Genomic DNA, 104,274 nt, shown 5'->3' with positions numbered 1-104,274 from the left:
AACGACATTGCTTCCCAATTTGTATTCTAACTCTTCATTATTGACTACATTGGGATGCTTTTTTTCAGTTGTTTCTTCCCCAGAGGCTTTCCTTAAGTAATGCTTAAGGACGTCGCCTTCTTCAATTGTTCCCAGATACTGATGGCCCGCTTTCTCTGCCCACGCTTTGATATCTGCTTTCGAACCTTTATCCGTTGCTTCTACTTCCAATACCTGGCCGGCTTCAAGGTTAGTGATAGCTTTTTTCGTTTTAACGATCGGCATTGGACAAGCTAATCCTTTGGCATCCAGCACCTGATTCACTTTAATGTTTTCCAATAGTAGTCCCTCCTGATTTACCTTACGGGGTATAATTTTACTCAGTTTTACCTTCCCATGCAAGCATGCCGCCTGTCATGTTGATGACTTTGTAACCTTGATTCTCGAGGAACTGGCACGCTTGGCCGCTTCTGCCGCCAGAACGGCATACCATGATATATTCTTTGGATTTATCCAGTTCATTCATGCGAAATTCAACTAATCCTAACGGGATGTTGACTGCACCGGGAATTTTTCCTTGTGCCACTTCATCCGTTTCCCGGACATCAATGATATCGGCCGGTTTTCCTTCATTCACGATTAATTCAACTTCTTTTGGTGAAATTTCTTTCATTTTATTATCCTCCTTATTGATAAGCTCTTTTCCTGTTTAAATAATTTGCTGGGGAAAAGAGCATAGTTACTGACGAATTAAGACCAGGCGCCCATGCCGCCTTTTACATTTGCGACTTTGTTGAAGCCTTTTTTTCTTAAGAGCTTAGCAGCTTTGTTGCTTCTCATGCCGCTCTGGCAGATCAAGACTATTTCTTTATTGGACGTAAGTTCTTTTGTTTTATATGGTAATTCATATAAAGGGATATTTTTGAATCCCTGAATACTTCTTTTGTTGAATTCACCTTTTGTACGTACATCGATGAACAATTTATCTCCATCGTGCAGTTCGTTTTTAAGGTCAGCGGTTGTGATATGCCTTACACCTCTTGCTGGCATAAGACGCATGATAATAATGATAATTAAAATTCCGACAAGGATATACCTCATGTATTCCAAGAATGATGGCCCCCTTACTAGATGAACAGGTTAACGTTACCGTCTTCAGCATCAGCCAAGTATGCTGCTACCCCAGCATAATCGATATTATCCAATAATTCTTCTTTTTGCAAACCAAGAAGATCCATTGTCATCGTACAGGCTACCAATTTAACGTCCTGTTCTTGTGCCATCTCAATCAGATTAGGCAATGACATGACATTGTGCTTTTTCATGACACCTTTGATCATTTTCGGTCCGAAGCCTGCAAAGTTCATGTTGGATAACCCCATGTTGTCGCACCTTTTGGCATCATTTTACCGAACATTTTTCCATGAATCCTTTTTTCACTTCAATGTTTTCTTCTTTTCGAAGGGCATTCAATCCCCAAAATGTGTGAAAGATCGTTACTTCGTGATCATAGGCAGCTGCCCCATTGGCAATGATGTATGCCGCCATCGTTTTATCATAGTCACCGCTGAATAATACAATCGTTGTTTTTTTCTTTGCTGTCATTGTTTTTCCTCCTGTTTTTTACCCCTACCCACAGGGGTATTGTTATAGGTTAAAAAATTATCCTTTTTTAATCCAAAACGTAAAGATATCATTTTCCTCTTTATGGTCAAGCAATTCATGACCGCCGGATTTTGCCCAGGCAGTCAAATCACTTTTTGCCCCTTTATCGGTTGCAACGACTTCCAATACCTGTCCTGACTCCAATTCATTCATCGCTTTCTTTGTTTTTACGATTGGCATTGGGCAAGCAAGCCCTTTTGCATCTAAAATTTTATCTGCATTCATGTGTAATTCCTCCTGTAATATATTTTCATTGTTTGTTACCCATAGGGGTATGTTACTATTTAAAAAAAGGGATGTCAACCCTGAATTGCTTATCTGCTTTTAACCAGCAGGTTGACAGCCTCTTTAATCATTTCATCTGTTTTTTCGCCGCGATTTTCAGCTTCAAGAACACACTCTACCAAGTTTGAACTTACGATAACCCCGACAGTTCGATCGACGGCAGAACGGACTGCAGATAATTGCGTGATTACATCTTTACAATCTTTGCCCTCTTCCATCATTTTCAGGACGCCTCTTAACTGGCCTTCCATCCGTTTCACACGGTTTTTGACCTGATCATTATATTCCATAACAATACCCCTTTCCTTTATCCTGTCTTGGCGGACATTGCTTTTCAGTTAATGTATAACCAGTTATCTCGTACCCTTTTCTTCTCAGCATCCTGATGCTCATATTCTTTTCAAGATTCGTTGAAGCTACTATATGGATTTGGGCCCCTGCAAGTTCATGCCAGTTCCTCTTAAGATAAGCAACTGGAAGATTTACAGAATTTTGTATAGGATCGTTAAAAGACTGATTATAATCTCTTACATCTAAGATTTGTATGGATTCTGTCTTGTTGGGAGTTTTGTTTAATCGCTGCACTCCTGTGACAGGAAAGTATCTTTTGTATAGTGCTATTATCATACTGACTGCTATGATAATCAATAGTAACATTTCAGTACCACCCTATTCAATTTTTAAAGTATTGCCTTGCTTACAAAACTTATTATATACCCGTGTGGGTATTAAGTCAACACCCTTTAAACATTTTTTCAAAGCTTTTAAAAAGTGGATGATAGAAGCTGAAAGACCGGGACTATTACCGGCTTTTGCCTATAATGAGGCTAATATACCACCTGTCTAATAATGGAATCAATTATTTTGCTTGATATATGTACAATCCTTTCAATAAGATAAGGATGAACTCATGAGTTCATCCTTAATGCAGCGTATTTTTTTCTATACACTCTTTTTCATGCAGGCAATCAGGCGGTCCTCAATGTCTTTTGCAAATTCCTTCATCTTTTCATCATCTAACATGGAAATAAGTGAAGTAGGTTTTGGCATTCCGATTTTAGTCTGCCCGCCGTCTTCATAGACAACCATTTTACATGGAAGAAAGTAACCGGCCATTGTGTTTTCATTTAAGACTCTTTGCGCTTCTTTAGGGTTGCAGACTTCCAGCACTTTGAATTCCTTATCAAAATCCAGTCCCTTTTCCTGCAGCTTATCTTTAATATCAAATGTCCATAGGATACCAAATTGTTCATCCTTTAAACTTGCTTCCAAACTATTCACTGCTTCTTCCATACTTTTATCTGTAGATAGAGTATAATCAAACATGTCTTATCTCCTCCTTTTTTAGTTAATCGAATCCATTACCTGACCGCACAACGGTTTGGTCCGGTTTCCATTTCACTCTGCTTTTCTTCATTCGGATCTTCTTTTCCCATATTCGTTTTCCGGATTTCTTCATATGAATTAGGCTGAGGAGGCAGGTTCTCCGTCACGGTACTTCTGAATTCATCCTCATCTTCAATATTCAATCCATGGTTCTCTTTATATAGCGTTCCCAGCTTTTCTGAAACACTTCCGTCCTCATTCATTTCATCTATACCCATATAGTGGGCCGGAAGAACAATCAAGTCATCAGACAGTTCTTTGTACCGTTTATATAAAGTTGTCCGCAAGTCTCCTACCCAGTCTTCCGCCTTGCCTGCCAGATCAGGTCTTCCGATGGAATCGATAAATAGGATGTCACCAGTCAGTAAATACTGATCATCAACTATATAGGAAGTACTACCGATGGTATGGCCCGGGGAGTACATGGCTTCTATGACAGAGTAACCAACTTCATACTTGTCTCCGTCATTTACGGATTCATATGGAAATTGAACGCCTTCAGCATCCTTTGATGGAAGATAATATTGGGCATCACTAGTTTCCGCCAGCTCTCTTCCGCCGGTTATATGATCAGCATGTAAATGAGTGTCCATTGCACGGGTTAATTTAACATCATTTTCAGCGAGGAATTCACGGTAAGGTTTGGTTATCCTGGCAGCATCGATGATGGCCGCTTCTCCGTTAGATTGAATTAAATAAGATAGGCAGCCTTTTCCGATACGGACAAATTGATGGATGGCCCCTCCGTTCTTCAAGTCGCCAATTTTGACAGGCTCCAGATGTTCACTCCAGGCACTCATCCCGCCCTCTACAGAATATACATCTGAATACCCTGCGTTTGCGATTTCTTCAGCTGCTTTTTTCGAAGAGTTTCCCTTTGCACAAATGACATGGATTTCCTGGTCCTTTGGAAGTTTATCCAAAAATGGATCGATCCCTTTTTCTTTAATATCTGTATAAGGTGCATTAATGATATCTACATTTCTTCCTTCGACTTTCCAATCATCAAAAGCGTCGGTATTTCTTACATCGATAATAAATACTTTTTCTTTGCTCAGCACTTTCTTTGCCAGTTCTTTTGCTGTGATGTTTTTTACAGCCATTGAAGAACCTCCTTTAATTAATTCTGATTTAATCTTTATGGTTAAGTTAGTATTTCCTTTACCCCTATGCGTATATTTTATTCATATATAAAAGATCTTTTTTCTTCGTATTTATTTTTAGCTTTAGAAAGTCTTCTATACAAACTTAGTTTTTGGCATTCCGTGAGCACATTTATCTTGGTTTCGAGACAATTTAACTGCTATACTACTATTGCTAATGACTAACGAGATGAGGATTAAAATGTATAATACAGAGACCAGAATGAATGTAAACGAAGACCAACAGATATTGGCATATTACGTTGAGGTATCCAAATTAATTGCTTCGATGCTGCCTGACATTGCGGTGGGCATCACTAATACGGAGGAATGGATTGCCTATTTCCCTAGCGGCAAAATCGATTTAGGTGTAAAACCAGGAACAAAGATCAATCCTCAAGAACCTCTAGCGGATTGTATTTTACATAAGAAAGTAATAAAAGAAGAAGTCCCCGCTGAATTTTTTGGCTTTTCTTTTACAGGCCTTGCCAATCCGATTGTTAAGAACGGTCGTGTGATTGGGGCTGTTGCCATTCAGATGCAGCAACAGAATGAAAGAGATTTACGCCGTATAGCTGACAAGATTGTCTCTTCTGTCTCTCATACGAATGAAAGCATCAGTAATGTTGAGAAGGGCGCCGATGGCCTTGCGGAAATCAGCAACAACCTTTTGCAACAATCGAAAGAGGCATCAAATGAAATGGAGAAAACAAATGAAGTCATTACGATGATCAAAAAAATCGCTGATCAAACCAATTTACTTGGATTGAATGCCTCCATTGAAGCAGCTCGTGCCGGAGAACTGGGCCGTGGATTTGATGTCGTCGCCAAGGAAATCCGCAAATTATCAAAGGAAACGGTCGCTTCAACTGATAAAGTACGAACGATCATCTCTTCCTTACAGCAGTCGATGAAGGAAATGGCTCTTTCCATCGAAAGAGTCGTGACTGTCGGGGAAAACCAGGCAGCTTCCACTCAGGAAATTTCCGCATTTATAGATGAGATCGAAAAGATGAGCCGAGAATTGAATACCTATGCATCGAAGTTGTAAATTGCTTTGTTCTAGATGAAATTTGATTGATTAATGGCCCGTAACTTAGTTATTGGGCTATTTTTTTATTGGACTATTGGGTTGTGAAGGGGTGTTGCGTGGTAAATGAGCCAGGGAGAATCGGTTTTGTATGAGATTTTGGTTTGTTTACGGTGTTACCGAACCAGTGAGATTGAGTTTTGGAGGAGATGTTGGGCTGTTTGGGGATAAACAGTCCAAGGAGTTTGTGTTTTGGAGAAGATGTTGGGTCGATTACGAGACAAATAGCCCAAGGAGATTTGATTTTGGAGGAGAAGTTGGGTCGATTACGAGGTAAACAACCCAAGGAGAACGGATTTTGAGTGAGATGTTGGGTCGATTACAAGGTAAACAGCCCAAGGAGATTGGGTTTTGGAGAAGATGTTGGGTCGATTACGAGGTAAACAGCCCAAGGAGATTGGGTTTTGGAGAAGATGTTGGGTCGATTACGAGGTAAACAGCCCAAGGAGATTAGGTTTTGGAGAAGATGTTGGGTCGATTACGAGGTAAACAGCCCAAGGAGATTGGGTTCTGGAGAAGTTGTTGGGTCGATTACAAGGTAAACAGGCCAAGGAGGATGGGGTTAGCGTTTGATGTCGGCCCATAAAACAAGAAAATGGGCCAATAAGATTGGGGCTTGGTGGACATTTTGGCCCATTTACTTTCAAATCCCTTGAACATTGCCACCTAACTGTTAATGTCCCATATTTTATAACTCTACTTCATTAACAAGCTTTTTCTTTTCTTGTTCCAGCTGCTTGATGATCTTTTTGATATCATCTTTATTACTGTCTACATCCGGCTTTAGGCTTTTCACTTCCTCCAGCCAATCACGGATGTCGATGATTTCACCGAATTTCTTTTGTATTCTCTTGTACGGCTTCGAGTAGGATTTGTAGTCCTTGGAATACAATTTATCGAGATAATTATAGATGTATCGGAGCTTTTTGGCTTTTTTCCTTACTTCATGGAGGGCATCGATTCCTACATCAGATGTTTTGCCTTTATCTCCAATGACTTGATGATACTCCTTGACCAGTGCTTTGAAATCATCTTCTTGTTTTTGAAGCTCCCCAGGTATATCTAAAGTGAGTAACTTATTCTTTAACTCGTCTTGTAGAAAGTTATTAAATAAAGAGAGAAACTCATCATTAATGGCTTTCGGAAGCTTCTTTTTCAGTTTTTTCAGGTGTTTCTCCCTGTCTTGACGTGCCACCTTTACAAATTCATGGTAGACGTCCCCATATTGATCCATTTCAGCCCTCTTTTCGAAGGAATGTATGAAGACATCATCCTCTCTCACCTTCCCTAATGCATCGTGAGCATCCTTCAATCTTTTATATAATGGATGGTCTTTGTCGACTCCGATAAAATGAATGAGTGTCCGAAGTCTTCGCCCTTTCGTCCGTGATTTATGAATGCTCTCAGTGTCCCCAGAGTTGATGGCCTGATCACAGTAATGTTTGTATTTTTTTAAGAGAGTTTGCAATACATCCTCCCACTTTCTCACCAATGCATCATTTCCCTCCTGATTGCAATCATCACAGATGAGCGTCTTCTTCACTTTCAGGAGGGACTGATTGCTGCCGCAGATAACACAGGTGGGTGCTTGTTCTTGAAGTGTCCCTTTCTCCCCTTCTATATGGAGTCCGATTTCAGAGCCGGTTTCCCAGTTCTGCTGTTGAAGGTATTTTGCAGGAAGAGTTAAACGGCCGCTGTCATCAAGAGTAACCTTCTTCCCCTTGCCGCTTTTCCTTAGATGAATTAGGTGTTTCTTTTTATTTATTGTTAAAAATATTTCGCTGCCAATATCCAGAGCTTTTCTGGCTTCCTCTGGTATCACGATACGCCCCATATCATCTAGAATTCTGGTAACAGAAATTATTTTCATGCCTGCACTTCCTTTCTAGCTTTGCGTTATAGGCATTTTCCCTGTTTGTACTTTAGAAAAACACAACTGTGGATTTGTATGGGGTAATTCTGTATAGGATTCGAGGGCTTGTTTGTATGTGGAATTTCTAGTGAAATGGTGGTGTCCGTTGGTGAGAGCGCGGTACATCATTGTGGGGATCAGTGTGATATGATGCCATGCGCGTCGCGAGCGCGGTACATCAATGGAGGGGTCGGGACGAAATGATGCTAGGCGCAAATAAAAATAGTATCCAGGTCCCCAACTTCCTCACAAAACCAGGAGTGCTTATCCTAATAATGTCACTCTCCTCCTAAAAAAAGAAACCAAAAAAAGCACTTCAGCCATTAAATAGACTAAGTGCTTTAACAGAAAGAAAATCAGCTGGGATCCACCTCGTCATACGAAAGTGTCGTTACTTCCGTATAGTCCCCTTTTTCTATTTCTTTTTCGGTAGCTTCCTCATTAAGCCCTGCTCCATCATCCATGCCAGGTGCAATCGTGGCTTCATCGGCTTGCTTCTTCTTTTCCTGATCCATACGGTAGTCTCTCCTTTCTTTCATACGATTTCCTGCTTTGTATAGAACTATACCAAATGAAATAAGAAGAGGATGAAACCATAAGGCCTCATCCTTTAAATTAAGTGAGTATTCTCTTCAGCAGACCATTTTTCGATATTGCGGTAAATTTCCTGACTTAGTATTTTATATCCCTCTTCCGTTAAATGAATGCCGTCGTCACTGATGAAATCCATGAGATTCCCTGCTTTTTTGAGGGCAGATCTGACATCCACTTTGAGGATATTATACTCCTCTGTCAATTTGTTCAGATTGCGGTTGTACAAGCCGTGCCAGTAATCAATGCCGCCGACCTCACTGATCCAATGGCTGATAGCCGGGCTGTATTTTTCGGAAATGTTCTTGTAATACCTTACTGGGTCTAGTGGTGGAAGTGTAGCAACAACCGGAATGATATCATGCTGTTTGATATTGGTAATGATGGCTTTCAGGTTGTCCAGATATTGATTCATCGGCACGATTGCCTGGTGTTTCTCCCAAGGCTTTTCAGCCACTTCATGCCAATTGAAGTTACAGTCATTGCCGCCGATTTCGATGATCACATAATTGGGTCTTTCTTTTATCACATCTTTTTCAAGTCTGTTTAACAAAAGTTCGGAATTGTCATTGAACACTCCTTTGTTGACAACAGATACCTCTTTATTATTTTCTGAAAATAGTTGCTGAAGGATGTTCGGGTAATTCTCCTTTACAATCCTTAACCGCCCTTTTACATAAGAAACACCACGGGTCAAGCTGTCACCAAAGCAAACGATTTTCAAAGTCGCCACCTCTTAATATAGTAAAATTATTTTTTATTATTTTACCATATCTTCTCAAGCTTGCTTTGATATATGCTCAGGCTGTTTCTTTTTTATAACTTCGTAGCTTTTGAATTTCACCATGGAAAGCATCCCGAGGAGCGGACCTATTGCAAGTATCGAAAACACCCATTCCCAACCCAAAAGTTTTTGCATGTAGGGAATTAAGTTGATGGAGAAAATGGTAATTAGAAATCCGACACACATTTGAAAAGTTAACGCTGTCCCGACATAGTCACTTTCAGCAAATTCGGTCACTCCTGCCGAGAATTGTGCAGAATCAGAAATTACGAAAACCCCCCAGATGAAGGAAAGCGTGAGTGTCACCCACAAAGGCTGTGCATATGTAAACCCGATACTGAGAGCACATGCAGAGCTGATACCCATGGATAAAATGGTCAAGGATGACCTGCCGATCTTGTCTGCCAGCCAGCCGCCTCCAACAGATCCGGCTGCGCCCGCAATTCCTATCGTAAGAAAAGAACAGAATGCCAACAGTACCGGTGAAACGGTACCGGTGTGACTTTGAAAACTAGCAGCGAGAAAAACCGGCAGCCACGTCCACATCGCATAAAGCTCCCACATGTGCCCGAAGTAACCATAATTCGCAAGCATAACAGGTCGATTCTGCCTTACTTTTTTTAACAGTGAAAAAGAAAATGGCGTGTTTCTAGTAGCAACGGGAGGATCATCAAGGATGAAATAAATGATGCCTGCTGAAAGCACTGCAAGGACAGAACTTGATAAAATAATCCATTGCCACTGCAGGGCAGAGAAAAATAATGCAATAAAATGTGGCAATGAGGACCCGAGTGTCAATGCTGCTATCAAAATTCCAATAGCCAGTCCCCTCCTTTTTGGGAACCAAAGGGATAAAATTTTAACAGCGGTAGGATAGACCCCTGCAAGTGTCATCCCTGTTAAAATGCGAAGCGTCATCCCGCTCCATGTTCCTTCACTCAATAGAATCAACCCATTGAAACCTGCACCTAAAGTGGCCGAAACGGCAAATATAATCCGCGGGTTATACCGGTCAGCCAGTCCGAAATAAGCGCTGGCAAACGAGCCGATGACAAAACCGATTGGGACTGATGCGGACAGCCAGGCCTCTGTTTCTGGGCCTGCCCCCCATAGATTGATGAGTTCAGGGGCTGTAACGGAAGCGCTGAACCAAAGACTCAATGCAAACAATTCAGAAACCGCTATCCATATTAATGCTTTCCATGATGATTTCATTTTTCCTCACTTCCTATAGCAAAGCTTCGTTCAGGTAAAAACTTTTCTCCATATGTAATTAACACTGACAAACCATGATGTGGTTACCGTCTGGATCCTGGAAGTTGAAGAAGTGATCATGCTGAATATCCGAATCCATTTTAACTCCTTTTTCTTTCATGAATTGATAGGCTTCATGAATATTTTCGGTGTTGATATGAAAAGGGGAAACTTTAAAGGTGTTTTCCTTCGAGTAGATCTTGCTGTCCAAAATGACACCTGGTTCCTTCATAGGCAGGGCATACAAATGACCGAACATAATTTCGCCATCAGTCGGGAAGCCGAATATATCACAATACCAATCGCGTGCCTTTTCAATGTCACTGACAGGAATGAAGATAACCCCTATATTGTTCGAAAGTGGACTTCTCATAAAAATTACCTCCTAGAAAATGATCCTTCATAAATCTATTCGGTACAAAAGAAAAGAATCCTCCTTCTTGCCAGGCACGCCCCAGAATTTGTCGAATGCCGATTAACCCACAGAAACTTCGAGTTGGATATCGAGTTTTTCCCGTTGAAAGATTTCCGTATTTATTTCTTTGGCAAGAGTGCAGCCCATCTTTTTATAAAATGCTTGTGTTTCCGTTGCTGGGTGGGCGCCGATATATAATTTGTCTGCTCCCATTTCCCTCGCTTTATTTTTTGCAGCTGTAAAGAGGTATGCCCCAATTCCTTTTCCCCTAGCCTCGCGTGCCACGTGAATGTAAGACAACTCCTTGTAGACAGCGGTTTTACCGAAGGATGCTGGTTCAATGACGGCGAAACCAACAACTTTTTCTTCAACGACCGCAAGGATGACGGCCCCTCCTTCCGTTACCACGTTCTTAAAATGGTTTGCAATCTCCCTTCTTCTCTCAAGGGACCAGTCATCAATGAAATAGTCGGTTTCTTGATAAAGGATTCCGTCTAGCTCTTTGACAACTTTTTTCGTTTCCTGAGAACGATTGAACTCATCCAGCATTGTTTCCTGGATGTCCTGTGACTGCACGTCAATAATATTCATACATAGTCCTCATTCCTTTTTCTTCAGTATAACAATGAGAAAATTTTCCCTCAAAAAACATGCCCGGAAAGGTTCCGGGCATGTTGGTTATCGCTCTATTTTAATTTGCTATTCGGTGCAATTTCGTTTGCGAATTCTGCCATAGCTGTCTGCAGCGTGTTCATGTTCCTGTTCTTCATCAAGCCTTGAATTGAGCTGCCTGTGCCCGTATTCGAGTTCCTTCTATTCAAGGCATAGGCGGCAGCACTCATCCCGAGACTCAAAACGGAACTCCAAAGCATTCTTCTGTTCATCCTTTTTCTTCGACCGAACATATTAAGAAAAGAAGATTTTTTCCGGTTATTGAAAAGCATCGACAACAAATTATTCAAACGAAACACCTCTTCGCTTAGAATCATTGGAAAGTACAAAAGGCACTTTCAACATTTATTATCTGCTTTCATCATTAACATTATAGCTGGAAAACGTTTATCTATTTTTGAAATATACTTCCAACGCACTGATAATATTCTCTGATTGACCTTGAGGGTTTATCTTATAGTGGTCTCCTTCAAGTTTAGTCTGGAAAGAATCAATTCCGTTGGCTTTTAGAAAATCGTCAATATCCGATAGCATATCGACTTGATTAAATAGTGTTTTCCTTCCGACAAAGTCATGGTCGACATATACTTCATACTGGTCCTGAAGCAGTTTTGTTTGTTCTTCATCGATGAAAATGTTTGTGACAAATCCATAAAACCTTCCGTCTCCGGTGCCCATATGTTCCGCCTCTAGCTTTTTTTCTTAGGATGGCCGAATACCGGTTTGAAAATTCAATATAACAGCTAGGTTCAAACCCTTAAAACCATATCACACTTCTGTCTTGGGGAAACGGCTTTCATATAAAAATCTTCGGCTTTCCAGTACCTGTTCTGGAACTTCTTCAATTGCTCTTGAGTTTCCTTCCTTTCCCGCTGAAATCTCCTGTTTTTAGGACAGTCAAGAAAGACAACATAGTCAAAATAATCACGCCATTCCTGTCGTTGCAGAAATACGCCTTCCACAATGATGAAACACTCTTCCGGGAGCTGGATGGTTTTAAGGGTGTGTGAATCAGCCGAAGAGTCATAGTAATTAAGGGAGAATGTCTTGCCCAGGAGTAAATTCTCAAAGAAATGCTCCCGGATATCTTGAAGGTCCCATTGCAGGAAATAATATTCAAACCACTCGTCCCGCCCGGTATCATATCGTCTTTTCTTCTCAACGATATGGTCATCAATGTGGAACACGATATGAGGAATATCTTGCTCCTTCAATGACTCGCAAAGGCTTTTGGTTAAAGTAGTCTTACCAGACCGGCTCAGTCCATCAATGCCAAGGATAAACCGGTTACCTTTTTTCTTCTCTTTCACGGCTTCCAGCACTGCTTGTGAATGATCCTTCAACTTCACTGCCTCCTCCATCGTTGAGATATTTTAAAGAGTATATCATAATTTTAGCAGAATATTCCGTTTAATTGAAAATTCCCACTCGTTTTTAATTTATTGATATAATGAATATGAATTTCACTACTTGAATAGGGGATTATATTATGGAGAAGTTTTTAGAAGGACAAACCATTTATTTAAGATATTTTCAAAAGGAAGACACTCAGAAGATTTTGAAAGCCCTATCTTATCCTGAAATCCGAAAGTTGACGGGTCTTCAAAAATTCCTTACGCCTCAAAAAATTGAAAAAGCCTATGAGGCGTTTGCACTCGATGACAGCAGAGTGGATCTGGTCATCGCTCTTAAGGAAACAAATGAAGTGATTGGAGACCTGGCCTTGAATGAGATTGATAACCTTAACCGCAATGCCAATGTAAGGATTGCTCTGCATGATCCAAAGTATTTTGGGAAAGGTTATGGGACCGAGGCGTTAAGACTGGTCCTTGAGTTTGGGTTTAGGACACTGAATTTGTACCGTATCGGATTAAATGTCTATTCTTTTAATGCACGTGCCAAGAAGTCATACGAAAAACTTGGCTTCAAACAGGAAGGCATCATACGAAGTGAATTATTTTATGACGGGGAGTTTCATGACAACATCATCATGGGTGTGCTTCGAGATGAGTTTTTAAAGGCAGCGGATGAAAAATAAAGATATTTGTCATTTTTCATCGAAATATTAGTTGCTTTTAAAAATTTTCCTGAGCACAATACACCTTATTTGCAAAGAAATAATGAAATAGGTATCCTGAAAAAAAGGTGGTGGAAAAAATGGGTAAACCAGAAGAGTTAACTGAAATTACGATTATTCAAAAGGATACACCCAATAAAATAAGAGAAGCTTATATTGGGAAATTTGAAGAGCCTGTCTTGTATGGTGTGCATGGCGGCGTCAAAAAGTTTTATGGCGTTGAACCTGAAGTGGAATATCCATCCACACTCGACCACATCGTAGCAGCTGCTGGCGGCTGACTGGTCGGTACCTTATCAGGCGCGCTGGAGGCGCGTAAAATTCCGACTTCACCCGATTTAGTCTCTGCGAATATTCAAGGTGTCATTGAGGCACCGGAAGGCGTTTTGAAAATCACAAAAATCAATTGTCGTTATAACGTAAAAGTCCCTGAAGGAAAACGGGATGCGGCAGAACGTGCATTATCCGTCTTTGAAAGAGGCTGCCCTGTAGCCCAAACACTTAAAGGCGCCGTGGAATTTGATCACTCCTGGGAAATTGAAGAGTATTGATAAGATGAGAGGCTGGGGGGTTCCTCAGCCTCTTCTGGTTTTACTCTTTGGCCTAATCTGTATTAGCTAATAGTATGTTACTCTTTCGCATGGGATCATTTGCGGGATTTCTACCCAATGATGTACCGCGCTCACACTGCGCAAGTTATCATTCCCGCAAATCCAACACAATGACACCCCGCGCTCATGCCGCGCAAGTCATCATTTCCGGAAATCCAACACAATGACACCCCGCGCCCGCGCCGCGCAAGTCATCATTTCCGGAAATCCAATACAATGACACCCCGCGCCCGCGCCGCGCATGTCATCATTTCCGCAAATCCCACACAATGACACCCCGCGCTCACGCCGCGCATGTCATCATTTCCGCAAATCCAATACAATGACACCCCGCGCTCACGCCGCGCATGTCATCATTTTCGCAAATCCGACTCAATGACACCCTGCGCACCCGCCGCGCATGTCATCATTTCCGCAAATCCGATGCAATGACACCCCGTGCTCATGCCGCGCATGTCATCATTTCCGGAAATCCAACACAATGACACGCCGCGCCCCCGCCGCGCAAGTCATCATTTCCGCAAATCAGACACAATGACACCCCGCGCTTACGCTACGCAAGTCATCATTACACAAAACTTAACAAAGTGATATTACACTCACTCAACCTCAAAGCACCATACCTAAAATCTCGTTGATATGCGCACAGTTCTCATCTATCCCAAACTTTTTACATAATTCTTTGTGTGTCCTGATAAACTCCGGCACCAGAAGTTCCAAGGAGGACATGATGGATTGAGGATCCCTGCTCCCCATTGATTCTTCAAGAAACGTTAATTGCCAGTTCTGCAGCCTGCTGCGGTTGCCGCCAAGTTTTGCCCAATAGCCTGGATTGTTGGGCTGTTTTCCCTCTTCCATAAACCATCCTGTCGTTAACAGGAACCGGAGGGACTCCAGTGATGAGGTTGCATGGAAAAATTCTTCTCTTTTCACCCCGCGATAAACTTCATGAGCATAAGCGAGAAACCTATTTTTCCACAGATAGAATTCCTCAAGGGTTGGTTTATAACTCAGGTCCTTAGACTCTCTTTGAATTCTCCGCATAAAATTTTCCCTATCATAGACAATTTCTAATTCCTTATACCATACGGATGGTTGTATGTCTTTTTCGGTATAGTAGAAAGAATCTACTTTTATGAAACCCTTGTAGTGGGCAACACTATGGGCTGCCCAGGAAAAATCTTCATAGAACATAACGGTGCCCCAGTTTTTTGCCTTCTCTTTTTTATTGAGTCGGTACTGTTCAAACGCTTCTTCCTTCACGATCATTCGAAGGTCAATATCGGAATATAAATCGGTGTTTCCTGTTCCGATAGACCCTCCATAAAACACACTGGTTATATTGTCATCGTCCATTAAATCCCTTTCAATGGCTGCTTTTATTTGTTGCCGGACCAATGGAAGTTCATTGTCTCTTTCTTCATTTCCAGTTTTAAATCCCACACATCAAGATCATCTCCTTTTTAAAATTGGAAGGCCGCTATGATTTTCCCGGCCACTTCATCAGGGCTTAGGTTGGTATTATTAATTCTAATGTAGTTTTCTGCTTTAATTTCATTTTCTGCGGAATTCAATCTCATTTCTTCCATTGAACTTAGCAATTCTTCTTCTGACTGCTTAATATTTCGTTTGGTTGGTTTGTGTTCTAACCGGTTCGCTGTTTGATTTCTCTTCAATCTTTCATCCAGGTCTGCTTCCAATTCAACGAGATAGATTTCAGCACCCTGGTTCTTGAATATGTCACATATTTTTTCAACGAATTCCCAATCTTCTTTCATATTGAACGCCCAAACAAATGTGGTAATCAGCCCTTTTTCATCTGTCGTAGCAAAAGATTTGAATATTTCCTCCCGAAACTGATGTGTGAGCCTCCACATCTCAGGGGTGAAACCGAACAAGGGTTCCAAAAGGTCGATTGTCATATGATTATGTAGTAATTTCATTCCTGTTTGTTTTGCTAGTGATTGACCGACAGTCATTTTTCCAACAGCCTGTGGACCAAATATAAGAACAAATTTCAAATTAATAACTCCTCCTGCGTTGATTATTCATGGTCGTTTCCTTTATAACTGGTATCGATTCTCGAACTGATAAAGATAAGTAGTCCGCCAAACATCACCGCTCCAAAATAATAAATTCCTAAACCCAGATCGACACCGCTGGAATAGGGTTTCTCTATCGTAGAGCCCCATATCATGACACCTAGCATAACAGCCAGGCCGAAACTAAAAATAAACCATTTAAGCAGCTCTCTCATAGTAACCTCCAGGAATAAGACTTATTTAGTATATTATTCCAGATATTTGATAGAGGAACAATCTCTTTTTCACTATTTTCTAATAGTTCTTACGAGAGGTCACTCCCCTTTAAAAGTTAAAAAACGGGCTCCTTTACAGGGAAGCCCGTCTTTTTCGTTACCTTGAATCGTTATCTTTTTCTCTTAAATAGTCTTCGTACACCTGTTTGGCTTTATCCTGATCAGGTACCAGGAGAGAAATCTTCTGGTGAATTTCACTGAGAACATGTAATCCCCTGAAAATGGAGCCTGCGATGATGGCAAAGGCCAGGATTCCACCAGCCAAAGGTCCCATCATCATCAGGACAAATCCCAAGAGAGCACTTAAAATAATTGACATAATCAAGTAATTCATAAAATCTGAACTCCCTCATTGCATAAACTCTGGAAAAAACTGAATTATGATTCAATTTTTTCTGGCTGACTTATAGGTTTTCCAAGAACAACCTCACCACATCAGCACCGCCGATAAGTGTGCCAAGTGTACTTCCGAGGTTTGCAAGGACAACTATCAATAATACGCGTGTCACCTTGTTGTTCCAGAATCCTTTGACGCTCAAAACATCCTCCGGAAGGTTTTCAAAATCCTTTACATTCGGGCGGCGGAAGTAAGCTTGTACAAATCCGGCAAACCATCCTGCAGCAAGCAATGGGTTTAAAGATGTAATAGGGGCTGCCACAAAGGCTGTCAAAATCGCAAGCGGGTGACCGAGACCGACAGCCGCTCCCAATGCAGAGAAAGCGCCGTTCCAAAGAACCCAGCTGATTGTCTGCTGAATTCCTGCTGCGGGGTTGCTAATAAACGTATAAGCAATGACAGCCAGGATAAGGACGGGAATTGCCCACCCGATGATTTTCGGAACTTTTGATTTAGGCGGCCGTTCATCCAAATGTTTTAAATCATGTTCTTTTTTAATCTCTTCTTTGATACCCGGTACATGGGCAGCACCGAGGACAGCTACAATTTTCTTTCCGGGAGCTTCCTTGATTTTTTGTGATAAATACTGGTCACGTTCATCAATCAAAGGCTTTTTTAAACGCGGGAAATGTTTTGTGAAATCATTCAGCATCGCATCCAGCATATCTTGTGATTTGATTCTTTCCAATTCCTCTTCTGTAATGCTTTCATTGCTAAAAATGCTGTAAATGATCTGCATCAATAGTTTTCCTTTTCCTATGAATCCTACTTGATTCCAGATCCGCGCGAATGTAATTTGGATATTTCGGTCAGCAAGTACAAGTTTGGCACCGACTTCTTTAGCGGATTCAATTCCTTGAATCATTTCCTGGCCCGCATTGATGCCGAATTGCTTGGCCATCCTTTTTTGGAAAGAAGAGATGGCAAGGTTCATCAACAGCAAGGAAGCTTTTCCTTCTTTGATGACTTTAAATATGTCCATCTCTTTCCATTTGTTCCCCTCCATTACCGACTGATAACGGGGTTCGTCCAATTCAACGCAAACAGCATCAGGCTGTTCCCTCTCGATGACTTCTTTAACCTGTTCAGCACTTTTTTTGGAAACGTGCGCCGTACCGATCAGGATGAATTCTTTTCCATCCAGATTCAATCTGGTGATATTTGGCTCATTTTCAATTGACATAGTTTCCCTTCCTTTTATCCACATTGGCTACTAAAAACTCATGATATGTATAGTTTACCATTTTTTTTGAAAGAATTGGGCGAACAGTTTTTAAACTTCTGAATCTGAAAAAAGTTGATTTTTCTAAAAGTGTATAGTGGACCTGAATTTGACAAACTTTATAAAGAGGTTTTTAGAAGGAAGAAACTGCAAAAGGATGATACTCATGACTAGAGATAAAGCGATTAGCTCATCAGAACTGGCGACATTGTGGATGACCTATCAAGAAAAGACGATGATTCAGAGGATACTTGAATATTTCATTGAAGATACCGAAGATGAACAGGCAAAAGAGATCCTTCAGGATACGCATGCAAATGTATTGAGCTATGTGGACCGCATCACTGGCATTTTAGAGAGTGAGGGTGCTGTGATACCTATTGGATTTACGGAAAAGGATGTTCATACAGGAGTTCCGAAATTATTTGATAATCATTTTGACATTATGTTCCTCCGTCTTCTGACAGAAATCAGTATGGGTCTGCATACGCTGCATTTAAGTATGTCGCATCGTAATGATTTAATTCTTTTGTATAAGGATTTGTCGGTATTCGCTCAAGGCGTGTATGATAAGTGTGTGGATTATTTGCAGGAACGGGATGTCCTGCCGAGTCCTCCCTCTGTCACTATGCCTCAAACTATTGAATTTGCTGACGGTCCAAGCTACATGTCAGGCTTAAATCTTTTCTCTGAGAAAAGAGCATTGAATACCGTTGAAGTGTCTTTTCTATATTTCGCCATTGAGACCAATGTCTTCGGTATGCAGCTGATGACAGGTTTCGCTCAGGTTGCGAATGAACCTGAAGTAAAGAAATACTTCGTAAAGGGAAAAGAATTGTCAAAAAAAATCGTCAGTGACTTTACAGGGGTCTTGATCCAGAGTGATATTCAGCCGCCATCCACATGGGGTGCTAACGCTACTGACTCGACTGTAGCTCCATTCTCCGATAAACTGATGATGTATTGTACCAGCCTTTTCTGCAATTTTGGTCTTGGAAGTAATGCCGTCGGAACGGCATTCAGTCTAAGGAGCGACCTGCCGCTGAAACTGGTGGATAAAGCGAAAGATATTCTTACGTATGGGCAGGACGGCGGAAAACTTATGGCCAAAAACGGCTGGCTTGAACAACCGCCAAGTATGGAAGACCGGAATAAGTTGATCAAATAAGCGCAGGAAAGAACGTCCTTGAGGAATAACTAGTGGACGTTCTTTTTAATTAGCTTTATATGCTCAGGGCCCTCCTTCATTTATTCTGACTAAAGAAAACAGGAAAATGACGGCTCACTTAGCCTTAACATTTTCCTGATCTTCAAAGTATATGTCTTCTGAATGATTGATTACTCTTAAAAAAGCATCTACTACTTCTTTATCATAATGGATACCGCGATACTTTTTTATCTCACCCACTGCATACTGGAGGCTTTTGCTTTTTCTGTAGACCCTGGTTGAAGTCATGGCATCAAAAGAGTCAGCCACCGCAATGATTTTTGCAATGATTGGTATCTGCTCACCCGTCAGCCCTTCCGGATAACCAGTACCATCGACTCTTTCATGATGATAGAGAATGGCATTAAATATGTCGTTTTTTTCAAAGATTTTAATATGATTCACCATGTTGTAACCGATAACAGTATGGCTTTTTATGAGTTCATATTCTTCTTCCGTCAATCTGCCAGGCTTATTCAGGATACTCTCGGGAATACCGATTTTGCCAATATCATGCAGCTTGGCACCCAGTTCGATATTTCTGCAATCAGAACGGGAAAGGCCTAACTCTTTGGCAATTTCTAAGGAAAATTTGGCTGCATTTTCTGAGTGGGAGGCTGTGTATTTATCGCGGGAATCCAGCGTCTTCGCCATTGTGGTGGTGAACCTGAGCAGGTTCTCCTTCTGCTCAATGAACATCTTGATGAGAATGGAGACCGCGAACCATATCGAAAAGTAACTCAGCCATTGAAAGAAAAACACTACAATGTCATCCGGTAAACCATCAGGGGAACTATAAAATCTAAAAAAAGTGACCAAAAAGCTGTTTAGAATGCCCTGCCAGATATTATTATAGACAACTCCCAAAAGGATGGATATCAGGCTGTAAAGAGCGACCAGGCTTATGCCGGAATAAATAGTGGCATCTACCCAGATACCTGCAGCAGCAATAATTAAGATCAGGTAACGATATTTGATGGTAAATTTAATAAAAGGATGCAGGTGGCTGCTTTTATGTACAAATCGTCTAAAGACGGGAACCTCCCCCTTTCCAGACCTAGCAGGGCTTTAATTCCATGTATTTACATATTAGTATACTATTGATTTTTCTTTTTGTGGGAGGAAATTAAAAAAAGGTAGCAAAGAGTCCATTTTAAAAGTATTCTTACAAAGTTTTAAGGAACCCACAATCAAAAGTTGATTGATGATAATCTTATACTAACTTTGCCTCCACTAATCAAATAAAGTGAGAAAGTGACCTCCAACTAAATGAAGGTCACTTCCCAGTATTCTTTACGCCAGTCGGCCTTTGAATTCTATTAGTTTTTCCATGAAATCATTGAACTCTTCGATATTCATTTGCTGTGCCGAGTCAGATAATGCAATAGCAGGATCTGGGTGGACTTCCGCCATGACGGCATCTGCTCCAATCGCGAGTGCTGCTTTGGCAGCAGGGAAAAGCAGGTCTTTCCTTCCCGTGGAATGAGTCACATCGACCACGACAGGCAGGTGTGTTTCTTTTTTCAAGATAGGGACAGCGGAGATATCCAATGTGTTCCTAGTTGCCTTTTCATAGGTTCTAATTCCCCGTTCACATAAGACAATGTTCTTATTTCCTTCAGAGTAAATGTATTCTGCTGCATGGATGAATTCTTCAATTGTTGCAGACAACCCCCGTTTGAGAAGTACGGGCTTATTCACTTTTCCTACCGCTCTTAACAATTCAAAGTTCTGCATGTTCCTCGCGCCGATTTGAATCATATCGACATAGTCAAGGGCTTCCTCTACATCATGAGGTGTTAAGATTTCACTGACAACGGACAAGCCTTCTTCATCAGCAACCCTTCTCAAGATTTTCAGGCCTTCCACGCCAAGGCCTTGGAAATCGTATGGAGATGTCCGCGGCTTGAAAGCTCCTCCTCTTAGCAATGTAAGTCCTTGTGCTTTCATTGCTTTGGCCACTTCTTTCACCTGCTCATAGCTTTCAACCGCGCAAGGTCCCATGATGAAATTCTGTACACCATTGCCAATCAAGGTTCCGTTCACATTGACGACTGTATCTTCAGGATGGTCTTTTCGGGATACCAATAAGGCTTTCCGGTGATCCTCTTCTTGTAGCTCGAGGCTGGCTTTGAAAATCTCTTTGAAGATATGAACGATGGTCGACGACTCGAAAGGACCGTTATGTTGTTTCAAAATCATATCGAGTGATTCACGCTCTCTCACCGGATCGTAACGGTTCACACCTTCTTTTTTGTTTCGGCCGATCTCTTGGACGACTTCTGCCCGTTCATTCAATAAATCCAAAAGCTGCAAGTTGATGTCATCGATTTTATCTCTCAATTCTTTAATTCCTAATTTAGTTACACTCATTTTTCATTCCTCCAATTTGTTATTAAGTAAATAAAATATCCCTGCCGAATAAACGACAGGGACGAAAGACTCGCGGTACCACCCTCATTGCGAACAAAACTGTTCACCACTTTGATTTGTTAACGATCGATTGACCGTCTTTCCCTTCATAAAGCATGGGGCTTTACTACGAAAAAGAAGCTCCGGGATTGTAATTCATGCTTACCTTTGACTGATTTGCACCACCATCAGCTCTCTGGACAGGGAGGTAAGACACTACTGTGATCCGTTCATTGCCGGGTATTCGATTTTCATGGTTTTTGGGGCGGTTATAATGAAAGGCTATTTTCGTATATATATTGCTGCTATTTGGATGAGAAAGTTGATTTCCGCTCCAGGTGCGCGACTCCGCGGGGCGGGCGGTGAGCCTCCTCGGCTGCGCCTGTTTAAAAAGTGGAAGCGCCCTGTTCAGCCCCGACAGGCAAATGTTCCGCAGTGTAAAAAGGTGATCTTTCCTTTTTCTCACTGCGCGAGGGGCTGGGTTACGTTCCAGTGGGTACGTAACCTCGGGCGCTGCAACTGGATTAGGGGTCTCACCTGTCCCGCTAGTCCCGCAGGAGATCGCACACCTTCCGCTCCAATCAACTTTGTGTAAAAACATCCAGAAGTTTGTGTAAAAGCAGCAATCTCTTAGAAAAGAACCTAATAAAAAAGTCCCCACTGATTGTATAATCAGCAGGGACGAATAATCGCGGTACCACCCTTGTTGTGAAGAATTAACTTCACCACTCAACATTGTTAACGATCAATAGACCGTCTTTCCCTTCATAAAGCATGGGGCTTTACTACGAAAAAGAAGCTCCGGGACTGTAATTCATTCTTTATCTATGGCTGATTTGCACCACCATCAGCTCTCTGTACAGGGAGATAAAGAATTACTCGGTTCCCATCGATGCTTATTATATAAAGATTAGTTCGAAAATTATTACTTTTCGGTATTATATGATATCGGAAACTGAAATGTCAATTGTTTTTCTGAAAAAATAATAATTAGGTGCTTGGACCAAATTTTTAACTCTCTAATTAAGCATATGAATTACCGTGACAGTCTTCGACGATTATTGAATCTTAAAGGGATATCAAATGTATGTACTTCCCTTATTTACGACACACTAGGAGAAAAAGGAGTTTAGCCTAGTGAAGAATTTAACCATCCTATTGATAAAGTTTGTTGCAAGCCTTGTTGTTTTTTGGATCAGTTTGGATCTGTTCTTTGAGGCAACGATCGTGGATATTGTGTCTTTCGCCCTGCTGATTACGATTGTTTCTTATTTTGTCGGTGACCGGATACTATTGCCGCGGGTTGGAAAGCTGAATACAGTTGTGACGGATTTCTTCCTGACTTATCTCATTGTCTGGATTTTTGGCGGCATCCTTTTTGAGAGTTATTTACAAGTGGCTTGGGGAAGCATCATTTCTGCCGCACTTATCGCAGGGTCTGAAGTGTTTGTGCATTCTTATATTCTGAAAAATATTCCTTCAGAGACACGGAAAACAAGCCCTGCTTTCAACCAGAGATTGGCCTATGAGTTTTCAGAAGAAATAGATCCTGAGCCTGAAAAAGAATAAATGAAAAGACTCTGAATACTATTGGGTTCAGGGTCTTTTTAAATACCCATTAGCGTCTCCATATTCAATGAGTCCTGAATAAGGATCTCCTTCAATGCCCAGAAGTTTGCAGAACGCGGCTTCGGTTTTCATACCGGTTTTCTTCAGGCTGATCACTTCTTCCTTCATTTCCGGATTTTTTTGCAGTATTTCGTGCTCAATCATCATATGCAGGAACGCATTTTGCCGGTTTACTGGCTGTGCTTGTCCAAAAAGTTCAAATTGATATCCGCTGTATGAAAAATTTGCTTTACTGACCTCCATTCCCCTGATGAATAGCCTTTTTATTCTATAATCGTTATAGTGGCTGTACAGCTTATTCAAACGTCTTTGAAATTTCTCAAAATCTTGTACTTCCATGATGATGTCGAGGTCGGAATCGGCAGTATCAATACCGATGGGAATAGTGCCGCACAATACCGGTTTGTATTCTTTCAAATCACTTAGAATTCCTAACTGATTGACCGCCTCCCATGCTGCCATCTGTTTCGCGCTACCCGTTTTCATTTTATTTAGTAAGTCGTTCATGCACGTTCACCTTATGAATTATTAATTTCTATATATTTAGTTTACATGAATCAGACAAAGTATCAGGTCTTTTGTTGCAAATTTTTGAAATTTTTTAACCTTTTTTTGGATAAAGTACTCATTTTCAAAAATTTTTAATACTTATGTATTGATAAGACATTTCATTCAGTATTATAATTAAGTCAATCTTTTTCACGAGGTGGTTAAATGGAAAGTCACAGGAGTAAAAAAATTTCGAAGCTTTATCGAAGGATCGTTACTTCTGATGAGACGAAAGCTCTGCTGATCTATAATGGATTGGACAGCAATACGAAAGAAGAACTGCAGCAGTTGATGAAAGAGATGGACACAGAGCGTACGAAAAGTATACTGAACAAAATCAGCTGAAATAGGACTTACTTTTTTAATTGAAACTTATATAACAAACTAGACAAGCCTGGACATCCGTCCAGGCTTGTTCTGTTCATATATTCAGGATTTCTTTGATGTCATCTTCTGTGAGCATGGTATTCCTATTTTCTTGAGAATCGATCAATTCTTCAACCAGGTGCCTCTTTTTTTCCTGTAGTTCATTCATCTTTTCCTCGATGGTCCCGGTTGCCACAAGCCTGATGACTTGTACTGTGTTTTGCTGTCCCATCCTGTGCGCCCTGTCGGCTGCCTGTTGTTCGACGGCAGGGTTCCACCAGGTGTCGTAAAGGATGACGGTATCGGCACTGTGCAGATTGAGGCCAGTTCCACCTGCTTTCAGGGAAATCAGGAATATATCTCGTTCCCCCGTATTATACCGGTTGCAAAGATCCATGCGTTCCTCTGAAGGGGTCGCACCGTCAAGGTAGAAATATGGGAGCCCCTCTCCGGTTAATTCCCTTCCTATTAGTCCGAGCATCCTTGTAAACTGGGAAAAAATCAATACCCTTCTCCCCGATGATTTTGATTCCTCGATGATCTCCATGAGCTGCTGCAGCTTGGCTGATTTTCCTTGATATCCGTCGACGAATAGTGCGGGGTGACAGCAGATTTGCCGTAAGCGCGTAATGCCCGCAAGGATTTTGATCTTATTCTTCCTCAGGGTGTCTTTATCAAGGTGTTTCAAGGTATCATGCTTCAATTTTGCCAGATACGCAGCATATAGTTTCTTCTGGTCTGGAAGCAGCTCGACAGATTCGCGTGTTTCCAGTTTCGCCGGCAATTCGGAAAGAACGTCCGCTTTTACCCTCCGCAGCATGAAAGGCTGGATTCTGCGGGCGATCGTTTGCCGGGTCAGGCGGCTGTAATCTTTCAATCCCAGGAACAATTGAGGAAACACGACATGATAGATCGACCAAAGTTCTTCGATGGAATTTTCAATCGGTGTTCCTGTTAAGGCGAACCGGTGTTCAGCCTGGATCTTCTTCACGGCTCTTGCCGTCTGTGTAACAGGATTCTTGAAGTATTGGGCTTCATCGAAAAATACGACAGAAAAATGCTGCTTCTCGAACCACTGTATTTCTCTCCGTAACAATGGATAAGAGATGATGACAACATCACTTTCGTGTAAATCTTTCTGCCTTTTTTGTCGCTGTTTTTTATCACCATCGATGACGGATGCCCGGATATCCGCAGTGAACTTCTTGAACTCTCCCAGCCAGTTATAAGTCAAGGATGATGGACAGACGACCAGTGCCGGCTGTTTATGCTTTCTGATGTCAGGGAGTATTGATTCTACAAACGTGATGCTTTGCAGGGTTTTCCCGAGCCCCATGTCGTCTGCCAGTATACCCCCGAATCCATAGTGAGCCAGGGTCTTCATCCAATGAAATCCTTGTTTCTGATAGTCTCTTAAGATTGGGGACAATGTTTCAGGAATCGGAAAGGACATGGTCCCTGGTTTCCTCAAGCTTTCGAGGAGATCGCGGAAGGACTTCTCCATTTGGAACCCCTCACTCGATTCGACGTGATCCAGAAGTTCAAGACATTGGTTCATGGGAAGCGCCAGCCCCTTGGCAAAGTCAATATGATCAGCCTGCGAGCTCATGAGGAAACGTTGGATTTCTTGAATTTCCTTGGTCTCTAATGATAAGAGCGATCCGTTCTGCAGCCGGTAATACTTCCTCTTTTCTTCCAATGCAAATAAGAGTTCATGAACCTCTCTTTCTGGTATGCCGTCCATGCTAAACTTAAATTCCAACCAGTTCATCCGGTCTCTTTTCACCTTCACGCGGATTTGCGGTCGTGATTTTCCGTTGAATATCCGGTTTCTTACCGCAGTCGTCGCATAGATGCCCGCCAGTTTCTTCAGTTTAGGAACCATATAATAAAGGAATTCGTATTCCAGTTCCTCGTTTTGAAGAATATAACCGCCCTCTGTCCTGGCAAATGAACTATCATCCATTATCGCAAGAATTTCTTTTTCTTTCTCTCTATCCCTGACCAGCATATTTCCCGTTGGAATTTCTTTTTCTTCTAAAGGATTGATGACGATATTGTCATAATGGAATTCGAGACCAGCGAGCAGGCGGTTTCTCACTCTGTCCAGGTAGAGTTTTGCAGTCAGAGGTGTCTTCATATATTCCTCTCTCAGTGAGCCGGAAATTTCGACCTGACCGATGCGTTTCAAATCAATGGCCACTTTTTCAAGGAAATATCGGATTTTTTCAGATGAAATAGGGATCTGATTCATCCCTCTATTCTCGAGCATGGTTTTGATTTCAGAAAGCCGTTCGCAGTCTTTCTCTTTCAGGTGATACAGCTTTCCCTCACTCAGTACAGTGTTATAGGGAAGGAAAACCGTCATCCATTGAAGCCCTTTTACCTTCAGAAGGTATCCGCTTTCTCTGTCATCCTCGAATGTGAACTTAAGCGGAAGAGGTTCTTCTGACAGTTCCAATCCACTGAACAAATGCCCGGCATCATCGAGGAGCAGGTTTTCTGCTTTCAGTAACAATGGACGGAGCTGATCCCATGATGTTGGTGGAACAGGCAAGACCTGTTCATCCTGCTGTGTGTCATCTCCATACACTTTTTCGTCATGCGTCACCTTGAGAAGTTGATTTATGATTTGATCTGAATGAGATTCAAAACAATGCTGTTCCGGATCATATGTCAGGCGGTCATCAACTAGATAAGGTTGTCCCTCGCTTGCTTTCTGTAAAAAGGACCGGATGTCAGTAATTTTTCTGCGGTTGATTAACAATTCCATGCCAAAAAGGCAGCCAGCCTCTAGTGTACGGACGGGTTTTATTTTGAATTCCACGTCCACAACCGTTCTTGTTTCAAAATGGCGCTGATGGCCGCTCGACTTTTTTTGTTTATTTTCAAACAGGGTCAGGAATCCTTCGGTCAGGTCCTGTCCTCCCTGCTGTCTCTCCTTTATTGCCAGAAACACGGCTGCAACATGCTGGCAGTCCAATTTGAATGAAGCGAGTTTCGGGCAGGTGCACTCCGTCATAATTTCACCATGGAAGCCTTTCGAGACGGTGACCTCAAATTGTTCGCCGCCATTCACGACCGCCTTACAAAATTTCGGGGTATATTCTTCTATTTCAACAGCATTATTTTTATAATAAATTTCACCTCTTTTGAAGGAGACACTTCCGCACTTTTCTGTGATAATCGTTGAATTCAGTTTGATGTCCATTGTGGTTTCTCCTTCCTTTTGAGGATTTGCGCTATCAGCATTTTATCATATTTTTCAGGATTGCAATGTAAAAAGGAGCTTGATTCAATCCAAGCTCCTCTACTCTCTATTGATAATGGTCGGCATATTTTCCTGCTTCAAAGATTTCCTCGCCACTTAAAGAGGTCCAATCCATCGGTTGGGCTTCCGGGTGGAGGTCCAAATAGGATTTCACCATTTTATATCCCTCCATGTAGCCATATAACTGGGGAAGTCCATTTCCGCCAAAAAGGATTTCTATCGACCGGTTAAAATCGTACTTTCCTAAGTCATCCTGAATCTGTGCCCAGTACTTTTTATTATATTCGTCATTAACACGAGTACCTTCCAGGTCTGGATATACCACCTTTTCGAACATGACTGCCTTTCCTTCAAAAACAAGATTATCCAGGACCGATTGAGGTGTAGTCGCTAGAAATTTCTCCGCCCAGACACTGTGATGGTATTCATGGGCAATGACGGTTTTTAAAAAGTCTTCTGTATAAAACGGAGAATAGAGTACATTGATTTTTCCGGCTCCAACTGTTACGGCACCTGCATTGTTCGTATTAATATTTGGAAAGATGCATACGTTTGTTTCTATGTCAGAAGGAAGCAGATCTGAAGACTGGACCAGCGCGTCTTTAATGGAACCGATATACTGGCTGTCCTCTATCTTTTGATTCAATTCGGTAATCCGCTCTAGCGAATGTGGGATTTGTTCAGTGACGGCACCTGCCATGTGATAGAATTCACCGCCCTCAAAACAAGCCTTGTTAACTGGATCAATGATCTCCTGCTGATAAAGCTCCTTCTCTGCTGTATCGGGATTCTCCTCCAGCTCGCTTATGTAATTGTCATAAAGCTTATAGGCGTCAATGATTTGGTAGGACTGCCCTGTTTCCGGATGCTCAAAAGAGTGTGTGATATCTTCAAATGTAACTTTTTCCTGTTTCATTTGGGCTTCAGCTTCCGGCTCGGTTGTTTTTTCGGTACAACCTGCCAGAATCATGCATCCTGTGACAGCCAGCAGTAATCGTTTCATTGTTTCCTCCTTTTTCAAATTTTCAGATTTGCTTTTATCATACCATATAGTTACATTTTTGGGTTTTGTAGGGGTTGTTGGTATTAGGTTGTGAGTTGTGCGCTTTTCTAGAGATTACTTGGAAATTTGGTCCATTTCCCCAAGGAATGATTCGTTTCTGTAGAGGTTACTCGGAAACTTGAATCATTACTCCGAGGAATGGTCCGTTATCCTTGAGGCAGCTCGGAAATTTGGTTCATTACTTCCGGTAATGATCCGTTTTTCTAAAGACATCTCGAGAATTTTTACCTTTAGGCATCAAAATTCACTATTTATGGGAACCCAACCAGGAATGGTCGTTACAGTAATTAGAATTCGAATAGATGGTTGCAAAAGCTGATTGTATATTGTATTCTTTCGATATCGGTTTTCGATATTGGACTGAGAAATCATCTGTCGGGAGGTTATTTGGTTGGAGGATAAGGTTTTGAGAAAATTGTTTCTCGGTTTTATCCATATTCATATTTTACATCATGCAAAAGAACACCCGGTGTATGGGACGTGGATGGCCGAGGAACTGAAAGAACACGGGTATAATGTCAGTTCGGGGACGCTCTACCCGATCTTGCATTCTATGGAATCGGATGGATTGTTGGTCAGGGAAGACAAAAAAGTCGAGGGCAAAATCCGTAAGTATTATTCTACGACAGAAAAAGGGAATGAAATACTGGGGGAAGCCAGGAAAAAGGCATTTGAGTTGTTTAGGGAAATAAAAGATTAATTAAGAAGGTGAAGTAGTGAAAAAAAAGACAAGTATCAGTGCTCTTTTGGAGCTCCTGATTATTTCTACAAGATTGGGACTGACTTCATTCGGCGGTCCTGTAGCCCACTTGGGTTACTTTCATAACGAATATATTAAGAGGAAAAAATGGATGGATGAGAAAAGTTATGCCGATCTAGTGGCTCTGTGTCAATTCCTTCCCGGACCGGCAAGCAGCCAGGTCGGCATCGGAATCGGGGTCATGCGTGCGGGCGCTGTTGGGGGTATTATCTCCTTTATCGGTTTCACCCTTCCTTCTGTCATCGCATTGATTCTATTCGCTTTACTTTTAAAAGAATTTGATGTTTCTGATGCAGGTTGGATTCATGGATTAAAAATTGTGGCGGTTGCCGTTGTTGCGCATGCGATTTTGGGAATGTCACAGAAGCTGACTCCAGATTTATCAAGGAAGACTCTGGCCCTTCTTGCGCTTGTTGTGACGCTTTTATGGCAGACAGCGTTCACTCAGGTCGGGGTTATCCTAGTCGCAGGATTGATTGGCTATATTTTATATAAAAATCATGCTGACACTGAGGATGCCCAATTAAGAGTACCCATTTCGAAATCGTTCGCTGCCGTTTGCCTGGTCTTATTCTTTAGTTTGCTGTTTCTTTTGCCGATTCTAAGAGAAGCAACGGCACTCAATTGGGTTGCGATGTTTGATAGCTTTTACCGTTCAGGTTCCTTGGTGTTTGGCGGCGGGCATGTTGTACTTCCATTACTTCAAACTGAATTTGTTCCTGGAGGCTGGCTGAGTGAAGAAGCGTTCCTTGCCGGATATGGTGCCGCGCAGGCCGTTCCGGGTCCGCTGTTCACTTTTGCTGCCTATCTGGGTGCTGTGATGAACGGCTGGCAAGGTGGTCTCCTAGCCACTTTTGCTATTTTCCTCCCCGCTTTTCTGTTAATTTATGGGACTCTCCCTTTCTGGGACACGCTCCGCAGAAATCCAAAGATAAAGGGAGCTCTGATGGGTGTGAATGCTGCAGTAATCGGAATCTTGATTTCGGCATTTTATCATCCGATATGGACAAGTTCCATACTTGCGCCTGTCGATTTTGCTTTTGCAGCAGTATTGTTCAGTATGCTGGTGTATTGGAAGCTGCCGCCGTGGGTGGTTGTGTTGACGGGAGCAGTTGGAGGCTGGCTGATAGGGTTGATTTAAGATGTATGTAAAAATTCATTCCCATTAGAAGAAGACTCGCCAACGACGAGTCTTCTTCTTTGCTATAGTTATCTTTCCATAACGGCAAAATAATTTTCTTCATTGTCGGCAAAATTAAACACTTTACCGGATGGCATATTTATCATCTCACCGACAGTTACATTTTTATTGGACAAGTCGCTGTGCAATTGCTCGAGGTTTTCGGTGAAAAACATTAAAGAAGGTGTGCCCAGATTCAACTCAGGAGACATCTTAGCTACGAACTCTTTATTGTGAAGAATGATCGTTGTCTCTGCATCCTTGTTTGGAGACAATTCAATCCATCTCATACCTTGTCCATTATCCTCTTCAGATTTCACAATGAACCCTAGTTTATTCCTCCAAAACTCCGCTGCCTTATCTTGGTCATTCACGTATAGCATAATTTGCCCCACCTTGCTAAACATACAACCCACTCCCTATTCAATTGATACCTTACTATTCTGCAATAGAACAGGAAATCCTTCTTCTATAAATTATCAGGACCTTTTTCACAGAAGGATGAACTTTATTCTCTATTACAGTTTTTTTGTCAACGGAAAGAATACACAATCCTTGATGGATTCACTGTCAGTCAGGATCATTAAAAGCCGTTCGACCCCGAACCCCCACCCTGAAATCGGAGGCATCCCATATTCCATGGCTTTCAGGTAGTCTTCATCCATCTCCATCGCTTCGGCATCACCATTGCTTTTTAACAATGCTTGCACCTCAAGCCTCTTTCTCTGTTCAAGGGGATCAACCAGTTCTGAATAGGCATTGATGATTTCAGCTCCATTGACCACCAGTTGAAAACGGTCGGTGAGGCTTGGATCTTCATCGTTTGCCCGGGCCAATGGCGACAGATCGATCGGATGTTGAATCAGAAAAGTGGGTTTTACAATCAGCCGCCTGCAAGTTTTTTTGTAGAGAAAATCGATGAAATTCCCTCTTCCCATGCTGTCTGCTTCTTGGTAGTCCAGCTCTATCTTTCTTCGTTTAGTTTCTTGGAGCAGATCTTTCACTTTAGGGAACAGATCGATATCAATGCCGGTATTTTTTAAGATGAGCTCTCTAAAAGAAATTACGTCCCATTCTGCTGTAAAATCAATGGACTGTCCTTTCAGTGTAATCGTGGTCGTATTAAATGTGTTTTGCAGGACGGAGAGGATCATTTTCCGCATCAGTCTCATCGTATCTTCATAGTTCCAAAATGCAGCATATCCTTCCACCATAGTGAATTCCTGCAGATGCTGAGGGCTGACTCCTTCATTTCTGAAGCATTTGGCTACTTCGAAAATTTTCGTGTATCCACCTACTATCAATCTCTTTAGATATGTTTCAGGAGCAATACGCAGGTTGAGTTCAGTATCTAAAGCGTTATGATACGTTTTGAAAGGCTTTGCCAATGCCCCTGATGAGGTGTGCTGTAAAACAGGAGTTTCCACTTCGATGAAGTCTTGGTCTTCAAAAAACCTGCGAATCGAGCGAACCATCTGAGATCTGGCGAGAACGCGGTTTTGCGTTTCTTCCGTCATGAGCATATCCAGATACCTTTGTCTGTATCGAAGTTCAATATTACTGATCCCATGCCATTTTTCAGGTAAGGGTCTTAATGCTTTCCCTAGAAATTCATATTTTTCGATCCTCAGGGTTTTTTCCCCTGTTTTAGTTGTGTACATTTTCCCTTCCACACCGATAAAATCGCCGATATCAAAGAATTGTTCAAATTTATTAAAAAGCCCTTCGCCAATCTCCTGCTTTTTCAATAAAAGCTGTAAGGATCCCTGGATATCGGAAATGGTAATGAAAAGAAGCTTGCTGAAACTTCTGATCCCTGTGATTCTGCCGGCTGCACGGATGCCCTCCGCTCCATCCTTCATGAGGGCGGCTTCTTTTAGTTCAACATTTGTCAAAAATCGTTCCGGGTACACTGGGGTACCTTCTGATTTCAAAGTATTTAATTTGTCCAATCGCCGTTCCGTTTGTTCATTACTCAAATTGCTCACTCCATTCCTTTTTATGTTTATACAGATTTTTACTCAATAAAAAAACTCCCACCCCCAAGATTTAGAATCTTGAGGACGAGAGTTGTTCACTTCGCGGTACCACCTCAGTTTGTTGATATGTTGCCATACCAACCTCTTCGAGTACGCCAACAAACATTGGGTATACTCTATCTCTGTAACGGGAGATCCCGTCGCACCATCACTAAGATTCACCTTAGATCCATACGAAGCTCGGAGGCTTTTTTCATTAAGACCATTAATGCCCCTTTCCACCAGCCGGGACTCTCTGTAAATAATGAATCAAAATTACTCTTCTCTTCATTGCCTTTAATGCCGTTATTTAATAATTATGAACATTTTAGTGGAAAGAAATGGGTATGTCAATAGGTTTTTAATTATTTCCTTTCATTCCGGCCAAGAGCCAATTAGCGATTCAATTCGTTTATCACTTCTTCGTTATATTTTTCAACCAATTCATTATGATTGGTTGTCCCATACTCTTTCTCTAAAACGGGCTTCAGTTTTTGCCACATTGCATTTTTAATATATATGTCTCTGTCATATGTATGATTTAACTCCTGAAGCGGCATTCCTAGTGCGTCGGCAAGAGCCAGATGCTGCGGCAGGCTGCTTGTGTCTGGACCTTCTTGGATATAGGTGTCCACCTCTTCCTCCGTTATGGATACACCATACTCCTCCCCGGCGATCTGCTTCCAGGCTTCGTCTTCTTCCATTTTTCGTTTAGCCCTCTCAAGGATTTGGTCGTGAGTTAAATCGGTTTTATAAAATAGAGCTTCACTGGCAAGTTCGCGAATGATCCATTTTTTTAGTTCACCATCTGTTTCCTTGAATCTTCAGCCTGAGCAAGAAACTTTACATAGAGAGGTTTGTGTAATCATCGTATGTGTGTATGCATCAAACACTTCCGTGTTGCTCTTGGAGTGTTTTCATTTTAATATCGATTATCGTTATCACTTTTGCTGCACCGCTATGACTGTAAAGCTATGACCTAGAAGTTTTGAGTCATAAGTACCCCTTTACACTTTCTCTATCGTACATATCCGAAATTTACAGTTAATATCTATGTCATAGTAAAAGTTCTGGCCATCATCGCCATTCTGGGACTGACATAGAAGCCGTTCTTCTGTAAACGATCGGCCATGCTGTTTCGTTCGATTAAAAGTTCTATACGGGTAATCCTGTTGCTTTTACAATAGTCCTCCAGCTGTTTCAACAGCAAGCTGCCGCTGCCTTTCCCTGGAATTCATTGTTGATGCACATCTCCTGCAGGTAGAAATGCTGATTCTTCAACCAACGCTGTGTGTGTCCGAGTGTAAAGCCGATAAGTTTTCATTAGGATCAAGTAGATCGATACCAAAGAATCGCGGGTTGGAAAAAATGTCAGTCAGGCCTCTTTCCCATCATTTTCTTCCCTCCCGTCATTCCATGGCTCTGTTAAACACTTGTATGTATAGGTCCAGGCATCTTCAAGGTGCGTTTCTTTTAAATACCAATCTCTTTAAGCATTAAGGGACCTCCATTAATCAGTAGTAGACTTTCACTTTGGGCCAGGCTGCGGACCAGTTCTTTTTTAGGATGCGTTTTTCATAAAGTGCGGTAAGTTCTTTGCTGGTTTTCATGTATGGTGTAGGTCTGAGTTCCATGTTGAGTACATCCTCAAGGCCATGTGGGGCAGTGAGGACAAGGTCGTCATTTTTGTCGAGTTTCACTCCTAAAGCTGTAGCGGTTTCAGGAAACTTGGATATCGCGTCTACTGTGGATGTATAGGGCGGGATGTTATTGATGATGTGCATTCTGGCTTCATTTTTCACAGACCATGGAACATTAGGGAGTAGTTGTTTTAGGCAGTTCTCCAGTTTCTTTTCATGTGCTTCGTCACAATTACTCTGATCAAAATATACGACATCGACATCAGGTAAGCTTGTCCTTTTGCTGAATCCATGGAGGCTATCCCAGATTTTAGAGCGTACGAACCCCGCGCAAATCCACCAGTCTGGTAAATCAAGCGTTTGAGCTGCCTTCAGGATATCCATCATCCACTTATCTTCTTTAATCACCATTAGTACTTCTTCTTCATTTTTCATAGCTCACCTCTGACCGAACATATATTCTTATTGTAACATATTCTATTTGAAATGGTAATTATTTCATGAAAAAAGAGCGGAAATCATTTCCGCTCTTTTGCCCCCAAGTCCTTTCCCAGTGCTATGATGGACTGGTTGATTCGCCAAATATAGTACGTATGGTGAACGAGGTCGATATGCCCTTTCTGTCTGCTGGGAGAAAGAGTTTCAACCTTCGCTCTCTCTTCGTTCAGTGACCAAAAATCCGCATGGACTTCTTTTTCTTTTATGAGTTCCTGCAATAGTTCAATGTTCACCGTCAGTTTCTTGTCAATCGAATGAAAGACACCTTGTAATTCTTCAGGAATCTCCGCCTTCCTGTTTCGATGTGACGATGCAAGAAGATGTTTGGCATAATAATTGATTGCCGTGACCACGGTCATCCAGCGAGCGATCCCGGTTTTTTTCAGGGAATCAGGCCGTTTCAGAAGTGACTGAGCTTCATCCCTTATCACCTGCAGCTTTTGATCTAACTCAAAAGCCTTGTCGGTAAGTTCTGTATTTTGTTCATTTTTTAAGGAATCTAAATACGCCGTTGTATAGCTTTTCAGTTCATCAAGAAAATCATCGAAAGCCTCGGTGACTTTTCCTTGAGTCTTTTTCGGTAAAACATATGCCGAAACAAGCAAGGCAATGAGTGCTCCCGCAATGGTATCGATGACTCTGGCGGAAATCAATTCAACACTGATCCCTCCAAGCAGAAGGTCATACATGAAGGCGATCAGCATTGTGATGAAAAAACTCATCCACGTATAGGAAACTGTAAAAACATAGAACATCAGAAAAATCACTACAAACAACAAAAACACTTCCAGGCCTGCGTGTCCGCTAACAAGCTTAGCAGCAGCAAAGCCAAAGACGGCTCCAATAACTGTGCCAACTGAGCGCTGGAAGCCTTTTATGTAAGTCCTACCGACAGATTCCGTTCCAATCTGGATGATGAATGTCGTGAGGAGAACCCAATAAGGCTGGACAGGAGAAATGATATGACCAGTTATAATTGCGAGTACTCCGGCAACAAGTCCTTGAATCGCTTTTCGGGTAGATGGTTTTAATGTATTGGGTTCATCTTTTGGTTCTGCTTTATCTTCTGTCTCTTCAACTGGTTCAACAGGGCTTTCATTTTGAATAGGTCCAGTTGATTTCAGTGATTCCTGGATGCCAACGGCTGCATTGACAACATGATTGGCAATCGACTCGATCCTGCGCAGGGGGAAGACCCATCTCTCAGGGTTATCTTTTGCATTAAGAACTTCTGTAAGCAGTAACCGAAGTCCCTGAACAGCCTTTTCTGCATCTTGAAGTGCAGAGGCAGAATAATTGTCGGAAAGGACCTTGGCATCCCTCAACGAACGGATGACCCATATCACCACTGACTTCACTTGTTGTTGATCAAAAGCACCATGTTCCTTCAATTTTTCAGCAGAGACAGTAAGTGTTTGAATCAGCATCTCTGTATCAAATATATACAGCCTCAATTGAGAAGAGGAAATTCCGGGCCACAGCTTCTTTAAGTCTTCATCGTTAATGTCGCCGGCAACCAGCCGCGAGTATTCGTTCAGCCTTTGTACATTCTTCTCCAGGAGCTTCTTTTTCTTGTCATTGTTTCCGCCTTCCTGTATCCATTGGATTAAAAGAGTCAGGGTCAAGTTGGATTGAATATGGAAAGACCTCATCCCTTGTCTTAACCCATGGGCAGTTCCTTTAAATAAAACAAAATTATAAAGAAAAGCGAAAACAGCCCCGCAGGCGATTCCTATGTAAAACCAAAGCAAATGGGCTGCATCCAACTGGAGTATCGAGGAAAAATAAGTCGACATGAAGCCGGTCATTCCCATTGAGAAGTACCGGATCTGAAATCGGGAAAAATAGAAGGCGCTAAAAATAGTCAGCAGCATGGAAGCGTTCAGGAACAGCGGATAAGGAGCCAAAAGAGAACCAAGCGTGATTCCCGCTGCAGCACTAACACCAATCAAAAAGGTGGTAACCTTCTTTTTCGCCATGGTATCGTCCATGACCAGCATGATGCCGAATAAGCCGACCATCCCTGCTACTATCGCTGGTGTGATCGTTCCATAATCAGCCATATCCAACAACCAAATCATCGTAAAGACAGAAGTGATAATACTGATCGTTGTTTTTCCGGCAGACTGAAATCTTTTTCTCCCCGGGTCCGACGCGAGAAAACGTCCGAACCATATGGGACGGTTATGTAATTGTTTCATGATCTATCATACCTTTACTAAAAACCATTTATTTTACTCATTTATCGTACCCCTTATAGTTGAATGGTAACCTTTTATTGTATGAGTTTTTAGATTCTACCATATCCGGTAAAGTGAAAGACAGTAAATTGTTTTTGGGCTGTGTGTAATGGGGCCCTTATTACCAAGCAGTTAACGTCCTTTAAAGCTGGTCTATGGTATGTTAATTTTCTTTTTTCAAAGTTAACGTCCTTTAAAGCTGGTCTAGAGGACGTTATTTTTTTCTTTTTTTTCGAGTTAACGTCCTTTAAAGCTGGTCTATGGTACGTTAATTTTCTTTTTTCCAAGTTAACGTCCTTTAAAACTCTTCTAGAGGACGTTAATTTTCGTTTTTTTTTGAGTTAACATCCTTTAAAGCTCCTCTATAGTACTTTAAATTTCTGCTTTCCCAAATAATATCTTTTGCAGTTCGATTTCATCTCTAATAGGTATTCCATCCTCACTGACCAGCGGGATTTCAGATTTAATCTTCCTTGCTTTTTCTACCGCATTTTTATAAAGGTGTGATAAATGGTATCCCCTTTTCTGGTAAAACCTCAATGCGGAGAGATTATCATTTGTGGTAACAAGTTTAACGGAGGTGCAACCAATTAACGCGACTGCTTCCTCAACTGCACGAATCAAGCTTGAACCAACACCCTTCCCTTCCTCAAGGCTGTCCAATGAGATGATTTCGCATTCAGCCCCTCGTATCACATAGGTTATCATCCCTATGATTTCTTCTTTTTGGTTTTGGACAACAAAGCCGTCCAGGCTGCTACAGTCATATATTCCGCTTGAAATGACCATTTCCGGACTGCCCCAATGGGTGATGAAAAAAACTTCAACTTTTGATTTTGATATGTTTCTAATTTGCTTGATTTGCACGATCTTCACCTTTCTTATATTAGATATCTGCCGCCTAGAATAGCGAAAGATGTACCAGCCCGAGTTTGGACATAAGCAGTACAAACGCGAGTATCTATAGTGTCCCTTGTTTTAGTCATGAACAAGCGACTTTCATAAATGGGTCAATCTCTAAAAAAATTCATAAAGCCCCTCGTCAAAGTAACGATATTCCTCTTCAGTAATCCGGTAGCGCGTGTATCCTTCGTAAAACGCTTCCAAGTATTCCTTTTTGTCCTTGAAGCGGCCGATCGCCAGTGCTTCATCATAACGGGGGTCGCCGAGTGTCATTCCTGCCACATCAATAAACAGAGAAACTTCCCCTTCCCTCACCATTACATTATCAGACGTACAGTCTCCATGGATGAGGGTTTGTTGGACCGGTTCCGGTTTTTTCTCCTTCAGGTGGTGGAGCAGTTCCAAGGTTCCATCTGCTTCTCCGTTCTGCAAGTAATCTGCCGCTTTCGTTAATTGCCGTTGAAGCCAATTGTGATCCTTAAAATTCACGAGATTTTCTTCATGCAAGTTGTTTAGGAAAAGGCCGAAGCTTTTTATCAGGTCCTTTTCTTCCTGAAGAGATTCAGCGATTTCCAAAGCCTTTCGGAGGGGTACCCCTTCCTCAAATGACATGAGGAGATGGCTGCTGTTTTCCTCTTCTATAAATTCAAAGTATTGAGGCAGCGGTAAGTGTTGGTTGTTTTTCAGAACGTCAGCTTCTGCTTTAAGCCATTCACGATACTTTGACGTAAATGAACTTTTTAATATGTAGGAGTTATTTTGTGTTACCAGTTTCCGGACTTCTGACGTGCAGCCTTGCTCTTCAAGTAAAACGATTTCAGCTTTTTCATCTATCATCCTGTATATGCTCTCCCTCATCAACATAATTCACGTCCTCCCATTCCTGATTTTTCGAATAAGTATAATGACCATTACCTTTTATTCTATTTTTCAATAATATGATTGTCTATTTTTTTCTAATTTTAATTTAATAGTTAAATGTACAAGCAATTTACTTGGCTTACCAATATAAATATAGTGGTTCACTATCTCCAGGAAAGGAGGGCTTTGGTATGAGGAAGAAAAAAAGAAAAGAAAGAGAACCATGGTTTAAGCAGGAACAGGAACCAGAACAAGTTGCAATTGGTTATATCAACAATGGCGCAATCGCTATAGATAAATCTAATGCGTCCGACAACCCTGATAAGAGTGCCATTGCACAAGATCACAGTAACGCTTCAGATAATGCTGAAAATAGTGCTGTTGCTCAAGCTAAGAGTAATGCGTCCGACAATCCGACTGGCAGCGCTGTTTCTCTCGAAGACAGTAACGCCTCGGATAACCCGACAAACAGCGCCGTTGCACAGGAAGATAGCAACGCTTCGGATAACCCGAACAATAGTGCAGTGGCACTAGAAGACAGCAACGCTTCGGATAACCCGTATAACAGTGATGTAAAACAAAAAAAGATTAAATAAGAAAGGAGAGATTTGTATGTACGAGAAATTCAGATATCCTCACAAGAAAGATGATCGTAAAAAGGACTTTTGTGACAAGCGTCATGATAAGAAGGATGATGATTCCCTTCTAAAACAGTTCCAAAACCCCAAACAAGTTGCAATCGGTTATGTAGATAATGGAGCAATCGCCATCGACCGAAGCAATGCATCTGATAACCCTGATAGAAGTGCAGTTGCCCAGGATTGGAGTAATGCATCCGATAATCCTACAAACAGCGCGGTCGCTCAGGGAGACAGCAACGCATCTGATAATCCTACTAATAGTGCGGTTTCATTGGATAATAGTGACGCTTCTGATAACCCTACTAACAGTGCAGTGGCTCAAGGAGACAGTAATGCGTCCGACAACCCTACAAACAGCGCAGTGGCACTGGAAGACAGCAATGCCTCCGATAATCCGAATTATAGTGATGTCGACCAAAAGAAAATCAAGTAAGCATTCAGCAATCCCTTTTTAGGGGTTGCTGATTAAACTGATAATCAGAAAGGAGTGATTCAGTTGAGAGACAACGAAGACAAACCTCAACCTAATACTTATCCAAAAGAGAATCCTCCAAGTTTTCCGCCTTTTGAGTTCATCCAAAAAAACCCGGAGTTTCAACCAAAAAAGCGGAATGCAGAGGACGTTGGTTATCTTCAGGCAAACGCAAAGGATAAAAAATACTTGCCTCAAAATGAGATCTACCGTCAACCAGATTTAACGGAAACTATTAGAAGAGAAATAAAAAATCAGTTATACTCTGGTTTATTGAGAGAAGTCAGCATCACCATTTCCAAAGAATTAGCCGGCATGACTCAAGAGAAGTTGGCAGAAGAAATTCAAAAGAAGCTTAAGGATCTACCTTTTAATATCAACCTCAATCTGAATATTCACCAGCAGCAGAATCCTGAACAAATATCAGTCGGACATGTAAATCATGGCGCGGTGGCCATTAAAGACAGTAATGCAGTCGATAATCCGGTCAACAGTTCGGTTGCACAGGCGCATAGCAATGCCTCTGATAATCCAAAAAACAGCTCTGTCGCGCAAGAGCATAGTGCATCTTCTGATAACCCATCCAATAGTGCCGTTGCCTTGGATAAAAGTAAAGCCTCTGATAACCCATCGAACAGTGCAGTCGCAATGGAAAAGAGCAATGCTTCTGATAACCCTTCAGAAAGCCCGGTTGCACAGGAACAAAGCAACAGCTCGGATAATCCAGATTTCAGTACTATCAACCAGGTTGATCCGAATAAATAAGCCCATAAACATTGATGGTATTTGAGGAAAAATTTGCTTCAAAAAATGGATTACCCACCATGTATGATAGTACTTCTACAATCTTCTCTTATCAAAAAAGGGATGGAAATAACTTGTTCATCCCTCTCCTTATTCTATTAAGCCCCTAATCGTAAGAACTACATAACTTGTTTATTTTTCGCCTACTGAACTTCATCATTTGACATGGCTGTTCTATGTGTTTATACTGATTCGAGTAAATGGTCGTTATAGCAACTAAAATCCGGAGGTATATTGTGAACATTAAATTTCATGATTATATCAGTATTAAAATTCATAAAACCGATCTTAATCTCACCAGCTATATCAAGTCCAAATTGGAAGAATTCAATCTGGCACCCGAGCAGAATCTCGTCATGATGCTGCTTTGGGAGAAGGATGGGCTAACGCAAAACCAGCTTGCCGAAAGACTTGGGAAAGACAAAACGAACCTTGCTCGTATGGCATCCAGTTTGGAGAAAAAAGGGTTCATCAAGCGTACCAGCTGCCAGAATGACCGTCGCTCCTTGAAGCTTCATCTTACCGAAGTGGGGAACGAATTGGGCTGCAAGGTCCTCCCTATTGCCGAGGAATTCAACAGAATTGTATGCAAAGGGATATCCCAAGCTGAAATCAAAGAGCTGGAAAGATTACTGACGAAAATTAATGAAAATGTTCAAAGAGAGAGATAGCCAGCCTCTCTGGGTTTAATGGTTGCTATAACAACTTAAATAGAAATCAACGGAGGTTTTTACATCATGGAAAAAGTATTATTTATCAAAGCAAACAGCAGACCGATTGAACAGTCTGTGAGCGTTAAGCTTTATCATACATTTTTAGACAATTACAAGGAAGCACATCCACAGGATCAAATAATAGAGTTGGATCTTTTTCAAGAAAATCTGCCATATTACAGTAACGACATGATCAATGGAATGTTCAAGTTTTCCAAAGGCATGGAGTTGACTGAGGAAGAACGACAAGCAACAGAAACAGTGAATAAGTACTTACAACAATTCCTGGATGCTGATAAAGTCGTCTTCGCCTTCCCTCTTTGGAACTTTACTGTGCCGGCTGTCCTGCATACGTATCTGGATTACCTGGCTCAAGCGGGTAAAACGTTCCGCTACACGCCTGAAGGTCCAGTCGGCTTACTTACTGATAAAAAAGCTGTACTCTTGAACGCGAGAGGCGGAGTCTATTCAGAAGGTCCTGCCCAAAGCGCTGAAATGTCAGTGAGCTATGTCCAAACGATGCTTGGCTTCTGGGGTGTGGAAGACATCCAGAAAGTAATCATCGAAGGTCATAATCAGTATCCTGAACAAGCCGGAAGTATAATTGCAGAAGGATTGGAAAAAGCTGCAGAGCTGGCTCGCCGATAGACAGTGTAATGCGTTCTTCTATCCCTAATAAATCAAAAGAAGTGGACTGCCGGCCTGGCAATCCACTTCTTTGTTATTTCTGATAAGGAAAACAAGGAAACTTCAATGTGTTTTTAACATTATCAGGTTTTACTACAGTTTCCTTTGTAAATGTTTTATTCAATGAAGAAAGGTTCTTTCCGCTTCCATCATAGTAAACCGGCTTTTCATTCATCCTGGCAGCCCCCAAACTACATATGTATTACTCTCATTATATAAAAAATATCGAGTTTTTTGAGGCTAATTTACTACAGAAAAGTAAATTCATGGGGGTGAAAGGTGAATTACGACACAGTTTTTATAATGCTTTCTGAAGCTTGATCATCTCTTGACTCATTTTTTCCATTCTGGTCAAGACATCTTCATTTGTGATTTTGTTCTTTTCATCAAAGCAGGAATTATGAACGAATACATTCCTCGCCGGCAATGTACCTTTCAGGAATGCGATGATTGGTTTAAGATGATATTCAGATACTAGATAATGCTTCTCTGATCCAGCTGTTGCCACCATTCCAACTACTTTTCCATCAAATGCTTCTTGGGGAATGTGATCGAAGAGGTTCTTCAATACCCCGGAAATCGAAGCTTGATAAATCGGTGTCCCGATCACCAGCATATCAGCAGAAAGAATTTTTTGTACAACGTTCTGTGTATCTTCATTATATTGTTCCAAAGGATAGCCTTTTACCATTTCAACATCATAATCCTTCAGGTCGAGTAACTCCGTTTCCAGAGTCTCATCCTGTTGTTTTGCGATGTTCAACGTTTCTTTTACGGCGATGGCTGTTTTTGAACCGGCCAGTGCGCCTGAGATTCCTAAAAGCTTCATAAATACTTACCTCCTAAAGAGTTATGCAATAAGCAAACATTCAAATGATTTTTACGATTCTACAATAACACATAACTGGCAGATTTTCGTTAATTATGCTTTCGTTTGGGGAAGTCCATGATCATTTTAATATGAATGATGAAGAAAACAATCAGGAAGACAAGAGATGTCAGAAAATCTTTCCCCAGGATTAAATTGCCCAGAAGAGCTGCTAGGATGGGCAAGGGCAGCGAAAAAGCCGCCATTTTCCAAAGATATTGATACTTAAGGTTCCGTTGGGTCATCCTTGCTAAGCCGACGAGGATGATGGTCATCACAGAAATTCCCGCCAATACGATGAAAGCTGAAAAAAACGGTCCGAGAACCAAGTATTGAAGCAGAAATAGACCGTCCATCTCTCTGCCTTCTTTTAAAAATAACTCAGTAAACCCGGGTACATTAATAAAGATAACGAGAGAAAACAAATACAGCAATGTTTCTGTCAAATTGGTCTTATTCAAATAGATCCGTGCCTTCTTCTTCGGCAGGCGCAGTGCGTTCGTATAAATATGAAATAATTTCATGCTAACCCTCACCATTCCATCCTATGCATAAATCGCAAGTTCCTTTTCAATATGCTCTTCAATCTTTATCAGGCATTCCTCTGCGGTCTTGGCAAATATCCGCTTACCATTCACAATCGCATACGGCCGTTTCGCACACATTCCGCAAAAAGAAAGACATGTGTTTTCAAGAACAGAAACTTCCGGATACTTGCCTTCAAGTATCTCTTCCAGATTGATAGAATTAATCAAACTGCCGTCACAAATTTCCACCACTACAATTCCCATGCTTGCCGCCCTCCTTTTCATCTTGATGTTTAGATATATTGTTCAGGGATTGATCCACTATTGTTCATGATCAAAGTCCCATTATAACAAAAAATAAATGCATGTCTCTTCTGTAAAAGAGACAATTTTTTAAACACAGTATCTTGGTTGATGAAGGTTCACTTCTTAGTCAGTGAGGTTCTTGATGCTTTTGATAAAAATAACAAACTTAGCTGCAAATTTTGTATGTGAGTTTACCATTTACTCATAATCACATACTAAATAACCCGTTATTTGTATGTGGTATCAACCAAATAGACAAACTCACCTAAAAATAAGGGCCTGATTGGTAGGTGAGTTCTCCATTTTCTCTTCATCACACACGAAACAAGCCATTATTTGTAGGCGATAATAGTTATAAACCAAGCTCACCTGCAAAAAAACCTTAATATCACCTTGAGGTACCCCCATAAACAAAACCCTGCCCCCCATCAAATTCAATGGGCAGGCAGGGACAAATAGAATCGTCACAAATAAGTTTAGTCTTTCACCGGGAACCAGCCAGGTGTGTTGATGATAGCGTTCCAAAGATAGTCTGGGATGACGAGTTTCTCCTGGTCATTCTTAGAAAGAGTTGCAGCGATTTCGTCTTCTCTTCCTTCCTCGACTTTTTGTACCCAGTCAGGTTCCATGATCAGTTCACGGCCAAGTGCCAGGAGAGGAACTCCAGCTTCTATGGCTTTCACTGCTTCTTCTGGTGTATGGATGCCCCCTACACCGATAAGTGGAGCACGGTCGCCAATTGTTTCTAGCAGGTATTGAATCCGAGTCTTGCCAGAATCGACGCCTCGTCTCGGCTCTGACCAGAAGTCCATCAGGGAGACATGAATATAATCCAGGTCCTGGTCAGCGAGCTTGTCTACTAAAACAAGAGTATCATCCATTGTAATCCCAGGTGTTTCAGGCTCCTCAGGAGAGAAGCGATAGCCGATGATGAAAGAGTCATCCGCATGTTCAGCAGCAGTTTTTTTCACTTCCTGCACAACAGCAAGCGGGAAATTCATTCGTTTTTCCAGGCTTCCGCCCCACTTATCTTTACGACGGTTTGAGTGCGGGGAAAAGAATTGCTGAATTAAGTAACCGTTTGCCCCATGGATTTCCACACCGTCAAATCCTGCCAGTATGGCGCGGCGTGTTGCTTCGCCAAATGCGGAAATAATGTCTTCCACTTCCGTTTTACCCAAAGCCCTGGGTGTATGTTCGCTTCCTTCAGCTGCCACAGCACTAGCGCTGACGATATCTCCATTGGGAACGAGTTCCGGAGGGCAAGCCCGTCCACCATGGAAAATTTGAAGAACAGCTTTCGAACCTTTTTCTTTAAGAGCATCCGCGAGTCTTTTCAGGCTGGGAATCATGTCATCGTTATCCGCGCCGAATTCTCCATGAAATCCTTTGCCGCTTGGCGTCACATACGTGCAGGCGGTGATGGCCATTCCTACCCCTTTTGACCGGCGGATATAGTAGTCAATCTCAGTATCACTCACCGTTCCATCCGGGTTGGATGCAAAATTTGTCATCGGTGCCAAAACAATACGGTTTTTTAATTCAACACCCTTTTTAAATTGAAAAGGCTCTACTAAAGGTTTATAGTTTTCATTCAATCCTATTCACTCCAATTTACATGTTTAGTACTGTTCTTTTGTTTGTTTATTGTTATTTTACATGAGGAAAATTTAATCTGTTAATCACGTCAGAGCGATTTACAGTCTTTCTCTTACTGGACTTCTGTTCTAACTGACTTAATTCCGCAGTCAACTCCATGAACCATTTTTCATCTCGTGTCTGCAGAGCCAAATCGATCAATTCTGCTGCATCTTCCTTCGTTAATATTGGTGTATAAGGAAGGGCTGACACAGAGCGAAGGAATGTCTCGATGGTTCTTCCAGCGATGGAAGCCTGTTCAGTCTGGACTGCTCTGATCTTCGCTGTTTTGCTGTCATCATTCACTCCTTCGATATAGCCTATGACAAGTTCACCTTCAACCGTTTTTGCTTTTACCCAGTCTCCAAGTGAAAAGTTTTTCTTATTCATGCCATTCACCTTCCTCGAAATGTAATTATATTAGTTACAGTTATTTTAAAAGAAAAGCTTAAATGTTCGGAACACCTAAGCCTGCTTTTGTATTTGAGAAGTATTTACCCCAAAACTCTTACTGTAATCATATAACTTACAGTTGATGAAGTCAAACTTCGTGATTATCGTGTTTGCCTGATTTGATTCAGCACGGATTCTATCGTTGTTTTATCGAGGTACTCGGCAAAATATTGATCGGCTTCGGTAAAAATACCATTCACCACTTCTTGTATGTTCGTTGAAATCAAACAGGATTCCTCCCTTTCCCCCTTGCACCAGGTCGGTTTAATCGCACCGTATGAAACAGATCGATAGACTTGGCCCAGGGTTATATCCCCAGGTTCTGCAGTTAATGTATAGCCTCCGCCGGTCCCTTCTTTCGTTTTAACAAACCCGGTGTCGCGAAGACAGCTCATGATTTTACGGACCCTCACAGGATTGGTGGCCACATTCTGGGCAATCGCCTGGCTGCTCGCCATATGATCTGGTAAATAGGCTAAATAAACAAGACTGTGAACGGCAATCGTAAATTCACTATTCACATACATCACCTCCAGATATCTTACTGTAAGGCTCTTTTCTAAAACTTTGCTGCCTTTTTAATATGAATTTCAAAAAAGTTGATATCTTCATATGCAAAATCCTGGTAAGCAAGAAAGAAAAGAGCTGCTTTCATCTTTTTAGAACGCTGTTTTCGTATATATTGTTGCTCTCGGAAAAATCCAAAGAGCCGGATTTTTCGAAACAACAAGTTTGCAAAAACAGCTTACTGTAATGATAGGTTTTACAGTTCAGTCTGTCAATGGCAGCAGTTTTATTCTTATTAAGTGCAATGAACTTCTCGGTTATTTCCCTTATTCATCAGGATATTTCACCAGCACGTACGCCAAACTACAGAGGGGTTTCATTTGCCTGATAAAAATTTTAAGCAGATTTCTTGATTTAGAAATGGTTTCAGGCCAAAATCATGTAGTGTAAAATTTTACTATAGGAAGGACGAGTTTGAATGGACTTAAAAGGTAAATCAGCACTCATTACGGGGGCTGGCCGTGGAATCGGCCGTGCCACAGCGATTGCATTGGCGAAAGAAGGCGTAAACATCGGGTTAGTCGGTTTGACAATGGAGAATTTGGAAAAGGTTGCTGAGGAATTATCTCAGTATGATGTTCAAGTTTCTGCTGCCACAGCCGATGTCTCTGATCTGGAATCGGTAAATCATGCAACGGAGCATATCAAATCTGATTTGGGGCCTATCGATATCCTCATCAACAATGCGGGAATCGGTAAATTCGGAGGGTTCCTTGATTTAGATCCCCAAGAATGGGAAAAAATCATCCGTGTTAATCTAATGGGCGTATATAATGCCACAAGAGCGGTCCTTCCAGAAATGATTGAGAGAAAAACGGGAGATATCATCAACGTTTCCTCAACAGCCGGTCAAAAAGGTGCTCCGGTTACGAGTGCTTACAGCGCGTCCAAATTCGGTGTGCTAGGGCTGACTGAGTCCCTCATGCAGGAAGTTCGCAAGCATAATATCCGTGTGACGGCTTTAACGCCTAGTACAGTTGTAACTGATCTGGCGCAGGAAAACAACCTTTTATCAGATAACACAGAAAATGTGATGCAGCCGGAAGACCTTGCTGAGCTGATTGTGTCTACGTTGAAGTTGAACCGCAGAGTGTTCATTAAATCCTCAGGTATGTGGTCTACAAATCCTTAAAAATAGTTTCGCCCCCTGGAGACATAATCTCCAAGGGGCTTTTTTTTCAATATTCTTCCGCAGCCATTGCATCGGCTTTTGTTTCATGTACGGTCCCAAAAGGATGTTCAGGCGGAGCATAAATCGCATACACTTTCATCGGTGTGCTGCCAGTATTGGTGATATTATGCCATTTCCCCGCTGGAATCATGACGGCATAATCCGCGTAAGCATATTGCTCAAAGGTTAAATCATCCTGCGTATCCCCCATTTGAACAAGCCCCTGTCCTTCTTCAATCCTGATGAATTGGTCGGTTTCAGGATGCACTTCCAGGCCGATGTCATCTCCCACGTCGATACTCATCAACGTTACTTGCAAAAGATCTCCTGTCCATAATGCGGTTCGATACGTATTATTTTCAGTCGTCACTTTCTCTATGTCCACGACAAAAGGGTTGGATCCAAAATCTTGAAGGGAGCTCCCAGCTTGCTCTCTTAAGAAGTTAATTCTTAAGGCATTATCCCTTTGAGATGCAAATGCCTGGAGGATTGCATTTTGTATAATCGGGTGATGAGAAACTAAATAAAAATTGTTCCGATACTCTTCTGAGTTGCTGAATTCAGCGTGGAAAGCTTTTTCCAATCCGTCCTGATAGCTGTCAAATCCAATTTGATCGATTTCGTATTGAGGTTGCCCGCCTGTCATACTTGTATACAGGGCGGCAAATTGTCTCAGGTGGTAATCTTTGTTTCTCAATGCGTCAAAAAGGATCCATTGGTGCTCCTGATTCGGTGCTGCATGAGATAACCGGTTAAAAAGGTCCAAGGCTTCAGCATTCTTTTTTATGATAGAAAAGAGTTCTTCACTGATATCATGTTGTGCATCTTGGTTGTTCACTTGAAAAAAATATGACAACGACTTTCATTCCCTTCCAAAGTTTTTCAAAATATCTTATGCCCAAGGCGATAGAATGTACCCTAATTGGAGAGGAATTAAAAAACAGTTCATTCGTATAAACAAATGAACTGCAGGGATCGTAAATCATCTTTTCTTCTTTTTGGAAAGGTCGACTGCCGGTTTTTTAACAACCTTCTCGAGTTGGACCTGGACATGAACCTTATTGCCTTCTGTAGCCTGGGTACTTTCCACCTTTGCTTTCCGGCCTTTGATCTTTAATTCTTCCCCTTCTGCAGGCACGCTCTGCCTTAACTGGTGCAGCAAGAGATTTCTGTTTTCATAAAAGTACACAATATACATTGAGGTTCACCTGCTTCATATAGGATATAATTCCTTTCCATCACTATATGAAGACAAAGTGGATTAGATAACAAAGCCATGATATTTTCATCTGCTTATGTAAGTGTGTACCTGCGATTGCCGCCCCGCTTGCTTTATTTCATTCAGAGGTGAAAAGGATCTTTTTAATATCCTTCCAACCGTACACCCGCTCCGGGAGCTTTACACCGGCCATTTCAACTTCCACAGAATCCAGCCTCACAGCGCCAAGTGATTCATAAAAAAGTCTGGAGGGATTATCTTCCAGGACAGTCACCGTCATGCTGTCAATCTGTTTTTGTAATAGGTCGTTGACGACAGGCTTAATGAGCTTCTTTCCCCACCCTTTTCTCTGGTATTCTTCCAAAATGTAGATTGCATATAATTCACCTTTAAACTCAGGATATTTCTGTGTTCTTTCCATTCCTCCGCTAGAGAATCCTATAATTCTCCCTTTATCTTCTGCCACATAGGCAGTGCCTTCTTTTAAAATCATATCCCATTTTTGTTCACGGCTTTCATAGGTCATGGCGTCTAAATAATCATCTGGTACTAGTCCCTTATAAGTCGTTTTCCAGGTATCGACCTGAACCTTTGCAATGCCTGAAGCGTCACTTATTGAAGCTTTTCTGATAATCATGTTTCTTCCCCCTGCCTTGTAAGTCTTTTAAGTTAGTATAAAACCAACACGGATTTTAAAGTAAGCGGGGTACCTCAAACGCTGAAAAATTGAAAATGATGCCCTTCGCAAGCTAAGCGAACGACATCAACAAAAGGAAGTACGCCCCCCTATGAATTAAGCATTTCCAAAGCCTGCCTGACGCTTCCGTAAAAGCTGATGCTGTCTGTTTCAACTCCAATTGCGACGGCTGTCTTCGCTAACTCCGGTGATATTCCGGTCGAGATGACTTTGATTCCCAACAGGCGAAGCATGCTGCCGGCACTATCAAGGTTCCTGACGGCCAGTTCGTCGATATCATTTACACCTGAGAAATCGGCAATAAGATAATTAATTTTCAAATCATTTACTTTTGGCAATACCGTTTCAATCAAGTGATTTGTTCTGTGCTCATCCATATTCCCGACAAGCGGAATGACAGCCATTTCTTTCGTCAAGGGTACAACCGGGAATGAGAGAACATCGATCTCTTCTTTGAATTCTTCTTTCATCGTTTTGTTGTAATCTTCAAAAGCGATCACAGTTTCTTCCAGACTGACATCCAGAAGTCTATTAACCTTTTTCAAGACGAGGGTAAAATCATCGGTGGATAATTCAAATTGTTTGCTCCATCCAGAGATCAGGTCGGTAAATACTTCCCTGGTTGGCGGATAGCGGACAATGATTTCTGAGATTTCCCCATTAGCAGACACGAGTTCATAAGCATTCAGCTTACACCACTCGATCAGTTCCGGAGGCATGCTGTCTTCATCAGATTCTAACGACACACTCAGAAAATTCACAAGTGCTTCATACATCGTGACGGCCCGGTCTTTTTCTTGTTGTGATATTGTCAACTCCATCCTTTCGAGGACTGAATCGACAATTGTTTTGGCAAGTTCGTTTTCATTAGTTTTTAAATATGCAGCGAGATTGCTTATCGTTGGTTTCATGTGAGCTGCTCCCTTGTTTTTAGATTAGGCTCATTCCGTTTACCTTTTGTTTTTATATGCAGTGCTGTGATTACCGCGCCAGTTTTGTGGCCGTTCGCTTCAAACAAAAACCTCAGTTAGATGCATTTTCCTAAGGCCCCTGGAATTCTTATTTTCTTAATCACTTATCTTTTAAACTCTCAATTATTCCCTAAAGTCTTCCCAGCAAAAGCCGGTAACCTAGTTAACGACAAATTTCGTTTACTCTCATCATTCTAATATATTTATGCGTGTGCGTGAAAGCACCTTTTTTACCATTAGACATACACACAATACAACCATGGCAATAAGATAAATGGAATCATGTATAGAAAAGGAGATATGCCTAGTGTTTTATCATATAAAAGAATTGAATATGAGGCGAAACCGGAAAGACCGGATCCGTTGTTTGCGAAGAAGCTGCAGGAAATTCTGGGAGGTCAGTTTGGAGAGATATCGGTTGCTATGCAGTATCTCTTTCAAGGCTGGAATGTGAGAGGGAACGGAAAATATAAAGATTTACTTATGGATACGGGGGCCGAAGAGCTGGCGCATATTGAAATGCTTGCCACTATGATTGCCAGGCTTTTAGACGGGGCACCTGTTGGCGACCTGGAAGTGGCTGCACAGGATCCGGTCATCGGTGCAGTCCTAGGCGGAATGAATCCGCAGCATGCGATAGTGTCAGGGCTCGGTGCCATGCCTGTTGACAGTGTTGGAAACAGATGGACTGCACACTATGTCGGAGCGAGCGGCAACCTGCTGGCTGATTTCAGAGCGAACTTGAATGCAGAATCACAAGGGCGCCTTCAAGCTGTTCGTTTGTACGAAACAACCACAGACCGCGGCGTCAAGGATATGCTGTCGTGGCTGATTGCCCGTGACACGATGCACCAGAATCAATGGATTGCCGCCATTAAGGAATTAGAGGCGAAAGAAAATGTCGTGGTGCCTAGTACGTTTCCGAAAGAATTGGAAAAACAAGAGGTTTCTTATACACTCTTCAATCTTTCCAGAGGAAACAAGAGTGCTGCCGGCAGATGGGCGAGCGGACCGAGCATGGATGGGCTTGGAACCTTCAACTATGTGGAGCATCCAGTTCCATTCGGACAGAAACCTTCCCTTTCGCCTGCACCGCCTTATATCCATGATACTCTTCCTTCCGTTCTCAAGAGTGACATGGTCCCGCCTAGTATGTGTTAAAGGATTTAGCCCAAAAAGGCCCTGTATGACGGGTCTTTTTGTATTTTGTCGGTTCGACAAATTCCGAGGAGTGCCTGGGACGAAGAATAATCTGGAGCATTGAGGCCCCTGCCCTTACACTGCCGATTACTTCACATATACTATTTAAGCCCCTTTTGAAGGAGGTGTTAATACATGAGTGAAAGAGGATATGGAGCAGGTTTTGCTCTGATTGTTGTATTGTTCATCCTTTTGATCATTGTCGGTGCAGCCTATGTTGGCGGCGGATATTAATCCGATGGTGGTTAGTATTTTTGTGTTGCTGTAACAGAAAAAGGAGCAGGCGATTCTGCTCCTTTTTACATATTTATCCGCTAATCAAGATAATGGAAGTCTGGAGCCGGGTGTGATAAAAAGTCATGGTGGGAGATGGTCCATCCGTAGGCTCCTGAGAGGTGAAACATCACCAGGTCGCCGACTTTCAAATCATCGACATATTGCTTTCTGACAAGGAGGTCATTGGGGGTACACAGCTCCCCAGCGATTGTGATTCTCTCTCCCTTTACAGCAGGTCTTGGCAGGGGTGCTTCCTTCCACTCTGTGACTGGATATACTGAGAATGGATGGCTCATCTTCCATGCTGCCGGCAGCCTTAAATGGTGGGTCCCTCCCCTGACCAGGGGAAACCATTCATCATAATTTTGTTTAAGGTCAATGACTTCTGTTATATAAAATCCACACTGAGCCGTCAAATAGCGGCCAAGTTCCATGATTAACTCCAGTTGATTAGCTTCAAACTCTTCTTGCATTTGATGAAGTCCTTCACTGAAAAAAGTCCAGTCGAATGATTCGGAAGGATTTTCATAATTCACCCCGATTCCGCCCCCGATATTCACTACTCCTAAATCCAGCGAGAAGGTTTTTTTCCATTCTAAACTTTTTTCCAAACATCTTTTCACAAAAATCAGGTGCTCTTCGGCATTCAGGTTGTTGCTCATGGCGTGAAAGTGGAAGCCATTCAATTCAATGTATGGAAATTCTGAGAGTTTTTCAAGAATGGAAGGAATCTTTCTTTCTTCGATGCCAAACTGGGTCGGCACCCCAGACATCTTATGAGAACTGTTACTGACATTATGCTGCAAATTGATCCGTATCAAAACGGGGAGCGCCTTTCCCGCTTCTTTCCCAACTCGATTCAGCCTATACAAATCCCGCTCACTTTCAACGTTCATGAAGCGAAGGCTCCCATCCGCCAAATAAGCCAACTCTCTGTCCTTTTTAGCAGGAGCAGCGAATATGACAGGGAGCGCGGAGAGCTTATGTACTTTGAGAATCTCCCCTTCTGATGCTGTATCGAAACCATCAACAATGCCAGAAAGAGCTTCCAGGATCCGATTATCCGGATTGGCCTTGACGGCATAGTATAAAGAACAAAAAGCCGGCAGTGAATCTTTCAGTCTACGGGCATGTTCTCTTAAACCTTTTAAATCATATACATAGGCACATACCGGATCGACGCTTTGAATTTCCATCAGCCTTTTCAAATGTTCGGTTACTCTATCTGTATTCATTTTGTTACTCCTTCCAAAGTCTGCGGTTACTTCTCAGGATCGATATGGTCAACACGATGGTTCCTGCGCCCATAAAGATTCCGGCGCTGTGGGCACCAAATGAGTTTGCCACGAAACCAACCATTATAGCACCCAGGGGAATATAGCCTCTGTCCATCAAGACGATACTAAGGACTCTTCCTCTATACTCTTCTGCCACTTTCATCTGAACCATGATTCTGTTTAACGTTCGGTAAAATTGGCTGACAAAGCCTACTAGAAACATAAAAAGATAGGCCAACAAGTAGTAATCACTGAAGACTGTAAACAATACAAGGCTCGTCCCAAATCCAAGGGAGGACAGAATCAGCCATTTTCCTCCATTCCTCGGCTGCTTCCAAGCTAAAACGGCAGTAGAAACAATCGCACCGACGGACGAGACAGAGAGAAGCAAGCCAAAGCCGTCAGGTCCTATTTCCATCAGTTCACCTGCCAGAACTGGAAGCATCGTGGTATAGGGGAACCCCAATACCATTGGAGCAATTGAGAGTAGTACAATGGATACTAGAACGGGTTGACTATTCATATAAACCAAAGTTTCTTTTACCGTCTTTTTCTGACTGAGTTTCCTCTCTTTATCCGCTTTACGAGCATCAGACATCCCCCATAATGTTAAGAGTCCTATCAATGGTCCGATTGAAATCAGCAGCAATATATCCCCTGCTGGATAATATGTAAGCAGTAAACCGGCAGCTGCCGGACCAATCATCCTGGCAACATTGATGATGGTGGTCTGAAGGGTGACCGCGCTTCCGAGCATGTCTATGGAGACAATGTCTGAAAGATACGCATTCCGGATGGGAACTTCGAAGCTCATGAGTATAGATTTCAAGGTAACGATCGTCATCAGAGTGATAGTAGAATTCCCCTCGGAGATTACAAAGGCAATGAATAATGTCGTTAGAAAAAGGCCTGTATGGATAAATTGGAGCGATTTTTTTCGATTAAACCGGTCAGCGATAGAACCGGCGAAAAGTGAGAAGAAAAATACCGGCAATAACCTGCAGCCATTCAGAATTCCTAAGGCCACCGCAGATTGTGTCCAATCATAGACAATCCAATTCAAAATGGTCAGGTCCATCCAGTCAGATGTCCTGACGAAGAAGCTTCCATAAAGGAACCTGCGATAAGTCCTCGATTTAAACGCGAAGGATCCGCTAACCGATTCCGTAGTCGTATTATTCATTTTTCTTTGCCAGCGGGTTTGTCACCGAACTATACAAATACCCGTCTGAATCACTCATTCTCATTTTAGTCAAAGCTTTATGCCTCATTTTCTCCTGATAAAAGAAGATTCGATCCTCCTTTACATTTTGTCCGGCAGAATAAGACAAGGAGAGGAACACGTTCTCCATTGCGGTTTTGACTTCCCTCCAGAACAGACCTTCATTTAATCCGGAACATTCAACGAGCTGCCGGATAATTTCCCCTATATGACTTTGTATAATTGTATAGTGGGCCTTTGAATACATTTCATCTGGATCGCTTGTTTGAATCAAGCTTCCTGAAAGAAAATTCGGTTTAAGACCCTGTGCTTTAAGGCGTTTTGTATAAATCCTCGCACCGCCCCAATCACGAAAATAAAATTTGACAGGCTTTCCGTTTTTGAACACAGGGACGCTGTTTTGTAAATGCCCTTCAAGAGCAACCCCATATTTCGTCAAAAGAGTTAAAAATCCCGGCAAAGTGATGGACAAGTATTGTTTAAAGAAGGAAATACCCCCTTCCCTTTTTGGTAAATCATAAAAATAAACATATTCATCCAGGAGTTCTCTTAGTATCGTTTTGTTTGTAAAGGGAGACTTGTTGTATAAACTGCTCCCGGCAATGGGAAACTCATCTTCTTCAAGGTCATTTTCACGGTTTTCCCGGATGACTACTGTCAGATTTCTTGATTTCGCATTATCATTTGACTTAAATGCATATCCAGCCGTTTCGTTTAACGGGATGAAGTGCTTCAAACTGGGTTCTCTTTCAAGGATTTTTTCCGTCATTTCGCTGAACACAGTCGCGTTCAGGGCCGTATTTTTAGAGATGGAACGAACCGTTGATGTCATCTGACTATTAACCGCAAGTTTAATAAATGGGCTCTTTCCCTCGGCTGCCAGCACCGTTCGAAATGATGAGGTGGCGGTTCCTTGAGCAGTTATCGAAGGAAGCGGGATGATGATATTTGCTGCGATTTCCTCTCTATAAATAGAAAAAAGCGAATGATGGTATTGCCATTCATGAACAGGAAGAAGCTGATAGGATGCTGGTTCAAGACCTTGGTCCTTCAATGTCCGCTTGAATGCCAAATACTGATTGTTAAATAACTTCTCTATTGTTTTTGGTACAAGCTCACTCTTATGGAGATGTTCCTTATGCACCGCCACAAAGAAAATAGGGAATTTACCGTGAAATTCTGGTGAATACCGTCTGACATCTTCAGAAGACATTCCTGTTTTGGTTTTCGTTCCCGGATGAAGATGATGCCCTTCCAGCGCCAGCTGTTCGTAAAACAGCATAGAACTCCACTCGGGTTCTTCTTTCTTTTTTGCCGTGTTGTATTCCAAGGTGCTTTTTATATCTTGTTTCCTTGCTTCTTGTCTAAGTTGATTGGCCCATTCTTGATGATAGCTGTACGCCATCGTTATGTTGGCTGTACCGTTGTCAAGTTCCTCTTGCAATCGTTCACTTTGTTTCTCCAATGACATTAATCTAAGGAGTTCGCTTGCTGTTTCTACTCGGCGGCAAGAGTCCTTTGTAATCAGCAGAATGTCACCTTCCATAGTAACCCTTCGAAAAGCAAATTCATTTTGGATGGGAAACAGAAGAATATACGCTTTAAAGGATTTCAACCAGTAAGTCAAATGTTCCTTCAAGTTCAGCGTCTGCACCTGAGGAAGAAAACGTTCGCATGCTCTATACCCATCCACTGAACTTGGGAGATAGGCGGAACCAATCCTTATTAATTCGATTCTTTCAGTGTATAAGTTCCCGATATCCTCCCTCAGAAGAGATGCTGCCAGCTTGTGTAATATGTGACGCCTGCCCTCTTCAACAAACCCTAAATACGACTCCAACATAGAAGTATCCATACCTTTTAAATACTGTTTTTCACCTTTGAACGGTTCTTTCTCAACTGCAAAGCCCTCCATGGTTTTTAGATTCACATTCATAGAATGTTTCCTCCTTTATTCAGTGGATGTAAAGGGTTGCCTGCATTTACATATACGCCTTCAGTGAACGAATCAGACAGCCTCATTTTAACCAAGGCTTTAAGATAGGTGAACGGTGCGAATAAGTGGTCTTCCAGTTCAGCGATCCTTCCCTGTAGCCGTTCTTCTACCCGTATTTCAGTCAGGTAAGAGCATACAACTGCTTTTACCTTATCCCATAGGACTTTTTCTTTGATTCCATTTTCCCTTGCGAGCCCAACAATCATTTCTCCCAAATGGTTATGAATCACGGCATGGGAAAACATTTGATAAAGATCCCTAGTGTCATTTGTCAATAAATTCGTTGAATCGTTGATTTTATTGACATCCATCCATTCTGCCGAAAGCTGTTTATGAATTCGGACACCACCGTTATCACGGACCATCAACTTAACGGGTATGCCTTCTTTAAAAATAATGATGGTATTCTGGAGATGAGCTTCCAAACTGATTCCATACTTGATCAACAAGTGCATCAGGACCGGCATCAGCACTTTCGTATAATGTCCTAGGAATTCGGCGGCACCCTCTTCTAAAGTAAGCTTTCTAGTTTCAGAGAAGCTCTCAATCAACTCCTTAAGAACGATTTTCTTCGAAGATGGGATCCTATTAATCAATGAGGCAGCCGGAACCGCTAATTCCCCTTGGGCCAGATATGCTTCTGGATTTTCCCTTATCAGACAAGATAAATTCTTTTCAGGAACAATTTCATCTGACTGCACAGATCCAGAATAATGGCTCCCCGCCACTTCAGCCAGGAAAATTGCTTTGCCTGAAATGAATGGATCATCTTGTTCCACTTTTTTTAAAAGCATTGACACCACAGGCCCATTATGAACTGATGCCGGTGAAACAAGCCGCTTGGCACTGGTCATCTGGATATTGACCGCTGTCTTGATGTGATGAAGCTTTGTCCCCTTCTCCGGAGCCATGGAACGGAAAGACATCAATGGCTTGACCATAATCCCCTGATTTAAGACGGTAATATTTCCATCTGACAAATCACTGTAGAAATGCTTCTCAATGACATGTTCGAACTGCCATGGATGCACAGGTATAAGTTCGTATGAAGTGCAATCGTAATTTTTGTCATTTACCATGTCTGGATAATCAGAAAGCAAAAGGTCTGTCATCGTTTTTTTGCTCATACTCGTCGTATTGACGATATCTTTATGTAAAGCCAGTACCTTTAACTCAACTTCCGCTTCCCATTCTGGTGCATACTTCTGATTTTCTTCTATGCTCAACCCCATTCTTGTCTTTGAACAAGGATGCAGTGTGTGACCTTCAATTACGGACTGTTCAAGAAAAACAAGCGGACTGAAAGCTGGAACACTGTTTTTCTGATGGAGCAGTGCATTGAACAATCCCTTGTCATAGTGGAAGCGGACCTTTTTTCTCTCTGCAGCAGTTAAAGCGAGAGCATCATTTCTAACACTGTCGTTTATTTCCTCCATCAATTGAAGGACCTCGTCTGTTTCTTGGAATAAGGCTTGCAGGAACTCAACAGGATGGGTTACTTCCTTCTTACTTCCTTCTTGTATATGTATTACTTGATCGATATCTATATGGCCCAGCAAATACTTTTTGTTAATATGGATATGAATGGATGAGTGAAGTTGATGTGTTTGAAGCCTGTATATTCCACCAAATTCTCCATATGGTATCCATTGGGATACTGCTGCTCCCTCTCTGATTATAGCCTGAACTAGTTTGTGAAGGATTCTTTTCTCTGAAGTAGAAATAAATTTTTTATGTATGTCAGTATTATTTTTCTCAGTAAGTTTATCAGACATTATTTTCCTCCTTACGAATATTCCAATTGAGAATCTTTTTCAATACCCTTCGAATAATAAATGAAAATGATTATCAACGTCAATGAATTTGTAGTAATTAAGGAAAATAGTCCCTTTTAAAATTTAAAATTGAAGATTTTATATTTTTATGAAGGGCTAATTAAAAAAAGACCTCCTTTATGAGGTCACTTGAAGGATCAATTAATTCTTTTATAGACAAGGATGTCATTTGGTGAGCTCAGTTTCCCGGTTTAGTAAAACGCTGTCCTTTTACAGAATGGCTCGGCAAGGGGGGCTTCCGCCAATCAAGGCTAAGATTTTAAATGTTCCTCCCTTGATTAATCCGTTGGAGAAGCGTTCTTCTCATAGCCCTTCCCGATAACTGTTTCTTTGTTTATATTGATATATACAACAAGTCTTCCATTAGTTTCGTCTTCGGTACCTTGAAATGTTACTGTATATAGTGTATCACCAACGTATTCATCGCCTAATTGTTTACCCAGTTGTTTGTCTGCAGTCACTTTATCAACAATAGAATCTTTGGGTGATACGGGAATTTTATTTTTCTCTTCACTTGTTAAGCTATTAAATGCAACCATTTCCAGGGGAGGTTTTTTATTTTCGAGAAAATTACATCCCGTTAAAATCAAAAGTAAACTTAGTAAAGCTGGTATTAGCCGGTTTTTCATCTTCAGACAGGCCCCTTTCAACATTAATGAACGAAACATCGCAATCCTGCTAGTGAGAAAAGTTTCCTAAAAAAAAGAAGTGCTAAATTCAATAAGATTTTGCACTCCTTTGAATGTTTTATTTGTTTGTGGGAAAATCCCAATATCAATTTGCTTCCGGAATAAACTGATGAAGGCCTTTGAATGTTCGATGCCCGTTATACCATTCGCTTCCGTCATACGAAATGGAATATGATTCAGCGATAGGCCCTTCGGAATAGAACACAACTCTATAAAACGTTGGTCCGGAGACCTTTGGCAAGTACATCCTGTTATGTACCTGCCCTTTAAGTAACACGTCTTTGAATTGATAGATACTCTGATTGTCCGAGATGGTGTTCACGAGGAGAGGAGAACGGGAACGTTTATAGATTTCTATTTTTTTGATTTTTTGGTTTGCAATAAATGGGATATCGATTTCTTCAGGAGATCTGGAGTTCTCTTGATAAATCATGTACCCCTGAGGGGAATCATCTGAGGCTGCTGCAATGAACTTCTCGAGGCCTGCTATCTTATAAAGACGGGTTCCCTCTGGCAAAAAGGAGGCATCTCCGTCTGACAGTTTATAGTGTGGATTTGCCTGTGCTTCTTCAAACACATTTGCCTTCACTACGCCTGCCTCTTCCCTAAGGAATTCCGGATGAGAAAGAATGCCCGAATATAAATAGTACTGTTTCCCGTGAAGTTGCACAACATCTGTCTGTGCTACCTCATGGAAAACCTGTCTCTCAGTGTTCTCCTCCTCTTCGTTCGGCAGCTCCTGATCTTTTTCTTCAGTGAGAACTAAATAAAGTGTAGCTGCCAATGCAGCGAGCACTATCACAATGGACCACTTTGTTCTCATAACTCACCTCTTGAGCTAACTGGTTTTTACTTTATTTTTACGGAGTTTCCAAAGTGCATACGCAAGATACAGAGCGGCAAGGGGCATTACGGCTTGAACTGTATTGGCTGAAATTGTGCCAAATACCAATCCCCCAGTAAGAACGAACAGAACATAGAGCAGAGTCCATGCCATTTTAGAAACCAGGACAAACTGAGGATGAATCCCCTTTTTAAACCTCTCACCGACTACAGCTGAAATGATAAATCCGAAAATCATCATTATGAACAAAACAGGTGCCAAAAAGTTCGGCAACCCTAATTGTTGTCCAAAAGTAAGATACATAAGTGAGAAGAAAAAAATGAGCAGATGAAAGTTGTATTTTACGATAGGTGTCATAGTCTCCCCCTTTTTTTAATTGGACGAGGTAACCGGAAAAATAGTTTCATACCGTTATCCTCTTAGGATGAAAGCAGCCGTAACGGATCACCCAAAAAATAAGTCTAATATATTGGAAGTTGAAGAGGCTTTTTTATTGTAGAACTCTGAATACCCGCAGCTTTCACAGTACACGACAATAAATTGATTATGCTGGATATCGAACATTTTTGATAATCCAGTCCCCGTCATAGCAACCTCTTTTTTTGCCGCATTCGTGCTGCCGCATTTTATACAACCTTGATTGGACATGGTATCCCTCCTTTTTTTCTTATCCTTTATATCGTATGGCGGTAAAAAAAGTTTCATGAAATTTGAAACAATTTTCGGGGAAGCAACGTTAAATAGATAAAGAGTTAGAAGAACTTCTAAGAACTACAGTGGAGGAGGAAGAAAGGTGAAAAAGAAATACATAACAATGCAGCGTCTTTTTACAATTGGAGCAATCTCTTCAGCCATTATTTTAAGTGGCTGCCGGTTGGAAACAGGTGCTGAAAAAGAAGTGCAGAACGACAGTGAGGAAATGGAAGAAAAATCGACAGGTGCTGTCACTCTTGAGATGTACCAGCAGCTGGAGAAAGGGATGAGTTATGAGGAAGTGAAGGAGATTATTGGGACAGAGGGAAAACAAATGACTGAAGAAGGTGATTCGAACGCGGCCTATATATGGGATGGGGAAAGTGAGGGCTCCTTTTTGAGTATTTCTTTTAAAAGAGATAAACTATCAACCAGAACCCAGGTAGGATTGAGGTAGGAAAATGACTTTATTTTAGATGATCTATGTCCAGGCATAGGTCATTTTTTAGAGGACAAATAATCTTGTTGAGAATTGAATTGTCCCTACTGTACAATATAGGAAAATTGTATAATGGTGAATTTTTTCATTATATAGATTGCGAGTGAAGTGCTTGAAACTAAATCGTTTCCATTACAGTTGGGTGATCCTTCTCATAACGTTTTTCTCCATTATTGTGGCCGGAATTGTAAGGTCTTCTTCAGGGGTTTTTATCGATCCTTTTGAAACTGAATTTGGATGGGACCGATCCGTTATATCACTCGCTTTTGCTGTCGGCTTATTCTTATATGGTATAGCCGGACCTTTCATGGCCGCCTTGATTGAAGTTCTCGGCTTGAAAAAAGTTATGGTCCTTTCCATGGCAACCTTGCTGACGGGGACATTACTTACCTTTTTCATGCAAGAGTCCTGGCAGCTTGTCATCATCTGGGGTGTCATCATCGGACTTGGTTCTGGTGTGTTTTTAACGGTGTTAAGCCCTTATGTGGCGAATAAATGGTTTGAAAAACGAAGAGGGCTTGCGCTTGGGATTTTGACGGCAAGTACGGCAACAGGCCAATTGATATTGCTCCCCGTCCTCGCAATACTTATCGAACGATATTCATGGATTTGGGCCATAGCCTTAATTATGATTCTCAGCGTTGTCATGCTATTAATCATTTTGCTTTTCATGAAAAATTCTCCGCGTGATGCCGGGGTCCTCCCTTATGGTCTTGAGGAAGAAGCTGAAATCAATACATATCAACAAAAAAGAAATCCAATTAGCATTGCATTCAACGGTTTGTTCCAAGCTGTAAAACACAAAGAATTTTGGCTCCTGGCAGGCAGTTTCTTTATTTGCGGCCTGTCAACAACCGGATTGATTGGTACTCATTTTGTCTCTTATTGTCTCAGCTATGGGATCCCTTTGGTCACTGCCGCCTCCCTGCTTTCATTCATGGGCGTCTTTGACTTGATAGGGACGACACTGTCAGGCTGGCTATCGGACCGTTTTGACAATAGATGGCTATTATTTTAGTATTACAGTTTAAGAGGAGCCTCCCTCCTATTGCTTCCATTTGCCCTATCGGAAGGATCTTACGTCCTGCTTATCATTTTTTCGGTTTTTTACGGACTGGATTGGATTGCGACCGTTCCTCCAACGGTCGGTATATCAAGACAGGTGTTCGGGGTTGAAAAAAGCGGGGTCGTATATGGCTGGATTTTTGCTTCGCATCAGATGGGGGCTGCAGTCGCAGCTTTTGGTGGTGGAGTGATCTTTAATCTATTGGACTCTTACACCTGGGCATTTTTGCTGGCAGGTATTTTTTGCGGCATGGCCAGCCTATTTGTGATGATCATTAGAAAACCTATGTCACAGGAGATGAGTGAAGGTAGTTCATTAAAAGTTTAGTGTACGAGCTGAATTTCGGCCCCCAGGTGCGCGCTCTAGGGGCTTGGGGGTGGAGCTGGATATCTCGCAGATTACGAGGTGTTTCTAGCTCCAATCAACCCTTTTATGAGGTTCATTAACCGTTACAGGAAGCCTTCGTCAGTTTTGACATTCTTGATAAGTGACCTTTATCCCTTATTAGCCATGGCACATTCCCAAATCGCTTTTCCCTTTAGCATAAAGATGCCATTTTCTTTACTTTTGGTAGAGTTGATGAGGGCTCTAGCTAATATTTCTGTCGGCATAACTTTATAAGAGCGGATAAGCCCTATTTTATTTAAAAACTGAATGGCTTTCATGCCAACAATCTCGCCTCTTCTATCACTATTTTTCCGCACCAGTCCTGGAGGGTTAAAAATTACCAATTTAGAAAATCCTAATGACTTTACAGCCTCTTCTAACTGCCCTTTCATCCTTAGATAAAAGAAGCGAGAATCAGGAGAAGCTGAACTGGAAGATACCAGCACAAAATGATTTACATTGTTTTCTTTTGCGGCCTTAGCAATCTGGTATTGGTAATCGTAATCCACTTTCCATTGAGCTTCTTTACTTCCCGCATCTTTTAGGGTAGTACCCAAACACGAAAACAAAACATCACCCTTAACTAGATGATTCCATTGTTCTGGTTTATCAAAGTCAATAACATGTATCCGTAATTTATCATGTTGGAGTTCAACCTCACGTCTAACGAAAATGTCCACCTGCTTATAAGTATCATCTTTTAACAATAAATCCAGCAGGTCTTTACCTGTTGCACCTGTCGCTCCGATTAAAATGGCCTTCATGTTCTTCTCTCCTTTAAATTTTCTACTAAAAAGTGAATTCACGTTCTGTATTGAGCCATCTTTTTCTGTTTTAATCCTGACTATGACCCTCATAAACAGGAAGTTCCCTTCGAAGGTTGTAGTGAAAGGACAGGTGAGACAGCATGTATAATCGCATTACTAAACTTACTCCGGAAGAAATTGATCGACTATTGGACCCCGCTGATAAAGAAAGTTTTAAGGATATTACGTGGAAATTTATTTCTGATGATGAAATCGAAAACCTATTAAGGACTCCTTGATCATCTCGATGGAAGGGGTCTAATTTTATCTGTGATCCCTCCGGTAACCTCTTATTAACTACTTCTCCTTTTCTTCCAAACCCTCCACTGACTTCGACCAATAACCGACAGCTAACCAGGAGATCATGGTCAGGATGGGGACAGCGAAAGCGGCAAATAATTTAATTGTCAGCCCCTCCTTTTTCGTTTTGCGATATTTTAATGATCTCACTGATCACACTGTCTACATCTTCTTGTTTGTGAATGGTGAAAAGGTGGTCTGCTTCTTCTTCATTCGGTTCCTTTACGACTTCTTTATTTTGTTTGGCCAGTACTTCTTCAAAAGTAGAGGCACTTCTGAATATCCTGGTACTTCGTTTGCTTTCGGATACTCGCATTTGAAGGATTTCATCGGGAATTTTGAAGTTTACAAGGATGGGCTTCAATCCCTTTGCGCGAAAATACTTTATTATATTTGTGCGCCCTTTCTGATGACGGTTCGAATTGGATAGGATAACATGATATGTGGTGTGATCAACGGCATAATCCAGAATCGTCTGGGAGATGGCGTATTTCAATGTGTTCGGTCCCTCTGGGGGAAGTAGATTTCTGTAAAAAGTATTGATGAATTCAGCATGATTATCTTGATCGATGACGACTGAACCTCGGAGTTTTTCTTCTATTTTTCTAGCAAAAGTCGTTTTGCCGCTGTGAGTTTTTCCAACTGTCAATATCACAAGTCTGCTCATTGGGGCACCTCTTTTTATTTTCTTTGTAGTAAAGAAGGAATGTAATGAAAGCTGAATGCAGCGATAATAGAAATGACAACTTTCAAAAGGAAGTACTGAACAAGTCCCTCTACCACATACCCTTTAAACTTTTGCAGCAATGTCGCTTCTGGCACCCAGTCAATCACATAACCAAAACTGAACATTGCGGGAAGACTGAGCAATAAGTAAACAAGAAAAAACACAATAATTGATTTCATAATCGCTCCTCAATAATTTTATACTTTAGCACTTTAAAGCACTAAGAGGGACAGTCCCTTTTAGTGGACTAAAGTGTTCTTCCATTACTCTATGGCAGTGACAGCTGTTATATATGTTTCTACGCCATTTTTTAATTTATCGAGGAACTCGTAGTTTTTATCTGTTTCTATGTAGTACAATTTGCCGCCTGCTTGTTGTGAGCAGTTGTCGCTTCAAGTGTCATAAAGGTAGACATTTAGAGTATCATCTTCGCTCTCCACTCGGGGTTCTCCAAATTCCTTTCCTTCATCCAGAAATTCCTGACTGAGGAAAAGATATTTGTTCCCTTTATTTTCTGCAATATAAATTCCGTTCCCAGACCCATCCTCGTCCATCAACACAGCATCGATAAATTCACTGACTTGTGAAGGAATGCTCTCCACTTCAGAAAAGGTTAGTTCCTCCGTCTCCTTTTCGCTGCACCCCTGGAGAAAGAGAAAAAGAACGGAAAATAATAAAATTTTGTTCACAAGAACACCTCGATTAATAGTTGATGGAGCAGTTTTTTATATTGACGACACATACAACCTATTAGTTTCATTGTCTTCAATTGGATCAAGTGTGAACTTGGTTTTATTACTTTGGTGTTGAATTACTTAATTATGTTTCCTGCTACAATAATGGCCGAGGAAGCCCATATAGTAAAAAGGAACGCGGCAAGCTTTGGAGATCCTACATCCTGCACCGCTTCTATGAGAGTAAGGATAAAATAGTAACCGGAAATTAAAAATATAATTGCACTAATAATTAAAAACAACATAAACATTCCTTTCAGCAGGGTCTTCAGCTTGTTCCAGAGGAAATCCTTTTCATCTTTGTTTTTTATGCGCCTTGAAGGCATACATCAGGGCAGTCACCTGTGCTGCCAAACAGGCCAGCCAGCCTACTAATGGAGCGAAATACATAAATTGTTTCAGGGCCATCCCGGCAGCTATAAATGATGGTGCAGATACAGCTAAAAAAACGGTTATTTTTCGTTCCTTGGACATCAACATTTTATTCCCCCTAGCCTCTATCTCTTAATACCAATTATTTCAAACATTCGGTGATTCATCAATCTATTTTGTACGCAAATAAGACGCACATCTTTGAGATATGCGTCTATTTAGGCGGATTAACATCATCCCTTTAATACTTTAAAGCACTAAGAGGGACTGTCCCTCTTAGTGCTTCAGTGTGGTAAAGTGTGTTATTTCTTTCTTTCGTCAGCTTTCAGTGCGACTTTTTCAAGGCCGTTTTGTGCAAATTCTACGTCTGTTTTTTGCATTGCTTTGTTGTACTGCAGGTCTTTGTTCTTTTTCTTGGACATTTTTTTCACCATCCTTTATATAAAAACAAATCATAGGCCAGGAAATAAGAAAAGACGTTTCCCTGCCTCTTCGTTCTTATTTTGCTTGTTCTTTAGAGAGTTATGCCCAAACTCATCGTTTCTTTATAAATAATAATGGCTGAATTCATTATGAAATCAGCCTTGTTTTCCTCTTGCCAACTACACTTTCGCATATTTTTTACCTGGCCCCCTTGATTACACACACTATAAATTAAACAGCTTTTCATTCTTATCAGGGATCGACGCTTTATCCGCAATGACGGTCACACGTGGGTGAAGCTTCAAAGCAGAAGCTGGAAAACGTTCATCCACTTCGCCTACGAAAAGTTGGGTCAGTGCTTTTTTCTTCTTTTCTCCTGAAACTAAGAGAAGGATCTCCTTGCTTTTTATAATGGAGGCAATGCCCATTGTGATCGCTTTGGTCGGTACTTCTTCTTTATTTTCAAAATACCTCGCGTTCGCTTCTCTTGTGGAAGGTGTTAATTCGACGAGATGAGTCTTTGACATAAAGGAAGTGCCCGGTTCATTGAACCCGATATGGCCATTGCTTCCGATGCCAAGCACCTGAAGATCGATTCCCCCGTGATGAGCGATTTCCTGTTCATAACGCAGACATTCATCCTTCATATTTGCTGCCAGTCCATTGGGAATATGGGTTTTGGATGAAGGAATGTCTATATGGTTAAACAACTTTTCATTCATGTAGTATTGATAACTTTTCGGGTTCTTCCCTGAAAAACCGACGTACTCATCAAGATTAAAGGTTGTAACCCCCTGGTATGATGTATGGTTTTCATTGTGGTCTTCAATCAAGCATTCGTAGGTGCCAACCGGAGTCCCACCAGTGGCAAGACCTAGATTAACAGCGTTTGAGGAACGAACTTTTTCGATTATAATTGCGGCAGCCCGCCTACTCATTTCCTGGTAGTCTTCTACGGCTATTAAGTTCATGGGTCTATTCCTCCTTGTTGAAAGCGAGTGCTCCTCTGCAGAATGTCATGAAAACATCCAGATTTTCATCCAGTATGACAATATCCGCGTCTTTTCCTTTTGAGAGGCTGCCTTTCCGCTCATAAAGTGCTAGCTGCTTAGCCGGGTTCACAGAGACCATTTCGATAACCTCTGGAAGTGAACATTCGGTGTAGTGCAACATATTTTTTATGGCAGAACTCATTTTTAAAATGCTGCCAGCGAGTGTACCATCGCTTAGCACTGCTCTTCCATCCTTTACGGTTACCTTCTGTCCACCTAAATCATAATGCCCGTTTTTCAGACACTTTGCACGCATGGAATCCGTGATTAAGATGACCCCTTGGCTTCCCTTTTGCTTATAGGCCAGTCTAATGACTTCAGGACGTACATGAATGCCGTCCGCAATTATTTCTGCCTTCAGTTCATCGAGTAAAAACGCTGCCCCCACTATACCCGGTTCGCGATGATGCAAGCCCCTCATTCCATTGAATAAATGTGTCACATGAATCGCCCCTGCCTGGACTGCTTCTTGCACTTGTTCAAAAGTCGCATCAGAATGGCCTATGGAGGCAATGACACCCATCTCTTTTAAGGAGGTGATCAACTCCAATCCCCCTGCCAGCTCCGGAGCAAGCGTAACAAGTTTAATCGTTCCTTTAGACAATGACTGCCACTCTTTAAAAAGCTCAATGTCGGGATCGACGATATGTTGGGACGGCTGGGCCCCTGCACGTTTCTTATTTACAAAAGGACCCTCCAGGTGAATCCCGGCGACTTCTGCTTTGCCAGGGTGCTGCTTGTTTAGGATAAAATCTCCTGCATTTGCTAATGCTTTTTCAATTTCGATTCGGCTCTGGGTGATCGTTGTCGCAAGGAAACACGTTGTCCCTTCGTTTGGCAGTGTTTGCGCCATTGTATGTAAGGCAGCCGGTGTAGCGTCCATCACATCAGCGCCGTTTACTCCGTGAATATGTACGTCAATGAAACCGGGAATGGCCTTGAAACTACTTGGAAGATCAATGACTTCCCAGTGTTCCACCTGTTTTAATTCTTCTATCGGACCAATATCGGTTATTATTGTATTTTCTATTTTTATATATCCATTTTTCACTATGCCTTTCTCTAAATGGATTTCCATGCCTTTAAGAAGCTTAACATCCAGACTCACTCTGATATCCTCCCTTCGTTGAACCGTACCTTTCACCATTCCTAATAGCTTCACCATCTTCAACTACTTTCCATTCCCTTCTAGCCGACACTATAATCCTTTTACTTTTAGAATACGATTTTAAATGCTGAAAACCTTTATCGACTTTTAAAAAAAGCAGTTCAGCCAAGAGTATGCCTCTCAACTGAACTGCTTTTCACTAACAGAATGTATCTTTCGGTTTAGGAACGGACAAGCCGAACATCGGTCTTAAAAAGAGCGCCACAAAGGTTCCGGCCATTGCAAGAATACCCCAAATGTAGCCATGCAGGCTGAAGGAAGCAATTCCACCGAAGTAGGCTCCAATATTGCATCCGAATGCAAGACGGGCACCATAACCCATAAGCAGACCGCCAATGACAGAGGCGGCTGCATTTTTGCCTGTCACTTTTGAGAATCTGAAAAGTCCTCCGGCAGCCGATGCCAGGAAGGCTCCCAAGATTACACCGAAGTTCAATACTGTGGTAGAGTCAGCGAAGATGGAAGACTGAAGGGCTGCTGCGTTGGCGCCCTGCCAATAACCCCAGCTCGCAACATCCACTCCAAAGAACATTGCCGCTTTGGATCCCCATAGAGCAAAGGCAGAAGTGATTCCCCACGGAGCACCGCGTGTCATAAGGGTCAAAGCATTCAACACGGCTAACGCTATAGCAGCAACGAACAGCGGCCATGAACCGCGCAAGATTCTTTTCCATCCCTTTGCCGTTGGAACTGGTGCCATCTTCGGCGCCTTTTTCTTCTTTTCTACAACAGTGGATACCCATGCAATAAGCGCAAACAGAGCAATGGATACAATCCATGCGCCACCATATCCTAAACCAGTAGAAGTTGCCAACGAAACCGGTTCAAAGGACGGTAAATCTTCTGTCCAGAACGGCAGGTGAGCTGCTCCGACGGTTGCACCAACAATAAAGAATAATAGCGTTATGAACATAACGGAGCGGCCGCCGCCAATAGCATACAAAGTACCTGACGCACATCCTCCGCCAAGCTGCATGCCGATGCCGAACATAAACGAACCGACAAGCAGGCTGATACCAACCGGCGCAACATATCCATTAACCGGACCGCCAAAGAAGGATAAACCAAATGCCAGAATTGGTGCGAATAAGGTTACTGCCACCCCGAGCATCAGCATATGCGAGCGCAACGCTTCGCCGTTCCCGACAGACATGAATCTGCGAAATGCAGAGGTGAAGCCGAATCGTGCATGGAATAAAGTATATCCAATTCCCAGGCCAATCATGAGCAGCAACGGTTGTGCTGCTGATTGTGTCATCATTAAATAGATTAGTAGAATTGCCCCTGCAATCAAACCGCCGTATATTAACGGCATTTGCGGGCTGTTTAAGTTTGTATCTGAACGAGGTATCGGATCCTTCGCATCGTTGACGGGCTGAACTTTTGTAATAGCCATCATCAAACACCCTTTCCTGATAAAATTAGTCGGAATTACTTTTCATATCATACAAGGGTATTTTGAATCTGTCAAAAAAATAGTTCAGATGGGCATGGCAAAGCCCGGGATGACCATGTGCTTGTCTGGTTAACCCGGGCTTTATAAGAGGCTTAGTGGCCATTTATTTGTTTTAATTGATAGCTAGTTTATTGGTCGTGTACATAGAGGTTATATCTTCTGGTAACGAAAAACGCGCCTTATCATGGAGCTCGGCTTTGTTTTGTGAGGCCGGGTTCGCTGGAATCAACCATTATAGAGGTCGTTTCCTTTTATAATACGGTGTTTACCTCGTTATCACCCATTATAGTCCATGTAGTTGTAATATTAAAAAGTCATTTGGAAACCAAATAAGTTTTATCAATCTCGCTGATTTTGACCGTACCTGCCAGTCTCATTGTTGTTTCAAACTCTTTCAGGATTTGATGCATCGCTCTTTTGACACCCTCTTCTCCGTCCAGGGCAAGGCCGTACATAAACGGACGTCCGATTAACACAGCTGTTGCTCCCAAGGCTATAGCTTTAAAAATATCACTGCCGCGACGGATACCACTGTCGATTAATACTGGTATTTCTCCTTGTACGACCTGGCAGATCTCTTCAAGAACATCCAATGTCGCGACGCCGTGGTCGAGCTGCCTGCCGCCGTGGTTGGACACAATTAACCCATCAACCTTGTATTGCAAAGCCAGTTTGGCATCTTCAGGATGAACGACACCCTTCAATAAGATTGGAAGGTCTGTATACTGGCGGATTCGATGTATCGCGTCCCAGGTGACCGCTGGATTTTCGAACAGTTCGAGCTGCTTCTTTAGCGCTGCCTGTTTATCTTCTAAAATAGGTTTTTCCAGCAAACTTTTAAACACTGGATCAGAGAAATAGTTTCCGCTGCCGCTTCCCTCGCCAATCGGTGAATAGTTGTTGATATGGTCACTTTCCCTGAATCCCATAATCGGCGTATCCACAGTTAGAACGATGGCGGAGTAACCTGCAGATTCCGCTCGTTTGATCATGCTCTCGGCGACCATCTCATTCCCCGAATAGTAAAGCTGAAACCAGCGTGGGGTGTCTTTCATCTGTTGAGCTATTTCCTCCATGGAGTATGAAGAAACGGTACTTGTAACAAATGGAAGGTTCATAGAGGCAGCGGCCCGTGAAGTAGCCAGTTCCCCATCTGGATGAGCAATCGCCTGAACCCCAATCGGTGCAAATAGTACCGGTGAAGGAATAGTGTGGCCGAGTACAGTTACGGATGTCTCGATGCTTGAAACATCCCGGAGTATGCGATGGGATAGTTCATACTGTGAAAACGCCTCTCTGTTGGCTCTTAATGTCGACTCTTCCCCTGAACCTCTTGCTATGTAATCAAATGCTTTTTTATTGATGAAGCCTTCCGCTTCCTTCTCCCATTCATTAATGGCCAGGTGGCGGTCCCTGCTCTTTTCAACAGCCTTCAACGGATATCCCTCCCTGTAGATAATTACCAATATTATGACATAGGAAAGACTAATATTCAAACTTGTCTGAATATTGAATGCGGGTTGTGATAATAATTTGAAGAAATATGTATTATAATGTGCTGAAGATTTTAGCGCGGCACACCATTTGCACTATCGAACGAGATGATGCCCCTTACCTACCTATTAATCGAAAATCTTTGTGTCTGAGTATTTTCAATTAGAAGCATGCCCACAGTAAAGCGACTGGAACAGTCAACTATTGGTATTTTAAAAAACCTGTTCACCAAAATCTTGTAGTCCCTTTTTAATTAGAAGGGAGTCAATACAGGCGCAATAAAGTTAATGCTCCACCCAAAGAAACTAATCCAAAACATGATATTAGTATTGTGTTTAGATATACTGGTTGTATCGATATAATAAATTCCCGCTTTTAATAATTATATTATTGTCTAACAGAACACCATATGAAAGGGTATATAAGGAAGAAAAAAAGTATCAGAAAGGGGTCACATGAAATGATAATCAGGGAAAATAATGACTCTTTCATCATGATTACACAGCATGACCACGCCTTTTTGTCGGGTGAAATCACCCGACAGCTTAATAGATCGTTACTTAAATCGGACTCCTACTTTAATGACGCTGTATATGCAGCACGTGAACACGACCGCGGGTGGATCGGGTTGGATGAGACGCCTATTTGGAATGACCAGGCGGATGCGCCTTACACTTTTTCTGATTACCCCCTGCTTCCAAAGCTGGCTTTTTATAAAATCGGTCTCCATGAGATTGAGAGCATGAACCCTTATGCGGCTCTTCTTTGCAGTATGCATTTCTGTTCATTCTTTTCTCAATCCAAAGACCCTGATGGCATTCATTTTATCCACGAAGAAACAAAACGGCAAAAGAAAATTAAACAGAATACACCTGAACTTGACCAACAGCTGCTTCATCAGCATTTTGCTCTACTGCAATTCTCGGATAATCTTTCCCTCTACCTCTGCTTGAACGATCCCGGAGTTGAGAAACAGGATGAGCACCCTTGGTTTCGGAATGGATTTAAGAATACCCAGTTGTTTCACCCGAAACAAAAGCTACTGAAGGCTCACTGGAAAAGCCAGGATGAAGTAATAATTGAATCATTTCCTTTTATGAAGGATTTCGAGTTAGCGCTTCCGTACAAAAAGGTATCCAAAAATTTCAAGAAAGAATTGGGCATCGCTGAGGCTTATAAAAAAGCGGAAGCAGTCCAGAAGACGATTATCATTTCAGAGGCTTAACTATACCTTATCCAATACAGGGACGGGCCTGTAACCCGCCCCTCTCTTCAATTGAAAAATTCCAGCCAAAAGGGATAATCATACTGCCCATCAGATACCTTAACAAACTTCCCAAAGATCCCAAGATGGGTCATGCCGTGTTCAAGATGGGTAACCGGAGTATAGGCAGAAAAAAGAACAAAATTGATTCTCTCAATATATGTATTGTCCGCCTCTTCCGGAATGGGTTCCCCAATGCTCTCTTCACTAAACTGTATATAGTCCTGTTTTGTTGGATTGGTGAAGATGGCCGCCATTAAAAATATGGCTAGGACTATGAGTAACCAACGTTTCCACTTCATTGTTATTCACTCCTTGTTGCTCATTTTTTACAATAAAACGTATGTATTCTGTACTGAAAAGTATGGTTAACGGACGTATTTTGCAGAGTTCAACATAAAACACGTTCAACCTGCCCCCTACTTGCATCAAACCTCCTCATTTAAATAAAAGTTAAAACCCCACCAACTTAATCTAAATCTTTGAATTTCCGTACAAACCTAGCCAAACAGCCCTAAAGGGTTTATGCTAGAGTAAGAAATTAGAAGATAGGAGTGGAAATATGGAACAAACTCCGCAGTCCATCGATATCGAAAGTTATGCAAACCAGAGTCTCTTACGTAATATAATTGAAAATACGTTTGAAACCATTATAATTCACAGCGATTATCGGGTTGTTTATATCAACCAGTCAGGTGCAGATTTTCTTGGAGCATCCAAAGAGGCCCTGGCAGGTGCAAAAGTACTGGATATATTTCCTAATGGCTCAAAAACTATGATAAAAGAAAGAATTCGTAAAGCTTTGGTAGAAAATGAGATTGGCCAACTTATCGAACAGCCTGTGGTCACCATCGACGGCAGGGAAGTGGAAGTCGAACTGTACTGCCACCCTTTCCTGCATGAAGGAAAACGTTATGTTTTATCAGTGTTACGTGACATTACTAGCCGGAAAGAGCAAGAAAAACGGCTAAAAGATGAAATTCACCAAATTTCCACGCCGGTCGTCCCTGTTTCCGATGGCATATCAATCATTCCACTGGTCGGAACGATTGATAACGACAAAGCAAACCTGCTGTTGGAGACGTTACCTGAAAAACTCAAAGGAGAAACAGACATAAAGTATGTCATCCTGGATTTTTCCGGTGTTTATAATCTTGATGAACAGGTTATTGAATTTCTTTATAAATTGAGTTCAATTATGAAGATGCTCGGAATTAACCCGGTCCTCTCTGGCATCAGACCCGAAATGGCGCAGAAAACCGTTGAATTAGGTTTTGATTTGAGCTCTTTGAAAAGCTTGAACAATGTCAAACAAGCTGTAAAATATATCAAAACGCTGATTGAATAATATACCTTTTACAGCCCTGCTCGGATGAATGATCCGGTCAGGGCTTTTTTGATAGCTATTAATTGTATTCTATATTAGCTTAGGGTTTTCCTTGTTGAAAATATCAGCATTTCTGACGCTTTTCTCGATAATGGGAGACACAAAATTTTGTATCAATTTGATGTTATGCACTGTAATGAAGTGATTATGCATCAAACTCGGGTAGTTTTGCTTCTGCTTTGGAAGTTATGCATCAAATCGAGGTACTTATGCGTAAAAAAGCGACATTTATGCACCAAACCGACTATAATCGTTTACTAGTAGAAACGATCCGCCCCCCTCTTACTTCACCTTCGCGACTCCAAGTGATAAATTGTCCCAAAGAATCTTCACGACTTCATCGCTATCTTCTTCACTGCAGTTAATAATCATAATCACTTCAGAGCTTTTTCCTTTTAACAGTTTTGTTTTTTTTCTTTTAATAAAGACTTGTATTAAATCGATGATAAAGCCGAGTAAGAAACCGGAACCTGCTCCAATCAGACCCCAGTAAATCGGTCCCCATTCAAGGATAAACCCTCTGCTCGCTCCTATGACCGCAAAAAGCACCGCAAAAAACATGCCTTTATTAATGAGCGAGATGCCGTCAGACCGATGCAGTGAGTCAAAGAGTCTCGGCATTTCAGTACGGTTGTCCAATGGAACGGCAAAGATGTCGGTGATCCCTCTCTGTTCCAGTTTGGAGATCGCTATTTCAAGGTATTGTGAATGGTCAAAAGTCGCAAATATCTGCATTATTCCACCTTCACACCTTTCTTTATCTTAAAGTCCTTGGGCTGGTAATTTCTTTTAAGATATTGTTTTTGTTCTGAATCAAACAATTTATTATTTTCCACGGCATTCATATAGGAATCATAGATGGTAAAAAAATAAAAAGATGGAATATAAAGCAGCCATTGCGGATCAAGTACGCTGGTTGACTTCTCTATATCCCCTATCAGCAGATAATGAACACCTTCGAGCACATGAGAGTAATAAACATATATAACGGTACTAATAAGAGTAAATATAGCCCCAAAAATCCTGTGTGTGTACAACTGGCCAACACTAGGAATCGTCATTGAAGAAAAGAAGGCGATCATTGGGTTCCGTTTATCAAGGTAGTTGATTTCAAACGGCCGGATAATGAGCTTTTTCACTGAGGGCGATTTATTTTCATTTATTAGGTAAATTTTATTTAAGTCCACAGTGGAACGATAACTATCCAGAATGGCGAAAAGATAAACCGGTATGTATAAGTGCATATACCTTACATCCAATACGTCTTTGGCAGCGTCAATATTTCCTGTAAAAGAATGGATCATTGCAAGATTTAAATGCGTCAATTGATTGATGAAAATCTCCCATATAACCAAAGAGAAACCACGTAAATACTTGGACAAAAGCAAATGACCATAACCAGGAAAGGCGATAGACCAGAATGCTATGGTATATGGATTTCTTAAATGAACCTGGGTTGTGCCGAATATACTGAGATGGGCCAGCTCCCATCTGCTCTGTTGTTGATTTCCAGAATTATTCATCATACACCCCTGAATTGGTTGAATCCTTAGTAGTTTTCTACCTCCCTCGGCTTTTCATTCATTTATATCCATAAGTTAGGCATTTTTGCTTATGGTCAAAAAAATGTTGCATTTGTATTAATTTTCAGAAAAATTTCCTTATGCCTATAGACAAATCTTTTTACAGGTTTTAGTATGAAAGGAAATAACCCAGCATACAATCAGTAAAAATGCAGGGTTATTTATAAGTATATGCGGGAGGGATTAACATGACTTACATTTATCAGAAAGCACGTGAGTTGTATGAGAAAGAGGCTAAACAGTATGAGAAAAGAATCCCTGAAAAGAGAGCTTACTTTAAGAAACAAAAAAGAAAGTTTTTGAAGTAGTAACTACACCCGTTACTAAAAAACATTAGTCTCCAAGAGTGAACTTATATAACAACTGAAAGACCTTCAGGAATCACCCGGAGGTCTTTTTTTCTTGGCATCGTTTCACTATTCCGAGTAATAAGTTGGAGCTGAATCCACATGTTCTATCAGCGTTTTTTCCTTGCCCTTTAAACCTTCTTTCGCCAAAACGTCTCCATACATTTGGTCTGGCTTTTTCCGGAACCAGGTGATTGTTGTACCTACTACTTGCGGATCGAGGTCCACTTCATTCTTCCCTGGAAATGTAAGCTGTTCTTGACTGTCTGTACCAATGTTGATTGCATGAAGGCTGGTGAACATGGTCGGGATCGGTCCTTCATCCCACTCTTTATTTTCTTCTGCACGGGCGACGATGACACGCTCCGGTGAAAACCAGGCCAAATCAAGGTCGACATAGCCGTCAGGAGTATATTGTTTTTGCTGGACAGCTGCCGGCATGTCCGCGATTGTTGATTTCTTATTTTCGACGAAGAACCTTCCTTCACCAGATATATACGCAAGATGGTCAGTTGAAGGAGCCCATTTCATCCAATCTGGATACCACAGCATTTTTCCAATAGTATGAAACTGCTCTCCCTTTGAATTCAAGACACACAATGTATTACTGTCATTCGACCAGGAAGCAGTCGGAGTGGCGAGAAAACTCAGCCAATTTCCATTGTGGCTCCATTTAAAATAATCAGCCGTAATTGCAAAAAAATCTGGTTCATTCGTTTCAATAGTATAAAATAGCTTCACGTTTTCAGGAGAAAGTTTTGCTTCAACAGGGATCTTATAAAGCTTGATTGGCTCCCATCCCGTCGGAAGCAGATTCGGCTGGGAAGAGACAATAAACTCTTTGCCGTTTGGAAACCATTCAAAGTCACCTGCCCCCAAAGACACGTTTTCAAATCCCTGCGGCCGGCCGTTTTTTACCTTGGTCACATTTAAAACTCCGCCTGAAGTGTAAGCCAGCTGATTGTTGACAGGCGACCATTTGAAGTTGGACGTTTCGATCTTTACATACGGCTGAAAGGTTTCTTTCTCTTTCGTGTCATAGATGAATAATTCCGTTTTCTTCCCCTTTTCATCCCCATCAATGAAAGCAACAAACCTTCCGTCATATGACCATTTTGGTGAAGACACATACGCGTTTTTTGTAATCTGGATTTCACCTTTTCCTTCTTTGATCCATAACTGGTGGCTGCGGATGAAGACCGCTTTCAAATTCGTTTCCGCGTGGGCAGATTGAAGTAAAGACATACAAGTTAAAAGTACAACAAGAATCCTTATTATCAAGTGTATCCCTCCTGCTATTAGGATGGACATTTACTCTTATTAGATTCTTTCTTTAGTTTATCTTTGAGATTTTGGCATTATCTTTTGTATCTCCGGTTATTTCAAAGTTGAATTCTTTATTTTTTGTTAGAACCAGAGAATGTGTTTGGTTAACTGACGTTTCTGAGCCATTGGAGTCGACAAGGAACACTTCCATTGAGGCAATTCCCTCTAGGTTCATATCTTGTTCATAGTATTTTAAACGAAGGACATCATCTTTTTCAAAATTGGACCCATCAGCATTCGCGGTACCCTGAGAGGATGTTAAGTCACCTTCCTGGTAAAGCTTGATGACCATCGAGGAGAATTCAATATCTGAATTATTCTCGATAACGATAGATACAACATTCTCCTTTTCTTGAACTTGATTATTATTCCAACAAGCAGAAAGCATTAAAACGGATAGCAAAAGAGGTGTTAATTTTCTCATTGGCCGGTCCCCCTGTTTAGTAAAATGTTCCACTTTAGTTTAATGGATTATTTATTGTTTTTCAATAAATATTTGTTGTTTATAAGCTTATTCTATTTAACAACGAGAAAAATTTACCAATAAACTTTATTCCTGCTCAAAAAAAAAGCGTACCAGCGATTATATACACTGGTACGCTCATATATTTATTTTACTTGCTTCCTTCTCATCCATTGCGTGGCCGCCCATTTATCTCCGATGATAACTGGTGCCCCGCCATGCAGGGTCAGGTCATTCAATTCTTGGTTGTCATAAAAATACTCGAAGTACACCGCCATACCTTTTTGGGGAGAAACCGAGAAATTCAATTTGGGAAAATACGTTTCCCCGCCCTCTTCGACATCATTCAGATACATGACCAATGTGCTGATCCGGGGGTTGCTTGCATTTTTAAAGAAATCAAAATGAGCTTTGTACTCCTGTCCGATTTTATAATTCAAGATTTGCAGCCCTTCTCCATTTTCGTAAGGGATATTCATAATTTGGGAAATCCTTTTTTCAACTCTTGTTACGACTTCACTTTCGCCCTCTTCCATGAACGTGCTGCTGCTTGTCCGCATGTCATTTTCGTTCCGAGTGTTCCCTATTTTCGACCGCTTCAGTTTATCCTTTGACAATCCAATTAGCGCATCACATTCTTCGTCGCTCAGTACATTTCCCAAGACGACGATGAGTGGTTCTTCCAATTTGGCAATAATATTTATCTCTCTATCTTCCGTTTTGATTTTATTCCCAACGTGATGAAAAATACTTTGTTCCTTAACAGCTAATTCTTGAGTCTCCATTGTCAACTTTCATCTACCTCTTGTCTATTAAAATTCGAAATAATTAGAAATCTCTTGATACTGGAAGCGGCAAAATTATGAAGTTTTGAAAAGGGCTATATTCTCTGATGGAAGCCTCTTTGGCACACCACAGAAATTTAAATTTATTTTACACTGTACCTTCCATTTTGACTATCATTTTCTTATAGGAAAATGCGTCTATTTTTTGTCGAATAAAACAGGTCTCAACGTGCATAATATCCATGTTCGTAAGGAGGTGTCACTATGCCGAATTTAAACGACAACAAGTTCCGCAAAATCCAGTCTGAGGCAGCAAAACAAGGGAAGTCTCAGGAAGAGTACGCAGCCGAATTGCAAGCCAACAAGCAGCAGGCACAGAAAAGGAAATAATTTAAAAAGCTCAGATTGGTTTCTGAGCTTTTTTAAGGTGTCATAACGTGCCAGTGACGGTATCCAAGTCCGGACAATAAAAGCCATTCCCCCGCAACATTGTAGCCATCAATGTGGATATTACTTTAAATACCAACCTCCAGGCAGCCATGTATAAATCTCCTAAAGAAACATCTTCCTTAAGTAACAATTGAAAAACGGCTGTGCAAGACAGCCGTTTTGTTATAACACGGTTAAAAAGCGCCATTTTCATTAGGTGAATTTTCCGGAATGACCTGACCGACATCCCACATTTCCACGATGCGTTCTCCCTCGAAACGGAAGATGTGAACCAGAACAGCGCCAAGATCCTCCTGATTTTGCTTCACGTAAGAATGCACTGCTACAGTTTCCCCCTCTTCAATTGCTCGTAAAACTTCAAAGGATTTTTCCAGGTTGTTTTCTGCATTCTCTTCCATTGCAGGAATGATTGATTCTGCATCTCCTTTGAAGTAAGGGTTATGATGGAAAAAGCCTGGGGCTGTGTATGTTTTAAAAGCCTCCCGAACGTTTCCGGATGCTACCATTTGCAGAAATGAAACTGCACTTTTCTTATTTTCACTCATTTTCATCAACCTTTCTTTTTCTGGTATGTAATCTATTGCTGTACTTTATTAACATTCTACATTGGTGATTGAATTACCTTGTATTAAGGTATATATCCTTTTGAAGAGAATTTGGTTCTGATTTAGTGAGGGTTGGTCTTGGGTTGCTAGTGTTTATGCACTATTGTGGGGAATTAGTGAAATTGCTTGTGCCGTGTTGGGCCGAGAGTATGGGGAATGGGCCAGTGAGGTTTGGTTTTTGAGGGTATGTTAGGCTATTTAAGAGATAAATGGGCCACTGAAATTGCGATTTTTAGTATATGTTGGCCCAATAAAGATCTAAATGGGCCAGTGAGATTCCAATTTTAATGAGATGTTGGGCCATTTAAGGGATAAACGGCCCAATGAGATCCCATTTTCAAGGAGATGTTGGATCATTTAAGAGCTAAATGGGCCAATGAGATTCGTGTTTTGATGAGGTGCTGGCCCATTTAAGAGGGAAATGGCCCATTGAGATTCCATTTTTGAATAGTCGTTGGGCCATTTAAGGGATAAATGGGCCAATGAAATTGTGTTTTTGAGTAGATGTTGGCCCAATTAAGAACTAAACGGCCCAATGAGATTCGTGTTTTGATGAGATGTTGGCCCAATAAAGAGCTAATTGGGCCATTGAGATCCCATTTTCAAGAAGATGTTGGACCATTTAAGAGCTAAATGGGCCAATTAGATTCGGTTTTTGATGAGGTGCTGGTCCATTTAAGAGGGATATGGCACATTGAGATTCCATTTTTGAATAGTCGTTGGGCCATTTAAGAACTAAACGGCCCAATGAGTTTCGTCTTTTGAGGAGATTCCGGGCCACTAATGTAGAGATTTTTTCAGAAAGAATAACAAACTAAAAAGCCCTGTACCAATCAACAGGACTTTCTTTATTATGACGTTTAATTTTTATTAATAATAAGTAACAATCATCATGATAAAACTGATAACTGTAAACAGAACAGCTCCATAAAAGACAAAGCCGACATTGGCTTTCAGTTCATTATCCTGCTGGATCTTCCAACCGGCCGTGCTCGCATCCAGGGTGGCATTTTTAGATAACATACCGCCGCTGCTGTTAAAGAAAAACAGTACTACTGAAATTGCCAGGCCAATAAAGAAGCCCCAGTCCAAAAAGGAAAATGAAAAGATCAAACTTGCTCCCCAAACCAATACTCCGAATACCGCTGCTGAAATCACTGTGCCTATGATATTCTTCTTCATCTGCATCTCCCCCACAGGTTTTTATGTAGATTCACTATTCCCTATTCCCTATCCTCTTCCGTTGTTCCCCAATCATATCCTGACTTGCCCCAGTAATATAGAAAGATGGCTGATGAGATGATGCCCAGGCTGATATAGATGAACGCCACTTTTATCCCTCCTTATCCGGTAAAATGTCTTCTTGGTACATATACGGACTAACAGGATAGAAGTTTCAAAATTTTTCATAAATTAGTGGATCTTAAAATTATAGAAGGAGAATACAACAGCTTTATCCCAGATTAGTTTGAACAATTCTTGCTTGATCTAATTGAAGATCTTACATTCCATACTCCTTGAAGTATCTATAAATCTATAGTTTGAATAATTTCCTGAGTATCCCTTTGCAGCAACTTTACCTGTTTATATTCTGACTGATCTTCTTTTTCAAAATACCAAAGAAACAGTCCTTCTAATTGATAATCCTCTACTACTGAAGGGGGTAACATTGCCAGATTCAATAATTGCGCTTCTTGATTATCTACCATGACTGTCTGTTCAGTACCAAGTCTAATCAGACCATAAACCAAGTTTTCACCATGCACTTGGAATCCCCAAAGTTGCTCATAGTTTCTATTCGGATCCATTGAACCCCAGGTGAAAAAATCGCTTTTCCATCCGAACATGCCTTTGTGAGCATATGTTGACCCCAGGTTATTTCTATCTTTAATAAAGAAGTACAAAGACTTATCATCCCTTTTATACGCAGGAATCAACAAGAGTCCTTCCTCACTCGCTTGAATGGCTTGAGACGGTTCCTTATACGATTGCTGCTGTTCTCTATAACCCCATATCCCGATTATGGCAAGAGCAAAAATTAAAAAAACTACATATCTAATAATTGAACGTTTGCTCACTTTTATTTTCCCCTTCTCTCTTAAATTCAATTAATTAAAAAGTTTTACTTCGTTACCAATTATTTCAAATTTCTATATATGGAGCAACAATTATATAGAATTTATAGTTTCATTTCAATATAGGTAAAAGGGTTATTTGGAGGGGGGTAGGACCAAAGTGAGTTACCAGTAAACAGCCCAAATAAAAAGAAGTGCCAGAATTAGTTGAATCCTGACACTCCACTCGTTGTATTATTTAATGTTTTACTTGAGAATAAAGTCACTTCCCATCCACGACTTCTTTAAAGATTTCATAAGAGCGTTTCTGCTTGTCTTTATCATAGATATAGGAAACGGCCATGATTTCATCTGCATTGTATTTCTCTTGAAAACGGGTCAATTGCTCTTTGACCGTTTGCTTGCTTCCCATTAAGGTCACGCTTGTCATGGAATCGGCCACTTGTTTTTCAGAGGGAGTCCATATTTCATCCATGTCGTCTACCGGCGGGCTCATTGGTTTCTGGGTGCCCCGGACTACGTTGAGGAAGAATTGCTGCATGGTCGTTGACTGCCTTTTTGCATCTTCATCTGTCTCTGTTGCAATGACGTTCAGGCAGACGATGGCATGTGGTTTATCCAGGTACTTCGATGGCTGGAACCGGCTGCGGTAGATGGATAATGCTTCTTCCATGTGCCTTGGAGCAAAGTGTGAGGCAAAAGCATACGGTAAGCCAAGTTTCGCCGCAAGGTAGGCAGAGTCGGTGGACGACCCAAGGATATAGATCGGTACATCGGTCCCCACTCCTGGATACGCTTTTACATACCCTTGCTCTTCCGGTTGGCCGAAATAGGTCAGCAGCTGCTGAACATCATCTGGAAATGTGTAAACATTTTCCTGTGTGGATGACCTTCGCAGTGCGCTGGCTGTCATCATATCTGTTCCCGGCGCACGGCCGAGCCCTAAATCCACTCTGTCAGGGTATATGGTTGCCATTGTGCCAAATTGTTCCGCCACTACTAATGGCGAATGGTTTGGCAGCATGACACCACCGGATCCAACACGGATTTTCTGGGTGTGTTCCAATGTATGTTTGATTAAAAGAGAAGTCGCTGAGCTCACAAGTGTGGCAGTGTTATGATGTTCAGCGATCCAATATCGGGTGTAGCCCATTTCCTCTGCTGCCTGTGCCAAATCGATCATAGAATCGATGGCATCCTTTGAGTTCTGACCTTCGCGGATCGGCGCCAGGTTCAATACGGAAACAGGTATATTTATATTTGCCATTTCAACTAGTCCTTTCTATTAGGGAAATACGTCACTCTTAGGGCATTAATGGTTTCAATATAGCAGAGTGACTCACTCTCAATCTTTTCTTAAATGTAAAATCATAAGTTACAGTTATCTTTTAAAAAAAGCTTAAAACATTGTCTAAGCTTCTTCATTTATTAAATTGATACTGTAATGGTATTATTTACAGTTTTTCATGTCAATAAATTAAGCTCATCACTGTCTGTTTTATTAGCTTTTAGATACATCGATATCCATGTGCTTGATGATTTTCGCCGGATTGCCAGCAACGACGACATTATCCGGTACATTTTCGTCACTATCGCCCCAGAAGCAATGACCACATTATTACCGACCGTTACACCGGGATTGATGACTGCACTGCCGCCAATCCAAACGTTATCTCAAAGCTGAGTGGTTTGGCATACTCTCTGCCGGAATTCCGTTCAGTCCGGTCCAGTAGATGTGTCGCAATATAGATATGTACGCCCGGTGCGAACATGCAGTTATCACCAAACCTTACTTCACATACATCAAGGATGGTGCAGTCAAAGCTGGCAAAAAAGTTTTCTCCAACATGGGTATTATATCCATAGTCGAACCGGATATTCGGCTCCATATACACGGCTTCACCAGTAGAGCCAAGCAGTTCCTTCAACATAGCTGTACGCTTCTCACCGTCTTCTCGCTTCCTCACGCTCTTTCATCAAAACAGGATCAACGGGGTCATACATTTCACCGGCGAGCATTTTTTCTTTTTCTGTTTTTCATATGGGCAGCTCTCCCAACATTGTTAGTACCCTGATACTACCAGAAACATGTCATAAACGCTTTTGTTATTATCACATAACCGTCACTTAAGAAAAAATTGTAGACGTTGCTGCTCAATTAATCATAGAACGACCGCTTTCCGCTGGATGGTGGCCAAGCTTACATAACAAAAACAGCTGGATTCCTGATTAGGATCCAGCTGATTTTTTGCAAAACTTATTTATAAAACACTTTATCGACATTGTACTTAGCCTGCAGCGTATTGATGAGATACGTTTCATAAATCTCACGTTCCATCGGATCTTCTACATACATGACATCGATGCGATATACTTCTTCACGATAAGGTTTCAATGGAGAAACGTTGTCCTCAAGATGTTTTTTCACACGCTGTCTTAATTTCCTTGCTTTTCCGACAAACAACAGGTCGTCATTGATGTTGTAAAACAAAATCATGCCGCCTTTGTCTCTCGGAATTTGGTGAAGGTCGATAAAGCCTTCAACGGATTTGATCACCGGTTCATTGCTATCTGGAGATTGTGTGCGTTCTGTAATGGATACATCCACTTTTGGAATTTCAATGTTAATCATTTGGTCACGTCCTTTTCCTTTAAAGGTAAATGGTACCACAGATGTCTATGGAATGCTATGACTATTAGGATGGACAGTCACACATTTTTCTTTCAGGAAAATTTTATCACACATAAATTCACTTCAAAAGTGTAAAAATGGAACCTAAGAGCAATCGGAAATATGGAGGGATTCTGATGAAAAGAACCACTAGAAATGTACTAATGGGTTCACTTGTATCAGCAGGCAGTGCCGCTTTAGCCTCAGCTATCTACAAAAAGCGAAAAAAAGCGAACTTTCCTGTAGATGAGGACATAGATACAAAACACGATCTGAGGGCCGACCATGAAGAAAGCCCCAATGCAGCTTACGAGGAGGAAGAAATCGGCCTGACGAAATTGGATTCAACCTATCGTTCCGAATGGCAGGCCAACGGATTCCCGATGACTCATGCAGAGATGGAGCGTCTGGAGCAGGAATCTGAGAGTGAATTGTGATCTTTAATGTATGTAATTTTTAAGCTGCAATTATCAGTAAAAAAGCAGTAAGATAATTGCAAAAACGGTCAGCGGCTAGTGCTTCTGACCGTTTTCTTTAATATCGCATTTCAACTAATGACCTACTGCCTGGCATCCTCAATCCGTCAATGTTATCCCCATAATATGATCCGTATAAATGGCAAAACTTTCACATTCCATCTCGACATCAGGGTTTGAGAAAGGCATTATTTTAACATTGTTCAACACAATCATAGCATGCAAATTCACAACGCTTCCTTCTTGCATCGTTTTTAATGTGGTATCTTCAGACTTTAAAATCGCTTTATCTAATAAAGGAACTTTATAAATGTCAGGTTCCTCCGTATTAATCCTTTCAGCGATAATAAAGGAATTTGATGTGGCAATTTTTATTTTCCTTTTATGGGTGCTCTCTTGTTGTAATTCATCTAATTCTGCTTGAAGAACTATAAGATCCAATTTCTTCATGTCATGAAAATTAGGATTAAGATCGTTTCCAGTGATCTCCTGCAAAATAAACTCCCCCGTTCATCATGGTTATGTATCTAACAAACCTAGCACAAGAAGCAGAAGTAATTTTGCTTGATCTACCTATTGTTAATTTGGCAGGTGAAAACAAAAAAATTATTCAATAGGCAATTTTGTACTTACTTCATAAAGTTTATCGAATTCCCAATATCGTCCCACTGCTCCATTACCAAAGTTCTGTATATCTTTACAATAACCAATCTCATACAAAACCTCACTATCTTGTTTTAAAAGCAGTTTATAATCTGGTAATTGCCAATCAATAGTCTCAGTAGAATGTGTGCTTGCGTTGTCTAACTCTTTTACAAGATCTTCTATAATCTCTTCATCATCAATAGTAGCAATCAGCTCTTCAGTATCCCACTTATATACGTGAATAACTGTTACATCATTGTTTAAATTTAGGTTGCTATCTTGGCATCCGATCAGAATTAGAGTTAATATGAGGGGAATGGATATTGTTTTTATTCTTAGCATATAAATGCGACTCCCTTAATACGTTATGCCTGATGATTCTTGCCCGAAAATTTCTCTACAAGCCTCAATGCTATATAAATAGCAACTCCAGAAGCGACAATAATAAAAAATGAATTTGTTATTAGGTTTACGTCAATCTCATTGGTAACTTGATAAACCTCCCCATCCCTATCATGACGGATAAATTTCCAACCATTATACTCAAGTGTAAAGAAGGAGATGACTAAGCCTAAGGTTATCCCGCCAATAGTTGAAATCCACCCTTTTTTCATTCCTCCCCCCTTTATCTGATACTTTTTTAGACGAAAACCTGACCTTAAGTGTTTCAGAATATTCCTTTAGATTTTTGCATTTCTTACTGGGAAAGAAATAAATTGTTCAACTGTATTCATTCTTTTTCAGGGGGACTGTACTGTTTATTGAATTCTTTTATTGCTTGTCTTCTTGTCAGCAAAAAAAATATAAACATACCAATGACATAACCTAATAAATACAGATCATTTTTATTAATAATTCCGTCGAACCAATTGGAGAATCCTAAATGAAAGGCTGAGTACAGAAAAAACCAACCAGGTAGAAAAAGTAAGTTTACCTTCCATGAATATTTAAAAAAATTTTGCATCCACCACAAATTTAGCCCTCCTTAAGCCATAATTCGGCACTGGCAGATAATAAGGTAATATCCTTCTACTTAAATATCTTGGACACAAGACGAATAATCACATAAAAAAATACCAAGTTAAATAGAAAGCCAAGAATTTCGAAATCAACTTTAGATCCACCATAAAAATGAAACCAATCTGCTGGAAAGCCAAAATGAAAATAAGATGGAGAATATTCATCTACTCTCATACCAAGAGGCGGTATTGCAGTTCCTACGCAGACTAAGACCAGACTAACGAACCAATATTTTTTATTGTTTGCAAACATTGAATCGCCTTCTCTCAGTTCATTATTAAGGTTTATACACTGTCCTCAAACCCAATCTTTTCAAAACTTCTCCTCTTGAAACTTAAACTTATTAATTAGACGGAAACCCACTCACTAAGGTTTCAAATCGTTTCCTTACCTGTTTATAAAACGCTGTTTTCGTATTTATTGTTGCTCTCGGAAAAATCCAAAAAGCCGGATTTTTCCCTTGGAGACAAGGGCTTTTTTCTCTGAATAAGGTGAATTAGCTCTTTTCTTCTTGTTTATCAGCTATTTTTAGTTAATTAAGTACAACAAAGTTTACGAAAAGAGCCTTATACAAAAGACCCTTACACAATATGAATAAGGGCCTGGATACTTATAGAAACTTAGAGGTCAATTCTTAACACACTTGAAAGAATATTTGCCCTTTGATATGTCCTCTATATCCATCTTAACTGTTCCTCCGATATCATAATCTCGCAGTTAAGTTATTTAACTCTTTGCTAGTGAAATAACCGTCAGCCAGCGTCAGTATTAAGACAACAATTAGTACAAAGTTCAAAAGCAATATTCCACTTCTTAGATGTTTGTTTTAAAAAAAATTCATATAACCTCCGTTGGTCATATCTCCTCTTTGAATTAACTTGATATCACCGCTGATCTCTAGTTATTGCGCTAGACAGAGATAAATTTAATACTTTGCCAAAGTAGTAAACAAACACCAATGATGACAAAAATGAGGCTCCCAATCATTGATTTCTTATCATCATTTCTTTTCTGATCAATAAAATCAAACAGACCTTTAACAATCCAAAAAACTAACATCAAAAACCCACCAATGTGATCATTGAAAGGGTTGTCATCAAATAAATATCTTATAGAAATTAAGAGGATGACAGCTAAAGTGATGTTTTTGAAAACAAGCCATTTTGACTTCTCTGGTGGTGCTTCTTTCTTCAAATTATCCCTCCTGTTGTAATGGCTTGCTTGTAGGTGTTCTTCCTTTACCGATTATCTCAGAATAAAGGTCTTCTTGATTATCCCAATAAAATCAAAAGATTAGATTAGGTATGTATAAAAAACCGTACAAAATAGCTCCACCGATTAGAAAAAACAGTGCAACAATAAAAAAACCATAGATAAACCCTTTCCCCATTGCAAATAAATCTAAAAAAATGTTCTGTATTCCTTCAAGTATTGTTTTCATAGAGCCTCCCTTAAATTAGCAATTTCACTAGATGCCTTAATAAACTATACGAAAACCCAGCAGGAAGGTTTCATTTTATTTAGCAAAAATGTCCTAATCGCTGCTAGTCTAAGTTTATTTCCATCTGTCTCATTTTTGTCTTTAAATTCATTGATTCATAAAACTTAACAGCATCCTCGTTAAACTCCCACACGCTTAATTCCAATGAGTCTGCTTCTATACTCTTTGCAAACTCCAATATTTTTTCAAAGAATACTTTCCCCATACCTTTTCCTCTGTACTTACTATCGACACCAAAATCGTCCATATAGACAACTTTTCTAGGCATTAGGATAGGTCTTTCGGTTGGGTATTTTATTGTAATGATGGAGTAAGCGATTGGTTGATCTTCTTCTAACAGGAGTACCCTTGTGTTCTCCCCATCTATCAAGTTATTGAAATACTCTTGGTCCAATGTGGTATCAGTCATCTTATAATGGTCTGGTCTTTCTTTTACATGCATTGCATGAACTTGTTTTTGAAGTTGATGAACCACTTCATAATCGCTCTTTGTGGCTTCTCTAATTTGCATTTCCAATGTACCTCCACCTAGATGTTTGTTGATGGTTTTTCTCAAAAACTCTGAAACTCATTGCATTGACCTAATTACGAACCACCCCAATAGCGGTCCGGACAGACCCATTACAATACCAAAAATGATCAAGTACAATCCCTTTTTTCGATCATGGTAATCTTTCCTTAGGACAATACCAATACAAACTGCAATAATGCTGAGAATCAGGGACCCTTCAAAAAATGCAAGTACCACGGATAACCATCCAGCAACCAAAAGTAAAGTTTTACCCTTATTGTTTTCCTGATTATGCATTTCTCCACTCCCCTTTACTTTTTCTTCTTTTTAAAGAGTTAGTAAGAAAATAACCAATAAAACCACCTGTTGTGTTAAGGATCAAATCATCCACATTAAAAACTCTTCCTTCGATAATTCCTAAATAAGAAAAAGCAAGCTGACCCGTTTCAATTACTAAACTGCTGAGAAAAATAATTAGTAGAGCGTGTTTTGAATTTCTTATCTTTAATAAAAGCGATAAATACACACCCATAGGTACCAGCAATAGAAGGTTGTAAGAAGTCAGCTTTAAGGAATTTTTGAAAAACCAATCCAGCCCGTGTCCTTGGTACATAGTATATAAATCACCTATAAAATAAAACGGAATCAACTGCATTCGTGGTTCCATCATACGGTGAGGCGGTATATTAATCCCACCTGTTGTAAGTTGTGTCACGAACAGAAGATAAAGTATAAAGCTGTAAAACAAAAACCTGTTCAGTAGGTTTACTTTACCTTTTCTTATAAAATCGATGACTGTGTATAAAAGTAAAGCTACGGACCCTACTGCCGTTACATCAATGATATAATACAATTTAATTCACCTGCTTTTAGTTAACATAATAATATAATGGGCATTAATCTTCGTTCCTTATATTACCATTAACAATGCTATCATAAATCAACTATTTTATTTGAATTTTTTATACAATACCGAAAAAAGAGCAAATTTCCTTATAGGGAAATGCTCTTTTGGGAATTATTCAGCCACCAAAGCTAACTGCTTATTCAATTGTGCTAATTCGTTTTCAAGTTCAACTAATCTTCTCTCAGATTTTTCTGTGTTGCGGCCTACAGATTCGAGCTTTTCCAGATCACCCTGAATCCGAATGTAATCAGCCTTAATCTCACTAATCTTATATTCCAATTCCTTTTTCGTCATGTATGTAAAGACCCCTTTCTCTTTTTATTTACCTATAGTATAAACAATTGTGTTAAATGGGGGAATATGAAATGAATGCTTAAAGAGGCAGCATTATTCCAACAATTCGAAATGATGATTTTCCCACACAAGAGGAGTATCATCGCCTAGGATTACACCTTCTAATCCCGATTGAACTAATATTTCTCTTACATCTTCTTTTGCGAAAAATAGCGCAGACACTTCGTCGAAATAACAGGTGAAAACAAAGTCCTCATTCTCGTCTGTGATAGTGATGGGTCCCGAACACAACTGTAAAAGGATATTCCTATCGATCTCGTTTATCTTATATGTACCTCGCTCGTCATATAGGTTTACGTATTGAATGCTTGTGGCGCCTTTTGAACCTAACACTTTGAAAATATTTTTCATGATAATGACAGGAAATTCATCTTCCCGAGGATAATATGTGTTCTCATCAATGACTTCATTTAGACGTATAAGTAAATCAGGTCTTCTATATATTTTTCTGCCAATTCCGCCTGTAATCCCTGCAGTAACTGCCTTCGACACATCCGATATACTATTGAAGCCACATTTCTCTTTTACATAAGCCCAAGAAACAGGACTTGCAAACTTAAGAATATCCTCTTTTACCGGATAAAAGATGTGAGGGTATGCACTCCTCTCTGATTTCCAGTCAACTGGCATCTTAATAAAAGGATAGAAGATTTTTGCTGAGAAATAATAATCTTTCGGTAATTGAATTAACACAGGATCTTTTTCTAGGTCTCCTTTTAACGGATAAAAAAAGTTCATTGAATCACCCTCACTAATTCTATTAACAGACCACTCAACACAACAAATGCGGTTAAAAAGTATAGAAAAGCCATTGTCTTTTCTTTTTTATGTGCTGTTTCCAGTCCCACTAGTAAAAACAACGAGGCTAATAAAGAAAGCTGGAAGTTCACATTAAGATTGATCCTGCCTATAAAAAAGTGATAGAAACAACCGCTCAATACGATAATCGCCATACTACATTTACTCTTCTCAATAAGGTGATCAATTCTCTCCCCTCCAAGGCTACAAATATAGGAAATACGCTGCAATGCCGAGAGTCAATACTCCCAGAATGGATTGCGACCACACAATTTTTGTGCTAATCCCCGCCTTCTTCTCCAGGTAAAATATGTAACTATTGGTCAGTGCGTAACCGATAATACCAAGTCCGTACCCTTGAGCATCATACACCAAGGTAAAATAATTAATGAGAACCAGCCCTGTCATTACCATGCCAACCGTGCCCATGATCATGTGGAAATACATATGATTATCCTTCAAAATGGCTTCCCTCGTTCCCTAAAAATTAAAGAGCGCTTGACTGCACTTCAATTTCATTTGAACTCTTTCATCCTAGTTACCTATTAATCCTGTACTTTTCTAATTAGACGCTTTCGTTGTTATGTAAGTTTCATTAGTCAGCCTTGAACGCATTATTTTCTATTTTTTACAGTGTAGAAAACCAAAAATGAAATTAGTATTAAAAAAACAAAGCCGACACTAAGGAGTGTACTAACGATTAAATACATAAAATATCCTCCTCTTATATTTGCTGATAACCAAGTTGTCCTCTATAGAGTACCATAAAATCACCAGCTGTTTTAAGACCAAATTAAGCTCCAATTGGCCGTGGATATATAATTTCTCTTATCCTCATAACAGCTGGATTCTTCATTTTCAAAGCCATGAACGCTTTTCATTCCTAATCAAAAATCCTCCCAAATTCCTTCCATTCATTGTTAAATGAACCAATTCTTGATATAATCAAGCTCTACATAACAGTAAAAAGAGGTATTGCCGTGTCGAAAAAAAGTTTGCAATTCTGGCTGATTCAAATCCTTTTGATTGTTTCGATTGTATTTGTTTCTACCAAAATCTCATTTTTGTTTCATCCACTTACCATTTTTATCACGACTTTGTTTTTCCCGATTTTGATTACCCTGTTTCTGTACTTCCTGCTGAACCCGATTGTCAATTTCATTCAGCGCTATAAAGTACCCAGGGTCGTTGCCATCCTGATCATCTATGTGTTGATCATCGGCCTGCTCGTCCTCGCTATTGGAAACATCGTCCCGACGATTACGAAGCAGTTTACCGCACTGGCGAATGAACTTCCAACGTATGCTGCAAAGACTTTTCAATACTTTGAGAATTTGTCCCGTTCAGCCGAATTTAAAGAATTCATGAACGAACAGCAAGATCTGTTGGAAACTGCTCAGGAACGGCTAGTCGCCTTTGCCAATGATCTCCCTACACTGATCACTGGAAGCTTTCAAAATCTGCTGGGGCTTGTCGCCAATATTGCGATCATCCTTGTGACCGTTCCGCTCCTGCTCTTCTACATGTTCAAGGACGGACACAAATTCCCTATCGCGGTATCCAAGTTCTTTCCTTCAGAATATAGAAAAGAAGCGATCACGATCTTGAAGGAAACGGGAAGCACGCTGGCCGCCTATATCCAGGGTCAGGTCACGGTTGGACTTTTCGTAGGGATTCTTTCCCTTATTGGTTATCTGATTATTGACCTGCGGTTTGCACTGGTTCTGGCGATAACTGTCGCTGTAACGAACATCATTCCGTATGTCGGACCGCTTATTGGCGGTGCACCAGCCGTCATTGTCGGTTTATTTGAGTCACCGACCAAGGCCTTGCTTGTCTTGCTTATACTGGTCATCGCGCAGCAGGTGGAAGGAAACATCCTCTCACCTCTCATCTTAGGAAAAACACTGGACACCCATCCAGCCACCATCATCATTCTGTTGCTCGCTGCAGGAAACCTAGCCGGCGTACTCGGAATGATCTTGGCCGTACCAACCTATGCGGTGATCAAAACAGTCATCATCAATTTAGTTAAGTTCTTAAAAGCAAGGAAAGAAGCGAAGATGCGGATGGAACTTGAAGTGGAAGGATGACGTAAACCCAGATGAATGACCCATTAAGGGATTGTTCTCTGGGTTTTTTCATAAAAATCTGAAACTAAATAAGGATGATTTACGTAATACAGTGACATATACAAAAAAATGATGTTGGCGAGGGAAATTGATGAAGAAGATACTAGTTGTTTTGATGGCATTCCTATTCTTAAATGGCTGTGATTCAGGCACATTGACCGAAAAAGAAGACCTATTCCAATATAAGGACTCCTATGTTGGAGATAACGGTGCGGTCGGAAATATCACCAGGGAATTGCCAATGCCGAACGGTGAACAAATGAATGGGTTGGAACTAAAAACGACCGACGAACCTTATGGCATCATTATCAATTATGAAGAAGCCCATATCAGTGAAGACGAGGTTACCAACTACAATGAGTTGGCACTCTATAATGCCTCCATTATTCTTTCGTTGGTGAAGAATGCTGACTGGGTGCAATTTAATTTTCTTGAAAAAGAAATGACGGTGACAAGAGAAGAAATAGAAAACTGGTATGGAAAAGACCTGAGGGACTTTGCCGGCGAAGATGAGTTGAGTGCGTTCATTCAGGAATACTTACAGGATGAAGAACAAGTGAATGCGTTTTTTGAATGATGGTCAAAGAGCACTTTCCGTTGGGAAGGTGCTCTTTATTTTGCGATTTGCTCGCCCCATTGACTATATTCGTGGTTAATTAAGCATGCGTCGGCTGCATAATTACACCTTCTACAACTCTATTAACATTTCACTTTTCTTCCTAGCCTTCCGCATGTTTACATAATATTATTACATCACCTCTCAACCATTCTTAAAAACAACCCATTTTTCGGACGCAGCGTTATCAATGGTTCAAAGTCTGGTTCTCCTGAACCTGGATCCAAGCAAACATCAAATTTTTGTACCAGCATTGCTAAAATTATAGTCGCTTCTTGCAAGGCAAAATGGTTTCCGATGCAGACACGGGGTCCTCCTCCGAACGGAAAATAGGCATACGGCGGCTGCTTCTCCAGGAATCGCTCCGGCTTAAACGCCAACGGCTCTTCAAAGTACTCTATTTTTTGATGCATGACATAGGGGGAAACCAGGATATTTTCCCCCTTTTTGACTGAGTAGTCCCCTATGCTCTCATCTTCAATGGCTATTCTCCCAAACATCCATGCCGGTGGATATAAACGTAAGGCCTCTTGCAGGACTTGCTTAGTATAGGTCAATCTCGGGAGATCATCTGAGGTGATCCGTTTCGTCCCCAACACTCTGTCAATCTCTCTATATAATTTTCGTTTAGCACCCTCATTTTTCGCAAGTGCATACAGACACCATGTCAAAAGATTCGCAGTCGTCTCATGACCAGCAAGTGTCAAGGTCATCAGTTCATCTTGAAGCTGCTCCCTCGGCATGCCTTCTCCTTCATCACTTTTGGCGTGAATCAATGCATCTAGCAAGTCAGGGTATCTTTCTTTTTGTGACTCGCGGGTCGTAATCACGTTTTCCACGACATCTTTTAACTGGTTAATTGCATGGACGTAATCTTTAATTTCTTTTGACGGAAAGGATAATGGCAACTTGATGAAAGAACGGATCCTTTTGGTCGCCGTCTCCATCGCGACTTCCAGTGGCTTTCCAACCTTCTCATGTCCTTCTTCGATATCCATCGCAAACATTGTTTTAGAGATGATTGCCAAAGTGACCTCCATCATATCTTTGGAAACATTTCTAGTTTCGTGTTCACTCATATTTCCGATGGCCTTCTCCGTGACATCGATCATATCGTTTATGTAATTCTCAATATGACGATGTGTGAAAAAAGGCTGAATGAGCTTTCTCTGTTCCCGATGCTTCGGACCCTCACTCGTTAATAATCCTTCTCCAAGCAAGGGGTGCAGCTCCTGGAATTGCTTCGACTTTTGAAAACTGGCTGCCTTTGTCACCAGTACTTCCTTAATCAGTTCCGGATTTAACAGCAAATGCACCCTGCGATTGGCAAAACGGAAGGAAACAAGATCTTCAGCCGATGTCCTCATTTCATCTAAAAACATCAATGGATCGTCTCTGAAGTTGTTCAAGAGTCCGAGCGGATGAAGCGACGTCATGGTTTTGGCCTTTTCCAAATGAGACACACTCCTTTTTAAAAACTCATACAGATTAATGTATTCGGGTAGAGTGAACATCTTTCTTGAAAGTTTTTGGAGTTGTGCTTTGAGTTGGGATAGGGCTAGACAGCTTTGGTTTTGGTATCGACGAGTTTTGGGGTTCTATCAACGACTTCACTCAATCTATCGACGAGATTTTGATTCTATCGTCGACTTTCACCTTTCTATCGTCGAAAATGGCGGTTCTATCAACAAAACGATAAATTCCAGCTCAGTACCAATCCTTCCGGAAAGCAAATTAATCTTCCCGCTGCACGGCTATCTTCGACTTTCACTGTTCTATCAACGACCTCCCCTTAACCTCACAAGCTATAAAAAAAGAGAAGCCAAAGACTTCTCTCAAACAAACCTTATGAAACTGCTTTTTCTTTTTTATTCCGTCTAAAACGGTCGAACACAAGGTACAACATCGGCACGATCAACAGCGTCAATATCGCTGAGAACAAGATACCGGAAATGATCGTCACAGCTAATGGTGTGAATAGGGCATCTCCACTTACGGCGACGGGGAGCAATGCAACGATGGACGTCAACGCTGTCAGCAAGATTGGTCGCAGTCTTGTTCGTCCTGCTTCCACGACGGCTTCTTTTACATCCATGTCTTCTTTACGCTGCTCGATGAACTCTATCAGTACGATGGAGTTCCGGACGACGATTCCTGTCAGGGATACCATTCCCATGACGCCCAAGAAGCTGATTGGTGTTTGTGTCACGAACAATCCAAGAATGGCTCCGGCAATGGCCAGGTACACAGCGACCAGTACAAGGAATGGCAGTGACAGGGAGTTGAACTGCAGCGCGATCAAGAGATACACGAGGAAAATAACGATTGTGAACAGGATGATGATCTCCGAGAAGAAATCTTCCTGTGCTTCATTTTCCCCGCCAATTGTCACACTGTAGTTTTTATTCAGGTTATTTTTAATATCAGCTACGATGTTTTGAACATTTTCTTTATAGCCTTCCTCATCAAGCGGGAACGCACGAATGGTGATAGCCCGTTCGCCGTCTTTATGTGGAATCTGCTGGATTTCTTCTTTCTTTTCAATCGTTACTAAGTCATCCAAAGAAATCAGTGCAGGAGGTCCTGCAAGATTCGGACTTGCTGCTGGTACTTCCAGAGCAGATAGGTCAAGCTCTCCTTCATCCCCTTGAAGCACGATGGTCATATCCCGCTTCTTGATTCCATTGTCGAACGATTTCAAAGGAATCCCTTCTGTTGCGAGGCGGATCTGCTCACTGATTTGATTGACGGTAATTCCGTTCTCTTCCATTAATTCACGATTAGGAATATATTCAATGGTTGGCGCAAATTCCCCGACATTATCTACGACTAAGTTTGTTTCCAGCTTATTGATGTCTTCAATGATTGTATCCCGCAGTTGGAGAAGCTGCTCTAATTCTGGACCTGATACGGTCACCGTTACAGGTGCACCGACTGGAGGTCCCTGCTGGATCGTTTCCATGAAAAGTACGGCATCAGGGAATTCGTCCCTTAACTTTTCTGTCCAATCATCGATTAAACCTTTTGCTGTTTGATTTTCCCGGTCCACACGGACTACGATCTGACCGGTGTTGGAACCAGTATTTGACATCGATCCTGTAAACAAGTTGGGAACTCCGGTGCCCGCAAACACACTTGTTTCATAGACGCCCTCGTCTGTTTTCAGAACTTCCTCCATTTCAGCAAGTGTGCCAGCTGTTTCCTCGAGCGTCGTGCCGAGCGGAAGTGTCACATCAATCGTCACTTCTTCACGGTCCGCAGTCGGGAAAAATTCAAACGGTGTCAGGACGACTAATCCAAAGATTGCCGTTGTAAAAACCAGGCCGATCAGCGACGTAATAAACGGACGCTTCGAAAATTTCTTTAGAATCGTATCAGCATAAAAATCAGCCAGTTTATCCAAAGGCTTTCCAAGGAACCCAGGAGAATCCGAAATTTTTTTCCTTGTTTTACTATATAAAAGATAGCGCATCACTGGAACAAAAATCAGTGCAACCAGTGTAGAAGCAACGATTGTTGTAATCAACACGGTCGGCAATGCACGAATGAAGGCACCGTTTCCGCCGGATAAAAATACGAGCGGCAGGAAGGTGAATACAATCGCGAATGATGAGGTTACGATTGACACCCAAATTTCTTTTACTCCGGTAATCGCACCTGCCAATGCACCGTCCCCAAGTTTATATCGTCTTTGGATATTATCATTGACGACAATCGAGTCATCTACGAGAATACCGAGCGCGATAATGGCTCCAACGACAGAAATCTGATTAAGGTCTACTTCTGCATATGGCAGCGGAATCAATCCCATCAACACGGAAATCGGGACAGCTAGCGCAACGACAAAAGCGCCCGAACCGGTTAAACCGAGTGAAGTTGCAATAACTACCGCCACTACAGAAATCGCGAGTGACGTGAAGAGCCCGTCAAAGATATCGGTTACCTGGCTCGCCTGTGAATAATATGGAACCAGTTCGATTCCCTCCGGCAAACCTTCCGCCAACTCTCCTACCTTTTCACTGACTCGTTCATCGACAGTCGGGATGTCCTCACCCGCCTGCACAAAAGCCGTAAAGGAAATTGCAGGCTTTCCTTCAAACGTGATCAGGTCTTTTACTTCTTTAGGAGTCACTTCAACATCTGCAACATCGCCGAGCAACACAGACTCTCCTTGAGGATTTTTTCCGATGAAGACCTCATTCATTTCTTCAATCGATGAATAGTTCTCTACAGATAACTGCACGACTTCATTATCAATCTCTTGTTTCCCTAGCGGTGTCGGATAAAACTCAGCGTTGATCGCTGACATGACACTGCCGACATTCAAGCCCGCTTCTTTCAAAGCATCCGGCTGAAGCTTGATCAGGATTTCTTCGTCAGACAACCCTTTCACCGCCACCCCTTCAACACCGGCCAATTCTGTTACTTCGTCAGTCCAGCGGTCAAGCTCGCCTCTCAATGCCTCAAGGCTTTCACGGGTTTCAGCCGTCAGCTGATAAGAAACGATCGGCAATTTTACTATAGATTCATTGACTTCCGGTTCAAAAACTTCATCCGGAAAGCCTGCCGCAGCATCAGAAACTGCCTGGCGCACATTACTGAACACTTCTTTTTTGTCAGCGCCGTCCTCAACCTCTACAATAATAGTAGAGAAGCCGGCAGCAGAAGATGAGTTCAGTTCACTTACCCCATCAATGGACTGCAAGGAATCCTCGATCTGATTGGTGACGGTCCGTTCGACGGTCTCAACGGTCGCTCCTGGATAAACAGTCGACACTGTTCCAATATTGACTTCTGTTTCGGGTATTTCCCTTTGCGGAAGCTGGAAAAAAGTAAAGATTCCAATGATCACGAATAACAACACGAATATAAGCGTGATCCTTGACCGTTTCAAAATCGCTTTCAACATTAAAAACAACCTCCCTGATTGGCGTCCGACTCATCGGTCAAAATTAAATTAACATCTGTGATTAACCATTGATATGATAGTATTATTTCACTTGACTCATTAGTCATTCTACAGGGATATTGGAGATAGTCAAGTGATAATGTGCTAATGATAATCCGTATAGGTGTACCCTGTCCATGAGTTATGGAGGTTCATGTATATGCTATAATTGAGTGATTTAGAGGAAACAACCACATAAGAGTTTTAAAGAAAGAAGGTGAAAACCATGAATAAGCGGAAGGCAATTCTCGAAGCTGCAGTTGAACTCTTTGCCGAACATGGGTATGCAAAAACATCGATGCAGCAGATTGCGGATAGCATCGGCATCTCAAAAGGGTCGCTGTATTCATTTTTTCACTCCAAGGAGGACTTAATCATTTCGATCTATGAGCATTATCAGCAGCTGGTGTTTGAGCGGGCGTACGTTGTCGGCTTGGATGCGAATATGCCAGGAGAAGAACGGCTGGCAAAGCAGTTTAAGGTCCAATTTGAGGGAATAGTGGAATACAAATCTTATATGAAAATGCATATGAGAGGCGATACAACGAAAAACAGCGAGAAATTAGCCGCAATGGAACATAGGATGAGAGGCAGATTATTCAGCTGGCTGGAACACAACCTTCTACAATTGTATGGAGATAAAATCATGCCTTACAAATGGGATCTTATGTGGATGACGCAGTCCATCTATTCCTCCTATATGATGCTGCTCATTTCAACAGAGAGCGGACTTGATCCAGAAGAACTGGGTAATCATATCGTCCGGCAGATCTCCATCCTTGCAGAAGATTACTTCAAAGGAAACAGCACCCCTCTCCTGGATGACGAAATCATGAAGCCATTCTCCGTCAATATGGATCGCGAAGGTACCTTCATCTCCTTTGAAAAACGCGAGGAAGCATGGAAGAACCTGTATGATAAAATTCATTCCTTACCAAGTTCCGGAGAATACATCAACATAGCGGACCGCATCTCCGAAGAATGCCGCAAATCAAAGCCAGATGAACTGGTCATCAAGGGCATGTTCAGTTTGCTGTCTGAGGTCAATGAGTTGAGAAAGGAAGCAGCGGAGTTGGAATTAGAGCTCTTTTCTTAAGAAAAAGACGCCTTTTCTTAAAGTTTGTTGCTATTTAATATAAATTTCCTGAGATATGCCTTGATTCACAGTAAATATACTGGTAATGAAGCTAGAAAAGAGCTAATTCACATCGTTCAGGAAAAAAGCACATGTCTCCAAGGGAAAAATCCGACTCTTTGGATTTTTCCGAGAGCAACAATATATACGAAAACAGCGTAAGAACAAGATACCCTAAAAAAGCTCAGTGTATCTGAGCCTTTTTAGGGTATTCTCATTTGATACTATGATTCAAATATTTCAATGTGGAATATTTTAAGTAGCTTTCTTGTGGTCTAATAAAATGAGGTTTCTACGTAGAAGTTAAGTTTGAGGAGAACTAGGAACACCAAAAAAGTCAGGTAATCCTCTCGTAAGAAAAACATCTGGACTCTGACTTTTAAGCACGTTTAAAATGTTGCATTTCGCTCTCATGCTTAATAGAACGTGCTGCTAGAGTGTCGATTACCCGCTGTTGTCCCTCTAATGTATCTTTTATTTCATCTGTCTTGTTATCGATATGTTTCTCAATGCCTTCAAAGTAAGGACCAAGTCCACTGATTAAATTATCCTTAACAATTGAAACATCTTTCTGAAGTTTAAATTGGCCTACCTTCAGATCATTCGCGTCTTGTATAAGTACTTGCTGGCCTTCGGTTAGAGCATGAACGTCTTGTCTCAATCCTTGTTGACCTTGTCTCAATTCTTGCTGGCCTGTGGCAAGATCATTTACATCTTGTCTCAATTCTTGCTGGCCTGTGGCAAGATCATTTACATCTTGTCTCAGTTCTTGCTGGCCTTTGGTAAGATTATTAACGCCTCCCTTAAGATCTTTCAATTCATTGAGAATTAATGTTAGGGTCTTTTCCATATAAATCACCTCCTTTTTTAACAGTATATCATGATTAATCAGAGAATAAATTGTAAGAAACTAACATTTTTCGCTTCTTTAATGTCTTTCAATAAATTTTTCGTTAATATTAAATTTAGGAATGCATTACTAAATAAAATATACAGATAACACTGAATAAACCTAATAAAGCTATAATAATAGAGAATACCCTTCTCCATTGTTGTCCCCTTAAATATATGTTAGCGAGCAAAAAATAAAGCACACCACTTCCCAATGTAAACAGTGTATATTCCACAAACTCACTCTCATTCATAGCTATTTTTTCACTCTGGTAAAATTCGAAACCGCTGCTCAAAGAAATTGGCAGTGTAAACGGCATTAACAGTAAACCGCCAAATATCACCACTCCTATAAAATTCATCACTGCTCTTACTGAAATCCGGGGTAAGGCAACAGGCTGGTCCACTGGTGAAGTCTTGTAATTTAACTCCATAATTCACCTCTCATAATTGTGTCTGAATACAAGTACGTTTATGAACAAGAATAGTTTCATATATTACAATTTTAGGAAGTGGCCATCCAGTCAATAAAAATGCGATTCCTTTAAACAGTGACTACTAAAGGTTCTGCTCGAAGCAGAAATTGTTATCTTTTTAAAATCCACCAAACAACCAGTAGTAATCCCACTACCAATAGAGCAATATGTAAATACCAATAATCTATAAATAACTCCCACTGCAGACGGTGAATTTCCTTGAGTCTGTTAAAGAGTCTGTTAAAATACTCCATTGGATTTCTCCCCTTCTATGTTTGTAATTACTTACGTTGTTTACAAGAGAAAGTTTCATATTTTTATGGTTAATCTTTATAGCAGGGTTCAGTTGGTCCAGCCCTGTTTTAAAGTTATTAGTCCGAATTTCTTGCTCTCCGTGTAAAACTTGGACACTTTTTAAGAATAATAGTCCAATTTCCAGCCATCCACGTAAAATATGGTCCATTTCAATATTAAATAGACCGTTTATCTTCCTCTCTCCGGGAAATTTGGGTCATACCCGCTAAAAATAGACCGCATTTCTTGCTCTCGTCTTAGAATTTAGTCCATTTCAATAAAAAATAGTCCATTTTTCTAACTCCCCCTGTAAAATCTGGTCCTTTCCCAAAAAGACAAACCTTTCTCTGACAGGCCTGTAAAACCCAGTCCCCATCCCCGATAACATCATCTCCCCTCCTGCCCACCCTGTAGCAAAAGCAGACACAAATTATTTTCCCAACTTCATACTTTCCTCACAATTGCCTGCTATAATCTACGAGTCTTGTATTCTGACCCTAAGGAGAAACTATATGAAACTAGTGAAAAAGTTTAACACTACAAATGAAACAGAGAAAAAACCTGATTCCGCGTTATACCGCACAATCTGGAGATGGCATTTTTACGCTGGGATCATTTTTGCTCCGTTCCTTGTCATTTTGGCTGTGACAGGCTCGGTTTATTTATTCAAACCTCAGATTGAGCAGGTTCTTTATAAGGAGTATTTTGAAGTGACTCCGCAAGAAACAAGGGGCTCGGCTACACAGCAGCTGGAGGTAGTCAAACGGCTTTATCCGAATGCCGTGGTAACGAAGTACAGCCCAGGCGAGAACCCCTCTCGTTCCAGTGAAGTGGGCATTACCTCGAATGGGAAGTCACTGACTGTCTTTATGGACCCTTATACGGGGAAATCTATTGGCTCTCTGGACAATGATGATCGAGTGATGAATAAGATTGAAGAAATACATGGAGAATTAATGGCGGGAACACTCGGGGACCGCATCGTTGAATTGGCTGCCTCCTGGGCTATTGTGTTGGTCGTTACAGGGGCATTTCTATGGTTTCCGCGCACCAAGGAGAAAGTGTTAGGGGTGTTCATCCCACGTTTTACAAAAGGAAAAAGTATCATGCTTAGAGATTTGCATGCCGTCCCTGCTTTCTGGATTTCAGCAGGAATGGTTGTCTTGATCATGACGGGACTGCCTTGGTCCGGTTTTTGGGGCAGCAATTTCCAAACGATCGCTACCAATTCCGGTGCTGGCTATCCGCCATCAATCTGGGCAGGCAGCGCGCCGGCTTCCACTGTGCAAACAAAAGATATTGCCGATGTACCATGGGCAGCAGAAACACTGGATGTCCCTAAATCAGATATCCAAGGATTTATTCCGATGTCAGTCGATGAAATCATGAAAGTTGCTGATCGTGAAGGCGTCCACCCGAGTTATACAATAAGAATTCCCAGCGAAAAAGAAGGCGTCTACACCATATCTGCGTACCCTCCAAAAGCCCAGGATGAAATCACCATGCATGTTGATCAGTACTCGGGTGCCGTGTTGACGGATTATCGTTACGATAATTATGGCTTTGTTGGAAAAATGGTAGCAATGGGCATTACGCTTCACAAAGGAACACAATTTGGATTCATCAATCAATTGTTCTCCCTGTTCATCTGTTTGGGAATCATCCTGGTAGCCATCAGTGGTTTTGCCCTATGGCTGATACGGAAACCTACCAAGAAAATGGGCGCACCCAAAGGACCAAGAACGTTTAAAAAGAAGACCTTTTTTACGATATTAGTTGCTCTTGGGGTCTTGTTTCCACTAGTCGGTCTGTCACTCATTGTTGTTTGGATTGTTGACTGGATTATTATCCAAAGAATCCCGGCAGTAAAAAGGTTTTTGAATGCATAATGAAGGAGTCAATAGCCATGAAAAGACTGATGGTTAGTATAGTATTTTTTAGTTTTCTGTTAAGTGCCTGCACTCTCGATGAGAATGCAGCTGATTTATATAAAAAAGAACTACCGCTGGAGGCAAAAGTTTTCTTGCCAGAAGAGTTTTCAGGCGGAAAAGAAACCATTGAGGTGATCCTTACTCAATATAGAAAAAAAGTAGATGAACCAGATTTTGTTCACTTTGAAATTTGGAAGCAGGATGGGTCGGTCCATTATCCTATGGAGGAAGCGGAATCACTTGGTAATGGAACCTATAGTGTTACCAAGGATTTTGAAAGTGACGGTTTATACTATGTAAAAGTACATGCCGGCAGCAGCGGGTCCATCATCAGCCCGCAAATGCAGTTCATTGTCGGAGAGCTTTCTAAAGAAGAATTGGACTTCTTGCAAAAAGGCTTGAAGACTGAGAGCCCGGTCAAAGAACCTCATCACTAATTTAAAGAAGAATTTAGGGTGACCGCCAGCTAAATGAAACAACTTCTGCTCGATTAATAAAACACTTCACAATTAATTACTAGCAAATCTTCTGCTCAATACTAAAAACCCCCACTTTTGGTGAGGGCCATGTAATTATAATTCGTATTAGGCAGCAGGCGGCAAGGTTAAGTAATATACACTTGAAAAGAATAAAAAAGCAATCAATACCGCTCCATACGCCTTCCATGTTTTTATTTTTTGTGAGATTTGTAAAAAACGCACCGAAACAAAATACATCCATAATAAAGAGATTAGCAGAAGAATTATCATTATCAGGGACAGTTGTTCACCTGTGCTTAATGCAACTACAGAAGGCAAGCCAACAATGGAAGGAACAAGAGCAAATGCGGTAAGCCGGTTTATAATGCCCATAAACCCCTTTCCGCCGAATGCTTTTCCTCCTGCCCACAATAAAAGCGTAAGACCCAGTCTGGTAAGATACACCATCCCCGTTCCTGAAAGAATGAGGAACAGGTAGACAACTGACTGCAATGTGGAAGAGTCGAATGTTATATATTCTTCCGGCACTCTAAAGTAAATGACCGATCCATAACAAGCGCCAACGATAAATGTAAAAATAAATGCCCATTTGTTATAAGATTCATTGGAAGCAAGCTTTTCTGTCGCTTCCTTATCCAACAAAATCGCTCGAAAAATAGATGATAGCTGATTCATAATGTCTCTCCTTTGCCAGGAAAAGAGAAGGAAGGAATCCCCCCTTCTCCTTTATGTTAGTATTGCCAAGGTGTCAAGGCCCAAATTAAAGTCAAGGCACTCGCGATTACGACAATAATGGCACCAGTCAGGCTGTTGTATCTGGCTGGATTCACATCGCTCCATCCGTGAATGCGTTCAATCAATTTGTGGTCTTGAAGTGTTGTCAATTTGTTTTGCAGTGAAGGCATTTTGTTTGTAATCATGGAAACCACCACTAAAATGATGAAAGCAATTGGCACGCATAGCATAGCTCCTGATAAGCCCAAGCTGTCTGTCAGCCCGTGACCGCTCACAACAATACTTGGAAAAACAAATGGAGAAACGATAACGTAAATGGCTCCGGAAATAACTACAGATGCAATGGCCCCATATTTATTGGCGCCCTTCCACCAAACTCCCATCAGGATAATCGGGGCGTTCGTAACCGCCGCAAGGCCAAATGCCCATAGAATACTCACTACAAGGAAGGCAGGCGGTTTTACTGCAAGCAGAACGCTTGTCAGTCCTCCCAAAGCAATGGCTGCGTAACCCAAACGCATCTTTGTTTTGGAAGTGATATTCGGTAATAATGTTGCAAAAATATCTTGTGATAAAAGAGCTCCAATTGCCAGCAGGTTGCCGCTTAATGTGGAGACACCAGCAGAAATGGCACCCGCAATAACCAGTGCTGTCACCCATTCAGGATTATAAACAAGATTCAGAATGATGGTAAGTTTGTCAGCGTCTGCTGCCGAAATCATATTGCCGTTGCTGCTGTTAAAGAACACACCAGCAAATCCCATGGCATAAGTTGCCGAGAATACCAATCCAAGAACCAAAGCAAACCAGATCATTGCCTGGC

General features: G+C 41.2%; 117 protein-coding genes, 5 pseudogenes and 3 other annotated features (1 of these 125 only partly in view). Of the genes and pseudogenes, 29 read left to right on the top strand and 93 right to left on the bottom strand.

Annotated elements, in window-relative coordinates; all coding sequences use genetic code 11:
• The 9 genes and pseudogenes from BSG1_RS03665 to BSG1_RS03625 all read right to left on the bottom strand — a co-directional run.
• Positions 1-318, bottom strand: a 318-nt coding sequence (locus BSG1_RS03665) for a sulfurtransferase TusA family protein (protein ID WP_006835498.1), incomplete at its 3' end; no start/stop codon positions are given.
• A 37-nt stretch (positions 319-355) separates the two neighbouring features.
• Positions 356-652: a rhodanese-like domain-containing protein gene (locus BSG1_RS03660; RefSeq protein ID WP_006835497.1), complete on the bottom strand. Its 297-nt coding sequence runs from the start codon at positions 650-652 to the stop codon at positions 356-358.
• A gap of 77 nt (positions 653-729) precedes the next feature.
• Positions 730-1,080 carry a rhodanese-like domain-containing protein gene (locus BSG1_RS03655; protein WP_006835496.1) on the bottom strand — a complete coding sequence of 117 codons (351 nt, stop codon included), beginning with the start codon at positions 1,078-1,080 and terminating at the stop codon, positions 730-732.
• A gap of 26 nt (positions 1,081-1,106) precedes the next feature.
• Positions 1,107-1,584 (bottom strand): annotated as a pseudogene (locus BSG1_RS03650) (DsrE/DsrF/DrsH-like family protein).
• Positions 1,585-1,641: 57 nt separating this feature from the next.
• The gene (locus BSG1_RS03645; protein WP_006835493.1) at positions 1,642-1,869 is read right to left on the bottom strand and encodes a sulfurtransferase TusA family protein; all 228 of its coding nucleotides are present in this window, start codon (positions 1,867-1,869) and stop codon (positions 1,642-1,644) included.
• 89 nt (positions 1,870-1,958) lie between these two features.
• Positions 1,959-2,219, bottom strand: a complete 261-nt coding sequence (locus BSG1_RS03640; protein ID WP_006835492.1) for a metal-sensitive transcriptional regulator — start codon at positions 2,217-2,219, stop codon at positions 1,959-1,961.
• A complete protein-coding gene (locus BSG1_RS03635) occupies positions 2,209-2,586 on the bottom strand; it encodes a hypothetical protein (protein WP_006835491.1) in 378 nt (125 codons plus the stop codon). The genes BSG1_RS03640 and BSG1_RS03635 overlap by 11 nt, the downstream gene beginning before the upstream one ends.
• Positions 2,587-2,871: 285 nt before the next feature.
• On the bottom strand, positions 2,872-3,255 hold the full coding sequence (locus tag BSG1_RS03630; RefSeq protein WP_006835490.1) for a DUF302 domain-containing protein: 384 nt from the start codon (positions 3,253-3,255) through the stop codon (positions 2,872-2,874).
• 35 nt (positions 3,256-3,290) lie between these two features.
• Positions 3,291-4,418 (bottom strand): MBL fold metallo-hydrolase, encoded by a 1,128-nt coding sequence (locus tag BSG1_RS03625; RefSeq protein ID WP_006835489.1) that lies wholly within the window; start codon positions 4,416-4,418, stop codon positions 3,291-3,293.
• Positions 4,419-5,172: 754 nt separating this feature from the next.
• Between BSG1_RS03625 and BSG1_RS21705 the strand changes: the two are divergent.
• Positions 5,173-5,508: pseudogene (locus BSG1_RS21705) on the top strand (methyl-accepting chemotaxis protein); the annotation flags it as partial.
• Between the two features lie 727 nt (positions 5,509-6,235).
• On the opposite strand, the gene BSG1_RS03615 reads toward BSG1_RS21705, so the two are convergent.
• From BSG1_RS03615 to BSG1_RS03580, 9 genes are all read right to left on the bottom strand, one after another.
• Positions 6,236-7,417 carry a CHAD domain-containing protein gene (locus tag BSG1_RS03615; RefSeq protein ID WP_006835486.1) on the bottom strand — a complete coding sequence of 394 codons (1,182 nt, stop codon included), beginning with the start codon at positions 7,415-7,417 and terminating at the stop codon, positions 6,236-6,238.
• Between the two features lie 398 nt (positions 7,418-7,815).
• Positions 7,816-7,998 carry a hypothetical protein gene (locus BSG1_RS20070; protein ID WP_006835485.1) on the bottom strand — a complete coding sequence of 61 codons (183 nt, stop codon included), beginning with the start codon at positions 7,996-7,998 and terminating at the stop codon, positions 7,816-7,818.
• A gap of 71 nt (positions 7,999-8,069) precedes the next feature.
• A complete protein-coding gene (locus BSG1_RS03610) occupies positions 8,070-8,774 on the bottom strand; it encodes an SGNH/GDSL hydrolase family protein (RefSeq protein WP_044022283.1) in 705 nt (234 codons plus the stop codon).
• 54 nt (positions 8,775-8,828) lie between these two features.
• On the bottom strand, positions 8,829-10,049 hold the full coding sequence (locus BSG1_RS03605) for an MFS transporter (protein WP_006835483.1): 1,221 nt from the start codon (positions 10,047-10,049) through the stop codon (positions 8,829-8,831).
• A gap of 58 nt (positions 10,050-10,107) precedes the next feature.
• Positions 10,108-10,461, bottom strand: a complete 354-nt coding sequence (locus BSG1_RS03600; RefSeq protein ID WP_006835482.1) for a VOC family protein — start codon at positions 10,459-10,461, stop codon at positions 10,108-10,110.
• Positions 10,462-10,563: 102 nt separating this feature from the next.
• Positions 10,564-11,094: a GNAT family N-acetyltransferase gene (locus tag BSG1_RS03595; protein WP_006835481.1), complete on the bottom strand. Its 531-nt coding sequence runs from the start codon at positions 11,092-11,094 to the stop codon at positions 10,564-10,566.
• A 95-nt stretch (positions 11,095-11,189) separates the two neighbouring features.
• Positions 11,190-11,465: a hypothetical protein gene (locus tag BSG1_RS03590; protein ID WP_044022282.1), complete on the bottom strand. Its 276-nt coding sequence runs from the start codon at positions 11,463-11,465 to the stop codon at positions 11,190-11,192.
• Between the two features lie 97 nt (positions 11,466-11,562).
• The gene (locus tag BSG1_RS03585) at positions 11,563-11,853 is read right to left on the bottom strand and encodes a hypothetical protein (RefSeq protein ID WP_006835478.1); all 291 of its coding nucleotides are present in this window, start codon (positions 11,851-11,853) and stop codon (positions 11,563-11,565) included.
• 71 nt (positions 11,854-11,924) lie between these two features.
• Positions 11,925-12,536: a kinase gene (locus BSG1_RS03580; protein ID WP_006835477.1), complete on the bottom strand. Its 612-nt coding sequence runs from the start codon at positions 12,534-12,536 to the stop codon at positions 11,925-11,927.
• A 128-nt stretch (positions 12,537-12,664) separates the two neighbouring features.
• Between BSG1_RS03580 and BSG1_RS03575 the strand changes: the two genes are divergently transcribed.
• The 3 genes from BSG1_RS03575 to BSG1_RS20065 all read left to right on the top strand — a co-directional run bounded on the left by BSG1_RS03575 (position 12,665) and on the right by BSG1_RS20065 (position 13,803).
• Positions 12,665-13,213 (top strand): GNAT family N-acetyltransferase, encoded by a 549-nt coding sequence (locus BSG1_RS03575; RefSeq protein WP_006835476.1) that lies wholly within the window; start codon positions 12,665-12,667, stop codon positions 13,211-13,213.
• A gap of 119 nt (positions 13,214-13,332) precedes the next feature.
• A complete protein-coding gene (locus BSG1_RS03570; RefSeq protein ID WP_044022281.1) occupies positions 13,333-13,533 on the top strand; it encodes a hypothetical protein in 201 nt (66 codons plus the stop codon).
• Complete coding sequence (locus BSG1_RS20065) at positions 13,534-13,803, top strand: OsmC family protein (RefSeq protein WP_083802828.1); 270 nt, start codon at positions 13,534-13,536, stop codon at positions 13,801-13,803.
• A 669-nt stretch (positions 13,804-14,472) separates the two neighbouring features.
• Here BSG1_RS20065 and BSG1_RS03565 read toward each other — a convergent pair.
• The 5 genes from BSG1_RS03565 to BSG1_RS03545 form a co-directional block, all read right to left on the bottom strand.
• The gene (locus BSG1_RS03565) at positions 14,473-15,306 is read right to left on the bottom strand and encodes an aminoglycoside 6-adenylyltransferase (RefSeq protein ID WP_006835473.1); all 834 of its coding nucleotides are present in this window, start codon (positions 15,304-15,306) and stop codon (positions 14,473-14,475) included.
• A 20-nt stretch (positions 15,307-15,326) separates the two neighbouring features.
• On the bottom strand, positions 15,327-15,884 hold the full coding sequence (locus tag BSG1_RS03560; protein WP_006835472.1) for an AAA family ATPase: 558 nt from the start codon (positions 15,882-15,884) through the stop codon (positions 15,327-15,329).
• Between the two features lie 23 nt (positions 15,885-15,907).
• Positions 15,908-16,120 carry a hypothetical protein gene (locus BSG1_RS03555; RefSeq protein ID WP_006835471.1) on the bottom strand — a complete coding sequence of 71 codons (213 nt, stop codon included), beginning with the start codon at positions 16,118-16,120 and terminating at the stop codon, positions 15,908-15,910.
• 157 nt (positions 16,121-16,277) lie between these two features.
• Entirely contained in the window at positions 16,278-16,514 is a 237-nt protein-coding gene (locus tag BSG1_RS03550) for a hypothetical protein (RefSeq protein ID WP_006835470.1), read from the bottom strand.
• 70 nt (positions 16,515-16,584) lie between these two features.
• Positions 16,585-17,760, bottom strand: a complete 1,176-nt coding sequence (locus BSG1_RS03545) for a TraB/GumN family protein (protein ID WP_044022280.1) — start codon at positions 17,758-17,760, stop codon at positions 16,585-16,587.
• Positions 17,761-17,965: 205 nt separating this feature from the next.
• Between BSG1_RS03545 and BSG1_RS03540 the strand changes: the two genes are divergently transcribed.
• Positions 17,966-18,967: a DUF3231 family protein gene (locus tag BSG1_RS03540; protein ID WP_044022279.1), complete on the top strand. Its 1,002-nt coding sequence runs from the start codon at positions 17,966-17,968 to the stop codon at positions 18,965-18,967.
• 114 nt (positions 18,968-19,081) lie between these two features.
• Here the strand turns inward: BSG1_RS03540 and BSG1_RS03535 are convergent, their stop codons facing one another.
• Entirely contained in the window at positions 19,082-19,768 is a 687-nt protein-coding gene (locus BSG1_RS03535; RefSeq protein ID WP_052302351.1) for an HD-GYP domain-containing protein, read from the bottom strand.
• 531 nt (positions 19,769-20,299) lie between these two features.
• Positions 20,300-21,379 (bottom strand): bifunctional 3-deoxy-7-phosphoheptulonate synthase/chorismate mutase, encoded by a 1,080-nt coding sequence (locus tag BSG1_RS03530; protein ID WP_006835466.1) that lies wholly within the window; start codon positions 21,377-21,379, stop codon positions 20,300-20,302.
• A gap of 54 nt (positions 21,380-21,433) precedes the next feature.
• Positions 21,434-21,661 (bottom strand) — a binding site (T-box leader).
• Positions 21,662-22,092: 431 nt separating this feature from the next.
• Positions 22,093-22,320: a binding site (T-box leader), on the bottom strand.
• Between the two features lie 235 nt (positions 22,321-22,555).
• On the opposite strand from BSG1_RS03530, the gene BSG1_RS03520 reads away from it, so the two are divergent.
• The gene (locus tag BSG1_RS03520) at positions 22,556-22,987 is read left to right on the top strand and encodes a YndM family protein (RefSeq protein WP_006835464.1); all 432 of its coding nucleotides are present in this window, start codon (positions 22,556-22,558) and stop codon (positions 22,985-22,987) included.
• 27 nt (positions 22,988-23,014) lie between these two features.
• On the opposite strand, the gene BSG1_RS03515 is transcribed toward BSG1_RS03520, so the two are convergent.
• The gene (locus BSG1_RS03515; protein ID WP_044022276.1) at positions 23,015-23,554 is read right to left on the bottom strand and encodes a DUF4269 domain-containing protein; all 540 of its coding nucleotides are present in this window, start codon (positions 23,552-23,554) and stop codon (positions 23,015-23,017) included.
• 207 nt (positions 23,555-23,761) lie between these two features.
• Between BSG1_RS03515 and BSG1_RS03510 the strand changes: the two genes are divergently transcribed.
• Positions 23,762-23,941, top strand: a complete 180-nt coding sequence (locus tag BSG1_RS03510; RefSeq protein ID WP_006835462.1) for a hypothetical protein — start codon at positions 23,762-23,764, stop codon at positions 23,939-23,941.
• 76 nt (positions 23,942-24,017) lie between these two features.
• On the opposite strand, the gene BSG1_RS03505 is transcribed toward BSG1_RS03510, so the two are convergent.
• On the bottom strand, positions 24,018-27,173 hold the full coding sequence (locus BSG1_RS03505) for a DEAD/DEAH box helicase (RefSeq protein WP_006835461.1): 3,156 nt from the start codon (positions 27,171-27,173) through the stop codon (positions 24,018-24,020).
• 106 nt (positions 27,174-27,279) lie between these two features.
• Positions 27,280-28,236: a DUF2268 domain-containing putative Zn-dependent protease gene (locus BSG1_RS03500; RefSeq protein ID WP_044022275.1), complete on the bottom strand. Its 957-nt coding sequence runs from the start codon at positions 28,234-28,236 to the stop codon at positions 27,280-27,282.
• A 451-nt stretch (positions 28,237-28,687) separates the two neighbouring features.
• Between BSG1_RS03500 and BSG1_RS03495 the strand changes: the two genes are divergently transcribed.
• Positions 28,688-28,996, top strand: coding sequence for a PadR family transcriptional regulator (locus BSG1_RS03495; RefSeq protein WP_006835459.1), 309 nt, complete (start codon positions 28,688-28,690; stop codon positions 28,994-28,996).
• 16 nt (positions 28,997-29,012) lie between these two features.
• Positions 29,013-30,197 (top strand): chromate efflux transporter, encoded by a 1,185-nt coding sequence (chrA, locus tag BSG1_RS03490; protein WP_006835458.1) that lies wholly within the window; start codon positions 29,013-29,015, stop codon positions 30,195-30,197.
• 68 nt (positions 30,198-30,265) lie between these two features.
• Here the strand turns inward: chrA and BSG1_RS03485 are convergent, their stop codons facing one another.
• The 8 genes from BSG1_RS03485 to BSG1_RS03455 all read right to left on the bottom strand — a co-directional run bounded on the left by BSG1_RS03485 (position 30,266) and on the right by BSG1_RS03455 (position 38,399).
• Entirely contained in the window at positions 30,266-30,643 is a 378-nt protein-coding gene (locus tag BSG1_RS03485) for a VOC family protein (RefSeq protein ID WP_006835457.1), read from the bottom strand.
• A 111-nt stretch (positions 30,644-30,754) separates the two neighbouring features.
• The gene (lysS, locus tag BSG1_RS03480) at positions 30,755-32,224 is read right to left on the bottom strand and encodes a lysine--tRNA ligase (RefSeq protein WP_442852150.1); all 1,470 of its coding nucleotides are present in this window, start codon (positions 32,222-32,224) and stop codon (positions 30,755-30,757) included.
• Between the two features lie 68 nt (positions 32,225-32,292).
• Positions 32,293-32,555, bottom strand: a binding site (T-box leader).
• Positions 32,556-32,649: 94 nt separating this feature from the next.
• Positions 32,650-32,958: a hypothetical protein gene (locus tag BSG1_RS03475; RefSeq protein ID WP_006835455.1), complete on the bottom strand. Its 309-nt coding sequence runs from the start codon at positions 32,956-32,958 to the stop codon at positions 32,650-32,652.
• Positions 32,959-33,305: 347 nt separating this feature from the next.
• Positions 33,306-33,464, bottom strand: a complete 159-nt coding sequence (locus tag BSG1_RS20720; RefSeq protein WP_156791364.1) for a hypothetical protein — start codon at positions 33,462-33,464, stop codon at positions 33,306-33,308.
• A gap of 304 nt (positions 33,465-33,768) precedes the next feature.
• Complete coding sequence (locus BSG1_RS03470; protein WP_006835454.1) at positions 33,769-34,329, bottom strand: nucleotidyltransferase family protein; 561 nt, start codon at positions 34,327-34,329, stop codon at positions 33,769-33,771.
• A gap of 83 nt (positions 34,330-34,412) precedes the next feature.
• Complete coding sequence (locus BSG1_RS03465; RefSeq protein ID WP_006835453.1) at positions 34,413-36,593, bottom strand: FUSC family protein; 2,181 nt, start codon at positions 36,591-36,593, stop codon at positions 34,413-34,415.
• A gap of 411 nt (positions 36,594-37,004) precedes the next feature.
• A complete protein-coding gene (locus BSG1_RS03460; RefSeq protein WP_044022274.1) occupies positions 37,005-37,499 on the bottom strand; it encodes a GNAT family N-acetyltransferase in 495 nt (164 codons plus the stop codon).
• Between the two features lie 150 nt (positions 37,500-37,649).
• A complete protein-coding gene (locus tag BSG1_RS03455) occupies positions 37,650-38,399 on the bottom strand; it encodes an aminoglycoside phosphotransferase APH(3') (RefSeq protein ID WP_006835450.1) in 750 nt (249 codons plus the stop codon).
• A gap of 188 nt (positions 38,400-38,587) precedes the next feature.
• Here BSG1_RS03455 and BSG1_RS19700 point away from each other — a divergent pair, with 188 nt between their 5' ends.
• From BSG1_RS19700 to BSG1_RS03430, 5 genes are all read left to right on the top strand, one after another.
• Positions 38,588-38,992 carry a hypothetical protein gene (locus BSG1_RS19700; protein ID WP_052302349.1) on the top strand — a complete coding sequence of 135 codons (405 nt, stop codon included), beginning with the start codon at positions 38,588-38,590 and terminating at the stop codon, positions 38,990-38,992.
• A 16-nt stretch (positions 38,993-39,008) separates the two neighbouring features.
• Positions 39,009-39,470: a hypothetical protein gene (locus BSG1_RS19695; protein WP_006835448.1), complete on the top strand. Its 462-nt coding sequence runs from the start codon at positions 39,009-39,011 to the stop codon at positions 39,468-39,470.
• A 63-nt stretch (positions 39,471-39,533) separates the two neighbouring features.
• A complete protein-coding gene (locus BSG1_RS19690; protein WP_052302348.1) occupies positions 39,534-40,274 on the top strand; it encodes a hypothetical protein in 741 nt (246 codons plus the stop codon).
• 275 nt (positions 40,275-40,549) lie between these two features.
• Positions 40,550-40,984, top strand: coding sequence for a MarR family winged helix-turn-helix transcriptional regulator (locus tag BSG1_RS03435; protein WP_156791363.1), 435 nt, complete (start codon positions 40,550-40,552; stop codon positions 40,982-40,984).
• 66 nt (positions 40,985-41,050) lie between these two features.
• Entirely contained in the window at positions 41,051-41,674 is a 624-nt protein-coding gene (locus tag BSG1_RS03430; RefSeq protein ID WP_006835445.1) for an FMN-dependent NADH-azoreductase, read from the top strand.
• A 73-nt stretch (positions 41,675-41,747) separates the two neighbouring features.
• Here BSG1_RS03430 and BSG1_RS20715 read toward each other — a convergent pair whose 3' ends face one another.
• From BSG1_RS20715 to BSG1_RS03400, 7 genes are all read right to left on the bottom strand, one after another.
• Complete coding sequence (locus BSG1_RS20715) at positions 41,748-41,888, bottom strand: hypothetical protein (RefSeq protein WP_156791362.1); 141 nt, start codon at positions 41,886-41,888, stop codon at positions 41,748-41,750.
• A gap of 123 nt (positions 41,889-42,011) precedes the next feature.
• On the bottom strand, positions 42,012-42,542 hold the full coding sequence (locus BSG1_RS03425) for an NADPH-dependent FMN reductase (protein ID WP_006835443.1): 531 nt from the start codon (positions 42,540-42,542) through the stop codon (positions 42,012-42,014).
• Positions 42,543-42,631: 89 nt separating this feature from the next.
• Complete coding sequence (locus BSG1_RS03420) at positions 42,632-43,105, bottom strand: DUF1189 family protein (protein WP_006835442.1); 474 nt, start codon at positions 43,103-43,105, stop codon at positions 42,632-42,634.
• A gap of 21 nt (positions 43,106-43,126) precedes the next feature.
• Complete coding sequence (locus tag BSG1_RS03415) at positions 43,127-43,372, bottom strand: DUF1450 domain-containing protein (RefSeq protein ID WP_044022273.1); 246 nt, start codon at positions 43,370-43,372, stop codon at positions 43,127-43,129.
• 518 nt (positions 43,373-43,890) lie between these two features.
• Complete coding sequence (locus tag BSG1_RS03410; RefSeq protein WP_006835439.1) at positions 43,891-45,012, bottom strand: NADH-dependent flavin oxidoreductase; 1,122 nt, start codon at positions 45,010-45,012, stop codon at positions 43,891-43,893.
• A 52-nt stretch (positions 45,013-45,064) separates the two neighbouring features.
• Positions 45,065-45,442, bottom strand: coding sequence for an IDEAL domain-containing protein (locus BSG1_RS03405; RefSeq protein ID WP_006835438.1), 378 nt, complete (start codon positions 45,440-45,442; stop codon positions 45,065-45,067).
• A 164-nt stretch (positions 45,443-45,606) separates the two neighbouring features.
• Complete coding sequence (locus tag BSG1_RS03400) at positions 45,607-46,026, bottom strand: Rrf2 family transcriptional regulator (RefSeq protein ID WP_044022272.1); 420 nt, start codon at positions 46,024-46,026, stop codon at positions 45,607-45,609.
• Positions 46,027-46,490: 464 nt separating this feature from the next.
• Between BSG1_RS03400 and BSG1_RS03395 the strand changes: the two genes are divergently transcribed.
• On the top strand, positions 46,491-47,204 hold the full coding sequence (locus BSG1_RS03395) for a 3-ketoacyl-ACP reductase (RefSeq protein ID WP_006835435.1): 714 nt from the start codon (positions 46,491-46,493) through the stop codon (positions 47,202-47,204).
• Between the two features lie 46 nt (positions 47,205-47,250).
• On the opposite strand, the gene BSG1_RS03390 is transcribed toward BSG1_RS03395, so the two are convergent.
• From BSG1_RS03390 to BSG1_RS03375, 4 genes are all read right to left on the bottom strand, one after another.
• On the bottom strand, positions 47,251-48,099 hold the full coding sequence (locus BSG1_RS03390; RefSeq protein WP_006835434.1) for a cupin domain-containing protein: 849 nt from the start codon (positions 48,097-48,099) through the stop codon (positions 47,251-47,253).
• A 126-nt stretch (positions 48,100-48,225) separates the two neighbouring features.
• Positions 48,226-48,441, bottom strand: coding sequence for a hypothetical protein (locus tag BSG1_RS03385; RefSeq protein WP_006835433.1), 216 nt, complete (start codon positions 48,439-48,441; stop codon positions 48,226-48,228).
• 139 nt (positions 48,442-48,580) lie between these two features.
• Positions 48,581-49,099, bottom strand: a complete 519-nt coding sequence (locus tag BSG1_RS03380) for a GNAT family N-acetyltransferase (protein WP_006835432.1) — start codon at positions 49,097-49,099, stop codon at positions 48,581-48,583.
• A 149-nt stretch (positions 49,100-49,248) separates the two neighbouring features.
• Entirely contained in the window at positions 49,249-50,070 is an 822-nt protein-coding gene (locus BSG1_RS03375; RefSeq protein WP_006835431.1) for an STAS domain-containing protein, read from the bottom strand.
• A 367-nt stretch (positions 50,071-50,437) separates the two neighbouring features.
• Between BSG1_RS03375 and BSG1_RS03370 the strand changes: the two are divergent.
• Positions 50,438-51,291 (top strand): annotated as a pseudogene (locus tag BSG1_RS03370) (manganese catalase family protein).
• A gap of 174 nt (positions 51,292-51,465) precedes the next feature.
• Positions 51,466-51,564, top strand: a complete 99-nt coding sequence (locus tag BSG1_RS20060; protein WP_006835429.1) for a YjcZ family sporulation protein — start codon at positions 51,466-51,468, stop codon at positions 51,562-51,564.
• A gap of 80 nt (positions 51,565-51,644) precedes the next feature.
• Here the strand turns inward: BSG1_RS20060 and BSG1_RS03365 are convergent, their stop codons facing one another.
• From BSG1_RS03365 to BSG1_RS03330, 8 genes are all read right to left on the bottom strand, one after another.
• On the bottom strand, positions 51,645-52,841 hold the full coding sequence (locus BSG1_RS03365) for a type III PLP-dependent enzyme (protein ID WP_006835428.1): 1,197 nt from the start codon (positions 52,839-52,841) through the stop codon (positions 51,645-51,647).
• Between the two features lie 4 nt (positions 52,842-52,845).
• Complete coding sequence (locus BSG1_RS03360) at positions 52,846-54,066, bottom strand: MFS transporter (protein ID WP_006835427.1); 1,221 nt, start codon at positions 54,064-54,066, stop codon at positions 52,846-52,848.
• Positions 54,059-56,041, bottom strand: coding sequence for an IucA/IucC family protein (locus tag BSG1_RS03355; RefSeq protein ID WP_006835426.1), 1,983 nt, complete (start codon positions 56,039-56,041; stop codon positions 54,059-54,061). Before BSG1_RS03355 ends, BSG1_RS03360 begins: the two co-directional genes overlap by 8 nt.
• Positions 56,038-57,876: an IucA/IucC family protein gene (locus BSG1_RS03350; RefSeq protein WP_006835425.1), complete on the bottom strand. Its 1,839-nt coding sequence runs from the start codon at positions 57,874-57,876 to the stop codon at positions 56,038-56,040. The genes BSG1_RS03355 and BSG1_RS03350 overlap by 4 nt, the downstream gene beginning before the upstream one ends.
• A 338-nt stretch (positions 57,877-58,214) precedes the next feature.
• Positions 58,215-58,604 (bottom strand): hypothetical protein, encoded by a 390-nt coding sequence (locus tag BSG1_RS03345; protein WP_052302347.1) that lies wholly within the window; start codon positions 58,602-58,604, stop codon positions 58,215-58,217.
• Positions 58,605-58,710: 106 nt separating this feature from the next.
• On the bottom strand, positions 58,711-59,448 hold the full coding sequence (locus BSG1_RS03340) for a hypothetical protein (RefSeq protein WP_006835423.1): 738 nt from the start codon (positions 59,446-59,448) through the stop codon (positions 58,711-58,713).
• A gap of 15 nt (positions 59,449-59,463) precedes the next feature.
• Positions 59,464-59,826 (bottom strand): hypothetical protein, encoded by a 363-nt coding sequence (locus BSG1_RS03335; protein ID WP_006835422.1) that lies wholly within the window; start codon positions 59,824-59,826, stop codon positions 59,464-59,466.
• An 87-nt stretch (positions 59,827-59,913) separates the two neighbouring features.
• On the bottom strand, positions 59,914-60,117 hold the full coding sequence (locus tag BSG1_RS03330; protein ID WP_044022271.1) for a zinc ribbon domain-containing protein: 204 nt from the start codon (positions 60,115-60,117) through the stop codon (positions 59,914-59,916).
• Positions 60,118-60,262: 145 nt separating this feature from the next.
• On the opposite strand from BSG1_RS03330, the gene BSG1_RS03325 reads away from it, so the two are divergent.
• Both BSG1_RS03325 and BSG1_RS03320 read left to right on the top strand, forming a co-directional pair.
• Positions 60,263-60,619, top strand: coding sequence for a DUF3862 domain-containing protein (locus BSG1_RS03325; protein WP_044022270.1), 357 nt, complete (start codon positions 60,263-60,265; stop codon positions 60,617-60,619).
• Between the two features lie 154 nt (positions 60,620-60,773).
• Positions 60,774-62,054: pseudogene (locus BSG1_RS03320) on the top strand (MFS transporter).
• Between the two features lie 167 nt (positions 62,055-62,221).
• Here BSG1_RS03320 and BSG1_RS03315 read toward each other — a convergent pair.
• Complete coding sequence (locus tag BSG1_RS03315) at positions 62,222-62,878, bottom strand: NAD(P)H-binding protein (protein WP_044022349.1); 657 nt, start codon at positions 62,876-62,878, stop codon at positions 62,222-62,224.
• Positions 62,879-63,021: 143 nt separating this feature from the next.
• Here BSG1_RS03315 and BSG1_RS20710 point away from each other — a divergent pair, with 143 nt between their 5' ends.
• Positions 63,022-63,159 carry a hypothetical protein gene (locus BSG1_RS20710; protein WP_006835416.1) on the top strand — a complete coding sequence of 46 codons (138 nt, stop codon included), beginning with the start codon at positions 63,022-63,024 and terminating at the stop codon, positions 63,157-63,159.
• A gap of 161 nt (positions 63,160-63,320) precedes the next feature.
• Here the strand turns inward: BSG1_RS20710 and BSG1_RS03310 are convergent, their stop codons facing one another.
• The 9 genes from BSG1_RS03310 to BSG1_RS03270 form a co-directional block, all read right to left on the bottom strand.
• Positions 63,321-63,887 (bottom strand): ATP-binding protein, encoded by a 567-nt coding sequence (locus BSG1_RS03310; protein WP_006835415.1) that lies wholly within the window; start codon positions 63,885-63,887, stop codon positions 63,321-63,323.
• A gap of 14 nt (positions 63,888-63,901) precedes the next feature.
• A complete protein-coding gene (locus tag BSG1_RS03305; protein WP_006835414.1) occupies positions 63,902-64,126 on the bottom strand; it encodes a hypothetical protein in 225 nt (74 codons plus the stop codon).
• 213 nt (positions 64,127-64,339) lie between these two features.
• Positions 64,340-64,636 (bottom strand): hypothetical protein, encoded by a 297-nt coding sequence (locus tag BSG1_RS03300; RefSeq protein WP_006835413.1) that lies wholly within the window; start codon positions 64,634-64,636, stop codon positions 64,340-64,342.
• Between the two features lie 339 nt (positions 64,637-64,975).
• The gene (locus tag BSG1_RS03290) at positions 64,976-65,161 is read right to left on the bottom strand and encodes a hypothetical protein (RefSeq protein ID WP_006835411.1); all 186 of its coding nucleotides are present in this window, start codon (positions 65,159-65,161) and stop codon (positions 64,976-64,978) included.
• A gap of 539 nt (positions 65,162-65,700) precedes the next feature.
• Positions 65,701-66,447, bottom strand: coding sequence for a glucosamine-6-phosphate deaminase (gene nagB / locus BSG1_RS03285; protein ID WP_006835409.1), 747 nt, complete (start codon positions 66,445-66,447; stop codon positions 65,701-65,703).
• Positions 66,448-66,451: 4 nt separating this feature from the next.
• Entirely contained in the window at positions 66,452-67,675 is a 1,224-nt protein-coding gene (gene nagA, locus BSG1_RS03280; protein ID WP_044022348.1) for an N-acetylglucosamine-6-phosphate deacetylase, read from the bottom strand.
• Positions 67,620-67,805, bottom strand: a complete 186-nt coding sequence (locus tag BSG1_RS20705; protein WP_156791359.1) for a hypothetical protein — start codon at positions 67,803-67,805, stop codon at positions 67,620-67,622. The genes nagA and BSG1_RS20705 overlap by 56 nt, the downstream gene beginning before the upstream one ends.
• Positions 67,806-67,835: 30 nt before the next feature.
• Complete coding sequence (locus BSG1_RS03275; RefSeq protein WP_006835407.1) at positions 67,836-69,095, bottom strand: YeeE/YedE family protein; 1,260 nt, start codon at positions 69,093-69,095, stop codon at positions 67,836-67,838.
• 371 nt (positions 69,096-69,466) lie between these two features.
• Positions 69,467-70,588 carry an alpha-hydroxy acid oxidase gene (locus BSG1_RS03270; protein ID WP_198008170.1) on the bottom strand — a complete coding sequence of 374 codons (1,122 nt, stop codon included), beginning with the start codon at positions 70,586-70,588 and terminating at the stop codon, positions 69,467-69,469.
• A gap of 518 nt (positions 70,589-71,106) precedes the next feature.
• Here BSG1_RS03270 and BSG1_RS03265 point away from each other — a divergent pair.
• Positions 71,107-71,871: a DUF3891 family protein gene (locus BSG1_RS03265; protein WP_044022269.1), complete on the top strand. Its 765-nt coding sequence runs from the start codon at positions 71,107-71,109 to the stop codon at positions 71,869-71,871.
• Positions 71,872-71,918: 47 nt separating this feature from the next.
• Here the strand turns inward: BSG1_RS03265 and BSG1_RS03260 are convergent, their stop codons facing one another.
• A complete protein-coding gene (locus tag BSG1_RS03260; RefSeq protein ID WP_044022268.1) occupies positions 71,919-72,212 on the bottom strand; it encodes a hypothetical protein in 294 nt (97 codons plus the stop codon).
• Positions 72,213-72,472: 260 nt separating this feature from the next.
• Here BSG1_RS03260 and BSG1_RS03255 point away from each other — a divergent pair, with 260 nt between their 5' ends.
• Positions 72,473-73,258 (top strand): PAS domain S-box protein, encoded by a 786-nt coding sequence (locus BSG1_RS03255; RefSeq protein WP_006835403.1) that lies wholly within the window; start codon positions 72,473-72,475, stop codon positions 73,256-73,258.
• Between the two features lie 321 nt (positions 73,259-73,579).
• Here the strand turns inward: BSG1_RS03255 and BSG1_RS03250 are convergent, their stop codons facing one another.
• From BSG1_RS03250 to BSG1_RS03230, 5 genes are all read right to left on the bottom strand, one after another.
• Complete coding sequence (locus BSG1_RS03250) at positions 73,580-74,032, bottom strand: hypothetical protein (RefSeq protein ID WP_006835402.1); 453 nt, start codon at positions 74,030-74,032, stop codon at positions 73,580-73,582.
• On the bottom strand, positions 74,032-74,823 hold the full coding sequence (locus tag BSG1_RS03245; RefSeq protein WP_006835401.1) for a hypothetical protein: 792 nt from the start codon (positions 74,821-74,823) through the stop codon (positions 74,032-74,034). Before BSG1_RS03245 ends, BSG1_RS03250 begins: the two co-directional genes overlap by 1 nt.
• Before the next feature lie 473 nt (positions 74,824-75,296).
• Complete coding sequence (locus BSG1_RS03240; protein ID WP_006835399.1) at positions 75,297-76,472, bottom strand: TolB family protein; 1,176 nt, start codon at positions 76,470-76,472, stop codon at positions 75,297-75,299.
• 88 nt (positions 76,473-76,560) lie between these two features.
• Positions 76,561-76,977 carry a hypothetical protein gene (locus tag BSG1_RS03235; RefSeq protein ID WP_044022266.1) on the bottom strand — a complete coding sequence of 139 codons (417 nt, stop codon included), beginning with the start codon at positions 76,975-76,977 and terminating at the stop codon, positions 76,561-76,563.
• Between the two features lie 185 nt (positions 76,978-77,162).
• Positions 77,163-77,801, bottom strand: a complete 639-nt coding sequence (locus tag BSG1_RS03230; RefSeq protein ID WP_006835397.1) for a 2OG-Fe(II) oxygenase — start codon at positions 77,799-77,801, stop codon at positions 77,163-77,165.
• A gap of 264 nt (positions 77,802-78,065) precedes the next feature.
• On the opposite strand from BSG1_RS03230, the gene BSG1_RS21505 reads away from it, so the two are divergent.
• Positions 78,066-78,191, top strand: coding sequence for a hypothetical protein (locus tag BSG1_RS21505; protein ID WP_006835396.1), 126 nt, complete (start codon positions 78,066-78,068; stop codon positions 78,189-78,191).
• Positions 78,192-78,424: 233 nt separating this feature from the next.
• On the opposite strand, the gene BSG1_RS03225 is transcribed toward BSG1_RS21505, so the two are convergent.
• The 6 genes and pseudogenes from BSG1_RS03225 to BSG1_RS03200 all read right to left on the bottom strand — a co-directional run bounded on the left by BSG1_RS03225 (position 78,425) and on the right by BSG1_RS03200 (position 83,563).
• Entirely contained in the window at positions 78,425-78,802 is a 378-nt protein-coding gene (locus BSG1_RS03225) for a nuclear transport factor 2 family protein (RefSeq protein WP_006835394.1), read from the bottom strand.
• A 924-nt stretch (positions 78,803-79,726) separates the two neighbouring features.
• Positions 79,727-80,038, bottom strand: a complete 312-nt coding sequence (locus BSG1_RS03220; protein WP_156791357.1) for a hypothetical protein — start codon at positions 80,036-80,038, stop codon at positions 79,727-79,729.
• 344 nt (positions 80,039-80,382) lie between these two features.
• Positions 80,383-80,934, bottom strand: coding sequence for a hypothetical protein (locus tag BSG1_RS03215; protein ID WP_044022265.1), 552 nt, complete (start codon positions 80,932-80,934; stop codon positions 80,383-80,385).
• A 259-nt stretch (positions 80,935-81,193) separates the two neighbouring features.
• Positions 81,194-82,198, bottom strand: coding sequence for an LLM class flavin-dependent oxidoreductase (locus BSG1_RS03210; protein WP_006835391.1), 1,005 nt, complete (start codon positions 82,196-82,198; stop codon positions 81,194-81,196).
• A gap of 234 nt (positions 82,199-82,432) precedes the next feature.
• Positions 82,433-82,950, bottom strand: a pseudogene (locus BSG1_RS03205) (maltose acetyltransferase domain-containing protein).
• Positions 82,951-83,188: 238 nt separating this feature from the next.
• Positions 83,189-83,563, bottom strand: a complete 375-nt coding sequence (locus BSG1_RS03200) for a nucleotide excision repair endonuclease (RefSeq protein WP_044022264.1) — start codon at positions 83,561-83,563, stop codon at positions 83,189-83,191.
• A gap of 176 nt (positions 83,564-83,739) precedes the next feature.
• Between BSG1_RS03200 and BSG1_RS03195 the strand changes: the two genes are divergently transcribed.
• Entirely contained in the window at positions 83,740-84,039 is a 300-nt protein-coding gene (locus BSG1_RS03195; protein ID WP_044022263.1) for a hypothetical protein, read from the top strand.
• Between the two features lie 138 nt (positions 84,040-84,177).
• On the opposite strand, the gene BSG1_RS03190 is transcribed toward BSG1_RS03195, so the two are convergent.
• The 10 genes from BSG1_RS03190 to BSG1_RS03130 all read right to left on the bottom strand — a co-directional run bounded on the left by BSG1_RS03190 (position 84,178) and on the right by BSG1_RS03130 (position 90,276).
• Positions 84,178-84,573 (bottom strand): hypothetical protein, encoded by a 396-nt coding sequence (locus tag BSG1_RS03190; RefSeq protein ID WP_006835387.1) that lies wholly within the window; start codon positions 84,571-84,573, stop codon positions 84,178-84,180.
• Between the two features lie 111 nt (positions 84,574-84,684).
• Positions 84,685-85,065 (bottom strand): hypothetical protein, encoded by a 381-nt coding sequence (locus BSG1_RS03185; protein ID WP_006835385.1) that lies wholly within the window; start codon positions 85,063-85,065, stop codon positions 84,685-84,687.
• A gap of 23 nt (positions 85,066-85,088) precedes the next feature.
• A complete protein-coding gene (locus BSG1_RS03180) occupies positions 85,089-85,337 on the bottom strand; it encodes a hypothetical protein (protein ID WP_006835384.1) in 249 nt (82 codons plus the stop codon).
• 1,315 nt (positions 85,338-86,652) lie between these two features.
• A complete protein-coding gene (locus tag BSG1_RS03165; RefSeq protein ID WP_006835381.1) occupies positions 86,653-86,937 on the bottom strand; it encodes a hypothetical protein in 285 nt (94 codons plus the stop codon).
• 350 nt (positions 86,938-87,287) lie between these two features.
• The gene (locus BSG1_RS03160; protein WP_156791382.1) at positions 87,288-87,755 is read right to left on the bottom strand and encodes a GNAT family N-acetyltransferase; all 468 of its coding nucleotides are present in this window, start codon (positions 87,753-87,755) and stop codon (positions 87,288-87,290) included.
• A gap of 289 nt (positions 87,756-88,044) precedes the next feature.
• Positions 88,045-88,608: a VanZ family protein gene (locus BSG1_RS20055; protein ID WP_006835377.1), complete on the bottom strand. Its 564-nt coding sequence runs from the start codon at positions 88,606-88,608 to the stop codon at positions 88,045-88,047.
• A gap of 165 nt (positions 88,609-88,773) precedes the next feature.
• A complete protein-coding gene (locus BSG1_RS03145) occupies positions 88,774-88,956 on the bottom strand; it encodes an SE1832 family protein (RefSeq protein WP_006835376.1) in 183 nt (60 codons plus the stop codon).
• Between the two features lie 93 nt (positions 88,957-89,049).
• The gene (locus BSG1_RS03140; protein WP_006835375.1) at positions 89,050-89,754 is read right to left on the bottom strand and encodes a DUF2711 family protein; all 705 of its coding nucleotides are present in this window, start codon (positions 89,752-89,754) and stop codon (positions 89,050-89,052) included.
• Entirely contained in the window at positions 89,751-89,969 is a 219-nt protein-coding gene (locus BSG1_RS03135; protein ID WP_006835374.1) for a hypothetical protein, read from the bottom strand. Before BSG1_RS03135 ends, BSG1_RS03140 begins: the two co-directional genes overlap by 4 nt.
• 49 nt (positions 89,970-90,018) lie before the next feature.
• Positions 90,019-90,276 carry a hypothetical protein gene (locus BSG1_RS03130; RefSeq protein ID WP_044022260.1) on the bottom strand — a complete coding sequence of 86 codons (258 nt, stop codon included), beginning with the start codon at positions 90,274-90,276 and terminating at the stop codon, positions 90,019-90,021.
• Between the two features lie 518 nt (positions 90,277-90,794).
• Between BSG1_RS03130 and BSG1_RS03125 the strand changes: the two genes are divergently transcribed.
• Together BSG1_RS03125 and BSG1_RS03120 are read left to right on the top strand one after the other, a co-directional pair.
• On the top strand, positions 90,795-91,907 hold the full coding sequence (locus tag BSG1_RS03125; RefSeq protein WP_044022259.1) for an AI-2E family transporter: 1,113 nt from the start codon (positions 90,795-90,797) through the stop codon (positions 91,905-91,907).
• A 130-nt stretch (positions 91,908-92,037) separates the two neighbouring features.
• Entirely contained in the window at positions 92,038-92,523 is a 486-nt protein-coding gene (locus BSG1_RS03120; RefSeq protein WP_044022258.1) for a DUF4825 domain-containing protein, read from the top strand.
• 176 nt (positions 92,524-92,699) lie between these two features.
• On the opposite strand, the gene BSG1_RS03115 is transcribed toward BSG1_RS03120, so the two are convergent.
• Both BSG1_RS03115 and BSG1_RS03110 read right to left on the bottom strand, forming a co-directional pair.
• Complete coding sequence (locus BSG1_RS03115) at positions 92,700-94,016, bottom strand: cytochrome P450 (protein WP_052302346.1); 1,317 nt, start codon at positions 94,014-94,016, stop codon at positions 92,700-92,702.
• Between the two features lie 392 nt (positions 94,017-94,408).
• Positions 94,409-97,471 (bottom strand): efflux RND transporter permease subunit, encoded by a 3,063-nt coding sequence (locus BSG1_RS03110; protein WP_006835369.1) that lies wholly within the window; start codon positions 97,469-97,471, stop codon positions 94,409-94,411.
• A 265-nt stretch (positions 97,472-97,736) separates the two neighbouring features.
• On the opposite strand from BSG1_RS03110, the gene BSG1_RS03105 reads away from it, so the two are divergent.
• Positions 97,737-98,606 (top strand): TetR/AcrR family transcriptional regulator, encoded by an 870-nt coding sequence (locus BSG1_RS03105; RefSeq protein WP_006835368.1) that lies wholly within the window; start codon positions 97,737-97,739, stop codon positions 98,604-98,606.
• A gap of 418 nt (positions 98,607-99,024) precedes the next feature.
• Here BSG1_RS03105 and BSG1_RS03100 read toward each other — a convergent pair whose 3' ends face one another.
• Both BSG1_RS03100 and BSG1_RS03095 read right to left on the bottom strand, forming a co-directional pair.
• Positions 99,025-99,495 (bottom strand): hypothetical protein, encoded by a 471-nt coding sequence (locus BSG1_RS03100; protein WP_006835367.1) that lies wholly within the window; start codon positions 99,493-99,495, stop codon positions 99,025-99,027.
• Between the two features lie 115 nt (positions 99,496-99,610).
• Positions 99,611-99,970, bottom strand: coding sequence for a hypothetical protein (locus BSG1_RS03095; RefSeq protein ID WP_006835366.1), 360 nt, complete (start codon positions 99,968-99,970; stop codon positions 99,611-99,613).
• 848 nt (positions 99,971-100,818) lie between these two features.
• Between BSG1_RS03095 and BSG1_RS03090 the strand changes: the two genes are divergently transcribed.
• Entirely contained in the window at positions 100,819-102,195 is a 1,377-nt protein-coding gene (locus BSG1_RS03090; RefSeq protein ID WP_006835363.1) for a PepSY-associated TM helix domain-containing protein, read from the top strand.
• Between the two features lie 17 nt (positions 102,196-102,212).
• Complete coding sequence (locus tag BSG1_RS03085; RefSeq protein WP_156791356.1) at positions 102,213-102,674, top strand: FixH family protein; 462 nt, start codon at positions 102,213-102,215, stop codon at positions 102,672-102,674.
• Positions 102,675-102,821: 147 nt separating this feature from the next.
• Here BSG1_RS03085 and BSG1_RS03080 read toward each other — a convergent pair whose 3' ends face one another.
• Both BSG1_RS03080 and BSG1_RS03075 read right to left on the bottom strand, forming a co-directional pair.
• Positions 102,822-103,391: a YIP1 family protein gene (locus BSG1_RS03080; RefSeq protein WP_006835361.1), complete on the bottom strand. Its 570-nt coding sequence runs from the start codon at positions 103,389-103,391 to the stop codon at positions 102,822-102,824.
• Between the two features lie 56 nt (positions 103,392-103,447).
• Positions 103,448-104,274 carry the 3' portion of a sodium:solute symporter family transporter gene (locus BSG1_RS03075; protein ID WP_006835360.1) on the bottom strand. Its footprint extends 820 nt past the window's final position, so only the last 827 of its 1,647 coding nucleotides appear in the window; the start codon falls outside the window, past its right edge; the stop codon is at positions 103,448-103,450.

It is taken from the genome of Bacillus sp. SG-1, assembly GCF_000181495.1.
Taxonomy (GTDB): domain Bacteria; phylum Bacillota; class Bacilli; order Bacillales; family Bacillaceae_B; genus Rossellomorea.
This window is presented reverse-complemented; position numbering and strand designations above follow the sequence as displayed.

Coding starts and splice junctions, on each gene's coding strand:
- BSG1_RS03430 (WP_006835445.1), top strand. CDS start 41,051: ATGGAAAAAGTATTATTTATCAAAGCAAACAGCAGACCGATTGAACAG.
- BSG1_RS03160 (WP_156791382.1), bottom strand. CDS start 87,755: ATGCAAATTAGAGAAGCCACAAAGAGCGATTATGAAGTGGTTCATCAA.
- BSG1_RS03555 (WP_006835471.1), bottom strand. CDS start 16,120: ATGAGAGAGCTGCTTAAATGGTTTATTTTTAGTTTCGGCCTGGCTGTT.
- nagA (WP_044022348.1), bottom strand. CDS start 67,675: ATGGTGAAAGGTACGGTTCAACGAAGGGAGGATATCAGAGTGAGTCTG.
- BSG1_RS03255 (WP_006835403.1), top strand. CDS start 72,473: ATGGAACAAACTCCGCAGTCCATCGATATCGAAAGTTATGCAAACCAG.
- BSG1_RS03315 (WP_044022349.1), bottom strand. CDS start 62,878: ATGAAGGCCATTTTAATCGGAGCGACAGGTGCAACAGGTAAAGACCTG.
- BSG1_RS20070 (WP_006835485.1), bottom strand. CDS start 7,998: ATGAAAGAAAGGAGAGACTACCGTATGGATCAGGAAAAGAAGAAGCAA.
- BSG1_RS03645 (WP_006835493.1), bottom strand. CDS start 1,869: ATGAATGCAGATAAAATTTTAGATGCAAAAGGGCTTGCTTGCCCAATG.
- BSG1_RS03500 (WP_044022275.1), bottom strand. CDS start 28,236: ATGAAACGATTACTGCTGGCTGTCACAGGATGCATGATTCTGGCAGGT.
- BSG1_RS03465 (WP_006835453.1), bottom strand. CDS start 36,593: ATGAAACAATTACATAACCGTCCCATATGGTTCGGACGTTTTCTCGCG.
- BSG1_RS03425 (WP_006835443.1), bottom strand. CDS start 42,542: ATGAAGCTTTTAGGAATCTCAGGCGCACTGGCCGGTTCAAAAACAGCC.
- BSG1_RS03290 (WP_006835411.1), bottom strand. CDS start 65,161: ATGTTGATGTCCAAGGAACGAAAAATAACCGTTTTTTTAGCTGTATCT.
- BSG1_RS03210 (WP_006835391.1), bottom strand. CDS start 82,198: ATGGCAAATATAAATATACCTGTTTCCGTATTGAACCTGGCGCCGATC.
- BSG1_RS03095 (WP_006835366.1), bottom strand. CDS start 99,970: ATGGAGTTAAATTACAAGACTTCACCAGTGGACCAGCCTGTTGCCTTA.
- BSG1_RS03515 (WP_044022276.1), bottom strand. CDS start 23,554: ATGAACGACTTACTAAATAAAATGAAAACGGGTAGCGCGAAACAGATG.
- BSG1_RS03470 (WP_006835454.1), bottom strand. CDS start 34,329: ATGAAAAATGAAGAAGAAGTACTAATGGTGATTAAAGAAGATAAGTGG.
- BSG1_RS03100 (WP_006835367.1), bottom strand. CDS start 99,495: ATGGAAAAGACCCTAACATTAATTCTCAATGAATTGAAAGATCTTAAG.
- BSG1_RS03260 (WP_044022268.1), bottom strand. CDS start 72,212: ATGAAGTGGAAACGTTGGTTACTCATAGTCCTAGCCATATTTTTAATG.
- BSG1_RS03135 (WP_006835374.1), bottom strand. CDS start 89,969: ATGGCGATTATCGTATTGAGCGGTTGTTTCTATCACTTTTTTATAGGC.
- BSG1_RS03575 (WP_006835476.1), top strand. CDS start 12,665: ATGGAGAAGTTTTTAGAAGGACAAACCATTTATTTAAGATATTTTCAA.
- BSG1_RS03405 (WP_006835438.1), bottom strand. CDS start 45,442: ATGAATAAGAAAAACTTTTCACTTGGAGACTGGGTAAAAGCAAAAACG.
- BSG1_RS03140 (WP_006835375.1), bottom strand. CDS start 89,754: ATGAACTTTTTTTATCCGTTAAAAGGAGACCTAGAAAAAGATCCTGTG.
- BSG1_RS03180 (WP_006835384.1), bottom strand. CDS start 85,337: ATGAAAAAAGGGTGGATTTCAACTATTGGCGGGATAACCTTAGGCTTA.
- BSG1_RS03630 (WP_006835490.1), bottom strand. CDS start 3,255: ATGTTTGATTATACTCTATCTACAGATAAAAGTATGGAAGAAGCAGTG.
- BSG1_RS03240 (WP_006835399.1), bottom strand. CDS start 76,472: ATGTCTTTACTTCAATCTGCCCACGCGGAAACGAATTTGAAAGCGGTC.
- BSG1_RS03660 (WP_006835497.1), bottom strand. CDS start 652: ATGAAAGAAATTTCACCAAAAGAAGTTGAATTAATCGTGAATGAAGGA.
- BSG1_RS03310 (WP_006835415.1), bottom strand. CDS start 63,887: ATGAGCAGACTTGTGATATTGACAGTTGGAAAAACTCACAGCGGCAAA.
- BSG1_RS03185 (WP_006835385.1), bottom strand. CDS start 85,065: ATGCTAAGAATAAAAACAATATCCATTCCCCTCATATTAACTCTAATT.
- BSG1_RS03585 (WP_006835478.1), bottom strand. CDS start 11,853: ATGGGCACCGGAGACGGAAGGTTTTATGGATTTGTCACAAACATTTTC.
- BSG1_RS20710 (WP_006835416.1), top strand. CDS start 63,022: ATGTATAATCGCATTACTAAACTTACTCCGGAAGAAATTGATCGACTA.
- BSG1_RS03245 (WP_006835401.1), bottom strand. CDS start 74,823: ATGATGAATAATTCTGGAAATCAACAACAGAGCAGATGGGAGCTGGCC.
- BSG1_RS03120 (WP_044022258.1), top strand. CDS start 92,038: ATGAAGAAGATACTAGTTGTTTTGATGGCATTCCTATTCTTAAATGGC.
- BSG1_RS03580 (WP_006835477.1), bottom strand. CDS start 12,536: ATGGAGGAGGCAGTGAAGTTGAAGGATCATTCACAAGCAGTGCTGGAA.
- BSG1_RS03365 (WP_006835428.1), bottom strand. CDS start 52,841: ATGAATACAGATAGAGTAACCGAACATTTGAAAAGGCTGATGGAAATT.
- BSG1_RS03530 (WP_006835466.1), bottom strand. CDS start 21,379: ATGAGTGTAACTAAATTAGGAATTAAAGAATTGAGAGATAAAATCGAT.
- BSG1_RS03605 (WP_006835483.1), bottom strand. CDS start 10,049: ATGAAATCATCATGGAAAGCATTAATATGGATAGCGGTTTCTGAATTG.
- BSG1_RS03200 (WP_044022264.1), bottom strand. CDS start 83,563: ATGATTAACATTGAAATTCCAAAAGTGGATGTATCCATTACAGAACGC.
- BSG1_RS03635 (WP_006835491.1), bottom strand. CDS start 2,586: ATGTTACTATTGATTATCATAGCAGTCAGTATGATAATAGCACTATAC.
- BSG1_RS03570 (WP_044022281.1), top strand. CDS start 13,333: ATGGGTAAACCAGAAGAGTTAACTGAAATTACGATTATTCAAAAGGAT.
- BSG1_RS03110 (WP_006835369.1), bottom strand. CDS start 97,471: ATGTTGAAAGCGATTTTGAAACGGTCAAGGATCACGCTTATATTCGTG.
- BSG1_RS19695 (WP_006835448.1), top strand. CDS start 39,009: ATGTACGAGAAATTCAGATATCCTCACAAGAAAGATGATCGTAAAAAG.
- BSG1_RS03595 (WP_006835481.1), bottom strand. CDS start 11,094: ATGAATATTATTGACGTGCAGTCACAGGACATCCAGGAAACAATGCTG.
- BSG1_RS03360 (WP_006835427.1), bottom strand. CDS start 54,066: ATGAATAATACGACTACGGAATCGGTTAGCGGATCCTTCGCGTTTAAA.
- BSG1_RS03510 (WP_006835462.1), top strand. CDS start 23,762: ATGGAAAGTCACAGGAGTAAAAAAATTTCGAAGCTTTATCGAAGGATC.
- BSG1_RS03330 (WP_044022271.1), bottom strand. CDS start 60,117: ATGTCCAATCAAGGTTGTATAAAATGCGGCAGCACGAATGCGGCAAAA.
- BSG1_RS03085 (WP_156791356.1), top strand. CDS start 102,213: ATGAAAAGACTGATGGTTAGTATAGTATTTTTTAGTTTTCTGTTAAGT.
- BSG1_RS03485 (WP_006835457.1), bottom strand. CDS start 30,643: ATGTTTAGCAAGGTGGGGCAAATTATGCTATACGTGAATGACCAAGAT.
- BSG1_RS03615 (WP_006835486.1), bottom strand. CDS start 7,417: ATGAAAATAATTTCTGTTACCAGAATTCTAGATGATATGGGGCGTATC.
- BSG1_RS03220 (WP_156791357.1), bottom strand. CDS start 80,038: ATGAAGAAGAATATCATAGGCACAGTGATTTCAGCAGCGGTATTCGGA.
- BSG1_RS03335 (WP_006835422.1), bottom strand. CDS start 59,826: ATGACACCTATCGTAAAATACAACTTTCATCTGCTCATTTTTTTCTTC.
- BSG1_RS03600 (WP_006835482.1), bottom strand. CDS start 10,461: ATGAGAAGTCCACTTTCGAACAATATAGGGGTTATCTTCATTCCTGTC.
- BSG1_RS03265 (WP_044022269.1), top strand. CDS start 71,107: ATGATAATCAGGGAAAATAATGACTCTTTCATCATGATTACACAGCAT.
- BSG1_RS03545 (WP_044022280.1), bottom strand. CDS start 17,760: ATGTCAATTGAAAATGAGCCAAATATCACCAGATTGAATCTGGATGGA.
- BSG1_RS03550 (WP_006835470.1), bottom strand. CDS start 16,514: ATGAATTACTTGATTATGTCAATTATTTTAAGTGCTCTCTTGGGATTT.
- BSG1_RS03090 (WP_006835363.1), top strand. CDS start 100,819: ATGAAACTAGTGAAAAAGTTTAACACTACAAATGAAACAGAGAAAAAA.
- BSG1_RS19700 (WP_052302349.1), top strand. CDS start 38,588: ATGAGGAAGAAAAAAAGAAAAGAAAGAGAACCATGGTTTAAGCAGGAA.
- BSG1_RS03475 (WP_006835455.1), bottom strand. CDS start 32,958: ATGGAAGAAGACGAAGCCTGGAAGCAGATCGCCGGGGAGGAGTATGGT.
- nagB (WP_006835409.1), bottom strand. CDS start 66,447: ATGAACTTAATAGCCGTAGAAGACTACCAGGAAATGAGTAGGCGGGCT.
- BSG1_RS03080 (WP_006835361.1), bottom strand. CDS start 103,391: ATGAATCAGCTATCATCTATTTTTCGAGCGATTTTGTTGGATAAGGAA.
- BSG1_RS21505 (WP_006835396.1), top strand. CDS start 78,066: ATGCCGAATTTAAACGACAACAAGTTCCGCAAAATCCAGTCTGAGGCA.
- BSG1_RS03640 (WP_006835492.1), bottom strand. CDS start 2,219: ATGGAATATAATGATCAGGTCAAAAACCGTGTGAAACGGATGGAAGGC.
- BSG1_RS03345 (WP_052302347.1), bottom strand. CDS start 58,604: ATGTTTCGTTCATTAATGTTGAAAGGGGCCTGTCTGAAGATGAAAAAC.
- BSG1_RS03455 (WP_006835450.1), bottom strand. CDS start 38,399: ATGTTGATGAGGGAGAGCATATACAGGATGATAGATGAAAAAGCTGAA.
- BSG1_RS03105 (WP_006835368.1), top strand. CDS start 97,737: ATGAATAAGCGGAAGGCAATTCTCGAAGCTGCAGTTGAACTCTTTGCC.
- BSG1_RS03250 (WP_006835402.1), bottom strand. CDS start 74,032: ATGCAGATATTTGCGACTTTTGACCATTCACAATACCTTGAAATAGCG.
- BSG1_RS03145 (WP_006835376.1), bottom strand. CDS start 88,956: ATGACGAAAAAGGAATTGGAATATAAGATTAGTGAGATTAAGGCTGAT.
- BSG1_RS20715 (WP_156791362.1), bottom strand. CDS start 41,888: ATGAATGAAAAGCCGGTTTACTATGATGGAAGCGGAAAGAACCTTTCT.
- BSG1_RS03415 (WP_044022273.1), bottom strand. CDS start 43,372: ATGGGAATTGTAGTGGTGGAAATTTGTGACGGCAGTTTGATTAATTCT.
- BSG1_RS03305 (WP_006835414.1), bottom strand. CDS start 64,126: ATGAAATCAATTATTGTGTTTTTTCTTGTTTACTTATTGCTCAGTCTT.
- BSG1_RS03275 (WP_006835407.1), bottom strand. CDS start 69,095: ATGATGGCTATTACAAAAGTTCAGCCCGTCAACGATGCGAAGGATCCG.
- BSG1_RS03395 (WP_006835435.1), top strand. CDS start 46,491: ATGGACTTAAAAGGTAAATCAGCACTCATTACGGGGGCTGGCCGTGGA.
- BSG1_RS03340 (WP_006835423.1), bottom strand. CDS start 59,448: ATGAGAACAAAGTGGTCCATTGTGATAGTGCTCGCTGCATTGGCAGCT.
- BSG1_RS03375 (WP_006835431.1), bottom strand. CDS start 50,070: ATGAAACCAACGATAAGCAATCTCGCTGCATATTTAAAAACTAATGAA.
- BSG1_RS03385 (WP_006835433.1), bottom strand. CDS start 48,441: ATGTATATTGTGTACTTTTATGAAAACAGAAATCTCTTGCTGCACCAG.
- BSG1_RS03355 (WP_006835426.1), bottom strand. CDS start 56,041: ATGAATGTGAATCTAAAAACCATGGAGGGCTTTGCAGTTGAGAAAGAA.
- BSG1_RS03420 (WP_006835442.1), bottom strand. CDS start 43,105: ATGAAATTATTTCATATTTATACGAACGCACTGCGCCTGCCGAAGAAG.
- BSG1_RS03195 (WP_044022263.1), top strand. CDS start 83,740: ATGAAAAGAACCACTAGAAATGTACTAATGGGTTCACTTGTATCAGCA.
- BSG1_RS03350 (WP_006835425.1), bottom strand. CDS start 57,876: ATGTCTGATAAACTTACTGAGAAAAATAATACTGACATACATAAAAAA.
- BSG1_RS20060 (WP_006835429.1), top strand. CDS start 51,466: ATGAGTGAAAGAGGATATGGAGCAGGTTTTGCTCTGATTGTTGTATTG.
- BSG1_RS03230 (WP_006835397.1), bottom strand. CDS start 77,801: ATGGAGACTCAAGAATTAGCTGTTAAGGAACAAAGTATTTTTCATCAC.
- BSG1_RS03235 (WP_044022266.1), bottom strand. CDS start 76,977: ATGAGAAAATTAACACCTCTTTTGCTATCCGTTTTAATGCTTTCTGCT.
- BSG1_RS03380 (WP_006835432.1), bottom strand. CDS start 49,099: ATGATTATCAGAAAAGCTTCAATAAGTGACGCTTCAGGCATTGCAAAG.
- BSG1_RS03625 (WP_006835489.1), bottom strand. CDS start 4,418: ATGGCTGTAAAAAACATCACAGCAAAAGAACTGGCAAAGAAAGTGCTG.
- BSG1_RS03540 (WP_044022279.1), top strand. CDS start 17,966: ATGACTAGAGATAAAGCGATTAGCTCATCAGAACTGGCGACATTGTGG.
- BSG1_RS03225 (WP_006835394.1), bottom strand. CDS start 78,802: ATGAAAATGAGTGAAAATAAGAAAAGTGCAGTTTCATTTCTGCAAATG.
- BSG1_RS03505 (WP_006835461.1), bottom strand. CDS start 27,173: ATGGACATCAAACTGAATTCAACGATTATCACAGAAAAGTGCGGAAGT.
- BSG1_RS03655 (WP_006835496.1), bottom strand. CDS start 1,080: ATGAGGTATATCCTTGTCGGAATTTTAATTATCATTATTATCATGCGT.